Below are 115,343 nucleotides of genomic sequence, written 5' to 3'. Positions count from 1 at the left end.
AGCGTAAGCTCAATTTCTGTCTTTTCCGCTCCTATCCCCTGCGAGGTATCACTGATATCTCGCTCACTGTTATTAGTCGGGTTTAAAATTGAATCGGGCTTGTTTGGAATAATGCTTTCCATGACATTGGTGCTTTCATGACCCGGATTGATGGGTTGCTGTGGGAGCAACGCCGGAGTCGGGTCCTTTCTGTCTACTATTTCTTTATTTATCCCCGTAGGCTGTAGAACCTGTGGGGTCTGTGGCTGTGGCGATAACACATCAGGAGCAGACCCAATATCATCTTGTCGCGGATATACAACAGGTATCTGCTGGCCTTCACTTATATTAGTCTGGGTACCATAAGGAGTAGGAGTATGAACTGGCGGCAACCCCGGCATAATTTTTTGTAGATAATTTTGTGTTTCAGCCGGTGCCTGTCTTAATCCATGATTTTTCACATTTCCCTGCCCCCAGTTATAAGAAGCAACAGCTTTATTTACATCACCATCAAACATTTTAAGTAAATCAGAAAGATATTTTGCGGCGGCTTCACTGGATTTATTAAAATCCATACGGTCTTCCGTGGAATTTAATCCATAATCCCTGCCCGTTGGGGGCATAAATTGAAATGGACCTTGCGCACCTTTTGGGGACAACAGATTTTTACCTCGCCCAGACTCAGCCTGATAGACGCGATCAAGAATAGTGGCTGGGAGATCATACTGTGCCTCTAATTGCGTTAACCTTGCTTGTTGTTGATTGTCAGGGAGTGTGTAAGGCGCATTGACGGGGGTTGCTGCTTTACGCTGCTCTGCCTCAACCCGTTGTTTTTCTTCCTCGTCTCTGGGGCCATAATATTGCTCATACTTCTTCCTGTAGCCCTCGGTCATAATGCCGTAATCTGACCCAACCTTATCCCACTCATTCAGGTTTTTATAAAATTCTGGGTCGTTATAACCACGGCGTAGCTGATCCGCTTCTTTCCCCCTGTTTAGTCCTAAAAAATGCGCTACTGAAATACTGTCTACGCCGTTAGTAACGACATCAGTGACGCCCTCTATCCCGTCTTTAACTGAACCGTCTGACAAAATGGCACTATAGACTTTATTCTGTCCACGCTGTTTTAGTCCATCCCACGCCGCGCTCACCTCGGCTATTGTGCGGTCTAGTTCGGTGAGTTGCTGATTCAATGCCGGGTCTACTGTTAAACCGAGCGTATCTGATTTAGTCAGTAGCTCTTTGTACCTGACCCCCTCTCGCATTAACGTCAAAAGGTTGGCGTCCAGACCTAAAGCATCCGCTAACGTTTTCTGCGTCTGCGGGGAAAGTTTAGGAAATATCTTGGCAACATTGTCCAGCGTTTTATAGACATCTGCCGTGCCGTCTTTGAGGCGCTCAATCACGATCCCGTTCTGAACCAGCAACGCCTGTGTGGTGTCATTACGTGCCCACAAGGGGTCATTAAACGTCTTGTATAGCCCCTCAACAGATTGACGAGCTGCGGCGCTATCCACCCCCAATATCTGCATCGCACCGCTGACCCGACTAAATTCATCAACGGACATCCCGGCATTTTTGGCCGCAACATCAAGCGAATAGGCTGAATCAGCGGCGGCGCTTAACCCCTGAGCCGCTTTGAAACCGATATAACCTACCGCGCCAAGCGCGCCAAAGCTGAGTGCCTTGCTGCCAATTTCCCCCACCATTTTCAGCGGTGGCACCAAATCACCCACAAACTGAACACCTTCGCGGGCAAACTGCCCCATGCCTTTTAAGCGCGCGTTCAGGTCATCAATCCCCTCAACTGATTCCTGCCCGCCCAGTTTGAGTCCATCACGGGTTTTATCCAGATCAGGGATGAGGTTTTTAACGGCTTCTTCTATACGCTGAATGGAGGCCGACGCCTGATCTGTTGCGGTCAATTCAAAATCAAATGCATTACCCATTCTTGCCTGCCTTAATCTTGTTTATCCTGACCGCCTGCTGACGCCACCACATTAATTTACTGTAAGTTAGGGACCAGGCATCACCCGGCCCCCACGAATAGTAATAAGTCACATCCGCTAGTTCGTCGCCCCACTCTCCGGCTGCGGGGAGTACGCTAAAAAACTCATCATGTAGACCTCGCAGGATTTATAGTCGGTGAAAGCCATTTTTTTGATGGCCTCACGTGGTACGCCAGACACTAAGGAAATGAGCAGCCCCATCGCACTGAGCGACCCCGATTTGGTCTGTTCGTCATAGAACTGCTGAACTTGAATTAATACCGGCTCACTGAGTTCAATCACCTCATAAGTGGTTTTTGTGGCCTCATGTGAAATGGATTTAACAAGAGGTATTGTTTTAGTACGTTCTAATTCAGCCATCTTAGTTCTCCGTCACCGACACTGAACCACCCTCCCAGCGAATATCCGCTGTCGCCTCAGTGCTATCCACTTCTTGAGTGTTGACCGACCACATCCCACTGCCGATAATCGTTTTGCCGTTGGCCAGCTCACACACAATATTGACGTTAGTCTGGTCGTTAAAATCACTGATGGACGTGCCGCCACTGTCACGGATTTGACAGGAAATAAACGGGGCGCTAAAGGTTTCTTTATAACCATGCACTCCATCCATACCTGTGAGCGTTTCACGTTTGAATTTTGACGGGCTGTATTTGAATTGCCCCGCCACCATAATAGTCAGGCCGTCAACAGTGACATACGCTGTCCCAGCGAGACGATTGGATGTATCACCCATAATAATGAATCCTTATGCTGATGCCTGGAGGCGGAATTGATTGAGAACGGCAAAGATGCGCAACTGGTTAATCAGAACACCCGTCCACAGCACATCAACACGGTTCGGATTATTGGCGCTCTTTTCCACAATTAGCCCCTTGGCAAACCCTTTGGCATCCTGCACATAGCCGTTAAATTCCAACGTCTGGTACTGTGCAATCAACTCCGCGCGGATCACATTCGGGGTAATGATGGCCGAGCCAGGCGCGAAACGGGTACCATTGGCCGCCAGCTTCATACGGGCAAATTTCGACGTTACCTGGGTGCGCAGGAATCGAGTAACAAACATCAGCAGGAATAAGGTTTCAATCTGCAAATAGCTGTCATCTTCCGCGCCGTACTTGTTTTTTTGGTATGTGGTAATGATATTTTCCACTTGAACCGTGCTGTCATCCGCCACTGTCACTGTTGAAATGCCGCTGTGCAGCAAATTATTGCGCTCGGTCAGGGTAAAGCGGCTGGCGAGCGGTGGAGCCAGTACGCCACTGATCGCCAAGGTTTGCAGCGGACGTCCGGGGTCATTACGCAGACTTTGCGCAATAGCGCCAACATAAGCCGCTGACCAGATATAACTGGGTGTTGGTGAACCGTTCACCCCCAGCAAAGAAGCATGCTGATCATTACGCAATTCACCTGCGGCCGTCAGTTGGCCATAAGTCCCGGATTGGGCCGCGAAGCTGTGACCATACAACTGTTCGGCATAGCTCCAGCGGCCGGTGCTGTCGGATAGAAACTCTTTGATTTTATTCAATGAGTCCGTATCGGTGTACGGATTAATGATGAAATCAAAGGTTCGGTCCTGCAAGTTAGCCAGGGCATCAGCTAGTTCAGGCGCACCCGCGCCGCCCGCCATCGGGGTGATGGCTAATACCAGGCTTTCCGGTGTTGATTCTCCACCAGCGCTACCCAGATAGTTCAACCGTAAATCAAGGGTGTTACCGTGCGCACCTTTATTTTTCGCCGCCAGCACCACAACCGCACCTGTCGATACAATTTCACCGGTATGGACAACTGTAACCGGCAATTCAGGCCGCCCCTCAATGGCACTGGCCAACGCTGCTGCGATCGCATTGACATCATCAGTCGCGACTACCGCTACTTGCACGCGAATACCCGCGATATAAAGTGAAATCACGCCTGTAGCTGATGCCTGTGTTGTTACCGTGATTTTACCCACCGCAGCAACCATGGATTCAGCATCACTCAGTGGCAAAATGTAAATTTCACCGGCGGTGTCATTCGCCAGATAAGCAGCCATCTGGCCATGCAGCATTGAACCCGCTCCACAAAGCCCCGCGACGGTGGCCACAGAGGAAACCAGCACCGGCACATCAGCAGGTAAGGTACTGGAATCCAGCGCCTGTCCGATGATTAATGTGCGTTGCGTGGTGGTTGCCGTGTTCGCCTGAGAGTTATCAAATTCAGCGAAGAAAAGCGGCGTCCGAAGATTGCTCGGAATATGAGTAAAGGGAATAGTCATTACTTGGTTTTCTCCGCCTTGGTGGTTTCTGGCGCGAGTTTAAGCTCTTTAGGCTGCTCTCGCACTACATCACCGTCGTTTAAACGACGACGCCAAAATGAATTATCAGGAACCTCTGTGCCAGATTCAGGCAAAAAGGTGCCCTTTACCGGGTCACGCACAGTGCGACCGGCTACGGGTTTAACAATCATGGGATTTACTCCGGGAAGTTTATAGAAACCAGCGGTTCTGTGGTGCCGTCTGGCATTGCGATTGTTATATCCATGCCATCTAACTGATCAGCGTGGATGGGATAGAAATCTTCCGGCCCTTGGTAATACTCGATATCCAGTTCCATCAGTAATTGGGCCAGATGACCCTCGCCACCAGAATCCAGATCAATGGTTGAGCGGACTCGGGCAAACTGCTGTATCTGGCGGGTATCCTTCGCGCCGCCCTGCTCTGTGTCGCTGGAGAGAATGAGACTCGCGAATACCTGAAAGGGGTGTACATCACCCCAACCCATATCAAGGCTACTGATGGTCGTGCGCTGGTGATGATGGAGCATGGCTGTGAAGTCGGGAATGATATTGATGGAGTGTTTATCTTTGATGGCGACATTCCTGAAGAGGCCGCCGAGGCCGAAATAACTGCGATTATCGCTGACGGCAGTAACTGGTATGCAGTCCATTACGATGAAAACGAGAAGCCAATTTGTTCAAACATGCTGGAACTACTCGATTGCCAATATCCCGACTTCAGCAAGGTGCTGCCACCAGATCCAGGGCCGTGTGAAGAATTCCCCATGTTTACCTCTCAACTGCTGGCCTTGCCTCACCTGATGTTTGGTAGCGGCTTTGGCCCTGTAAAGTTCAAACCTTACGGAAAAGGGGCACCGTGTCAGTTGCTGCTCGATCCGGTCACCAATCACCTGTATGGGAATCCATTCTTGGTAATTATGCCCCTGCGTGATAACGCCTTTGAACTTTGTCAGGGGGTACTTGATGAAATTTAAATATGAAGACAAGGGCGTGGTGGCCAGCATCACGATCACCAGTACGGTGTTTGAGTTCCACAAGCATAACCGTGTAGTTGATACGACTCTGCTTCTGGCAGATGTCAGCCCACACAGAACGGGTTCATTCTTTATGAAAACCGTGCTTTCCGGTCGCTCTGTGGAGGTGCTCAGGGCTTACAAGGTTGTTGTTCGGGAGGCTACGCGATGAAGATTATCACTAAAAACTTCCGTTTGAATGCGCTGGCTAATCAGTATTCGGCGGAAATTTATGACCATGTGAAGCAGCAGAACGGCGGTGATTTCTTCATGGTGGATGCTGGTGAGTTCCCCCTTCGCATTGACATTGTAGGTGGTGTGTCCGGCGTCCGTGGACTGGTTGATGCCTACTATCTGGAAGCTTTAAAACTGCATTTATTGCAGTGGGAAAAAATAGCAATTGAGATGCTGACAAAGTGTCTGGAGGGTAACAACCTGACGCAGACCGGTCGTGAGATATGGGAGAGCATGGGGGCCGATATAGGCTCTACCGTGGCTGGAGGTGCGCAATGAACGATAGCTTTTTCCAACTGGCAAGCATCATCAAAGCCGCTGGCAGTGATCCAGGTGATATCACAACCGCTATCTGGGCCGCCCACTATCGGAAGCCAGAGCGCAGCGCTGATGAAATTACTGATTTGACAATGAATATCATCGGTAACCACTGCATGGATTTTCTACCTACCGATGTCTGGCCGGAAACACTAGACGGGGTGTTTCAATTTGAACTTGGTGTGTTGGTTGACGAATTCTATTCGGTAAACCCACTTCCGGGCAAAATCGCTAAAGCAGTATTGGCAGCCGGTTACCGTCTGAATGAAAGCATTGCAGCACAGGAAGCTACCGAAAGAGATATAGCGGTCGATGAAATGCACGTCATGTATGTCAATGCGCCTGATACCACCAGCGTTCGACAGTACCTTGAAATGCTATATGACGCCGGATATCGCAAGGGGGTTACCAATGGGTAAATTGGAGCTAACACTAAGCCTCTTCGTGATTTTTTGTTTCGTTTTTCTTGCCTTTTGCTTTCTCATGATCGGCAGGAATGAGTGGGTGTTCAAGGCCCGAATGGAGGTATTACACGAGCGGGGGCATGAGGTTTATAGCGCACTACCAAGCTATGAAACCATGCTCTACAGGTTCTGGGTTTGGGATGTGAATAAGTTCCTGCCAAAGGAGTATCGCAAGGAGTCTACCAATGGGTAAGCAAGCCGATATCCATGATACCCAGGTGCGGGCCACTGTGATTGTTGATGATGGGTGTGATTGGACGAAATACCTTAACTGGCTAGCCAAGGCAAAATACCGCATCAGAAACGGGATAAATGAATCTCCACCAGCCAGACCAAAGGTAGCACCGGTAAGTTTCAAGTCGGTTAAGAAGCCCCGTAAAAAGGGCCACCGAGTGGTTCAACAAGCGATAGGGGCGGTGTGATATGAGCGAATTAACTTTGAGACAGCGGGAAGTTCTGGATTTGATTAAGGCATACATCAACACCCACGGCATGGCCCCGACAATGACTGAAATTGCTGACGGAATGGGGTTTAAATCTCCAAACGCTGCCAGCGTCCATATTGCCGCGCTGAAGAAGAAAGGGGCTATCAATGTAAGGCGTGGAGCCTCTCGCGGCATAACGCTCACTGACCCAACAAAAAAGACCGAAATGGTGCCGGTAATGCTCCCGCCCATGATTGATATCGAAGGGCTTGAGGGTGAGGATCTGAACGCCGCGAACCATTTCAACGCTGCTATTGCCATGTGCTCTATAGCAATACGGAAAGCGGGCTATCCGTCAGAGTGTTCACCAATGTTTTACCCTACAGATAAGCAAGGCGGCTAATTATGATCACATGCGAACTATTAACAATTGAACGGGTAGAAAAGGCTGTAGGGTATGACCGCACAACCATCTACCTGCGCATCAAAGAAGGGACATTCCCAAAACCAGTTAAAGACGGGCGCAACTCTCGTTGGCCGTCAACGGTGATTCAGGAATGGATTGATAACCTTATTGTGGAGAATCAGAAGCAAGCAGGCCAGTAACCCACTGGCCCCACCCTTCCATTAACTGCCGCCTCTCTGGCATGTACTCGGCGTGATTATATGCGGCTGACACACGGTTTTTCTCAACGTGTGCTAGCTGCCGCTCGATAACTTCATGCCGATATCCCATTTCATGCAACCTGGTTGAAGCTGTAGCGCGGAAATCGTGAGTTGTTATAACCTTTCGACCATACCCCATGTGCGCAATAGCCCAGTTTAAAGTTGATGCCCCCATGAAGGTGTCCAGTCTTGTGTTTGGGAAAAGCCAGCGACGTTTACCTGTTAATTCTTTCAACTCATTAAGCAGAGATAGCACAGGTGCTGATAGAGGAACTCGGTGGACGCGGCGCATTTTCATTAGCCCTGAAGGGATAACCCACTCTGCATTATCAAAATCAATATGCGACCACTCAGCAGAGCGCAATTCCACTTGGCGCACAAACACCAATGGCAACATTTTTAGCGCAATAATAGTTGCTCGATTGCCAACATATCCCTCCAGACGCATATAATAATCACGCAGTTCATCTCCAGTCAGTGATCTGGAGTGAACAACTTTAGGGGTGATAATCGCTCCTTTAAGGGCCGCAGCCGGATCAGAATCAGCACGTAGCGTAGCGACGCCATAACAAAAAATAGCAGAGCACCACTGGCGAGTTTTAACCGCAACAGAAATCGCCCCGCGACTCTCTAAGTCTCTGATTATTTTTAATATATGCGAGGCGTTAATTTCTCGCATAGGCATAGAGCCAATAGCAGGGAAAATATCATTATTCATAAAGCCAGTTATTTGGCTTTTAGTATTCTCTGACCAGTTATCCCACTTTTTAGCCATCCACTCTCTGGCCACTATTTCGAATGTGTTAGCGTTTTCAGCCTTCGCAATGTCACGTTCTGTTGCTTTTGCTTCCTTGGGAACAATGCCGTTTTTTACCTGCTCCCTAGCCCACTCACGCACTCGGCGAGCTTCGGCCAACGATACGGCAGGGTAACTCCCGATAGTGTAGCGCCCATCCTTTGTAGGCGTGATCCAGTAGCGATAACGCCATGTCTTTACACCAGAGGGGCGCACATCCAAGTACAGGCCGTTACCATCCTGCAATTGATAGGCTTTTTCTTGAGGTTTAGCGTTGCGGGCTTTGGTATCAGTTAACTTCATGAGGCCACCGGATAACCGTTTATTTGTCCGGTAGCTTGTCCGGTTTATTATTCGCTGTCAATCAATGTTGTTAGATGCCAATAAACACAAAGCCCCGCAATTACAGGGCTTGACGTGATTCATTCGATGTTACCGGATGTTATTCAACACTAATAATTATCTTCGCTCAATATCATTAGCGTGTGGTAAATCCATATTTTTCGAAAATAACTGCCGCTGCAGGGCTTTTCAGGTAATCATAAAAAGCTGTAACGGTAGGATTTTCATGACCTTTGACAATCGCCATTGGGTATTCAACCGGCTTATGACTCGCTGCCGGGAATACCCCCACAACTTTCACTTTATCGCTGGCAATAGCATCTGAACCATAGACGATACCCAGTGGCGCTTCGGCCCGTTCGACCAGTGCCATAGCACTGCGGACATTATTGGCCCGCGCCATTTCTGGGGCTAAAGTTGACCAGGCACCTAAATTCTCCAGTGACTCTTTGGCATAAATCCCGGCAGGAACATGATCAGGATCGCCGACAGCCAGGCGGCCGCCCTCTAACAATTTCTTCCAATCGGTTTTTTTATCAATCTCGACTTTATCAATTTTGCTGTCTTTTGGCGCGATCAAAACCAGCTCATTACCTAACAAGGTATAGCGGGTGTTAGCCACCATTTGTTGTTTATCAATGACATAATCCATCCATTGCTGGTCAGCAGAAATAAACAAATCCGCCGGTGCGCCCTGTTCAATCTGCCGTGCCAGAGTCGAAGAGGATGCATAAGAAGCCACAACATCAACTTGCTTCTCTTTTTTATACTGTGCCGCAATGTCTTGCAGCGCATTGGTCAAAGAGGCAGCAGCAAAAACTGTCATGTCAGCCGCCATGGCCGAACTGGAAAATGCCGCTAACAGTGCTGCACTCGCGACCCATTTATTCACTTTACCGTATTGATTCTTCATCTTATTCTCCACATGAGTGATATCGTTATATACATTGAAATATAACGCAACACTCCGGGCAGGTCATTCAGTTTATCGGCAAGATGTGAGGTAACTTGAGTTGTCGCAAGATAGCGCAAGAAATGTAGCAAAAGATAAAAACGAAAATGCCCGGCGTTCTTCCGCCAGGCATTTATAAGATGGATACCAACACGTCAAAAAATTTTAATGACTTTAGATTAAGCGCGTTCTTTCTTATTACTGCTTTTGGAGATGATGTTAAATACCTCACCCAGCCCATAGATCAGGCCCAAAATCACTGCCATCACTACTGGGACCATGACCACAGCAAAGAGCAGACTTTTCAATAGATCTAACATATCAACCTCTCATGACCACTTTATAGCGCGATAAACCACGTTATCACAATAACCAATAGATATCATTCGCTGTAATTTATATGACCAATGAATGAATCCAGTTATTTTAACCCACACTAAAAGAATGTAACCTGCCAAAAGTGCGGTTTGAGCCTCGGTGCTATCCACTTGATGTTCATTAACTATAGACCGACTGTTGAGTCATCACCCCCGTTTCCCGCTGGAGCAAATCATCATGCAGGCCGAAATCCTACTTACGTTAAAACTTCAGCAGCGACTGTTTGCCGATCCGCGACGAATTTCATTACTTAAACAAATACAAAATACAGGATCTATCAGTCAGGGCGCGAAACTCGCCGGAATTAGCTATAAAAGTGCCTGGGATGCCATTAATGAAATGAATACATTGGCAGAGGAAACACTGGTCGAACGCGCGACTGGTGGCAAGGGCGGCGGCGGCACGTTTCTGACCCGTTATGGCGAGAGATTAATTCAACTCTATGATTTACTTGCGATAATTCAGAAAAAAGCATTTGATACTCTGAAAGACGACTCAATGCCGCTGGACAGTTTACTCGCGGCCATTTCTCGTTTTTCACTGCAAACCAGCGCCCGTAATCAATTTTTCGGTACCCTGATTGAACGCGACCACCAGCATGTCCAGCAACACGTCAATATTCTTTTATCTGACGGGAAAACCCGGCTATCTGCGGCGATAACCCAGCAAAGTGCTGACCGACTACAACTGACAACCGGTAAAGAAGTATTAGCACTTATCAAAGCGCCTTGGATAAAGCTGGTGACTGACCAGGCGTTGGCGGGTGCAGCCGATAACTCTCTGCCAGGGACGGTAAGCAGTATCGAGCAGGGTAATGAGCACAGCGAAGTTATCCTGACCTTAGCGGGAGGTGCTAGCCTCTGTTCGACACAGAATAACAGTGAACTGCATAAGCTTAATTTACGCGTGGGCAGCCCAATTATTGCACAGTTCAATGCTGATCGAGTCATTATCGCGACACTTTGCTAAATAATTCAGATTAGTTATTAACCGTGGGCAAGATATTTACCTGTTGACATTTAACCCTATACCACCTATCCCTACACTATTATTACGTTGCAGAATATGGGAAAAGTGATGTCTGAGTTGCAAATATCGCAAGGTTGTTTTCGTCTGAATGACACCAAGACACTCATCTTGCCCGAGCTTTCTATTTCCTCCGGTGTTCAGCAACAACCTGGCGATAGCTGGGCATTTGTCGGTGCCAATGGCAGTGGAAAATCGTCATTGGCCAAAGCCTTATCAGGGGAACTGACCCTGCTTAACGGTAGCCGCCAGAGCAATTTCAACCATATTGTGCGCTTGTCCTTCGAGCAACTCCAACAATTAGTCAGCGAAGAATGGCAGCGTAATAACACCGATTTACTCAGCGTCGATGAAGATGATACCGGGCGTACCACGGCCGAAATCATTCAGGAAGAATGTAGTGACCCGCCGCGTTGCCAACAGTTAGCCGAGCAATTTGGCATCAGCCACTTACTCTCACGCCGTTTTAAGTATCTTTCGACCGGCGAAACCCGCAAAACACTGCTGTGCCGGGCATTAATGCCGCAACCCGACTTGCTGATTCTGGATGAGCCGTTTGACGGTCTGGATGTGGCCGCCCGCGCCCAGTTGGCGGGCATGTTGTCCACACTGTCGGCCCACGGGGTCACACTGGTTTTAGTGCTTAACCGCTTTGATGATATTCCCGATTTTGTGCAACACGTTGGCGTGCTCGCCGATTGTCAATTGACCCATACTGGCCCGCGCCAACAGATCCTTGCCGAAGCTCTGATTGCTCAACTGGCACACAGTGAAAACATTGATGGTTTGTTATTGCCCGAGACGGAAAATCCACAGCAACACCCCCGCCTCCCACAAGATAAACCGCTGATTATATTGCGTAATGGGGTAGTTGAACATAATGACCGCCCCATTTTGCATAACCTGAGCTGGCAGGTTAACCCCGGAGAACACTGGCAAATTATCGGCCAGAATGGCGCAGGGAAATCAACTTTACTCAGTCTGATTACTGGCGACCATCCACAAGGTTACAGTAATGATTTGACACTGTTTGGCCGCCGCCGTGGCAGCGGGGAAACCATCTGGGATATCAAGCGCCATATCGGTTATGTCAGCAGTAGCTTGCATTTGGACTACCGTGTCAGCACTAACCTGCGTACCGTGATTTTATCCGGCTTTTTCGATTCAATTGGTATTTATCAGGCGGTATCAGACCGCCAGCAGCAGCTTGCCGATCAATGGCTGGCTTTGCTGGGGTTTACCGCCGCAACTGCCGACCAGCCTTTCCACAGTTTATCTTGGGGGCAACAGCGCTTAGCACTGATCGCCAGGGCGCTGGTCAAGCACCCCGCACTATTGATTCTTGATGAGCCGCTACAAGGTTTGGACCCACTCAACCGCTTGTTAGTGCGACGTTTTATTGATGTGATGATCGGCGAGGGGGAAACTCAACTGCTGTTTGTCTCTCACCATGCAGAAGATGCTCCGCAGTGCATTACCCACCGGCTGACCTTTGTTCCCGATGGTGATATTTATCAATATCAGCAGGAGAAATTGCCCCTCTGAATGCGGTTAAAATATTCATATAATTATATTATACTGAAAAATAACAACCTCTTTTCATCCCCATTCCGGGGGTTATTTACAGTCATTTATGCTACTATTCCCGCCGTCAGATATGATTCATGCTGACGGCGGGGATGGTTTCGATTATCTGGTTTAAAATAGTTAGGATTTAACAACTAAAGGGACGATTTATGTGGGGCGTACTTGCTGCATCACTGCTTTTCTTATCAATTAACCGGGTACTTTCCCTGTTTCTTTTGGCTTTATCATTATCTGTAGCCCTTTATCACGGCGTTCTGACCCTACCCTCTGCGGGGTTCTTGCTGCTGACACTGATAGTTGCCCTGCTGCTAAAGAAATACCGCCAACAAAAATGGCTTGCCGCCGGGCTAGAATTGCTCTTAGTGCTCGCTGCTATCGCCTTATTCCTGCATCTGGTTCCTGGTTTTAATAACCTAAAAATATTAGATAAAGTCAAGGTTGGGCCGCTCAGTGCCGCCTTTAGCATGTATTACAACCTTGATAAGGCGCTGGTACCCTTTATTTTACTTGCTTGCCTGCCCACCTTGTTTGTTGCGAAAAAGCATCTATCTGTCGGGCGGCTCGGCTGGGTAAGTTTGATTGTTAGTATCCCGGCATTGCTACTACTGGCGGTCGCCTTAGGTGGTTTGAAAGTTGAAATGCACACGCCAGCATGGGTTGGCTCCTTTGTTATCGCCAACGTGTTTTTTGTGTGTTTGGCCGAAGAAGCACTCTTTCGCGGCTATTTGCAGCAACGCCTAAGCCAATGTGTGGGGAATTACCCCGCGCTGCTGCTCACTGCCCTGCTATTCGGTGCTGCGCATATGGCAGGCGGCCCACTATTGATGGTATTTGCCGCATTGGCTGGGGTGATTTATGGTTTGGCATGGCTGTGGAGTGGCCGTTTATGGGTGGCCGTGGCCTTTCATTTTGGCCTGAATTTAATGCATTTGCTGTTCTTTACCTATCCGCTGTATTCCGCTCACTGATTTTTACTGACTATCTTTTGCTGACTACAGCTTTTTACTGACAACAGAATCTTTACTGGCTACAGCCCGGCCCGATGCCATTTTCCCCACGGCATCAGGCCGTGGCTATCACTAACAGTGATATTCCCGCTAAATTTATGGGTGAGAACGCTACCATTTCCCTTCTGTTTATCATGCCCAAAGTTTCTGCATCTTTGTCCATTCTGACTAATTGCCCTGTATTTATACCTTGATAGAGATTAAGCTAAACTAAATTTAAATGTAAACGATTCCATTATTGAGCGCAGATCACCTTTTCTCACATAATGGCATGCTATCTTTCTGAGACAAAAATGATTCGAGGAGCCTTTATGTACGTTCTGGTAACAGGTGGTAGCGGTTACATTGGTAGCCATACCTGTGTACAGTTGATTGAAGCGGGTTACAAGCCCATTATTCTCGACAACCTTTGCAACAGTAAATCCAGCGTATTAGCTCGGATACATCAATTGACCGGCTACACACCTGAACTTTATCAAGGTGATATCCGTGACCGCGCCCTACTCGACCAAATATTTGCAGCTCATTCTATTCATGCTGTCATTCATTTTGCGGGCTTAAAAGCCGTGGGCGAATCTGTCAGTAAGCCGCTGGAATATTACAATAATAATGTCTTCGGCACCTTAGTGTTGCTGGAAGCGATGCGCGCCGCCAGGATCAAAAACCTTATCTTCAGTTCTTCCGCCACGGTGTATGGCGATCAACCGCAAATTCCTTATGTTGAAAGCTTCCCGACCGGTTTACCTTCCAGCCCATATGGCCGCAGCAAATTAATGGTTGAGCAAATTCTGCAAGATGTTCAATTAGCTGATCCGCAATGGAATATGACTATCTTGCGCTATTTCAACCCGGTGGGAGCGCATCCGTCAGGGCTAATGGGGGAAGACCCACAGGGCATTCCGAACAACTTGATGCCGTTTATTGCGCAGGTTGCAGTAGGCCGCCGTGAATCACTGGCGATATTCGGCGATGACTACCCGACCCCTGATGGCACTGGGGTGCGTGATTATATTCATGTAGTCGACTTAGCTGATGGCCATGTCGCGGCGATGAAAACACTGCACAACCAGCCCGGCGTACACATCTTCAATTTGGGTGCAGGTGTTGGCCACAGTGTTTTACAAGTGGTCGAAGCTTTCAGCAAAGCTTGCGGTAAGCCCCTGGCTTACCATTTTGCACCACGTCGCGCCGGCGATCTCCCAGTTTATTGGGCAGACGCCAGCAAAGCCGCAGAACAGTTGGGCTGGAGAGTCAGCCGCTCACTGGATGAAATGGCCGCTGATACCTGGCGTTGGCAATCACATAATCCTCAGGGCTATCCCGATTAAGGTATTGTTATGACTAATTTTAACCCTGTGGATCATCCACATCGCAGATATAATCCACTAAGCGACCAGTGGGTATTGGTTTCACCGCATCGGGCCAAGCGCCCATGGCAAGGTCAGCAGGAAGCACCCGCGACTGAGAGTTTACCCGCGCACGATGCTGATTGTTTCTTATGCCCCGGCAATACTCGGGTGACCGGCGACGTCAACCCTGACTACCCGTCAACCTATGTATTCACTAATGACTTTGCCGCGCTCATGCCCGACACCCCCGACGCGCCGCAAAGTGATGATCCGCTGATGCGCAGCCAGAGTGCACGCGGCACCAGCAGGGTTATTTGCTTCTCACCGGATCACAGTAAAACATTGCCGCAACTGACATTACCCGCACTGGAAGATGTCATCCAAACCTGGCAACAACAAGGTGCCGAGTTGGGTAAAATTTACCCTTGGGTACAAGTATTTGAAAATAAAGGCGCGGCCATGGGCTGCTCGAATCCCCATCCGCATGGGCAAATTTGGGCCAATAGCTTCCTGCCCAATGAAGCCGCGCGCGAAGACCGGCTACAACAGCAATATTTCCAAGAACATCAATCACCTATGCTGCTCGATTATGCCGAACGTGAGCGCCGTGACGGCAGCCGGACGGTGGTTGAAACCGAGCATTGGTTAGCCGTGGTGCCCTATTGGGCGGCGTGGCCGTTTGAAACCTTGCTGCTGCCCAAAACCCATGTCCTGCGTTTAGAAGATTTATCCGATGAACAGCGCCGTGATTTGGCTATTGCCCTGAAAAAGCTGACCAGCCGCTACGACAATCTTTTCTCATGCTCTTTCCCTTACTCAATGGGATGGCACGGCGCGCCTTATAACATTTGTTGTCCTGATAAAAACGATCATGGCGCTGATAACACCGATGACAACAAACATTGGCAGTTACATGCACATTTTTATCCGCCATTACTGCGTTCTGCGTCAGTACGGAAATTTATGGTGGGTTATGAAATGCTGGCCGAAATCCAGCGCGACCTGACAGCAGAACAGGCGGCTGAACACCTGCGGGCAGTCAGTGATGTTCATTATCGAGAAGCCGGAGTCAAATAATGAGTTTAAAACAGCATACCCAGGCCATTTTCCGCCAACAGTTTGGTCATGAATCGGACATCACCATTAAAGCGCCGGGGCGCGTCAATCTGATTGGCGAACATACCGATTATAACGATGGCTTTGTATTGCCCTGCGCCATTGATTATGAAACCGTGATAAGCATTAGCAAACGCGATGACCGCCAGATTCGTGTCATTGCGGCTGATTATGAAAATCAACAAGACATATTCTCTCTCGATGAGCCAATTGTCCCACATGCGCAATACCGTTGGGCAGATTATGTGCGCGGGGTGGTAAAACACTTGCAGCTGCGCCATGCCGATTTTGGTGGGGCAGACTTAGTCATCAGCGGCAATGTCCCACAAGGTGCTGGCCTGAGTTCATCGGCTTCTTTAGAAGTGGCTGTCGGACAGGCGCTGCAATCCCTCTATCAGTTGCCCCTGAGTGGCGTGGAACTGGCGCTCAATGGGCAAGAAGCTGAAAATCAGTTTGTCGGCTGTAACTGCGGCATCATGGATCAGCTGATTTCAGCACTCGGCCAGCAAGACCATGCGCTGCTGATCGACTGCCGCACGCTTGAAACTCGCGCAGTAGCGATGCCCGAAAACGTGGCAGTGGTGATTATCAATTCCAATGTGAAGCGCGGTTTGGTTGATAGCGAATACAACACCCGCCGCGAGCAATGTGAAACCGCAGCGCGCTTCTTTGGGGTTAAAGCCCTGCGCGATGTTGACGCGAAACTGTTCTTCTCTATTCAGGATGAGTTAGACCCGGTGGTAGCTAAACGTGCTCGCCATGTGATTACCGAAAATGAGCGCACTTTGGCAGCGGCGGATGCATTGGCGGCTGGCGATTTGAAATTGATGGGGCAATTGATGCACGAGTCTCATATTTCAATGCGTGATGATTTTGAGATCACAGTTCCGCCGATAGATAGCCTGGTGGATATTGTGAAATCTGTTATTGGGGAGCAAGGTGGTGTCCGAATGACTGGCGGTGGTTTTGGCGGCTGCATTGTCGCGCTAATGCCAAACTCGCTGGTCGAGCAAGTTCGTGCGGCTGTCGCGCAGCAATATCCGGCATACAGTGGCGGCAGGACTGAAACCTTTTACGTTTGCCAAGCTTCACAAGGAGCAGGTTTATGCTGAAAAACGACTCTGCATCACCAAGCAGTGTTGACCAGTTAGCACCGGATGGTCACCCCTTTGAATTGACCGAATTACATAATAAAGCGGGCATGAGCGTGACGCTGATGGATTGGGGCGCTACCTGGTTATCAGCAATATTGCCACTAAAAGGGGGCGAAAAACGTGAGTTGCTGCTGGGCTGCCAAACCCCGGCCGATTATCTGCATCAAGCGGCTTATCTCGGCGCGACAGTTGGCCGCTACGCCAACCGCATCGCGAAAGCACAAATCACCGTGGAGGGCGAAATCCTCCATCTGATACCCAATCAAGGCGAGAACCAACTACATGGTGGCCCGGAAGGGTTCCATAACCGGCGCTGGACAAAGGTTAAACAGGATGAAAAACAGGTGACTTATCAACTGTTTTCTCCTGATGGCGATCAGGGTTTCCCCGGTAATCTAACCGCCGAAGTGCAGTATCTGCTGACCGAGGATAATCGCCTGGAGATTCGCTATCAGGCTCAGGTTGATAAAACCTGCCCGGTAAACTTAACCAATCATGCGTACTTTAATCTCGATGGCGAAGGGCGAGATGTGCGGGCACATCGATTACAGCTGTTTGCTGACCGCTATTTACCGGTCGACAGTGATGGGATACCAACCGGCGGACTCGAAAGTGTTGAAAAAACCGGCATGGATTTTCGTCAAGCGAAAACGCTGGCACGAGACTTCCTGCAAGACCGTTGCCAACAGCGGGTTAAGGGCTACGACCATGCCTATCTACTGCATCGCACCTGTGGTGCTACCGAAAGCCCGGCGGCGCACCTGTGGTCGTCTGATAATCAAGTCCAAATGAGCGTTTACACCACCGCACCCGCATTGCAGCTCTATAGCGGTAATTTCCTCGGCGGAACACCTGCACGTAATGGCGGAACCTATGCCAGTTACACTGGCGTCGCTCTGGAAAGTGAATTCTTACCTGATAGCCCTAATCACCCGGAATGGCCACAACCCGATTGCTGGCTAAAGCCGGGGAAAGCCTACCACTCAACCACTGTTTATCACTTTATTGCGCTTTAACTTTATTTCGCTATACGCTGTTAGCATTACCACTCCGGTGGCAATGCTAATGGCATAATATATAACCAAAACCTACCCTTATTGATAAACAGCATCTACGCTTAAGACATCTGTCAGGCGGTCATACTGGCATCTTGCTCGCCCTTTCAGATCCTAACGTTACTGAATAAACAGTGCTTAAATAAAGGGAACTCTTATGCGTCTAACTACCCTATGGTTACTCTCAGCCGGATTACTACTCAGTGCGAATGTGATGGCGGCGGAGACAGCAGTGAAAACACCCTCGCCCGCTCAGGCAGCGCAACAGAAGAAAATGACCGACTGTAATCAGCAAGCTGCGACTCAATCGCTGAAAGGCGATGACCGCAAGAAATTTATGAGCCAATGCTTGAAAGCACAGGTTCATCCAGATGAAAAAGCCCTCACACCACAACAGCAGAAAATGAAAAGTTGTAATGCTGAAGCAGCGACCAAAGCGCTAAAAGGCGACGCACGCAAAACTTTCATGAGCACTTGCCTGAAGAAAGCCGCTTAACTTTATGGGGTCAGTTCAAACCCCGCAATCTATGGGGTATTTACCGCCCCATAGATTAATTAGTTATAGCTATAGCAGAATCGATTCGACTCCCTACCTTACGTTCCCTTAAAAAATTGGCTATGGTTAAACACAAACGATTGCTGTCTGTGGCAATCACGCAATATAATGATAATAGTTATCATTGAATAAGTTAGATTGAGGAGTTTGAACTATGGCAGTAACAAAGCTGGTTCTGGTACGTCACGGCGAAAGTCAATGGAACAACGAAAACCGCTTCACCGGTTGGTATGACGTTGACTTGTCTGAGAAAGGTCGTACTGAAGCAAAGGCAGCAGGCAAGCTGTTGAAAGATGAAGGTTTTACTTTTGATTTCGCCTACACCTCAGTATTAAAGCGCGCTATCCATACCTTATGGAGCATTCTGGACGAACTGGATCAGGCTTGGCTACCAACGGAAAAAACGTGGAAGCTGAATGAACGTCATTACGGCGCATTGCAAGGTCTGGATAAATCAGAAACTGCGGCAAAATACGGTGATGACCAAGTCAAACTGTGGCGTCGTGGTTTTGCTATCACCCCTCCAGCACTGGATAAAAGTGATGAGCGCTTCCCAGGCCATGACCCGCGTTATGCAAAATTAACCGATGCAGAGCTGCCAACCACTGAAAGCCTGGCTCTGACGATTGACCGCGTTATCCCTTACTGGGAAGAAGTGATCAAACCACGCATCGCCAGTGGTGAGCGCGTTATCATCGCCGCCCACGGTAACTCACTGCGCGCGCTGGTTAAATATCTGGATAACCTGAACGAAGACGAAATTCTTGAGCTAAATATCCCAACTGGCGTGCCTTTGGTGTATGAGTTTGATGAAAACTTCAAACCAATCAAACACTACTATCTGGGCAATGCTGATGAGATCGCGGCTAAAGCTGCTGCGGTAGCCAATCAGGGTAAAGCGAAGTAATCATTTCTGATTCGTGCTATTAAAAAAACCCCCGCGCATCATGGATGCCGGGGGTTTTTATTTGCCAGTTATTGGGAGGAACATCGCCCGAATTCAAAATGACAAGTACGATAGCCGTATTTTACCAGTAGGCGTTATCAGCGTAGGCAGTTTGGACGCGGACAGCGCGCAACAACCGGAGCGTACACAAGTACGTGAGGATTGTGAGCACTGCCCAAATTCAAAATGGCAAGTACGATAGCCTACTAACGGCGTTCTTTCACCGCGTCAGCCAACTGGCGTAGCAACACTTCAGTATCTTCCCAACCAATACACGCATCGGTGACACTTTTGCCGTAAGCCAGTGGTTCGCCACTTTCCAGATTCTGGTTACCTTCTATCAGATGGCTTTCAATCATCACGCCCATAATAGATTTTTCGCCCTGCGCAATCTGGCGACAAACGTCGGTTCCCACTTCCATTTGCTTTTTGAATTGCTTACTGCTGTTAGCATGGCTGAAATCAATCATAATTTGTGGTTCGAGGCCAGCTTTGCTTAAGCCTTCCTTCACCGCCGCCACATGCGCACTGCTGTAATTCGGCTCTTTACCGCCACGCAAAATGATATGGCAATCATCATTACCGGCAGTGTTTACAATCGCCGAATGACCCCATTTAGTCACTGACAGGAAACAGTGTGGCGCGCTGGCAGCATTGATAGCATCAATAGCGACTTTAATGGTGCCGTCGGTGCCATTTTTAAAACCAACCGGGCAAGACAGCCCAGAGGCCAGTTCGCGATGAACTTGTGATTCAGTGGTACGGGCGCCAATAGCCCCCCAGCTCATCAGGTCAGCCAAGTATTGCGGGGTTATCATATCCAAAAACTCACCCGCAGCCGGTAAGCCACTCTCGTTAATGTCTAATAGCAACTTGCGCGCAATACGCAGACCATCATTGATGTCGTAGCTACCATCCATATGCGGATCGTTAATCAGACCTTTCCAACCCACCGTGGTACGCGGTTTTTCAAAATAGACGCGCATCACCACTTCAAGCTCACCTTGTAGCTCTTCACGCAATGTCAGCAAACGGGCCGCATATTCTTTGGCCGCTTGGGTATCGTGAATTGAGCATGGGCCAATCACTACCAGCAAGCGATCATCCTGAGCGCGCAAGATGTTGTGAATAGCAGTACGGGTCTTGGATACCGTCTCTGCTGCATTGTTACTGGCCGGAAACTTCTCTAACAGAGCAACAGGTGGGAGGAGTTCCTTAATTTCATTAATCCGTAGGTCATCATTCAGGTAGTTCATAGCTCTTCCATTAAGTCTTGTGACGATCATCGCACAACGTCTGTCTGTATTAATCTAGTTGAACCAATCTAACGGGTGAATGGGATGCTGTAAATCGACTTTATTGTATTAGGGGCTCAGTACAGATAAACAACGATATAGCTATTATCTATAATACATATCAATCATTGAATGAAATCCTATCAGAGTTAACTTTCTCGTCCTGTTTTCACCTTTTATGGTTAAAGGATAAATATGTCTGCATCATCATTTTTCCCGCAAGACAGCAACAGCAAACGTCTGCTAGTCGCTTTCGCGGTCACCACGGTGTTTATGGTGGCTGAGGCCATTGGTGGCTGGCTATCAGGCTCACTGGCGCTCTTAGCCGATGCCGGGCATATGCTGACGGATTCTGCTGCATTATTTATCGCCTTAATGGCAGTTCATTTTTCGCAGAGGAAGCCGGACTCTCGCCATACCTTTGGTTATTTGCGCCTCACTACGCTGGCTGCTTTTGTTAACGCCGCCGCATTATTATTGATTGTGGTGCTGATTTTTTGGGAGGCGGTTAGGCGCTTTTTTACCCCTAATGAAGTGATGGGCGGGCCGATGTTAATCATCGCCATCGCGGGGTTGTGCGCGAATATTTTCTGCTTCTGGATACTTCATCGCGGTGAGGAAAAAAAGAATATTAATGTGCGAGCCGCCGCTTTGCATGTCATGGGGGATTTATTAGGTTCAGTCGGGGCTATCGTGGCGGCAGTGGTGATCCTGACCACCGGCTGGACACCAATAGACCCGATTTTGTCAGTATTGGTCTCGGTATTAGTGTTACGCAGTGCCTGGCGGCTGTTGAAAGAAAGTTTTCACGAGCTATTAGAGGGGGCACCGCTAGAGATTGACATCAATAAACTGCGCAAAAATCTCTGCACCAGCATATATGAAGTGCGGGATGTCCATCACGTCCACTTATGGCAAATTGGTGACCAACGGCTGATGACGCTGCATGTGCAAGTGATCCCTCCGCAAGATAATGATGAGTTACTGCAACGCATTCAGCACCATCTGCTGCATCATTATAATATTGGCCATGCCACCATTCAGATGGAATACCAGCACTGCAAAGCACCAGATTGCGGCATTCATCAAGCGGCCAGCGCAGGAGAGCACCATCATCACCATCATTAATAGCCATCAGTCGGGCGCATGCTCTGTAGCACCTCGCCTGACTGACATTTCCATCAACAGCTATTGGGATTAAGTATTAATCACTCTGAGTAGACAGTGGGCGTGAATGATTCCGCGTCGCACTCTTAATCCACAACCAAGAACCATTCAGGGCGATCAGGGTCAGTATTACATACTCCAACGCCATGGCGTAGACGCCCTGATAGGCGAAAATGGCCACACTGATGACATCAATAACCACCCAAATCAGCCAGTTTTCAACATATTTCCGAGTCATCAAAATCATCGCCACAATGGATAAGACCATCATAGTAGAGTCCCAGAATGGGAAAGCATCTGGTTGCAATTCAGGCATTTGGACATTGACACCCAAGCTTTGCATCACTGTCACTGCCGCGCGGGTCAGCCAGGCAAAGACGGTATCAATATTCAACGTCATCAAAGCGATGCCCGCCACGCAGACGGCACCCCACGCCAATGCTTTCGGCAAAGATAGCCAGCGGATTTTCAATTCAGCTTGGTTATCAGGAGTTTGTTTGCTCCAGGCATACCAACCATAAATATTGGCAACAAAGAAGAACAGCTGTAACAACAAGCTGGCATAAAGTTGAATCTGGAAGAAAATCACCGCAAACAACGTCACGTTTATCAACCCAAACAAGTAGTTGATGATTTTCTCTTTGCTGGCAAACCAGATACACAGCAACCCGAACAGTGTCCCAATCGCCTCTATCCATGAAAGGTCATACCCGCCCGCACCCAGCGGAATATGAACTAATATATTGCTGGTACTGAAGAAATCCATCTGGTGACCCTTTTGCAGTTAATACATCTGTTTTATAGCTGGTGGAGTGAAGGGTTTACCGCACCTACGGGCACTCCGGCGACTCACGTCGCTACGACCCGAACGGCACAATTCCCCTTCATTTGGCTTTGCCGTCAGTATGAAATGTTTAGGCATTGCCTTTGATCTGTAACTTCAACTGATTGGCAAAATCCAACATGCGATTTAGCGGTATCAGTGCCTGCTGACGCAATTCTTCATCAACATGTATCTCATGCATTACTCCACCCTGCTCCAGCCCCTCAGCAATCGCTCTGAGGCCATTCATCGCCATCCACGGACAGTGAGCGCAACTTCTGCATGTCGCACCTTCGCCCGCCGTCGGTGCTTCAAACAATTCTTTATCGGGGCAGGCCTGCTGCATCTTGTAAAAAATGCCACGGTCTGTTGCGACGATCAGTTTCTTTTGTGGCAATGTTTTTGCCGCCGTAATTAACTGACTGGTTGAGCCGACAGCATCAGCCATATCGACCACCGCTTGCGGTGACTCTGGGTGAACCAAGACAGCGGCGTCCGGGTGTAAGGCTTTCATTTGGGCCAGCGCCTGGGTTTTAAACTCGTCATGGACGATACAGGCCCCTTGCCAGCACAATACATCCGCGCCACTCTTTTTCTGCACGTAGCTACCCAGATGCTTGTCTGGTGCCCAAATTATCTTCTCGCCCAAGCTATCGAGATGCTCGATTAACTCAACCGCAATACTGGAAGTAACCACCCAATCCGCACGGGCTTTTACTGCCGCCGAGGTATTGGCATACACCACCACGGTGCGGTCAGGATGGCTATCGCAAAACGCCGCAAACTCATCAGCTGGACAGCCTAAATCCAGTGAACATTCAGCATGGAGAGTTGGCATCAATACTTGTTTTTCAGGATTGAGTATTTTGGCCGTTTCCCCCATAAAGCGCACACCGGCGACCAATAAAGTCGATGCCGGATGATTATTGCCAAAGCGCGCCATTTCAAGGGAGTCAGCGACACAACCGCCGGTTTCTTCAGCCAGTGCCTGAATTTCAGGATCGGTATAATAGTGAGCGACTAACACGGCATCGCGTTGCTTCAGCAGTGTTTTGATTTTCTCACGGTAAAAGGCTTTTTGATCCACATCCAATGGGACTGGCCGCGCAGGGAAAGGATAAATAGCCGCATTCACATCAAAAGTTTCGCTCATCGCTCACATCTCTATTGCCAGTTATTCCGGAGCCAGTATATCACTCAGGCCACCAGTAAGATTAGTTTGTTTTTTATCCTAAACAAAATACTCAATATTTAGCGAAAAGTCGCTCAAATTTGTCTGATAATGGCGAAAATGTTTAATAGAGTTAAATATGAGGCAAAAAGTTGAGTGATAGAAAGGATATCAGAGGATTATAGGGGTCTGTTTGGCGTTCTAGAATGAGAAGTATAAATGAGATTGCGGGGGAAAGGTATAACAGGGTGAAAGATAACGTCATAATGGTGGGTCGTGCGGGATGACTCGTCCTGCGGACTCGCCCTTCGGGTCAACGCTAGCGCGTTGCTGTCTCGCTTCGCTCGGCTCGAACCTGAACGCAGGATCTCACCCACACGATGCTGTGTAGTATGCAACTTCTGAGTCTGGGGGGATATTTCGATACTTGAGATAATGGTGGGTCGTGCGGGATGACTCGTCCTGCGGACTCGCCCTTCGGGTCAACGCTAGCGCGTTGCTGTCTCGCTTCGCTCGGCTCGAACCTGAACGCAGGATCTCACCCACACGATGCTGTGTAGTATGCGACTTCTGAGTCTGGGGGGATATTTCGATACTTGAGATAATGGTGGGTCGTGCGGGATTCGAACCTGCGACCAATTGATTAAAAGTCAACTGCTCTACCAACTGAGCTAACGACCCGCTGTAATGCGGTACTGCGTATACTTTACTGTAAAACATAATGGTGGGTCGTGCGGGATTACTCGTCCTGCGGACTCGCCCTTCGGGTCAACGCTACGCGTTGCTGTCTCGCTTCGCTCGACTCGAACCTTTACGATTCTCATTCCTACGATTTGATACCCTGATAATTCTTCATAATGGTGGGTCGTGCGGGATTCGAACCTGCGACCAATTGATTAAAAGTCAACTGCTCTACCAACTGAGCTAACGACCCATTATGTTTACTGCTTGATGACAATTCACTGCCAGTCGTGTGGAATAAATCCACTCGAGGTATTTTAGACAAAACAGGAAGAGGAATATCTATGCGATGATTTCAACTTCTTACATTCAAACCAAACTGCGAAAGAATGGTGGGTCGTGCGGGATTCGAACCTGCGACCAATTGATTAAAAGTCAACTGCTCTACCAACTGAGCTAACGACCCGCTGTAATGCGGTACTTCATAACATAATGGTCGGTCGTGCAGGATTACTCGTCCTGCGGACTCGCCCTTCGGGTCAACGCTACGCGTTGCTGTCTCGCTTCGCTCGACTCGAACCTTTACGGTTCTCATTCCTACGATTTGATACCCTGATAATTCTTCATAATGGTGGGTCGTGCGGGATTCGAACCTGCGACCAATTGATTAAAAGTCAACTGCTCTACCAACTGAGCTAACGACCCATTATGCTTACTGCGAACGATAATTTCCTGTTGCTTTAACGTTTTACAAGTTGTCTTGGCAACGGCGGCATATATTACTAATTTCTCTTCACAGTGCAACTTAAATTTCTGTAAAGACGTCTAACTGCTTGTTCTTCGCTCGCTAAAGCCCAGAAATTAGTCAATAAGACCAATTCCTGGGCTCGAAAAAAGCTAAAGTGCAGATAAACGTTTCTGTGCCTGTTTAGCAGCATCAGTGTTGGGATATTGCTTGATCACTTGTTGATAAACCGCCTTAGCTTTATCACTTTGGCCTTTATCCTGCATGATCACCCCGACTTTAAACATCGCTTCTGAACTTTTTGGGGACTTTGGATAATTTTTTACAACAACAGCATAATAATACGCAGCATCGTCTTTCTTACCTTTGTTGTAATACAACTGCCCTAACCAGTAATTGGCATTAGGCTGGTAAGTCGACTTTGGGTACTGTTTCACAAAACCTTGGAAAGCAGTGATCGCTTGATCGTATTGCTTTTTCTCAAGAGCCAGAGAAACGGCTGTATTGTAATCGCTGTTTTCATCACCAGTACTTGCTGCAGGTGCCGCTGTAGCTGCTGCTGCGCCTGCGGCGGCAGTATCAGAACTTCCAGTCGCTGCATTATCTGTCGCAGCGCCAGCAGCCGCAGGCGTTGAAGTAGACGCCCCCTGACCACCGCTCAGACTATCCATCTGCTGGTAGATCTGTTTTTGCCGCTCAACAACTTGATTGAGCTGATACTGATTTTCTTGGATCTGACCGCGTAAACTATCTACATCGCGTTGCGAATCTGACAGTTGTTGCTGAAGTTGAGTTAATAGTTGGCTGTGAGCGTTGGAAATACGCTCAAGTTGAGTGACTCGATCTTCTACCGAGCCGGAGCCGACATTACTGATTGGCGCTTGGGCAGTAGCGGCCCATGGGACCGCTACGCCAACCAGTAACGACAGACCCACTAAGTGACGTCTGAAGTTACTGTTCATGCGATTCTCTTAGTAAACCAGAACTGCACGACGGTTTTTAGCAAATGCGGCTTCGTCATGGCCCAGTACTGCTGGTTTCTCTTTACCGTAAGAAACGATAGAGATTTGGTCAGCAGAAACGCCTTTACCTTGCAGATACATTTTCACTGCGTTTGCACGACGCTCGCCCAACGCGATGTTGTATTCTGGCGTACCGCGTTCATCCGCGTGGCCTTCAACAACAACTTTGTAAGATGGGTTGCTACGCAGGAATGCAGCATGCGCATCCAGCATTTGAGCGAAGTCAGAACCGATATCGTATTTATCGAAACCGAAGTAAACGATATTGTTCTTTTGCAGTTCTTGCATCTGAAGACGCGCTTGCTCTTCGGAAGACAGGTTGCTGCCGTTTTCTGTACCAGTGCCAGCGCCCATGCCAGATTGGTCATTATTTGCGCTTTTGTTGGAACTACAAGCCGCTACAGCCAGAACTGGCAAAGCCAACATTAGCCCTTTTAGCACTTTGTTCAGTTGCATCTCTTTGATCCTTTTTTATAGTTTGCCATACATACGTATTTACACATGCATCACAGATACGGCGACCAGGCAGGAAATTTGACCTGTCCATCAGTTGCCGGAAGACGCGCTTTGAAACGCCCATCAGTCGAGACCAGCTGTAACACGGCTCCCAGCCCTTGTGTCGAGCTATAGATAACCATGGTGCCGTTAGGCGCGATACTAGGCGTTTCATCCAGGAACGTGTCCGTTAATACTTGAACGGCTCCCGTTACCAGATCCATTTTGGCGATGTGTTGTGCCCCACCATTGGAACTAACCAATACCAGGAACTTACCATCAGGACTCACATCTGCGTTCTGGTTCTGAGAACCTTCCCACGTGATTCGCTGTGGCGCACCGCCATTAATATTCACTTTATACACTTGTGGACGACCGCCCTGATCCGAGGTATAGGCCAGGTTTTGGCTATCCGGGAACCAGCTTGGTTCAGTGTTATTGCTACGGCCATCGGTCACCTGGCTGATTTGGCCAGACCCCAAGTCCATAACATACAAATTCAAGCTACCGCTTTTAGACAAAGCGAAGGCCAATTTGGTACCGTCTGGTGAGAAAGCTGGCGCACCATTATGACGTGGGAATGAGGCCACTTGTCTGATTGCACCATTTGCCAGCGTCTGAATAACCAGTGCTGATTTGCCACTCTCAAAAGTTACATAAGCAATTTTGCTGCCATCTGGAGACCAGGCTGGTGACATCAAAGGCTCTGGAGAGCGGTGAACCACAAACTGGTTGTAGCCATCGTAATCAGAGACTCGCAATTCATGTGGGAATTTGCCGCCGTTGGTTTGCACCACATAAGCAATTCGGGTACGGAACGCACCTTTAATCCCGGTCAGCTTTTCAAAGACTTCGTCACTGGCAGTATGCGCGGCATAACGTAACCACTGTTTAGTCACTTTATACTGATTTTGCGCCAATACACTACCCGCAGCACCAGAGGTATCCACTAACTGGTAAGAAACCACGAAACTGCCATCAGCACTTGGCTGAACCTGCCCAACCACCACGGCATCAATACCCAATGCAGTCCAGGCAGCAGGTGTCACTTCAGCTGCAGTAGACGGTTGCTGTGGCATACGCGCCGCATCAATTGGGTTAAATTTGCCACTGTTGCGTAAATCTGCGCCGACGATCGCGCCAATCTCTTCCGGTGGTGTACCTGGCCCCATCCATTTGAATGGCACAACGCCAATTGGACGAGCAGAATCTACCCCTTGGGTAATTTCAATGCGAACTTCCGCGTGTAAAACAGAAGCCCATAAAACTAAAAAGCCTAGCGCAACTCGACATGCCTGCTTCATCTTGTCTCCCTTACCCGAGCGGGATGCCCGCGATAATTAGCAGAATTTTAACAAACCAACGCAAACAAAACTACATAATACATGGTTGCTTAACAGAGTATATCCCCGTCAATCAAACCTTATTGAGGTTTAAATACAAGCGGAGCATTCTTAAACACCTCATAAACATCAGAACTTGGTGGTTTAGGGATCTTCGCTTGTTTTGCTGCGGCGATTGCAGCCTGGCACAGTGCCGGGTCGCCGCCTTCCGCTTTAACATCAATTAATAGACCATCTGGTGCCAATTTAATTCGCAGATCACAGGTACGGCCTTTGTAAAGATCTGCATCATAAAATTTACTTTGGATCGCAGCAGTAATCTGGCCTAGATAGCCACTGACCTCCGCGCCTGATGCCCCGCTCTTCTTGCCACCACCTTTACCGGCAGCGGCGGCACCGGCACCTGATCCACTTTTCGGCGCATTCTTGGAATTTGCCAAGCCACCGAATAAATCATCAACATCTGTTGCCGCGGCAGCTTCTGCGGCAGCTTTCTTTTTGGCCTCAGCAGCAGCGGCTTTCTTAGCGTCAGCAGCTGCTTTTTTCTCAGCATCAGCGGCGGCTTTCTTTTCAGCGGCCTCTGTTGCAGCTTTTTCAGCAGCTTCTGCGGCTTTCTTCGCATCAGCATCAGCTTGCTTCTTCGCAGCAGCAGCGACTGCAGCCTCTTTCTTGGCCTCAGCTTCCGCTTTTTTCTGTGCTTCAGCCTGCGCTTTCACCAGCTTATCCGCTTCTGCTTTGGCTTGAGCTGCAGCGGCCTCGGCCTGCTTCTGCTCCTCTTTAGCTTTCGCCGCAGCAGCGGCGGCCACTTTTTGTTGCTCAGCCGCTTCTTTTTGCTGTTCAGCAGCCTGTTTTTTCTGTTCTTCAACCGCCTGCTTGGCATCTTCTTGTGCTTGCAGACGCTCTTTTTCCAATTCTTTCAGACGTTGTTGCTCAGTCGCCTGTTTTTGCTGTAATTCTTCAGCTTGCTGATCGGCTTTCTTCTGGCGTTGTTGTTCCGCCCGTTTAGCGTCCGTCTGCTGCTGTTGCTGGCGGTTATACTGCTCTGTCACCGCGCCCGGGTCGACCATAACGGCATCAATAACTTCGCCGCCAGCACCGCCGCCGCCCATTTCAGTCGTCTGCGTCAGAGAGCCCCAAATCAACAGGGCAATCAATACGATGTGCAGAACCACCGACACTATAACAGCGCGATTCAGCTTATCATTTTGCTCGGTTGCCTTACCCACGCTCGATTTCCACACTCGATGTCCGCGCTCTATTGCTAAAAAACGGAACTGCCAAAAACAGGGTATCTACTGGCTGGATTTACTATCAACCCAGCCAATATCAACGCAAATTTATATCGGTTGAGTCATTAAGCCTACCGATGTCACTCCAGCCTGATGCAGCATATTAAGGGCCTTAATAATTTCATCATAAGGAACCTCTTTCGCGCCGCCGATCAGAAATACAGTTTTCGGATTCGATTTCAACCTTGCTTGAGCCTCTGCCACCACTTGTTCTGAGGGTAGTTGCTCCATCCGCTGATGGTCAATAACCAGCGAGTATTGGCCCACACCTGAGACTTCGACAATCACCGGAGGATTATCATCGCTGGAGACAGTTTTTGAATCCGTCGCGTCAGGTAAGTCCACCTCAACGCTTTGCGTGATAATCGGCGCGGTCGCCATAAAGATCAGCAATAGCACCAGCAAAACGTCGAGCAAGGGAACAATGTTAATTTCAGACTTAAGCTCGCGCCGTTTACGACCACGTCCTCGCGCCATACAACCCCCTACTTATTTGCTCTCGGCGCTGGCAAAAGCCTGGCGATGCAGAATAGCAATGAACTCTTCCATGAAGTTGTCATAGTTTTGTTCAAGTTTATTCACACGCTGATTCAGGCGGTTATAAGCCATAACAGCAGGGATAGCGGCAAACAAGCCGATCGCCGTGGCAATCAGTGCTTCAGCAATACCCGGTGCGACCATTTGCAATGTCGCCTGCTTGACTGCACCCAGAGAAATAAAGGCATGCATAATCCCCCATACTGTACCAAACAGACCGATATACGGGCTGATGGAACCAACAGTACCAAGGAAAGGAATATGGGTTTCCAGCGCTTCTAATTCACGGTTCATCGAGATACGCATCGCTCGGGAAGCACCGTCAATCACGGCTTCAGGCGCATGGCTATTTGCACGATGTAAACGAGCAAACTCTTTAAATCCGGAATGGAAGATTTGCTCGGATCCCCCCAGCGTATCACGGCGAGCCTGACTTTCTTGATACAAACGAGACAGCTCGATGCCGGACCAAAATTTATCTTCGAAGGCTTCAGCATCGCGGGTTGCAGCATTCAGAATACGCGTTCGCTGAATGATTATCGCCCAAGAAGCAATAGAAAAGCCCATCAATACCAGCATGATAAGCTTAACGAATAGGCTTGCCTGCAGGAATAAATCCAGAATGTTCATGTCAGCCACTACTTAAACTCCGCGACAATAGACTTAGGAAGCGCTCTTGGCTTCATTTGGTGTGGATCGATACATGCGATCAATACTTCTGCACTACTCAGAAGATTGCCATGTGAGTCGAGAATTCGTTGAGCAAACGTGAGAGAAGCCCCACGCATTGCGGTAATCTCACTCTGAACCTCCAGCATATCATCAAGACGTGCAGGTGCCAGGTATTCTACCGTCATGCGGCGGACAGCGAAAGCGACATGCTCACTGAGCAATTGCTGCTGGTGAAAATTGCGTTGGCGCAACATTTCTGTGCGTGCCCTTTCATAAAAGGCGACATAGCGTGCGTGGTAAACCACACCGCCAGCATCGGTGTCTTCAAAGTAGACACGAACCGGCCATCGAAACAACGTATTACTCACTCTACTTCCCAGTAATGCAGTTAACGGACACACTATACTGAAGAGTGTTAAGGTTTGGAATCACTTGCAAGAATAGAACGAAAATAATTATGGGCCAGGCGGCCCATAAGGTGAGATTGTGTGCAGATTAGGCGATATAGATTCAGATTAAGCGAAAAAGTAGAATAATCCCGCGCCCAAGATCACAATTGCTGGAAGTGGTGAGAAAAAAGCGCGTAATAACATCCGTTTTGGACGAAAACCAACGCCATGAATCACACCGGTACAAACCGCCCACACGATAAACACTTCTTGCCACACTTCCAGTGAGCTGGTTGCCGCCGCAAAACGCGAAGGGTCCCAGAACACACAGAAAGCCACTGCAAATGCGAGCACCAGTGAAAGGGCCCGTAGGGGGCCCTTATCCATTAGATTGTATAGCTTATCGGACAACATCGTCTTCGCCATTATTAGCGGCTTTCGCTGCTGCGTTGGCTTCACTCTGCTCCAGCGCCAGGGCAGTAATGATACCAAAGGAGCAGGCCAGAAGTGTCCCTAGAATCCAGGCAAAATACCACATGCTTTATGCTCCTTAGTACAGTGAATGCTTGTTGTTTTCGATGAACTCTTTATCAATGCGCCCGAACATCTTGTAGTAACACCAGCTGGTGTAAATCAGGATGATAGGAACAAAGATTATCGCAACAATGGTCATCACTTTCAGCGTTAACAGGCTCGATGTTGCATCCCACATTGTCAGACTGACATTTGGCACTGTGCTTGACGGCATAACGAATGGGAACATAGTGACCCCAGCAGTCAGTATCACACAGGCAATGGTCAGTGATGAGAACAGGAACGCCCAAGCCCCTTTTTCAAAGCGCGATAACAAGATGGTGAACAGAGGCAAAATCACGCCCAGTGCTGGCAGCGCCCACAAGCTTGGATACTTGTTGAAATTAATCAACCATGCACCTGCTTGATGTGCAACTTCTTTACGCATCGGGTTAGATTGAGCTGCTGTATCCAATGCTGAGGTCACAACAAAGCCATCAATACCATTAACTAACCAGATACCGGCCAGCAGGAAGGCAACGCCCATCACCAACGCAGAGATTTGCGCCGCAGCACGGGAACGCAAGTGCAACTCCCCACGGGTACGCATTTGCAGGTAAGTCGCACCCTGTGTGACCAGCATGGTCAAGCTGACCACCCCTGCCAGTAAACCAAACGGGTTTAACAACTGGAAGAAGTTACCGGTGTAGAACAGGCGCATGTAGCTGTCCATATGGAACGGCACACCTTGCAGCAAGTTACCGAACGCCACACCGAACACCACCGCAGGCACGAAGCTACCGACAAAAATGCCCCAGTCCCACATATTACGCCAGCGGCTGTTTTCCAGCTTAGACCGGTAATCGAAACCGACCGGGCGGAAGAATAACGCAGCCAACACCAAAATCATCGCAATATAGAAGCCGGAGAATGCCGCGGCATACACCATTGGCCAGGCAGCAAACAGCGCCCCACCCGCAGTTATCAACCAAACCTGATTACCATCCCAGTGAGGGGCAATCGAGTTAATCATAATGCGACGTTCTGTATCATTCTTCCCGATGATGCGCAGCAGGATACCGACACCCATATCGAAACCATCAGTGACTGCGAAACCAATCAGCAGTACACCGATCAGCAGCCACCAGATAAATCGTAATACTTCATAATCAAACATAAGTGGACTCCTGTTTACCGTGCTTCCTGCACTGGGGCAGTCGGCTGCTCAAAATGATAACGGCCAGTTTTCAGGCTGCTAGGCCCAAGGCGCGCGAATTTGAACATCAGGTACATTTCTGCCACCAGGAACAGCGTGTACAAACCGCAAATCAGCCCCATGGAGAATAAAATATCCCCGGCGGAGACGGATGAGTTTGCAATTGCTGTCGGTAGCACCTCACCGATGGCCCATGGTTGGCGACCATATTCCGCCACAAACCAACCTGCTTCGACTGCAATCCACGGTAACGGAATACCGAACAATGCGGCACGCAGTAACCATTTCTTCTCACCAATCCGACCACGAATCACATTATAGAAGGACAGGCCGATGATAATTAACATCAGGAAACCACAGGCCACCATGATACGGAAGGCAAAGTACAGCGGCAGAACGCGTGGAATGGAGTCCTGTGCTGCTAACTGAATTTGCTCTTCAGTCGCATCGGTAACGTTTTGTGTATAACGCTTCAGTAATAGACCGTAGCCCAAGTCTTGCTTCGCCTTACTGAATGCTTCACGCACGGCTGGGTCAGTATTACCGGAACGTAATTTTTCTAACAGACTGTAAGCATGGATACCATTACGGATACGGACTTCGTGCTGAGACATCAAATCACGTAAGCCGATAACTGGCGTATCCAATGAACGGGTCGCAATTATCCCCAGAGCGAATGGAATCTGAACCGCAAACCGGTTCTCCATGGTTTCCTGATTGGGGATGGCAAATAGCGTGAAAGCCGCCGGAGGTGGCTGAGTTTCCCATTCTGCTTCAATCGCAGCCAATTTGGTTTTCTGCACGTCACCCATCTCATAACCGGATTCATCACCCAGCACGATAACAGACAGCACGGCAGCCATACCAAAACTCGCAGCAATAGCAAAGGAACGTTTGGCGAACGGAATATCACGGCCTTTCAATAGATAGTAAGAACTGATACCCAGAACAAACATCGCGCCAGTGACATAACCTGCGGCCACAGTGTGAACGAATTTCACCTGAGCAACTGGATTTAGCACCAACTCTGAGAAGCTCAGCATTTCCATACGCATGGTTTCAAAGTTGAAGTCAGATGCAATCGGGTTTTGCATCCAGCCATTCGCAACCAAGATCCACAGTGCAGAGAAGTTAGAGCCTAATGCAACCAGCCAGGTTACTGCCAAATGCTGGTGTTTACTCAGACGATCCCAACCGAAGAAGAATAGACCGACGAAAGTAGATTCTAAGAAGAACGCCATTAAACCTTCGATTGCCAGAGGGGCACCGAAAATATCACCGACGTAATGTGAGAAATATGACCAGTTGGTCCCGAATTGGAACTCCATAGTCAGACCAGTAGCAACACCCAGAGCAAAGTTAATCGCAAATAACTTACCCCAGAACTTGGTCATATCTTTATAGATTTGTTTGCCAGACAGCACATAAACCGATTCCATAATTGCCAACAAAAACGCCATACCCAGCGTTAATGGGACAAATAAGAAATGGTACATTGCCGTTAAGGCAAACTGTAACCGTGACAGTTCGACAATATCAAACATCTTGACTCCTTGCTCCTCGCACGAAGACTCCGACTTGCGGCAACTGGACCTCCGTTATATTGGAAGTTTAGTCATTACCCGCAGTGAATGCCCAAAAAACACAACAAAAATAACAATATCAACTACCCAGTATTACACCGCGGTAATAGTACGCTTCTAATCCCACACAATAAATAGGATTTTACGTGACCCAGCTTCGAGTTCTGGATACAGGTCAATAAATAGGCCATTTGCCTATCATATCGTAATTTGATCCAGAACAATTTAAGCCCATATGAACATTATTGCTATATTCAAAAGTTGATTTAGAACAATTATTTCTTTCTAATGTTAATTAAAAGTTCAATTGTTTTTATATAATCCACAACTGTTAACAGAATGTAATTTTATAGTTTAGTTCGTGCTTTATTACGTGGTTATTATGCGATCCAGGTTAACTTTTAAATTTATTATTTTCAGAGTGAGTTAAATCACATTTCCGAGTTTTACATGAATATATTAGTCCATCCTGAGGGAAGCGTTCGCAAGTGTTGCTATTTTGTTGCATGATAAAGTGCTATTACCTGATAAATGAATCTCCTACAATGAAAAAAATAGCACTCACCACATTACTCTGTATCAGCTCCCCCGCTTTCGCTGCACCACAAATTGATATTACTATCTTGGGAACCTCTGATTTACATGGCACTTTCGTACCATGGGACTATGCCAGTGACAGTGAAAATCTGGCCGGTAGTCTAAGTCAAATAGCCACCAAAGTGCATAAAATACGGGCTGAACAACCGAATATTATTCTGGTGGATGCCGGCGATACTATTCAGGGCAACTTTGTCGAAACCTTTAAAAACGAACCTATCAGCCCAATGATCCTTGGCTTTAATGCCTTGAAATATGACGCCTGGGTGATGGGTAATCACGAATTCGATTTTGGCTTGAAAGCTCTTTCTACCTCATTAAAGCAATTTGACGGCGCAGCACTGGCGGGCAATATTTTCTGGGATTCAGGTAAACCCTACCTGCCCTCTTACAAAATAATTGAGCGCCAAGGGGTTAAAATCGGCATTATCGGGATGGATACTCCGATGACCGCCGAGTTTGCTCAGGGTACTGACCGTATTAATGGCATCCATTTCACTGATCCAGTGCAGGAAGTGAAAAAGGTCATTCAGCAGCTCCAGCCACAGGTAGATGCCATTGTTCTGGTAGCGCATATGGGAATCGACAATGAGAATCAGCGGCCCGGAACCGGTGTTGGCGATATCGCCAAAGCCAATCCAGAACTTGCTGCCATTGTCGCGGGCCATATGCATGTAAAAATTGATAAAGCGGTGGTCAACGGCGTCATTATTACTGAGCCGGATAAATATGGCCGTGCCCTTTCCCGTATTGACCTGAAATTTGAGCAACGCGACGGGAAATATCACCTTATAGAGAAAGACAGCTACACCTACCCTATCAAGGGGATTGAGTCTGATAAAACGCTGGAATCACTCTATCAACCTTACCACGATATTTTGCGCGCCAATGCTAATCGAGTGATTGCGAAACTGAGCGGTACAAATTTAGTCCCGCCGGATGAGATTAAAGGTATTCCGCAAGTCCATGTGCAAGACACCGGTATCAGTGCACTCTATCAAGAAGCCGCCCATTATTATGCCCCGCAGGCCCAAGTCATCGCCTTGCAGATTGATAATGACCGTCCCAAAATGGATGTGGGTGATATCACGGCTAAAGACATTGCATTCAACTATCAATATGCTGGCGGTGAAATCACGGTTTATGCCCTGACTGGTAAAGAACTGAAGCAATATATGGAGTGGTCGGCTGACTACTTTAACCAAGTTAAGCCGGGCGACGTAACCTACAGCTTTAACCCGCAGCGCCGTGCCTCTAAATATTCTACTAATGACTTCTTTGATGGGGTGACATACACCATCGATTTACGTCAACCCGCAGGGATGCGTATCACCGACCTGCGTCTCAATGACGGCACCCCCGTCACAGATATCACTCCCATACATTTGGGCATGAACAGTTATCGGATGGGGCATTTAACGCAAAAAGGCGGCGTGCTGGAAGGACAATCATTCCCGATATTATCGGACAGCAAAGCCCAATATGGTGAAGAAGAAGGCACTATCCGTAACCTAACAATTCACTATCTGACGGATGTTAAAATGGGGAAATATGAGGGAAAACCTCAACAGCGCTGGCATTTGGTGGGGCTGGAAGGCTATGAGAAAGAGCGGCAGATTGTTAAACAATTGATTAATAACGGCACCATAGCAGTGCCAGCCACGGATGATGGCCGCTATACCAACATTGCATCGATCAACATAAAAGATAAGCTGTTCAAAGATAAAACCAGTTACGACGCAGCGCTGACGACATTGCAGCAACAAGTGTCGGGCAGCAAAAATGAGCAAGTTAAACAGCAGGCTCAAACAGATATCGCTCTTATTACGGCGCTGAATAAATTCTGATTAGGTATTAAAAAGGCCACCCTAAGGTGGCCTCTATATCACAAGATTATTTATTGCTCTGATAAACTGCTTTAACAGCATTGCCGATTTCAGCCAGGCTACGGACGGTTTTCACCCCCGCAGCTTCCAGCGCAGCAAATTTATCATCCGCAGTTCCTTTACCGCCTGCAATGATGGCGCCCGCATGGCCCATACGCTTGCCTTTTGGTGCAGTCACACCAGCAATGTAACCCACGACAGGTTTGGTCACGTGATCTTTAATGTAAGCTGCGGCTTCTTCTTCTGCGTTGCCGCCGATTTCACCGATCATCACAATCACTTCAGTTTGCGGATCTTCCTGGAACAACTTCAGGATATCGATGAAGTTAGAACCTGGGATCGGGTCGCCACCGATACCAACACAAGTGGACTGACCGAAACCGATATCAGTAGTTTGTTTTACTGCTTCATAGGTCAAAGTACCTGAGCGGGAGACAATACCCACTTTGCCCGGCAAATGAATGTGACCCGGCATGATACCAATCTTACATTCACCTGGGGTGATAACACCTGGGCAGTTCGGACCGATCATCCGTGCATCAGACTGTTCTAATCTGACTTTTACCACCAGCATATCCAGTGTTGGAATGCCTTCAGTAATACAGATAATTAATTTAATACCGGCGTCGATAGCTTCCAGAATCGAGTCTTTACAGAACGGAGCTGGTACATAGATAACAGAGGCCGTAGCACCGGTCGCATCTACCGCTTCACGTACAGTATTGAATACTGGTAAGCCCAAATGCTGGGTGCCGCCTTTGCCTGGCGTTACGCCACCCACCATTTTTGTGCCATAAGCAATAGCTTGTTCGGAATGGAAAGTCCCTTGGCTACCGGTAAAACCCTGGCAAATAACTTTGGTGTTTTTATCAATTAAAATAGACATTATTTAGCCCCCACTGCCGCTACAACTTGCTGAGCCGCATCTGTCAGGCTGGTCGCAGCAATGATATTCAAACCGCTGTCTGCCAGTTTTTTGGCACCCAGTTCGGCGTTATTCCCTTCCAGACGAACGACCACTGGCACATTGACACCCACTTCTTCAACTGCACCGATAATGCCGTCAGCAATCAGGTCACAACGCACAATCCCGCCGAAGATGTTCACGAAAACCGCTTTTACTTTGTCATCAGACAAAATAATTTTGAAGGCTTCAGTCACACGCTCTTTAGTAGCACCACCGCCGACATCAAGGAAGTTAGCCGGCTCACCGCCGTGCAGTTTCACGATGTCCATAGTACCCATGGCCAGACCAGCACCATTTACCATGCAGCCAATGTTGCCATCCAGCGCCACGTAATTCAGTTCCCACTGCGCAGCATGAGCTTCACGGGCATCTTCCTGGCTAGGATCTCGCATTTCACGCAGTTCGGGTTGACGGAACAAGGCGTTGCCATCAGCACCCAATTTGCCATCCAAACAAATCAGATCGCCCTGCTTGGTGATAACCAGCGGATTGATCTCAACCATCGCCAAATCGCGTTCCAAGAACAAGGTCGCCAGCCCCATAAAGATCTTGGTAAATTGAGCAACTTGCTTACCGGTCAGGCCCAGTTTGAAAGCCAATTCACGACCTTGATAAGGCTGCGGACCAGTCAATGGGTCCAAGGCAATTTTGTGGATCAATTCTGGTGTTTCTTCGGCAACTTTCTCAATCTCAACACCGCCCTCAGTAGATGCCATAAACACCACCCGACGGGAGCTACGGTCAATAACCGCGCCCAGATATAGCTCTTTGTCGATATCAGTCGCCGCTTCAACTAAAATTTGGTGAACGGGTTGGCCATGTGCATCAGTCTGGTAAGTCACCAGTTTTTTGCCCAACCACTGTTCAGCGAAAGCACGAATATCTTCTTTGCTATTAACCAGTTTCACGCCGCCCGCTTTACCGCGACCACCAGCATGCACCTGACATTTGACCACCCACGGGCCAGCACCGATTTTAGATGCGGCTTCTTCTGCTTCACGCGGTGTGGTACAGGCGTAGCCAGTTGGCGCTGGCATGCCATACCGAGCAAACAGTTGTTTTGCCTGATATTCGTGTAAATTCATGATGTTCTATCCATATAAGGTCTGAGTTGAGCCGAAGCCTACCAGGTAGCCTGATTGCACGGAGGCAGGTAATCAACACCTTGCAATCAGACTGACCTTGTCATTTATCTTTTTTATACGTCGAGCAGTAAGCGAGCTGGATCTTCCAGCATCTCTTTTACCGTCACCAAATAACCAACGGATTCACGGCCGTCAATCAAACGGTGATCGTAGGACAGTGCCAGATACATCATTGGCAGAATCACTACCTGACCCTCTACCGCCATAGGCCTGTCTTTAATGGCATGCATGCCAAGGATTGCGCTTTGTGGCGGGTTAATGATCGGAGTCGACATCAATGAGCCGAATACACCGCCATTGGTAATAGTGAAATTACCACCGGTCAGTTCTTCAACTTTCAATTTGCCGTCACGGCCTTTTATAGCCAGTTCTTTGATTTTCTTCTCAATATCAGCCATGCCCATGGTGTCCACATCACGCAATACCGGAGTAACCAGACCACGCGGAGTAGAAACGGCAATACTAATATCAAAGTAATTGTGGTAAACCACGTCTTCGCCATCGAGGGAAGCATTCACTTCTGGATAGCGTTTCAGTGCTTCAACGACCGCTTTGATATAGAAAGACATAAAGCCCAAACGGACACCGTGGCGCTTCTCAAAAGCTTCGCCATACTGCTTACGCAGATCCATAATTGGCTTCATGTTGATTTCGTTAAACGTGGTCAACATCGCGGTGCTGTTTTTAGCTTCCAACAGACGCTCGGCAACACGTTTACGCAGACGCGTCATCGGCACGCGTTTTTCACTGCGGCCAGCAAGAGCGGCTACAGGTGCGGCGGCTTCAACTTTGGTTTCCACTGCGGCTGGAGCCGATTTCCGGTTTGCCAGATGACTATCGACATCTTCACGCGTGATACGCCCGCCCACACCACTGCCTTTAATGGCCGAAGCATCAAGGCTATGTTCAGCAATCAGGCGACGAATCGCTGGGCTGAGAGTATCGTTGCTTTCAACTTCCAAGCTAGCAGTCTGGCGCTGAGCCGGAGTTGACTCCGTGCTTTGGCTTTTTTCTTCCGTCGGTAAGCCGGAACTGTCACTGGGGCGAATGCGGCCCAATACCTGGCGTGAGAGCACGGTCGCGCCCTCATCTTCCAAGATGACATCCAAGATGCCGTCCTGACTCGCCGGAACTTCCAGAATCACTTTGTCCGTTTCAATTTCGACCAGCACTTCATCACGTTTGACACTATCGCCCGGTTTCTTGTGCCAGGTTGCTACAGAGCCATCGGCGACAGACTCAGGGAGGTCAGGAACATTAATATCTACGCTACTCATTCTCTATCCTTTATGTGTTAACCGGTCGCTATTCAACAGTCAGCGCGTCATTAACCAGCGCTTGTTGTTGTTTTTGGTGTACGGAAATGTATCCAACTGCCGGTGAAGCTGATGCTGGACGGCCTGCATAACGCAAGGATGCGCCAAATGGGATCACTTCACGGAAGTTATGCTGGCTGCAATACCAGGCGCCCTGGTTAAGCGGCTCTTCCTGACACCAAACAAAATCATGCACATGAGCAAATTGTTCCAGCACCGCTTGTACCGCGTGATGTGGGAACGGATAAAGCTGCTCGATACGCACGATAGCAACGTCGGTTTGCCCGTTTTTGCGTCGCTGTTCCAGCAAATCATAATAAACTTTGCCAGAGCACATCACGACACGCTTAACGCCTTTCGGGTCCAGCTCATCGATTTCACCAATGGCGGGTAAGAAGCTACCATTAGCCAATTCATCCAGCGAAGAAACTGCTAATGGATGACGCAACAATGATTTAGGTGACATCACCACCAGCGGACGGCGCATACCACGTAATGCCTGACGGCGAATCATGTGGTAAACCTGTGCAGGTGTTGAAGGGATACACACCTGCATGTTTTGTTCGGCGCAAAGTTGCAGATAGCGTTCCAATCGTGCCGAGGAGTGCTCTGGCCCTTGCCCTTCATAACCGTGCGGCAACAGCATAACCAGACCACACATACGGCCCCATTTCTGCTCGCCGGAGCTGATGAACTGGTCGATAACGACTTGAGCACCGTTGGCAAAGTCACCGAACTGCGCTTCCCAGATAGTCAGAGTGCGTGGTTCTGCAGTGGCATAACCATATTCAAACGCCAAAACAGCTTCTTCCGATAACACGGAGTCCCATACCTGGAAATCGCCCTGCCCGCTGTGAACATTAGCCAATGGCACATAAACTGAGCCATTTTTCTGGTTATGAATCACCGCATGGCGATGGAAGAAAGTCCCGCGCCCAGCATCTTCACCAGATAAGCGAATGGGGATCCCTTCATCGACCAGAGTGGCGTAAGCCAGTGTTTCAGCACCGCCCCAGTCAAATGGTTTCTCGCCGCTTGCCATCAAAGCACGGTCGCCATAGATTTTGGCTACACGGGATTGCATTTCAATGGCTTCTGGCGCATGGCTGATACGGCGCGCCAGCTCTTGCAGGCGTTTCATCTCAACTTTACTTGGATACTCTTCATCCCATTCGTGGTTCAGATAGGGTGACCAAGTGAAGGATTGAAGATTCATTGGACGCCATTCTTCCACCACACAGTCACCATGATCCAGTGCATCACGGTACAGGTTGACCATTTCCGTGGCATCTTCCAAGCTGGCGATATTTTGCTCAGTCAGCTTGTCAGCATAGATTTTGCGCGGCGTCGGGTGTTTTTTGATCTTCTGATACATCACTGGCTGTGTTGCACTTGGCTCATCGGCTTCGTTATGCCCATGGCGGCGGTAGCAAACCAGGTCGATCATCACGTCACGTTTAAAGGTGTTACGGAAATCCAACGCCAGACGAGTCACAAACGCCACAGCTTCAGGATCATCAGCATTCACGTGGAAAATTGGGGCCTGCACCATTTTGGCGATATCAGTACAGTATTGGGTAGAGCGCGCATCCAGTGGGTTCGAGGTGGTGAAACCAATCTGGTTGTTGATAACAATGCGCACTGTCCCGCCCACTTCATAGCCACGGGCTTGAGACATGTTCAATGTTTCTTGCACCACGCCCTGCCCGGCAATCGCCGCATCACCATGAATAGTGATTGGCAATACCATATTGCTGCGCGCTTCATCCAGACGATCACGACGAGCTCGCACAGAACCGATGACTACTGGGCTAACAATTTCCAAATGTGAAGGGTTAAAGGCCAGCGCCAAGTGAACCAGGCCGCCTTCGGTTTCCACATCGGATGAGAAACCTTGGTGATATTTAACGTCACCAGTCCCCAGATGCTCTTTATGTTTGCCGGCGAATTCATCAAACAAATCTTCCGGTTTTTTACCCAACACGTTAATCAATACGTTCAGGCGGCCACGGTGCGCCATTCCCAGAACCACTTCACGTGTTCCGTTTTTACCGGCATGGCGAATCATTTCTTTCAACATGGTGACCAGCGAATCGCCGCCCTCCAGTGAGAAACGCTTAGCACCAGGGAATTTAGCCCCTAAATAACGCTCCAAACCTTCAGCTGCAGTCAGTTCGCTCAGGAAGCGGCGCTTTTCTTCATCGCTGAATGTTGGTTTCCCGACCACCGACTCAATCCGCTGCTGAAGCCAACGTTTCTCTTCAGTATTGGTGATGTGCATGTATTCAGCGCCAATCGAACCACAATAGGTCTGTTTCAGGGCCGCATACAAGTCAGACAGCTTCATGGTTTCTTTGCCGATAGCAAAAGAACCCACATTGAAAGTGTTCTGGAAGTCGGATTCGGTCAGATGGTGATAAGCAGGGTCAAGGTCTGGAACAGACTCCTGCTTCCACAAACCGAGTGGGTCTAGGTTGGCATGTTGATGGCCGCGGAAGCGGAAGGCATTGATTAACTGCAACACCTTAACTTGCTTGGCATCATTTTCAGGATCACTGATGGATGAGTTATAACGAGAGGGATCCTTCGCCAGGCGACGGAAATACTCACGTGTTTGAGAGTGGAACTGATCAGGTTTTACACCCGTCGTAGGTAGTTGTAGAAAAATTGAACGCCAACTATCATCAACGGAACCAGGATCGGTTAAAAAGTCTTCATAGAGCTGCTCTATGTAGGACTGGTTCGCGCCCGCCAGATAGGAGGAATCCAGCCAGGCCTTCATTGCGCCGTTCTGCATCATGATCCCTTAAGCTTTGAAGCTTCAGTTTTCGCCGTGGTTAACATATACACCGTAATATCAACGGTTTGCCGTAAAAACGGTTCACTCGACGTGCTTAATACACGTTCTGTTATGGACCTTAACGGTCCCGTTCAAGGAACCTCTAAAAACGGACAATTTGTCGGCTTTTAGAGATTCCCTACCTTTAAGCAACCTGGGGAAACATCCCCAGGTTAATAAACTCACATCATGTACTACGTTGCAACTATCATGTGCACTGTAGCGCTTATCATGCACTATGCTGTAACTATCATGCGCTACGCTGTAACTATCATGCGCTACGCTGTAACTATCATGCGCTACGCTGTAACAACATAGACTTAATGTGACCAATTGCTTTGGTCGGGTTAAGGCCTTTAGGACAAACACTGACACAATTCATGATGCTATGGCAGCGGAAAACACTAAAAGCGTCGTCCAGATCATCCAAACGTGCTGTTGTTTCAGTATCACGGCTATCTATCAGGAAGCGATAGGCAGCCAGTAACCCTGCTGGGCCAACAAATTTATCCGGATTCCACCAAAATGACGGGCAAGATGTGGAGCAACAGGCACACAGGATACATTCATACAAACCATCCAGTTTTTCGCGCTGTTCCGGCGATTGTAAATGCTCACGTGCTGGCGGATTTTTGCCATCATTCAACAGGTAAGGTTTAATTTTCTCATATTGAGTATAAAACTGCCCCATATCGACCACTAAATCCCGCACCACCGGCAACCCCGGTAATGGGCGAATCACAATCTTTTTATTGCCTTTTTGCAAAGCCGAAACCGGTGTAATGCATGCCAGCCCATTTTTGCCATTCATATTCAACCCGTCTGAGCCACAAACACCTTCACGGCATGAGCGACGAAACGACAGCGTCGGATCTTTTTCTTTTAACTGGATAAGGGCATCCAGCAACATCATATCCCGGCCTTCTTCCGCTTCGAGGGTATAATCCTGCATATGCGGCGCGTTATCGACGTCCGGGTTATAGCGATAAATTGAAAACTCAAGCTTCATGACCTTTTCCTCCGCAACGGGTTAGAATTTAACCCTATCAACACAACACATGCATTAGTAAGAACGCACTTTCGGCGGGAAGGCCGCGCGTAGCTTAGGTTGCATGTTTACCTCACGGCGGGTCATGCTTTCGGTGTCTGGCAAATAGAGCGAGTGACACAACCAGTTAGCATCATCACGTTCCGGGAAGTCGAAGCGGCTATGCGCGCCACGGCTTTCGGTACGGAAGTTTGCAGACACGGCAGTGGAAAACGCGGTTTCCATCAGGTTGTCCAATTCCAGACATTCAATACGCTGGGTATTGAATTCACTGGAGGTGTCATCCAAACGGGCATTTTGCAGACGTTCGCGGATAGTTTTTAGTTCTTCCAAACCATTGGCCATAGCATCACCTTCACGGAACACCGAGAAGTTATTCTGCATACAGGCCTGTAATGCTTTGCGGATCTCAACCGGGTCTTCACCTGAGCGGGTGTTATTCCAACGGTTCATGCGCTCCAGTGATGCTTCGATATCAGAATCACTGGCATCGCGGCTAGCGCCCTGCTCCATCAAAGACTCTTGCAGATGCATACCGGCTGCGCGACCAAATACCACCAAGTCCAGCAATGAGTTACCTCCCAAACGGTTTGCACCGTGGACGGAAACACAGGCAATTTCACCCACAGCAAACAAACCTGGGATGACAACATCTTCACCCTTTTCATTAACTGTAATGGCCTGGCCAGTTACTTTGGTCGGAATTCCGCCCATCATATAATGACAAGTTGGGATAACCGGGATCGGTTCTTTAATTGGGTCAACGTGAGCAAAGGTGCGTGATAGCTCAAGAATGCCCGGCAGGCGGGATTCCAGCACATCTTTACCCAAGTGATCCAACTTCAATTTAGCATGCGGGCCCCACGGGCCATCACAACCACGGCCTTCACGGATTTCAATCATAATGGAGCGCGCGACAACATCACGACCCGCCAAATCTTTGGCGTTTGGCGCATAACGCTCCATAAAGCGCTCGCCGTGTTTATTCAGCAGATAACCGCCTTCACCACGGCAACCCTCGGTCACCAACACACCCGCCCCGGCGATACCCGTCGGGTGGAATTGCCACATTTCCATGTCCTGCACCGGAACACCGGCACGCAGGGCCATGCCCACACCGTCACCGGTATTAATGTGCGCATTGGTGGTTGACTGGTAAATACGTCCAGCACCGCCGGTCGCCAGCACAGTCGCCCGCGCTTTGAAATAGACCACTTCACCGGTTTCAATGCAGATAGCGGTACAGCCCACAAAAGCGCCGTCCTGATTCTTCACTAAATCCAGTGCATACCATTCGGAGAAAATCGTGGTGTGATTTTTCAGGTTTTGCTGATAAAGGGTGTGTAACAGTGCATGCCCGGTACGGTCAGCCGCCGCCGCAGTACGCGCCGCTTGCTCACCGCCAAAGTTGAGCGACTGCCCACCAAATGGCCGCTGATAAATGCTGCCATCTTCTAAACGGGAGAAAGGTAGCCCCATGTGTTCCAGCTCAAGGACAGCTTCAGGGCCGGTTTTACACATATACTCAATGGCATCCTGGTCACCGATATAATCGGAACCCTTTACCGTGTCATACATATGCCATTCCCAGTTATCTTCATGGGTATTACCCAGCGCAACAGTGATACCCCCTTGCGCAGATACGGTATGGGAACGGGTTGGGAAAACTTTGGATATCAGGGCGCACGACAGCCCCATTTGTGAAATTTGCAGTGCCGCGCGCATACCTGCGCCGCCCGCACCAACAACAACAGCATCAAACTCTCTGACCGGCAGTTTCATTTAAGCACCCCACACCACAATGGTTCCATATAATAGATAAACCAGCAGCGTAATCACGACGGCTAGTTGCAACACCAGTCGTATCGCTATCGGCTTGATATAGTCCGTTAATACCTGCCACAAACCAATCCAGGCGTGAGCCAGAATCGACAGCAATGTCAGCAGGGTAAACACTTTTGTGATGTGCGAAGCAAAGAAGCCACGCCAGATTTCGTAGGTGATATCTGGGACAATGACGACAAAGCCCAGAATATAAAGAACATACAGAGTGATGACGATCGCAGAAGCACGTAGTAACAGCCAGTCGTGTACGCCATTACGCCCTAACGCAGAAGCATTGCTTACCATACAAGGACTCCAGCTAAAACTGACAGCACCAAGGTTAACACCATTGCTACTTGGGCGGAGCGGGTCCCCGCAGCCAAGCTCTCTTCGATATAGCCGAAATCCATTAACAAGTGACGGATGCCACCGCAAATGTGATAGGCCAGCGCAGTCAGTATTCCCCAGAAGATGAATTTAACAAAAAAGCTATTCATGACAGCCGCAGCTTGTATGAACCCTTCTTGCGAAGAGACAGACAAACCTAACAGCCAAAGGAGGATACCCACGGCAACGAAAGTAATTACGCCAGAGACTCGGTGTAAAATGGACGCTATCGCAGTAACAGGAAATCGAATCGTTTGCAGATCCAAATTGACAGGTCTTTGTTTTTTCACGGTTTTGCCCACACAGCTCTTATTATTTTCCTTCCTCCGGGCCTGGGCGTGGATCAGACAGCGTTAAGAGCCGAAACCCTTCACATCGCACATTTAAACATAACATCCTGAATGCTTAGATGACGTGTTCTATATAACGCTGGGTGCTCCTACTTCAGGGTAATCCGGAGACCTGGCGGCAGTATAGGGGGTTCACATTCTTATTACAATTCCCACACAATCTGATTGGTAACATTTCCCCTGAACAGTGATTACGATCACGATTTACATAATTGGCATAAAATTAATTATCTGATTTGACAAAGAATAAACATTTAAATTACAACTATGGTGAAAACAAACCCTATCATTCACTAAAGGTGTGCGGATACACTTCCCCATAAGCTTAAGTTATGCAACAGTGTACTCAGTAATTACCCCCATATGTTTCGTAGGAAAATGAAAAACGAATTATAAGAAATCAACAAATCTCTAACAAAAAAGCAACGTCAGTTGACGATTCGCATGATTGAGTCGTCCGCCGCATTGGTAAGACACTCTGTACCCTAATTCACTTTTCAAGGTGAACACAGAGACGTGCTGATGAGGGAATGCCCTGCGGGTATCCAAGACATTTAGATTGTTAGGGGTTTTAAAATAAGCGCTAAGGAGACTGTAAATGGCTAACAAAAAAGCGACGCTGAATCTGGACGGCGAAGCTGCGATCGAACTGGGCGTGCTATCCCCGACCATCGGCACTGACGTTATTGATGTTCGTGCCCTAGGTTCTAAAGGTTATTTTACCTTTGACCCCGGTTTTACCTCTACCGCATCCTGCGAATCAAAAATCACTTATATTGATGGTGACGAAGGTATTCTGCTGCACCGAGGCTTCCCAATTGCCCAATTGGCCAAGAACTCTACTTATCTGGAAGTTTGCTACATCTTATTGTATGGCGAAACTCCGACCGCAGAAGAGTATGAAACCTTCAAAGCGACAGTCACCCGCCATACCATGATCCACGAACAGATAACCAGCCTGTTCCGCGGATTTCGCCGCGACTCACACCCAATGGCCGTGCTCTGTGGGGTGACGGGCGCACTGGCGGCTTTCTACCACGATGCGCTGGATGTCAATAATGAGCGCCATCGTGAAATCACCGCTTTCCGCCTGCTGTCCAAAATGCCGACGGTCGCCGCGATGTGTTACAAATATTCCATCGGCCAGCCATTTGTTTATCCGCGTAACGACCTGTCCTATGCCGGTAACTTCCTGAACATGATGTTCTCTACACCTTGTGAGAAATACGAAGTTAACCCGGTACTGGAACGCGCTATGGATCGCATTTTCATCCTGCATGCCGACCATGAGCAAAATGCTTCGACATCTACGGTGCGCACCGCCGGGTCTTCTGGTGCGAACCCGTTTGCTTGTATCGCTGCGGGGATCGCTTCCCTGTGGGGGCCAGCTCACGGCGGTGCTAATGAAGCCTGTCTGAAGATGCTGGAAGAGATTAAAACTGTTGAGCACATTCCAGAGTTTATCCGTCGTGCAAAAGATAAAAATGACTCATTCCGTCTGATGGGCTTCGGTCACCGTGTGTATAAAAACCACGATCCGCGCGCAACTGTTATGCGTGAGACCTGTCATGAAGTGCTGAAAGAGCTAAAACTGGAAGACGACTTGCTGAAAGTGGCGATGGAGTTAGAGCATATTGCGCTGAACGACCCGTACTTCATCGAGAGAAAACTGTATCCAAACGTCGATTTCTATTCAGGTATCATCCTGAAAGCGTTGGGAATTCCATCTTCTATGTTCACGGTAATCTTTGCTATCGCCCGTACTATTGGCTGGATTGCTCACTGGAATGAAATGCACGACGAAGGCATTAAAATTGCCCGTCCGCGCCAACTTTATACCGGTTATGCAGAACGTGATTTTAAGAGCCAACTGAAGTAATAGGCCGACTTTTTGCTATTTGATGTAAAAACGCCACCCTCTTAGGTGGCGTTTTTTATACCCAAACTCATTGGAGTTACAGGTAGGCAGCAAGCAAACACCCCTGTAGCTTCAAGGACGAAAGGTAGGATCAGTGGATTGCACCACCGGCAATGTGCGAATCATGATCAATTTGTAAGGCGATGGAAATCGCCAGTTCCAAAGCAATCACCACGGAGTGCGCTGACATACTTGGCGCGCCAGGGTGGTTTACTGCCTGTTCCGGTAAATAAGGGATATGAATAAAACCACCCTTAACTTCATCATTAGCCTGATGTAACCGATGTAATAAACCGTACATTACGTGGTTACAGACATAGGTTCCGGCAGTTTGAGACACTGAGGCCGGAATTCCCGCCTCGCGAATGCCCTGCACCATGGCCTTGATAGGCAGACGGGTGAAGTAGGCTGCCGGGCCATTTTCCACTATTGGCTGGTCTATGGGCTGCTTTCCCAGATTGTCTGCAATGCGGGCGTCGTCAATATTAATGGCCACCCGCTCGATGCTAATCTCGGCACGGCCTCCCGCCTGACCAATAGCCAACACCAATACTGGCTGAACTTCATCTATGGCGGCATTCAACGCGATCAGGGCTTCGCCAAAAGCGCAAGGTAATTGGCGGGCCACCACTTTGGCCCCGCCGAGCATCAGATCATTGAGCTGTTTGACCACTTCCCAGGAAGGATTAACCCGCTCCCCGTCAAATGGCTCAAACCCGGTAATTAATACACTTTTCATCGTCTCTCCTAGAGGAACATCAAGAAATACAGTAAAAATACGTTAACAATCAAGAGAGTGACCCCTGTTGGGATCTGAGCTTTGATCACCGCATTTTTATCTGGCAGCTCCAATAATGCAGCAGGAACAATGTTAAAGTTGGCCGCCATTGGGGTCATTAGAGTACCGCAATAACCTGAGAACATCCCGATAGCGGCCATCACTGCGGGGTTACCACCGTGCTGCAACACTAAAATGGGGATACCAATACCGGCAGTGACAATAGGGAAAGCCGCAAAGGCATTACCCATGATCATGGTTAACACCGCCATGCCAATAGCATAGACTGCCACGGCAATAAGGCGATGATCTACCGCCAGATATTCCTGAGTCAGATGTGCAATCGCCGTCCCAACACCCGCAGTAGTAAACAGCAGGCCGAGCGTCGCCAGAATCTGCGGCAAAATAAATGCCCAACCGATGGAATCCAGCAAACGCCGCGCTTCTTGCACTGGCTGAGCAGCCGTTTCGCGGGTTAGGAACACCGCAATCAGCAAGCCGAGTACACAGCCGACCGTCATTGAGAATAAGGTCACCAAAGTGGCGTGGTTACCGGCACCAAATAACCACAGATCCAAAGCCGGAATATTATTAAACAGCAGCACGCCGATAACCGTCACCACAGGGATGGTCAGTGCCGGAAGAAACAGCCGGTTACCGAGGCGCTTGGCGCTCACTTCGCGCTCTTGCTCGGTGCGCTGATGATAACTGCCCAGTTTTACCCCGCCGAAACCGGCAATTAGCGCCATAATAATGACCACCACACCGACAGTGATATTGAGAACTCGCTTCTCATCTGGCCCCTCGCCCGCCAAGGTATTTGCCAAGCGGTAAGTCCAATCTCCGACCAGGAAAATCAGCCCGTACAACCCCCAAAACAGCCCGGTTGTCACACGGCGCGGGTTAGCTTTATCGCGAAACGACATCACTGCGACCATCAGCAATACAGCGCCAGCTAGCCAATATAAATATTGTTGTTGGAAAATCATTTGTTGTCTCCCTTGGTTGCCAGGGCAGACTGATTCAACGCGGTTAATTCAGCGGCGAGATGTTTATCTAAACGTTGTAAGCGATAGGCATGAATCAAGAAAGCACAAATCGCCGTCGGGATCCCCCACAGGGCGATATGCAGCGGCTCAGTTTGGATACCACCGGACTCCAGCATAAAGTTATGCATAAAAATGATGGCACCGAAGGCGACAAAAATATCTTCACCAAAGAACAGCCCCACGTTATCTGTCGCGGCCGACATGGCGCGCAGACGATAACGTACTTTTTCCGGCAGCTCGCCATAACGGGTTTTCGCCGCCCCTTCCGCCATCGGAGCCAATAGCGGCCGCACCATCTGTGCATGACCGCCGAGGCTGGTTAACCCCAGCGCTGCCGTGGCTTCACGGACAAATAAATACACAATCAATAAGCGGCCAGAAGTGGCACTTTAATTTGCGAAATCCACGCCTGCGCCCGCTCTTTCAGGCCATGACGCTCCAGCAAGCCAATAACCGCCAACGGCAGTAACAGAATCAGGGGCAGATTACGGGTGTTGAGAAACCCCTCACCCAGTTTTTCTAAAATGGTGGCTATTGGCATCAATGCTGCCACGCCCGTGATGATCCCGGCGCTTATCACCACCAAGACGGCGTTAATGCGCAGTAAAAATCCGATTATAATTGCCGCGATCCCTATCAGCGGCCAAAGGTTGACTGTTTGTTCCAAGATGACGCTCCTGTCATTATATTGAAAATGTTATAGATTTATATCTGTAATGCTATTGCGATCAGGACTGGCGCTTATGATCAAAATAGAGTTTTAATGTCTCTTATTGCGCGGTGATGATGATATTTTGCTGCTGAAAACTGTCACGTAAACGGCGGGCAAAATGCAATGCATGGGCACCATCACCGTGTACACAAACCGTGTCCGCCTGCACCGGCACCCAGTTGCCATCACGCGCCTGCACTTGATGACGTTGCACCATGTCTAAGGTTTGTGACAAAGCCAAATCGTCACTTTCGATCAGCGCATCAGGTTGATTGCGCGGCACCAAGGTGCCATCGCCTTGATAGCGGCGGTCAGCAAATACTTCTTGTCGAGTCACTAAGCCCACTCGCTCACCGGCGCGGATGAGTTCGCTCCCCGCTAATCCCACCAAGCGCAACGACGGGTCGACAGCCTTAACCGCCTGAGCAATAGCCTCTGCCAGTTGCGAATCCAATGCCGCCTGGTTGTACAACATGCCGTGCGGTTTCACATGCTGCATAATCCCCCCTTCGGCTTTCACGATGGCGGCCAGCGCACCCAGTTGGTAAACCACTTGCGCGAAAACTGTCTCGGGCGGTAACTGCATGGCGGTGCGACCAAAGTTCTCACGATCCGGGAAGCTCGGGTGTGCGCCAATAGCCACCCCATACTCCATAGCCCAGCGCACTGATTGGCGCATGGTCTGCGCGTCACCCGCATGAAAACCACAGGCGATATTGGCGGAACTGACTAATTGTAACAGTGCCTGATCATTGGCACAGCCCTCACCTAAATCTGCATTTAAATCAACCTTCATTTGGCCTCCGTGCATTTAGCCTCCACAGTCTCAAAACCTTGCTGTAAGCCCCATTCAATCTGCTGTAGATAATGGCGTTGTTCTGACTTGGCACGCAGTGCCTCTTCGACGCTGCACTGAACAAAATGCACTGACTCTCCGAGCCTAAGTTGCGCCAAATGGTAGAGATCTGCTTCAATCACGCAGGCAATACGCGGATAACCGCCAGTCGTTTGTGCATCCGCCATCAACACAATGGGCTGGCCGTTATGCGGCACTTGCACCACACCGGGCAATAAACCGTGCGATAACATCTCGCGTGAAGTGGTGCGAGTTAACTCACGCCCTGTCAGGCGATATCCCATCCGGTTACTTTGCGGGCTGAGTTGCCAAGCCTCGCGCCAGAAAGCGCCCTGCGCAACATCGTCAAACTCATGATATTCCGGCCCCGGTACCGCGCGCACCCGGTTACCAAATAACATTTGTTTTATACCAACAGATTCACGCGGTAAACGAGTCGGCTGGCCCAATGGCAAGTTGTCGCCCTCTTTAATCAACCGTCCCTGATGACCACCAAAGCCCGCTTTTAAATCTGTACTGCGCGACCCCAAGCATTCCGGCGCATCAATACCGCCGGAAATCGCCAGATAACTACGCATACCATGGTGCGGCACACTGAGTTTTAACTGTTGACCGGGCTTGACCGGGTAACGCCAGCCCGTCCAGAGCAGTTGGTCACCCAACATCGCCTCACAGCCCGCGCCAGTGACCGCAATCCAGCCCGGTTGGGTAAATTCAGCCATAAATTGGCCCAATGTAATTTCCAACCCGGCAGCGCCAGCATCATTCCCTACTAGCATATTCGCCATACTCAGCGCCGGTAAGTCGAGCGCGCCGCCCTGACTGATACCTAAACGGCGAAAACCGCCGCGGCCACTGTCTTGCACTGTGGTATAAATACCTGCACGAATTATTTTCAGCATACGCCCTCCTTTAAGGGCAGGAAGCGCACATTGTCACCAGGCCGCAATAAGGTTGGCGGCATTTCTAACGGATTAAAGAGCGCCAATGATGTGCGGCCAATAAGCTGCCAGCCACCCGGAGTGGCCAGCGGATAAATACCGGTTTGGCTCCCGCCAATCCCAACAGAACCCGTAGGAACCACCAGCCGTGGCTCAGCGCGCCGTGGTGTTGCCAGTTGTTCCGGCATTCCCCCCAGATATGAAAAGCCCGGTTGGAACCCAAGAAAATAGACGATATAGCTCGCCCCCGCATGGCACTCAACCACCTGACGCTCCGTCATGCCGGTATGACGCGCCACTTCAGCCAGATCTGGCCCTGCTTCACCGCCATAAATAACCGGGATAGTGACATCGCGCGATTCAGGGACTAATGACTCACTCTCTTCCCACCAGCGTTGCAGCCGTTCAATGGCATCCAGCGCGGTATGCTGTGGATCTGTCAGCAATAAAGTTAGGTTATTCATTCCGGGGATAGCTTCAAGAACATCGGGATGATGAATCAGGCGATCAGCTAGCCCCCAAATCCGTTGCTGGCTTGTTAATGTGACCGGCGGTTCTAACTCCAGAACCACCGCACTTTCTCCCAGTAAATAGCATCGAGCTCGTTGCACTCCCGTCCCCTATAGCTTTTGTTTTTATATAAATAATCGTTATAAGTTTATATTTATGCGTTAGCGCCTAGCCGCTGTCAATAGAACTGAATTAACCTATAGCTGTGAACAATCACTAAACTGGGTGAAAAGACCCATATTAATCACTGTAACTGCTTATTTTTAAGGTTTTTTAACAATGATAGCGATAATTGTGCGATTTTTTCTTATTTAAAATCAGAGGGAAGCACCGAGATATTCTTAAAAATTGCAGATTTATCGCTCAACGGCAGCCAGATGAGGATTTCAAATAGCTGAGCGGCCGATAAACCTTTTATTATGTGGGGTTTATTACTGTGTGGTGGAGGGAATATCAACGGTAACTTATGCACCGAGGCTTATCGCCGGTGCATAAGTTACCGTATTAGGTCATGCGGGGTTAGGAATATCAATAAAGATAACATCAAGTTGATAGTGGGTTACGAGCCATTCACCTAGCGCTTTAATGCCATAGCGCTCAGTTGCGTGGTGCCCAGCCGCATAAAAATTCACTCCCATCTCACGGGCGATATGAATAGTTTGCTCAGAAACCTCGCCAGTTATAAATGCATCGACACCAAACTCAGCGGCTTGCTGAATATATCCTTGCCCGCCCCCGCTACACCAGGCGATACGGCGCACATCCGTCGGCGCGTGTTCACCACAATGTAACACCGGACGCCCCAATAATTTTTCCAATCGCTCACGTAAAATCACAGCATTTAGTGGCGCATCAAATTCACCATACGGCAGCAGAGATTCAATTTCTCCCTCCACCCGAATTCCCAGTAATTTCGCCAGTTGCGCGTTATTGCCTAATTCCGGGTGTGCATCCAGCGGCAAATGGTAGCCATACAGATTGATGTCGTTGATTAATAAGGTTTTCAGTCGGTTACGTTTCATTCCCCGCACTACTGCCGGTTCATTTTTCCAGAAATAACCGTGATGCACCAAAATGGCATCCGCCTGCTGCGCCACCGCCGCATCCAGCAGCGCCTGACTGGCCGTGACACCAGTAACAATACGCTTTACCTCCGCCTTTCCTTCAACCTGCAAACCGTTGGGTGCATAGTCTTGAAAAGCTGAGATATTAAGCTGATTATTGAGTAGAGTTTCGAGTTCGGTATTACGCATTTCATTAGCCCCATAAATAGATGCTATTAAATCAATTCTATTAAGATATATATACCCAAAGTAATTGTAGGTGCAGGTAGGCAGCAAGCGAGAGACAAATTGGTCGGGAACCGATTTGAACAGCATTTATGCTAGCCCGTAGGGTGAGCCTCAAGGATGAGGCTCATTAATCCCGATGAGCTTACTCAAGTAAGTGATTCGGGTTTGTGAACGTAGCTAACACCCCTGCGGCTTCAAGTACGAAGGGAATATTTAAAATTTCCGGCTATCACCTTGATCCATAATGATAAAATTAACCCCCATATCATTACCTTGCGTAAGCTCGGCCGCAATCACTTTGCGCACATCCTGGCCCTGTTTGAATGAGGGTTTGATATGGCTAATAACCACCGGCAAGCCTTTTAATGGCTGCCCTTCGCCGCTGTACTTCTCAAGATTCTTCAATTCTTTCAGTAACCACTTGGGGGTCATGTGGCCATACAATTTGCCATCATCCACTTCATTAGGATATGAAACTTCAATAATCATCCCTTTCAACTGCTGCTTTTGGACCTTTTCAGCCAACTTGCGCCACACTGTATCCAGATTTTTTGACTTTTCTATCTCATCCGGGCCGGTATCGCCAAAATAGGCAAAAGCCGCTTTATTGCTGGCGATAATATTGCTGCTAATCAGCAACATAGAAGATAGCGATTTATCATGACTGAGCGGATACATTTCGCCGGTTAAACGGGTTAGCCCTAAGCTTAAAGGCTGATTCGGGCGCACCAGTTGCATGCGGTAGGTCCCCAAACGTGTGCCACTGCCACTGTCGGTAAAATTGGGCCAGACACGCCAGTTAAAATAGTAGTTCCGCAATACATCAATAGTATCGGCTGATGCATAAATAGTTTTTTTACTGTCTTCCGGTGAACCAATAATCAGGCCAGATACATGGTCAAGATGGGCATGGCTAATAAAATAGCTGTTGATGCTTTGGCGAAAAACATAACCCTGCCGAGTGAGCGGAGCGGCCTGTTCGGCTGTCACATCAGAAAAATGACCTTTATCTAGCGCCTTGGCTATCCCCGGCAACACCGAACCGGCATCCAACGCCAAATACACTGGCTGGCTATCATCACGAATCAGATAGGAAGTCAGATTGCCATCACTGACACCGCCATCTACCCCCAGAGCCACCACTTCAAACCCTGCCGCCGCCAAGGTGCTATAGAGGCTAAAAGAGAAAACCAATCCGGCGTTAAGCAGCCGGTTACGGCGCTTATTACTGCTGACTTGACTGACAGTTGCTGCCGATTGAGTCGAAATATAAGTCAAAAACATGAAGGCTCCAGGTGATTAGGGATCCTTGCTGCCATCCCGCTTAGCGGCTTCAAATGCCGCGAGTGTAGCCAATCTGGCCTGCTTATGGTCCACCAGCGGTGGTGGGTAATCCAATGGTTGCTGCTGTCGCTCGGCCCAACGCCATGGTTGATGGATATCGCTGTCGGGTACTGCCGCCAACTCAGGTAACCAGCGGCGAATAAAAGCGCCATCTTTATCAAAACGCTCTCCCTGCGTGGTGGGATTAAAGATGCGAAAATAGGGTGCGGCATCAGTCCCGGTTGATGCTGCCCACTGCCAACCGCCATTATTAGCGGCCAAATCACCGTCCAATAATTGCGACATAAAATAGCGTTCGCCGTGCCGCCAGTCGATCAACAAGTCTTTGACCAGAAAACTGGCACTGATCATCCGCAAGCGGTTATGCATCCAACCTGTGGCATTGAGCTGCCGCATTGCTGCATCAACAATAGGATACCCTGTTCGCCCCTGCTGCCAGGCGATTAATTGCTGTTCTGAGTGGTTCCATATTACTGCATCAGTCCAGGTAATAAAGGGATGGTGCTGGCATAACCGAGGATAGGCTACCAGTAAATGACGATAAAATTCACGCCATATCAACTCATTAAGCCAGATAAAGGCTCCACCATCGGCATTCTCCAGCACCTCCGGACATTCAGCGCGTAGGCGATTAACACATTGACGAGGCGAAAGTATTCCCAGCGCCAGATAAGGTGACAGGCAACTGGTGCCCGCAACTGCGGGGAAATCACGTTGCTGCTGATAGTCCGGCGCATCCTCGCGACAAAAACGGCGCAAACGCTGTAGCGCGGCCTCTTCCCCCGCAGGGAATAGCTGATTATCAACTGGCTGTTGTGGGTAATCGAAAGGAGCCAAGGGTTGCGCGGGGGGCACAACTGCGGTGGCACGGGCTTTCGGTGCCGGAACACTGCGGCAATCACTCATCATTAACCGCTGGATAAATGCACGGCGAAACGGAGTGAAAACTTTATACATTTCATTATTGCCCGTCAGGACAGTGCCCGGCGGCAATAGCACACTGTCATGAAAGCCGTGACAGGCGATAGCGCGTTGACTCAGTAATGTCGTCAATGCCTCATCGCGCACACGTTCATTCAACTCATACTGTTGGTTATAAAACAGCGCATCTACATGCTGTTGCTGACAAAAATCATTCAGCCAGATTATCGAGGCCTTAAAATCATCACACTGATGATAGTGCAGCGGGATTCCCCGTGCGCCGAGCGCATCCTGCAATAATTGCAGATTTTGCAGCAAAAATGCCGCCTGTCGCGGTGCCATGTCATGCGCCGCCCATTGGGCTGGCGTGGCGATAAATACTGCCATTACAATGGCTTGTGGATCCTGACATGCCGCGTGTAGCGCCAGATTATCAGTTAGACGTAAATCATTACGGAACCAAATAAGATGTATAGCCATGCTTTAGCCTTGCGCTGAATAAAACGTAAAATAGTGCTGCCCAGCCAGATAATCATTTGGAAATTCAACCTGATAGGTCGCTATCTGCGCAATCGGCGTGCTGAGAGGCAATTTACCTAAACGATATTGATCAATAAGCTGTGCCAAAGCCTGACGCTGCGCTGAGGTGAGATAAGGCCGAAAATAGCCCTGCGCATGCATCAGCACATTAGTGTGGTTAGCCACCGTCGGAGAATGGGACAGTAAATGCAGTAAACGCTGGCGATACTCAGCAGTAAACTCAATCAATGATGGCCATTTATCCATTGCCGCAATAAAAGGTCCAATTTCACGGTATTCCGGTTGTGAATGCGCTAATAACACTAATTTATATCGGCTATGAAACTCCATTAATTTGCCACGGGTAATACCCGCCTCACAGAGGGCATCGAGTTCATCGCGCGCATGGCAATATACAATACTCGGTGTTTGCGACATCTGACTGTTTTGCGGCATTTTATTCTCCATCACCCAATAAAAAAGCCCATGAGTATTCACCCACGGGCCTTTTACTTTACTGCAATTTACCGTTGCAAACCTGATAGTTTAGCAATCAATAAAAATCTTGCGGCGCCATTTCAGACTGTGCCAGCCAGACGGGTTTATCACTGGTTTTGAGCCAGACACGGTGCAGATAGCTATAGAAGCGGGCGCGGTCTTTGCGGAAAAGCATCACCGGTAGCGCTAATAACCCCACCAGAATCACTGCAATGCGACGCAAAATAACCTGATGCAATGGGTATGCGTTGTACATGGTCATAATAACCCTCCTTTAAAACGCCTTTATGTAACCGCTAGCCCTAATTCGCAGAGGGCCGATTACCGCGTGGCGTTGAAAGTAAAATAAACAAAATTGGTAACTGGACAAAATTTTACCGCATTGATTGAAAGTTTACCACTCATCCGACCACTGAATCATGTAAAAAGCACAAAAAAACCACCAATTCTGTAATTTTGTTACAGGTAAGTTAATTTTATAATTTGTTTCACGTAGGCTAATAACCCTGTGAATTAGAAAGCCGAACACATTCACCAAAAAAATATCGATCCAGATAACTCGATTGACTAGATTACATCGGCAATGAGTGATTTACACTCACTCATTGGTTATTTATTGACCGTTTTTATACTTTTTTTACACCTCTCACCGCTTTTTTATCAAGAACTTTTCTTACAACTTCCTAAGCTGCTGTTATCAAAACTTGGTTATCAAAACTTGATCATCAAAAAACTGGGTTATCAAAACTTGATCATCAAAAAACTGGGTTATCAAAAAATAAGACCTGTGGAGGTATATCGTGAGTGTCAGCATCATTTGTGGTGCGCTGCTGGTTCTGCTGCTACTGGGCTATCTGGTTTATGCCTTATTTAATGCGGAGGACTTTTAAATGGCGGCATCAGGATTTCTGCTTATTGCCAGCTTTATGTTGGTGTTGTTGGTGCTGTCCCGTCCATTGGGAAGTTTCTTGGCGCGTCTTATTGAGGGTGAACCTTTCGCGCCATTACAAAAAATCGAGGCCGGTTTATGGTGCTGTAGTGGGGTAAAAAACCAGGAAATGAACGGCTGGCAATATGCGCTGGCCATTCTCAGTTTTAACCTGCTGGGCGTGGTGCTGCTGTTCGCACTATTAATGATGCAAGGCTCGTTACCACTGAATCCGGAAAATATGCCGGGGCTATCATGGCATTTGGCGCTGAATACTGCGGTGAGTTTTGTCACTAACACCAACTGGCAAGCCTATAGCGGGGAGAATACACTCAGTTATCTGAGCCAAATGGCCGGTCTGACAGTACAAAACTTCCTGTCAGCGGCTACCGGTATTGCGGTGGCTTTTGCGCTGATCCGCGCATTTGCCCGCCATTCAGCCAGCACACTGGGCAATGCTTGGGTCGATTTGGTTCGCATCACTTTATATGTCTTATTGCCAATTTCACTGCTCATTGCGCTGGTTCTTGTCAGTCAAGGCGTCTTACAGAATTTGGACGGTTACCTGCATATCACCACCCTCGAGGGGGTAAAACAGACCTTGCCGATGGGGCCGGTGGCCTCGCAAGAAGCCATCAAAATGCTGGGTACCAATGGCGGCGGTTTCTTTGGTGCTAACTCCGCACATCCGTTTGAGAACCCGACGGCGTTTAGCAACTTTGTGCAAATGCTGGCGATTTTCCTGATCCCCTGCTCATTGTGTTTTTCTTTCGGCCAAGTGGTCGGGGATAACCGTCAGGGCCATGCACTGCTCTGGGCCATGTCACTGATTTTTGTGGTGGCGGTGGTGGTAGTGATGTACGCCGAGCTGGCCGGGAACCCGCATTTGATGCTGTTGGGTGCCGACAGCAATATCAATATGGAGGGTAAGGAATCCCGCTTCGGTATCCTGGCGACCAGCATGTATGCCGTGGTCACCACTGCGGCATCTTGCGGTGCGGTTAACGCCATGCATGACTCCTTTACCGCGCTGGGTGGCATGGTGCCCATGTGGTTGATGCAAATTGGTGAAGTGGTGTTTGGCGGCGTCGGTTCTGGTTTGTACGGCATGCTGTTATTCGTGCTGCTGACCGTGTTTATTGCCGGGCTGATGATTGGCCGTACCCCTGAATACCTCGGCAAGAAAATTGACGTATTTGATATGAAAATGACCGCGCTGGCGATTTTGGTCACGCCAACGCTCGTGCTGTTAGGCACCGCACTGGCGCTCTGTACTGATGCTGGTCGCGCAGGGATTCTTAACCCCGGTGCGCATGGTTTTAGTGAAGTGCTTTACGCCCTTTCCTCAGCGGCCAATAACAACGGCAGCGCCTTTGCTGGCCTCAGTGTCAATACACCGTTTTATAACCTGCTACTGGCTGCGGCGATGTTCTTGGGTCGCTTCGGGGTGATTCTGCCGGTGCTGGCGATTGCCAGTTCATTGGTGGCGAAGAAACGGCAACCGGCTGGCAACGGCACCCTCCCTACTGCCGGGCCACTGTTTATCGGCTTGCTGGTGGGCACCGTATTATTGGTGGGCGCATTGACCTTTATCCCAGCTCTGGCTTTAGGCCCGGTCGCCGAACATCTACAAGTTTCGTTAACACTTTAATTTTACTACCCAAAGAAGAGAATAACTATGACCCGCAAACAACGCGCAATTTTTGAGCCAGCACTGGTTCGCACTGCGCTGCTTGATGCCGTGAAGAAACTGGATCCGCGCGTCCAGTGGCGCAATCCGGTGATGTTCGTGGTGTATCTGGGCAGTGGGCTGACCACCCTGATTTGGCTGGCCATCTTAAGCGGCCAGACCACCGGCAGCGCCATGTTTACCGGCAGTGTTGCCCTGTGGCTATGGTTTACCGTGCTGTTCGCCAACTTTGCCGAAGCATTGGCCGAGGGGCGCAGCAAAGCGCAGGCGGAAAGTCTGCGCGGAGTGAAAAAAACCAGTTGGGCGAAAAAACTGACCGAAGCCCGCTTTGATGCGCCGCAACAAAAAGTCTCCGCTGACAGTCTGCGCAAAGGTGATGTGGTGCTGATTGAAGCCGGTGACACCGTGCCCTGCGACGGTGAAGTGCTGGAGGGCGGGGCCTCGGTGGATGAAAGCGCCATTACCGGTGAATCTGCGCCGGTTATCCGTGAATCCGGCGGCGACTTCGCCTCGGTAACCGGCGGGACTCGGGTGCTGTCAGACTGGCTGGTGGTTCAGTGCAGTGTTAACCCCGGCGAGACTTTCCTCGACCGCATGATAGCCATGGTGGAAGGGGCCAAACGACGCAAAACCCCCAATGAAGTGGCGCTGACCATTTTGTTGGTGGCACTGACCATCGTCTTTTTACTGGCGACCGCGACTTTATATCCATTTTCGGTCTTCAGTGTTGAAGCCAACCATGCCGGTTCACCGGTCACCATCACCGTGTTGGTGGCGCTGCTGGTTTGCTTGATCCCCACCACCATCGGCGGGTTGTTATCCGCCATTGGTGTGGCCGGGATGAGCCGCATGTTAGGGGCCAATGTGATAGCCACCAGCGGGCGCGCTGTCGAAGCTGCCGGTGATGTCGATGTGCTGCTGTTGGATAAAACCGGCACCATCACGCTGGGTAACCGCCAGGCATCAGAATTCTTACCCGCACCGGGAGTGACCGAGCAACAACTGGCGGATGCCGCGCAACTCTCATCGCTGGCCGACGAAACCCCGGAAGGCCGCAGTATTGTGGTGCTGGCTAAACAGCGCTTTAACCTGCGCGAACGCGACTTGCACAGCTTGAATGCCACCTTTGTGCCCTTCTCAGCACAAACCCGCATGAGCGGCGTGAATGTACAAGACAGAATGATTCGCAAAGGTGCGGTCGATGCAATTCGCCGCCATGTGGAATCCAATCAGGGTCACTTCCCACGCGCGGTAGAAGATGCGGTGGAAAGTGTGGCGCGCACCGGCGGCACCCCTCTGGTAGTGGCTGATGGCCCTCGGGTGCTGGGGGTGGTGGCGCTGAAAGATATCGTCAAAGGCGGCATTAAAGAACGTTTTGCTGAGCTGCGCAAAATGGGCATTAAAACCGTGATGATCACCGGTGACAACCGTCTGACTGCGGCGGCTATTGCGGCTGAAGCTGGAGTCGATGATTTTCTGGCCGAAGCCACACCGGAGGCTAAGCTGGCCTTGATTCGCCAATATCAAGCAGAGGGCCGACTGGTGGCCATGACCGGCGACGGCACCAACGACGCCCCGGCACTGGCACAGGCAGATGTGGCGGTGGCGATGAACTCCGGGACTCAAGCCGCCAAAGAGGCGGGCAATATGGTGGATTTGGACTCTAATCCGACCAAGTTGATTGAAGTGGTGCATATCGGCAAACAAATGCTGATGACCCGTGGCTCGCTGACCACTTTCAGTATCGCCAACGACGTCGCCAAATATTTCGCCATCATTCCGGCGGCGTTCGCGGCCACTTATCCGCAACTTAACGCTTTGAATATAATGCAATTACATTCACCGGCTTCGGCAATATTGTCGGCGGTTATCTTTAATGCGCTGGTGATTGTGTTCCTGATCCCGCTGGCGCTAAAAGGAGTCAGTTACAAGGCGATGAGCGCCGCCGCCTTACTGCGCCGCAATCTGTGGGTTTATGGTCTGGGCGGGTTACTGGTGCCGTTTGTCGGAATCAAACTCATCGACCTGGTGCTGACGGCGTTAAATCTGGCCTAAGGCCGCTTAATGTAAACTAAGACAATAATGTATTTCGTCACGACCACTGCCACCTTGGGTGGCCGGTTTTAAGACCCAAATTGAGGTAATAAAAGATGTCATCGACCACGAATATGTCATCCACAAGCCGCATGTCCTACCTGCGCCCTGCATTGGTTTTGCTGATATTACTGACACTTATCACCGGAATAGCTTATCCTCTGTTGACCACTGGGCTGGCAAAACTGATATTTCCACAGCAAGCGAATGGTTCACTGGTGATGCTGGGTGATGAGGTGGTCGGCTCTCGCTTGATCGGCCAAAACTTTACTCAACCGGGTTATTTTGCCGGCCGCCCATCGGCAACCGCCGATATGCCTTATAATCCAATGTCATCCGGCGGCAGCAACTTGGCTGCCAGCAACCCGGATTTGGATAAAGCCATCAGTGAGCGCGTTAAATTACTGCGCCAGGCAAACCCAACACAAACAGGGCCGGTGCCAGTTGATTTGGTGACCGCTTCCGCCAGTGGTCTCGACCCGCAAATTTCACTGGAAGCAGCCTATTATCAAGCTCCACGCATTGCCAGCATTCGTCAAATGCCGCTGTCTGAGGTCAAACAATTGATTGATGGCAATGTACAGAAAGCAACGCCAAATTTCTTCGGTGAATCCGTGGTCAACGTGCTGAATCTGAATATGGCGCTGGATGCCCAGAGTCACGTGAAAATCCCGGCGACTCCGGTAAAATCTTAAGGACATAACATGGTGGATGCAGAACCAACCCGCCCAAACCCTGACAGTCTGCTTGCGGCCGCGAATGAAAAATCCCGTGGCCGGCTAAAAGTCTTTTTTGGGGCTTGCGCCGGAGTGGGCAAAACCTACGCCATGCTACAAGAAGCCCAGCGCCTGCGGGCGCAGGGACTGGATGTATTAGTCGGCGTTGTCGAAACTCACGGGCGCAGTGAAACCGCCGCCTTGCTGGAAGGGCTGGCAATCCTGCCACTAAAGCGGATTCATCACCGCAATCGGCAGGTGCGCGAGTTTGATTTGGATGCCGCCCTCGCCCGCCACCCCGCGCTGATCCTGATGGATGAACTGGCTCACAGCAATGCCCATGGCTCCCGCCACCCCAAACGCTGGCAAGATGTTGAAGAGCTGCTGGATGCGGGCATTGACGTGCTGACCACCGTCAATGTGCAACATTTGGAAAGTCTGAATGATGTGGTCGGTGGCGTAACCGGTATTCGAGTGCGGGAAACGGTACCCGACCATATGTTTGACGAGGCCACGGAAGTGGTCTTAGTCGATCTTCCCCCTGATGACCTTCGCCAACGGCTCAATGAGGGGAAAGTCTATATCCCAGGGCAGGCCGAGCGCGCTATTGAGCATTTTTTCCGCAAAGGGAATTTGATTGCACTGCGCGAATTGGCCCTGCGCCGCACCGCGGATCGGGTTGATGACCAGATGCGCGCCTTTCGCGATACTCAAGGGCGCGAGCGTGTTTGGCATACCCGCGATGCTATTTTATTGTGTATCGGCCACAACAGCGGCAATGAAAAACTGGTGCGAACCGCAGCCCGGTTGGCGGCGCGGTTGGGCTGCATTTGGCATGCAGTGTATGTTGAAACCCCACGGCTGCACGGCCTACCGGAAGCCAAACGTCGCGCCATTTTGCGCACCCTAAAACTGGCGCAAGAGTTAGGGGCTGAAACCGCCACTTTATCGGAACCCAGTGAAGAACGGGCGATATTACGTTACGCCCGCGAACATAATTTGGGCAAAATCATTATTGGCCGCCGCACTGAACAACATTGGAAACTGCGCGGCAGCTTTGCCGACCGTTTGGGTAAACTCGGGCCGGATTTAGATTTAGTGATTATTGCACTGGAGGGGGATGCTCCCGCCAATGTCGTGAAAGAGACCGACTCACGCACTTTCACTGAAAAATGGCGGATGCAATTACGCGGCTGTGTCGCGGCCATCGGCCTGTGTGCGCTGATCACGGTATTATCACAATGGCTAATACCGGGGTTCGACCAAGCCAACCTGGTGATGGTTTACTTGCTCGGCGTAGTGATTATTGCGCTGTTTTATGGCCGCTGGCCTTCCGTCTTGGCCGCATTTATCAATGTCGTTAGTTTCGATCTATTTTTTGTCCAACCGCACTGGTCACTGGCGGTTACTGATGTGCAGTATTTACTGACTTTTGGCGTCATGCTAATTGTTGGTATCGTGGTGGGGAACCTGACGGCCGGAGTGCGTTATCAAGCCAGAATTGCCCGTTATCGCGAGCAACGCGCCAGACATCTGTATGAAATGTCACGCGGATTAAGCCGCGCCCTCACCCCAGCAGATATTGCCAAAACCAGCCGTCATTTTCTTTCCAGCAGTTTTCAGGCCAAAACTGACCTGCTGTTGCCACAAGAAGATGGGCGCTTACAACAAATTACTACCGATGAAGGGGGAGCGCTTTCCGTCGATGAGGCCATTGCACGCTGGAGCTTTGACAAAGGCGCACCCGCTGGCGCGGGTACCGATACCTTGCCGGGTGTACCTTACCAATTACTGCCGCTGACGGCATCGAAACAAACTTACGGGGTGCTGGCGATTGAACCGGCCAACCTGCGCCAGCTTATGGTGCCGGAGCAGCAGCGCTTGCTACAGACTTTCACCAGCTTGATTGCCAACGCGCTGGAAAGGTTGCATCTGGCTCGCAGCGCCGAATTGGCCAAACTGGATGCGGAACGCGAGCAACTGCGCAACTCCCTGCTGGCGGCACTTTCCCATGATTTGCGTACGCCGCTAACCGTGTTATTCGGTCAGGCGGAAATCCTGACACTGGATCTGGCTGCCGAAGGTTCACGGCATGCGCCGCAGGCCAATCAAATCCGCCAACAAGTGCTGAGCACCACCCGGCTGGTCAACAATTTACTGGATATGGCCCGCATTCAATCGGGCGGCTTTAACCTGCGCAAAGAGTGGCAGTCACTGGAAGAAATCGTCGGCAGCGCCCTGCATATGCTGGAAACCACATTAAGCCATCATCAAATTAAGGTCGAATTACCGGATGAAATGGTGTTAATCAACTGTGATGGCAGCTTGTTGGAGCGGGTGTTTATTAACCTACTTGAAAACGCCCATAAATACGCCGGTTACGCAGCATTATTGGGGATTAGAGCCAAGGTGCAAGGCGAGTGGCTGAATGTCGAAGTCTGGGACAATGGCCCCGGAGTCACAACTGGGCAGGAACAACTGATTTTTGATAAATTCTCCCGTGGTAACAAAGAGTCAGCTATTCCGGGGGTGGGCTTGGGTTTAGCCATTTGCCGTGCCATTATTGATGTACACGGTGGGCGTATCTGGGTGGAAAAAAGTCAAGATGGCGGCGCGAGCTTCCACTTTACCTTGCCACTGGAGAAAGCCCCGGAAATTGACAGTGAAAATATTGATACTGAGGAAACGTGACGATATCCCCGACTAACATCCTAATTGTTGAAGATGAAAAAGAGATCCGGCGCTTTGTTCGAATTGCGCTGGAGGGTGAAGGCTGGCGCGTATTTGAAAGTGAAACCCTACAACGCGGCCTGATTGAGGCCGGAACCCGTAAACCCGACCTCATTATTTTAGATTTGGGTCTGCCGGATGGTGACGGTTTGACCTATATTCAGGATTTACGTCAGTGGAGCGCCATCCCGATTATTGTGTTATCGGCCCGTAACAATGAAGAAGACAAAGTGGCCGCGCTGGATGCTGGCGCTGATGATTATCTCAGTAAACCCTTTGGTATCAGTGAATTACTGGCACGAGTGCGAGTTGCTTTGCGCCGTCACAGTGGGGGCAGCCAGGAAAGCCCGCTGATAAACTTTTCAGATATCAGCGTAGATTTGATTAACCGCCAAGTCACCCGTGCCGGTGTTGACCTCCACCTGACCCCGATTGAATTTCGGTTACTTTCAGCATTATTGACAAATGCGGGTAAGGTCATTACCCAACGCCAATTACTCAACCAAGTTTGGGGGCCAAATTATGTCGAACACAGTCATTATCTGCGCATTTATATGGGCCACTTGCGTCAAAAATTAGAAACCGACCCTACCCGCCCTAAACATTTATTAACAGAAACGGGGGTGGGTTATCGCTTTATTCCGTAACGGTTTATTCACTATAAAATCCCTCTCAAGGCTATGAAAAATAAACTTAACGGCGTAGCATCAGGTTTTTAATGATAATAGGTCTTATTTATTATGAGCACTTGGTTGATTTATGCCCTACTGTCCGCTGTTTCAGCATCTTTAGTCGCCATCTTCGGTAAAATCGGCCTGCAACATTTGGATGCCAATACCGCAACCGCCGTGCGGGCTGTGGTGATGGCGCTATTTTTGGTCGGCGTGGTGGTGGTTCAGGGAAAATTCAATCTGGTCGGCACCGTATTAGCCGATAAAAAAGCGCTACTTTTTGTGGTGCTCAGTGGTGTAGCGGGGGCGTTATCCTGGCTATTCTATTTTATGGCCATCAAGAATGGTAATGTCTCACAAGTTGCGCCCATTGATAAACTCAGTGTGGTTTTTGCCGTGATTCTGGCCTTTATCCTGTTTGGCGAAAAGATTTCATTAATTGCAGGGCTAGGTGTGGCACTCATTACTGCGGGTGCATTGATGGTGGCATTGGGGTGATTTTTATCTTAGCAACATTATATATGACCTCAAAACAATGGACTAGTGAACTGAGCCACTAACCGTATTGTATAAAATCATCTTCTTTAAATATAAGCCATATGTTTAATAATACATTCCACACCACACATGTCTTGCTTAATATCAATTAAGATATAAAACATTTCACACTAAAAAATAATGAATAATAATGTCATTGAACTTTATTTAAATAAGCTGATTTTATAAAATATAAATCAGACACAATGTCTAACATTAGATAAAAGGATTTCATCTTGCAAAAACATACAAAAAAATCAAATAGTAGAAAAACGCCACTATTGGGAGAATTAATACAGAATGGTAATTCTGAATCTATTTTTATTGATTATATATCACCTGAAAAAATATTCTTCGAATATTCGGACTCGACACTGACTATAAAATTCCGGGATAAAAACGGTGACATCTATGCTATAAAAAAGCACAATGTAATTAAAGATGGTCAATTCTTGATTAAATCCATCATGATCCGCGATAAAGAGGGAGTCAAGCACGAATTATTTTTAACCTTAACAAAAACCCACAAAAGAGAAAATTTTTACGACGGCCCCGATAAAGATCTTTTGCTCACCAGAGAAGACCTACCAAATTACTCAGCACATCACCTCATCACCAATACCCCCCCCTCTAAAGAAACCACACTGAAAGATAATGATAGTTTCGTCGGGCATAAATATATGAGAAATGTGGTCACCGGTGGCAAGGGTGACAATATCATTCAAGGTGGCGATAAAAATGATAACTTAGGGGGCGGCACCGGAAACGATATTATCTATGGTCATGCCTCTTTTGACGCCCTATTTGGTCAAGAGGGTGATGATATTTTAATTGGGGGGGAAGGCAATGATGGCTTAGCCGGTGGTGCTGGCAATGATATTCTGGATGGTGGTGATGGTAACGATGAACTACACGGCGATGCGGATGCCTTTGCCTGTTTTGCCAGTGAAAGCAGTTGGCGCGGCAATGATATAATTTTTGGTGGAAAAGGTAACGATAGAATAGAGGGACAAAAAAACAATGACTATTTAGCTGGTGGAACCGGCAATGATTTATATGTCTTTTCTGCTTATGATGGCATTAATATGATAGTTGAATACAGTGGCGAAGAAAATACAATTAGCATTGACGATTATTTCTTTCACCAACTAAAGCTTAATCGTTATGGCAATCACTTGATGATATCGAGTACCGAAGAACATCCTAATAACCTGGTCATTGTCATCAAAGACCAATATTCTGAAGATGGCTATAAAGTTAAAAACTTACAGACGAAATCGTATCTTAGTCATGGCAGTGAGTCTGATAAAAAAATTCATGCAGTAATGATTAATAATATAGTGAAAAAATACAATGGAGATTCTGAAAAATTAATGGCTGCATTGAGCAAGATAAAAGATTTTGGTGATTCTTATCAAACTGAACTCTCTGATGTTTTTTGTGAAAAAACACCTGATTTTGAACAAATAACAAGGGGAAACCTGACTAATGTACTTATTGAGAAGAATAATGCATTGCGAGAAATGTATGAAGAAAAATCTTTCTATTTTGGTGATAACTTGCCTGACATAACTTATATTACTCAGGCGCTCTCTTCTTTTGCTCCCAAAGAAGCCTATCAATCCAATATAAAATATTTAAAATCCTCAATACCGATGGATAGTTTCTCTGGCGGTTTGGTCACTGTCGAATATTAACAACAGCGAGTATCGCCGTTGTTTTTTTGCTTATATGGGTGTTGGCGAAATAGCGCCAACCGGCGCTATTTCTTACCTGTAATGACTATTTACCGGCTAATACTGCACTGACAATATCGACGGCTTCCTGCTCTATCTTTTCGCGATGCTCCGCGCCTAAGAAGCTTTCACAATAAATCTTGTAGGCGTCTTCGGTACCCGATGGACGCGCAGCAAACCAGCCGTTGTCGGTCATCACTTTCAACCCTCCAATGGATGCGCCATTACCTGGGGCAGCCGTCAGACGGGCAGTGATGGGGTCACCAGCCAGCGTACTGGCTGTCACCATTTCTGGTGACAACTTGGACAGTGCGTTTTTCTGTGCTTGGGTTGCTGGCGCTTGAATACGGTTATAACTTGGTGCGCCAAAGCGTTTCGCTAAATCGTCATAATGGTGCTGTGGATTTTTACCGGTAACCGCGGTGATTTCAGCCGCTAGCAAACACATAATAATGCCGTCTTTATCCGTCGACCAAGGTTTGCCATTAAAGCGCAGGAAAGATGCCCCAGCGCTCTCTTCACCACCAAATCCAAAGCTGCCGTCGTGCAAACCCTCAACAAACCATTTGAAACCGACCGGAACTTCCACCAATTTACGGCCTAAATCAGCCACCACTCTATCAATCATCGCGCTGGATACCAGCGTCTTACCCACCGCCACATCTGCACCCCATTGTGGACGGTGCTGGAACAGATAATTGATTGATACCGCTAAATAATGGTTCGGGTTCATCAAACCGACTGGCGTCACAATACCGTGGCGGTCGTAATCGGGATCATTAGCAAAGGCTAAATCGAATTTATCACGTAAAGCCAGCAAGCCCGCCATCGCGCATTCTGATGAGCAATCCATGCGGATCACACCATCATGATCCAGATGCATAAAGCGGAAAGTCTGATCGATAGAATCATTAACTAACGTCAGATCTAACTTATAATGTTCGCCAATACGCTGCCAGTAGGCAATACCTGAACCACCTAGTGGGTCAACACCCAATTTCAGACCAGCCTGCTGAATAGCAGGGATATCAACGACATCGACCAAACCTTCAACATACGGCTGAATCAAATCCTGCTCACGCAGATGGTTGCCGCGCCAGGCCTTAGCCAACGTTTGACGTTTGACACCCTCTAACTTCAGACTGAGTAACTGATTGGCGCGTTTTTCTATCACCGAGGTCAGATTGGTATCAGCCGGGCCGCCATTCGGTGGGTTGTACTTGATACCGCCATCTTCAGGGGGGTTATGGGATGGCGTGATGACAATGCCATCGGCCAAATTTTTACCCTGCGCGTTATAGCAAAGAATGGCATGAGAAATAGCCGGGGTAGGAGTGAAGCCATTATCTTGCTGCACCACAACATCGACACCATTCGCCGTCAGCACTTCCAGCACCGAAATAAAGGCCGGTTCAGACAGCGCATGGGTATCTTTACCCACATAACATGGGCCAGTAATGCCGTGCTGATGGCGAACTTCAGCAATCGCCTGCGCGATGGCCAGAATATGCGCTTCATTAAAACTGTGGCGCAATGAGCTGCCACGATGGCCCGACGTCCCAAACCTGACTGCATGGTCCTGATTTTCAGCATCAGGTTGCAATACATAATATTGCGACGTCAACTGAGCAACATTAATCAAATCGCTTTGCTGAGCAGCTTGCCCAGCACGAGGGTGATTAGCCACAGTCACTACTCCCTATCTCCCCTTCACACTTGAAATCGCAGGATTGTTAGCTGCAACTCCAAGTTGTTTGGGTATTGTTTCAACGAAATTAGATAGTCCCGCACACTTTATCGGTCAAGTCTGGCGGGAACTGCATTGTCAGCATGATATGTTGCACCATACTGCGTTTACGCTCGGTATTGGTATTAGTAATCACCCAGTATGGCGTACCGGGGACATGTTTGGGCTTGGTGTGTGTCCCGTTTTGCAACAAAGTCTGTTGGTCACCGGCAAAATAAACCCGAGTACGGCCATGTAAAGATTCGGTCGCCTCGGCAAATGCCTGCGCATCTAGGGTATAAAGTGTTGATAACACCAACATAAAGCGGTTAACCGCCCTATTTTGCTCAGCATACTCATCGGACAGCAGCAACTCACGGACTGCGCGTACGCGATCCCGTGGCGCCGAAGCTGGCGCTATTTTGGCTACTTCATTATTAGCTGATAAGTTATGAGTAGATAAGCTGGGTATCGGCTGACCGGCCGTAAACTTCAACATGCGCCGCAAAATATCGGACGCGCTCTCACCAATGTGTTGCGTATGGCTGGCGATATAGCGATAAAGCTCTTCGTCGAGTTCAATAGTTTTCATCTTTATCCAAAACAATAATTCAATTGATTTTTATATATTCTTTATGACAGTTCATGAAAAATTTAATTTTGATCTACATTTTTCAACCATCTGGTTTCACGATACTTCGCCACTTTCCGTTAGATTAACAGACTCTAGGGGGGCATCCAACTTTCCCCTCAATGACTTTGGATTGCCGCCAATATGATTGGATCACTAAACAGCATGATTAGATAGGTAATTAAGCAGCAGAGGGTTATTTATCAGCATCCAAGAGCAGCAGTGACCAATACTTAAATTGGAGAACCTCATAGGATGAAGATGCTGTAGAAATACTAACCACAGAAAGGATTGATTGATTTATCTGCCCGGATAATGGCAGATAACATTCATTCTCACTTTTGGTTTCAAGTACATTCAGTCATGCTAACCTAAGCAGAATGTCTCTCTGTATGAACATCGCCATGAAATTAAACTTCCGCTTACAAAATGCACTTTCTCCTAGCCCTTCCCTACCCATTATTCTGATCCATGGGCTATTTGGTAACTTGGATAACCTCGGGGTACTGGCCCGTGACTTACATCAAGACCATGACGTGATTCAGGTCGATTTGCGCGACCACGGTTTATCCCCTCGCTCACCAACAGTGAATTACCCTTGCATGGCGCAGGATGTGCTGGAGTTGATGGATAACCTCAGGATAGAAAAAGCGATTATTATCGGCCATTCCATGGGCGGTAAAGTGGCAATGGCCATGACGCCAATCGCACCCGAGCGCATTGAAAAACTGGTCGCGATAGATATCGCGCCGATCAGTTATCAAGTGCGCCGCCATGAAACCATTTTCGCCGCCCTTAATGCGGTCAGTGCCGCGGGTGTGACGCAACGCCAGGAAGCCGCTCAGTTGATGCGCGAATTCATAAAAGAAGACGCCGTTATTCAGTTCTTATTGAAATCATTCCACAATGGAGAATGGCGGTTTAACGTGCCCGCATTGTGGGATCAATACGAAAATATTGTTGGCTGGCAGCCGATCCCCCCTAGCTCACACCCTATTTTGTTTATTCGCGGTGAACTGTCGCCCTATATTCAAGACAGTTATCGCGATGAGATTGCGCGCCAGTTTCCGCAAGCCCGAGCTCATGTCGTTGCCGGAACCGGCCACTGGGTTCATGCGGAAAAACCGGATTCTGTGTTACGCGCAATTCACCGATTTATAGATTAAAGCTGTTTTATCACTGAAAACAGCCGTGGCGAAAAATAGTGCTGAACAAAAAATGAACCGCGCGCAATGGATGTTGATTAAAAATCATACCCTGGGGAAAAGAAATGTATTTCCTGTGGAAAAATTGTGCAAAAAAGAATGAATTAGACCAATCTAATCACAGTAAAGCATTGTCGTTGCTCGGTTGGCTAGGGTATTATGGCGCGCTATAAATTTGCTGCGGAGTTTGGTGGCAAATGCAAATTCAGGCTGTTAGTTCATACTGAAATTAGTTGACATTGCAGGGTTATGAGCGATGTCAACTAATGAAGGTATCGGCCTGAAACGTGTAAACCGAATCATCAGAAATTTCTGATGTAAATCCCTTGTAGTACCGCTACCTATGGCAAAAGAACAAACGGATCGCACGACGCTGGATCTGTTCGCAGATGAACGCCGTCCGGGGCGCCCGAAAACAAACCCATTATCCCGTGATGAACAGCTTAGAATTAATAAGCGAAATCAACTACGGCGCGATAAAGTACGTGGCTTACGACGCGTGGAACTGAAGATTAATGCCGATGCCGTCGATGCTCTCAATAGCCTTGCTGAGCAGCGTAACATCAGCCGTAGTGAACTGATTGAACAGATGTTACTGGCTCAATTAGAACACTCACAAAAAGGGTTTTAATCCTGTCGGTTTTAGCCCCCATTGGTTTCAACCCCATTGGTTTTACCCCCATCGGTTATCACGACGGCGTGGCGTAAGTGATTACGCCACGCCAATATCCTTACAGTCGTTTTTGAAAAACAGTCTTTGAAAAATAGAGCTAGAAAGTTTCCCAGTTTGTGTTGTTATCCACCTTACTCGTCGGCGTCGCCGCTAAAACCGTAGCCCGAGGTTTGGTTACCGGTTTGGCTCGCTCATCATCTGACCGCAATTTAAACACGGCTACCGCTTGGTTTAACTGAGCCGCCTGTTCCTCCAGCGAAGCCGCCGCTCGGGAAGCTTGCTGCACCAGCGCAGCATTTTGCTGAGTCACACTGTCCATCTCCGCCACCGCCTGCCCGACCTGAGTGATGCCTTTACTTTGCTCATCAGACGCCGAGGCTATCTCGCCCATTAAATCTGTGACATTGGTGATGGAACGAACAATTTCATCCATGGTTATCCCGGCACTTTCTACCAATGCCGAACCGCTGCTAACACGGCTTACTGATTCGGTTATTAAGCTATCAATCTCTTTCGCCGCCTGTGCACTGCGCTGAGCAAGATTGCGGACTTCACTGGCGACCACGGCGAACCCCCGACCTTGCTCTCCGGCCCTGGCCGCTTCAACGGCGGCATTTAGTGCCAGAATATTGGTCTGGAAAGCAATACTGTTAATTACCGTGGTAATTTCGGCTATTTTGCGTGAACTAGCGGAGATATCATCCATGGTATGCACCACATCGGCCACCAGCGCCCCCCCTTTTTTGGCGGTGATAGAAGCATTTGCCGCCAGTTGACTAGCGTGATGTGCATTATCTGCATTATGTTTTACCGTTGCCGTCAACTGCTCCATACTCGCGGCTGTCTCTTCCAACGCCGCCGCCTGCTGCTCAGTGCGCGATGATAAATCCGTATTACCGGCAGAAATTTCTGCCGCCCCGTGATAAATCCCATCCGTGCTGCTGCGGATAGCTTTTACCGTGTTAGCTAAACTGGCCTGCACATCACGTAGCAGTGGAAACAATTGCCCGACACAGTTACGACCAAAATCCGCGATGGGCTGCCCAAGCTGGCCTGAAGCAATCACCCGAAAATGTGCGCGAATATCATCCAGCGGGCGCACCATGTTGATGACCAGGTAGCGATCCGTTACTAGCAAAATCACTAATCCCGCCACCAAAGCAGAGATTAATATCATGCTACTGATTTTGGTCAGACGAGCAAATTGCTCTTTAGCCACACCGATGGCTTTAGAGGCGGCATGATTAAAATCCTCCACAACAGATCCATATTGGCGACTTAGCGCTGGCACTGTTTTTTTGGCTAAGTCCTCATAGACCGCGCTATTGTTATCCATTGCCGCCTGATACAGCGGCGTCACACCCTGATCAATTAATCCGCTCCACCCATCAATCACCCCATTCACCAATGCGGGGTCAATTTGTGCATGGTCGATGGCTTTAAACTGCGCCAACTTTTTTTTCAGATTCTCAAGTGCAACATTGGATGATTTGAGTTCTTTATCGGCATCCGCAATATTACCGCCCTGTCGATAATCTACTGAACGGGCCAGGCGTGTAACCATCCGAAAATATTGATCCGTCCCCTGATTGACCAAATTCATATTTTCAACCAACACACTGCTGGCATTAGTGGATTGTGTTAGTTGATTCAGTGATAACAATGTATAACCCGATACTCCGCCCCATAGCAGGCAAAAAGCCCCAAGCACCCAAAGTAGTGCGGCTCTGATGGTAATATTTCTTAAAAACTGCATGTTAGTTCCCCTTATATATCGGATAGTTACCGTTAAAAACCTGGTGTTATTTGATGACCGAAAAGCAATAAAGGACGTTCCATACAGCTAACGACAACTCCTTTCCCGGCAAATTTTCATTTGACGGTTTCCCCCTTGGCACCGCAAATTGCAACCTTTCGGTTACATGAAGGTTATCGGCAATGACGTTATAAGGTTGAGCGACTCACAAAAATTTTATATCGCATAAACTTGATATCGGCCTGGCGAGATTTTCTGGCATTATATGGCCCTATACATGTGTTATATTATTGGGCAGAGCGCTCAGTAATTTGCATAACTATTTGAATTTAAGGGTATTAAGTTATATGGCAACTGTAGGCATTTTCTTTGGCAGCGATACTGGCAATACCGAAAACATTGCCAAGATGATCCAAAAGCAACTGGGCAAAGATGTTGCTGAGGTTCATGACATTGCCAAAAGCAGCAAAGAAGATTTAGAAGGCTTCGATATTCTGCTGATCGGTATCCCAACCTGGTATTACGGTGAAGCCCAGTGTGATTGGGATGATTTCTTCCCGACACTGGAAGAGATCGATTTCAACGGCAAGCTGGTCGCGTTGTTCGGTTGCGGCGACCAAGAAGATTACGCAGAATATTTCTGTGATGCGATGGGGACTGTGCGCGATATCATCGAACCACGCGGTGCTGCTATTGTCGGCCACTGGCCAACCGCAGGCTACCACTTCGAAGCCTCCAAAGGCTTGGCGGATGATGATCACTTTGTCGGTTTAGCTATTGATGAAGATCGCCAGCCAGAATTGACGAATGAACGTGTTAGCGCTTGGGTAAAACAGATCAGTGAAGAACTGAATCTCGCTGAAATTACCGGTTAACTTGCCGTGTCGGAAACGCGAGGGTGATGTTAAACATCAAACCGCGTTTCCGTTACCTCTAACGCCTCTCGCTATATACCCTAAATAATTCGAGTTGCAGGAAAGCGGCAAGTGAGTGAGGCCCGAATCATTGACTGGCCGAGTAACGAGAGCAGCCAACGCACATGCAGCTTGAAGGATGACGAATAGACTTGTTAAGCCGCCCACAGATCCGCATATTCATCCGTGCAAAATGAAAATAAACCGCTACAAATTTGTAACGTTACACCCAGCAACCATATACTTAAATGATGCAACAATCCCACCCATCAATACATTGCATGATTAATGGGGCAAAGTGTGCAATTATATCTTTGTTAACAACCACGGTTTTCATTTGGGGCTAGCAGTTCTATAATGAGACGCAATTGAGAATATTGCGCCACGGATGTCATAGGCTGAACGGCCTTAATTTGAATCGATAGTAATAGGACTGAATCCGCATGACTGACAACAACAAAGCCTTAAAAAATGCAGGCCTTAAAGTAACGCTGCCCCGGCTTAAGATTCTGGAAGTGTTACAAGATCCGGTTAACCATCACGTCAGCGCGGAAGATCTTTATAAAAAGCTGATCGATATCGGTGAAGAAATTGGTCTGGCGACGGTTTACCGCGTACTGAACCAGTTTGATGATGCCGGTATTGTGACCCGCCACAATTTCGAAGGCGGTAAATCAGTCTTTGAATTGACGCAACAGCATCATCACGATCATCTGATTTGCTTGGATTGCGGCAAAGTGATTGAATTTAGCAATGAAGAGATTGAAAAACAGCAACGTGATATTGCTGAAAAGCATGGCATCAAGCTGACCAATCATAGCCTGTATCTCTATGGCCACTGTGCCACTGGCAATTGCCGTGAAGACGAGTCTGCGCACGATCCAAAATAATATGGTTTTATCTCATTGATCATATAAAGATTTTCACATAATGCTGAAATAAGCAATTCGCAAGATGGCCGCCTTTCCCACAAGTTATTTCAGTTGGGAGTCAGGTGGTCATTTTTGTTACTGATCTCCTGCATCCCTCTCTTCGTGACAAATTCATTTTTTCATTACTCATTTAATGGCCATTCACATGAATTTGAAACAAAAAAACCCCGGACTCGCCGGGGAAAAAACCATCAACTCAACTTCACATAATGTTGTTTACCTATACCCTAAATAATTCGAGTTGCAGGAAGGCGGCAATTGAGCGAATCCCTAGGAGCTGACACAAGTCAGTGACTGGGGCGAACAAAGACAGCCAACGCACATGCAGCTTGAAGTATAACGGGTATAAAAGCCTGGCAAACAGGAGTTAACATCAGACACAGCACTTTGACAGCAATAATCAGACTTTAACCGGCTCTGCCCGGCTACTACGTTTACCATCCGGACTTGTCGAGCGAATCAACACGTCACCGCTGACTTTAGGTTGGGCTTTGACATCATATTTCTGCCATTGCTTACCGCCATCAGTGGAATACTCGATAATCAGCCCCGGCAAGGAAATGTTAGCTTCCAACTCCCCTGCAACGACACGCGCCCCCGGAACCGGTAAGCGGTAAGCAACACCGGCTTTATCCAGTTTCGCCAATTCACGTTGTCCCATAATATTGGCAAAACGCTGCCAATCTGAGTTCAACGCCTTAGTATCGACCCTATGGGTTTCGCCACCTTTGTACTCGCGACCTGCTTGGTAATCTTGCTCCCATGGCGCACGATGCCAGGCACGTTCGGCCAGCGGCAATACCCGTGGGAAAATCATGTATTCCATCTGTTCGTCAGTCCGAACAGTTTCATTCCATGATTGGCCTGAAATACCCTGCACACCCGGCCAAGGTTTGTCACTCTTGGCGCTGAAGTGATTACCGTCGCGGTCGACCGAGGTTTCAGCATTTTGCGGCATGTTATCCGGCGCGAAACTGAAGACTTTGGCTTCGTCGTTGAAGCGAGTTGCCCAGTAATAACCGCGTTCATTTGGGTTAACTTCATACGGCATGTCGAAATAGACATAGTCCGGGTTGGACGCGACCACTTCATAGCCTTTATTGGCCCAATCATTGACTGAATCGGCCCCGCCCCAATAGAGGGTATCCCAGAAGTTAACGCCCACACGTTTGGTCGCAAAATCCTTCGAATCTTTGGCATCTTTAAGGCCATCTTGCCAGGCTTGCATTTTTTCGATGCCGTGAGCATTTACCAACTTGCTGACTTCAATAGCAAAGTGGCTGGAAAGGTGCTCAACATCCTGAATTTTGCCTTGCTTGACCATGTCCTGACAAACCTGCGATTTGGCCCACGGCTTATCTTCTACACTCTTATCAATAATGCCTTTACCCGGCTCAATCGGGCTGTTTTTGTCCTGGAACCCGGCCCCCAGACGGATATTTTTGGCCTCATCGCCGCCAAAATGCCAAGTATTTAGCGGCATACCGGCTTCTTTATGCATCTGAGCCATTTCGCCGATCACTTTGTCGACAAAACGCTTAGAAGAATCCAGGCAGGGGTTGAGATAACTTTTGCGCTCATACAACTGAACTGAAGTCGTTTGAGAATCATCTGTCGGGTCGACCAGACGGAATTCGTTGGCTTCTTTTTCTTTGCCCTGCTTCATCAAATTGTTGTAGCGGGCCTCCATTGATACCACAGCCGCACGAGCATGGGCTGGCATATCAATTTCAGGAATGACATCAATCTGACGCGCCTTGGCGTATTTCAGAATGTCGATGTAATCAGCGCGGGTAAAATGGCCAGAACCCAGATTATTGCTATCCGGGCCAGAACCCAACTGTGGCAATAAACAGGTAGTTTCCGTTAAATCGTGGCAACGCTTGCTACCGACATCCGTCAGTTCTGGCAAGCCAGGAATCTCAATACGCCAGCCTTCATCATCACTGAGGTGGAAATGGAATTTGTTCAGCTTGTAAGCCGCCATTTGATCGAGCAAACGCAGCACGGCATCTTTGGTTTTGAAGTTACGCCCGACATCCAGGAAGACTCCGCGATATTCAAAGCGCGGCGCATCTTTGGCCTCCAATGTTGCAATCTTCTTGCTACCGTCAACCGGCACTAAAGAAAGAATAGATTGCAAACCGTAGAACACCCCTGCCGGATCAAAACCTATGACCTGCGCGCCTTTTTCGCCGATTTTCAGCTCATATGCCCCAGAAACGGCTAAATCACCTTTAAAAGCAGACGGCTGAATTACCGTTTTAATCGGGAAGCCGGCTGAATCAGACTTCAAACCCAGTAATTCAAAACGCTGTTGTGCAGCATCAGCGGCCGGTTTTGGTAAAGCGCTCAGGTCAAGAGCGACACCTTTACTCAAATCAGCATCTTGTTGGTGAATTTTCACTTCCATCGGCGTCGGGATAATCTGCCCGCGCAGGTTAGCTGCTGCCAATGTTTTCACCGCTTCATTTTTAACAAAGCGGGATTCCGGCGTCATCAGCACGTTATTGTCGTCTTTGGTGCGCTTCCACTGATCGCCCGTAAACTGAGTCAGATATTCATTAATATCCTCAGTATCAGTGCTTTTCAGGACTTTTGGTTTCGCATCACCTGAAGTGGCGTACCAACGCGGCATAAAGTCAGTGGCAAATAACTGCCAGTATTCACCAGTGATCGGGATTTCAACCGCCTGATTGGCGGGGAAGCCGGTGAATTTAGCGGTAGGTTCAATTTTATGCAGATCGCCGGTCAGGTGAGTAATTTTGAATTGGTCGTCATCGACAGTCAGGATCCGACGGATGCTGTGGAAGTAAATGGCCCAGTCTTGGCCTTTGATCTCATCCCCGGTGTTGGTCAGAGTAATCAGGACTTTATTACATGATGCCCAGTCAGCGCCCAATTTGGCGCAATCTACACCATTTTCAGCCGCGCGGTTATCCAATATTTTATAGTTAACTTTCAAGGTGCTGAGTTGATCAACCAGCTGTTGGTTGGTGGTGTCCGCATGAGCGTACCCCATCAAGCCAAAGGTTGCGGTTATCGCCGCTAATGCATTTAATCTGAATTTGTTCATCACTAACCTCATCCGTAATGAATAACCGCTGCCAAAATAGCTACTGGAAGTCGCGCAGATGACAGAATTATTGTTAGTTCAAGTGATATTGCGAATTAATTATTTTGGCGAATTTCTTGCCACAGCTTGCCACACTGCGCGTCATAGGCCTGGCCATTACCGGTATGGGCCGCATCAATACAACGCTGATAATCCAATACCCGAACGGTCTCTTTGTCAGTAAAGGCTTGATGCGCTTTTTCTTGTTTCAAGACGTTCAACACCGCCTTACAAGGGATCAGCCTTTCCGGCTGGCCTTCGCTGGCATTGATACAAGCGCTGTAAGCTTGCTTAAGTTTGCTGTCTTCCGGCTGGACTGGGCCTTGTGTGGCGCAAGCACTTAATCCCATGACTGCAGCAATGATAAAAAATATTTTTTTCATTGTGGCACTCCATTGTGTCCCCGGCACGGCGGCCGGGGATGGCAATCAAACGGGGTAAAATCAGAAGATAGTAAATGGCGCAATCACGATGAATTTGACGTCTTTTTCATCCTGGAATACGTTGCCGAAACCGCCACCATAGCTTGGGATGTTGGTGTGGTTGTCATACATGGTGTAATGCAGTTTGAATAATGTGCCTTTCGCCCGGCCTTCTTGCAGGGTGTACAGCACGTCAAAGTTCCATGCAGATTCTTTCAAACGCACATTCTGGTCATAAATTGGATTGGTGCTCGGTTTGGCATCCCAACCATAAGCATAGGAAGTCCCAACTGACCAACCGGCCATATTCCAGTTTTTCAGGTCATACATCACGCCACCAAACAACGCTTTTTCGCCGTTGGCGTTGAAGTCAGAACGGGAATCCCACCACACGTCCAAGCGACCATTGGAAGTTGCATAGCCTGGGGTCATACGTTGCAAGAAGTAACCTTGGTTACCATCAGCTTTGGCCCAAGTCCCCTCCAAACGCCAATCCAATGGCCCGGTGGTATAACCCAGAGTCAATGCTTGTAACCAGGCAAGACCGTCATAGACGTCATTCACATCGTTGAAACCGCCATCGACTTTATCTTTCGCGCCGTAGAACTGGTAAGAAGTCCGCAGATCATTACCCGCCACCGGGAAAGCATAAGAGGCTTTCGCAAAGTATTGGTCCATGTAATCTTTGGCTTGACCGAATGCGGCTTCCAGCACTAGCTTGTTTTTAAAGTCGTATTTGGCACCAATTGATTGCAGGTAACTTATGCCAGTCTTGCCATCAGCTTGGCGGAAGTTATACATATTCTGATACCACGGCGCTTTATATTCATCAGTCCACATGTAAGACATGGACAGTGCGCCCGCAGAATCGAAATCGAATTTCGCGCCGCCTTCAGCACCACGATAGGTGCCTGGCATAAAGCTCCAGTGTGGAGCTAACAGTGTCTGGCCAGTCGGTTGGATATAACCACCACGCGCCCAGAAATCACCTAATTTAAATTTGGCTGCTGCTTTGTAAATACTGACGCCACTCTTATCGCCGGTCCATTTTTCATCCCAACGGGTTTTGGCATCACTGAAGCCAATTTCGTTTGGGGCCGCTGGGCCGCTGTTAGTCATTTCAACTGCGCCGAAAGCCGCTAAATCAATACCGAAGATATCTGCGGCATAGCCGGATGAGAAATCGAGATTGGCGTTAAAGGTGGAGTGATGCAGGTTAGCGACATACTTGCCATACTCTGCGCTACCCGGCGTTAAATCCTTACGGTCACGCTGACGCTGCCAATAGTAAATACCACCCGTCAGTGATGAATCATCAACAAAGCCTTCTGCCTTGGCTTCAGGGGCTGCCATAAACCCCGTTCCTAACAATGCACCCGCGACTGCGAGCGCTAATGTTTTACGTTTAGCACCGTGCGTAACCATATGAAAAAATTCCTCTTTGACATCACATTTAAAGTGCCGTCCCTGTGTCCACCACAGCTCACAGGTTTAGCCTCAAAAAACCCTAGTGGGTAAAGTTTTGCTGGGAAGAAACCTCCACCAGCAGTTGCTCATAAAAAACAAACTTCGCTGTCGAAATACACACTCACGAAGCTTGTTGCTGGAAGATAGACTATTTTTCGCGACGCGAATTATCAATCAAAAAAGGAGCTAATTATTCAAAGTATGACAATGAGCACATAACTGTGAAAAAATATTACATAGTTCACAAAAGCTTAAAAAACAATGCATAAGAGGATATTTATAAAGCAAAATCGTCTTATATTGACATCTTGAATGGTTTCAGCTTAACCAATAAAACATAAGATTTATCCGATTAAAATGGTGTTATTTACTTAGTTAATTCGTAAAGCGAATATTTAAGAAAGACTTACAGACAGCCACTCAAAGGAGAGAAAAGAATACAATCAGTCGAGATTGACCAAAGAATAGGATGGGAAAAAGAAGAAATTGAAAGGAGAGCGTCGTGTTTAGTAAAACTAACAATAACCTTATGGTGGGCATAAAAAAGGCGTGGACTAAGCCACGCCAATTGAGGTGAATCTGGGGACTAGATTAGTTAGTCACCTTAGCAGCCCAAGTATCACGCAGACCTACAGTGCGGTTAAACACCAAGGCTTCTGGCCGTGAATAACGGCTATCCGCACAGAAATAGCCTTCTCTTTCAAACTGATAGGTTCTTTCTGGCGTCGCATCAGCCAAGCTTGGTTCAACAAAGCCCTGACGGATAATCAAAGACTCAGGGTTGATGGTGGACAAGAAATCTTCCGCCGCCGCTGGGTTTGGCACACTAAACAAACGGTCATATAAACGGATTTCCGCTGGCAATGCATGCTTGACTGAAACCCAATGAATAACACCTTTCACTTTACGACCATCAGCAGGGTCTTTGTTTAAAGTCTCTGCGTCATAGCTGCAATAAAGTGTCGTGACATTGCCTTCTGCGTCTTTTTCAACACGCTCAGCTTTGAGCACATAAGCATTACGCAGGCGCACTTCTTTACCCAGAACCAAGCGCTTGTATTGCTTATTAGCTTCTTCACGGAAATCAGCGCGATCAATATAAATCTCACTGTCGAAAGGTACCTGGCGGGTGCCCATATCCGGGTTATTCGGGTGATTTGGCATGGTCAGCCACTCTTCCCCTAGCGCACGGTTCTCGATAACCACCTTGATGGGGTCAAGAACGGCCATAGCCCGTGGCGCATTTTCGTTCAGATCATCACGGATACAGGATTCCAGCGCCATCATCTCAACGTTGTTATCCTGCTTGGTGACACCAATACGGCGGCAGAATTCACGGATTGATGCTGCGGTGTAGCCACGACGACGTAAGCCAGAGATGGTCGGCATACGGGGGTCATCCCAACCCTCTACCACTTTCTCGGTCACCAATTGGTTCAGCTTACGCTTCGACATAATGGAGTATTCGAGATTCAGGCGAGAAAACTCATACTGACGCGGATGACATTCAATGGAGATATTATCCAGCACCCAATCATACAAGCGACGGTTATCCTGGAACTCTAAAGTACAGAGTGAATGGGTAATTCCTTCGATCGCATCAGAAATACAATGGGTAAAGTCATACATCGGGTAGATGCACCACTTGTTACCTGACTGGTGATGCTCAGCAAACTTAATGCGATACAACACCGGATCACGCATGACCATAAAGGGTGAGGCCATGTCGATTTTAGCGCGCAAGCAAGCGGTGCCTTCAGCAAAACCACCGGCACGCATCTTCTCAAACAGTGCCAGGTTTTCTTCCACACTGCGATCGCGATAAGGGCTATTTTTACCCGGTGCGGTCAGCGTGCCGCGATATTCGCGCATCTGCTCGGCAGTCAGTTCATCCACATACGCCAAGCCCTTGTTAATCAGCTCTACAGCGTACTGGAACAATTGATCAAAATAGTCTGAGGAGTAACGGACATCACCGCTCCAGGTGAAGCCTAGCCACTCGACATCGCGTTTAATCGACTCGACGAACTCGACATCTTCTTTCACCGGGTTGGTGTCATCAAAACGCAGGTTGCATTGGCCCTGATAGTCTTGTGCAATACCAAAATTCAGGCAAATAGACTTCGCATGACCAATATGCAAGTAGCCGTTTGGCTCAGGCGGAAAGCGGGTATGAACCGACGTGTGTTTGCCGCTGGCTAAATCTTCGTCAATGATCTGACGGATAAAATTACTCGGGCGGGCTTCTGCCTCACTCATTGTTCTATTCCTCAATGCAAACGCAACAAATATAACCGCATATTTACCTAATAGATTTCAAGCATGCAGGAAGGCGGCAAACGAGAGAGTCCCGATGAGCTTACACAAGTAAGTGATTCGGGTGAATGAGAGCAGCCAACACACCTGCAACTTGAAAGATGACAGGTATAATCCAACAAGCCCGACTTGGAAACAACCGTTTGTTACAGGAAATAAAACAAAAAAACGGGAAGAGATCGCTCTCTTCCCGCTGCTTTGATTAAAACTCAGGCCAGTGACTCAGTACATCAGCACTTTTTCACTGCGAATCTTAAACTCATTATTTACCTTGGATCTCAAGTTATTTGCCTTGGATCTCAAACAACTGGCTTTGGCCGGCAACCACAGAACCCCCTGCCAATACCGAGATACCGGCATAATCATCAATATTACTGACGACAACTGGGCTAATCATTGAGCGCGCATTAGCATTCAGATAAGCCAAGTCCAGCTCCAATACCGGTTGCCCAGCAACCACAGTGGCACCTTCTTCAACCAGACGTGCAAAGCCCTGGCCGTTCAGTTTCACCGTATCAATCCCGATATGAACCACAATTTCAGCGCCGGTTTCAGTTTCCAGGCAGAAGGCATGGTTAGTATTGAAGATTTTTACGATGGTGCCGTTCGCCGGAGAAACCACTATTTTATCCGTCGGACGAATAGCAATACCCTCACCTACCGCTTTGCTGGCAAAGGCTTCGTCAGGAACTTCTTCCAAAGCGACAACATCACCAGTAATTGGAGAAACCAATATCAGGGAAGCTGTTTTCGTGGTGTTAATGACCGCCTGAGGCTTGGCCGCAGCAGGAGCAGCGGAGCTACTTGCCGCAGGAACCGGGCCACCAGCCAATACCGTACGCATTGCCGAAGCAATCAGTTCCGCACGGGTCCCCACAATCACTTGCACACTTTGTTTGTTCAGACGAATAACACCTGAAGCGCCTAAACGCTTGGCGACACTGTCATTGACCAATGCAGAATCTTTCACGTTCAAACGCAGACGGGTGATGCAAGCATCAATACCTGTCAGGTTATCTGAACCGCCAATGGCACTAATGTAACGACGCGCTAAGCCATTAATTTCGCTTTCGTTAACTTCAGGTGTCTTATCAACATTGACGTCATAACCATCTTCTTCACTGCCTTCAACAGCCAGTTCACGGCCTGGAGTCAGCAAGTTGAATTTCTTGATGGTGAAACGGAATACCACGTAGTAAATAGCGAAGAACACCAGACCTTGCGGGATCAACATGTACCAATGTGTCGCCAGCGGGTTACGCGAAGACAACACCATATCCACCAGACCGGCGCTGAAACCAAAACCTGCAATCCAGTGCATACTGGCTGCAATGAACACAGAAATACCGGTCAGCACGGCGTGGATGAAGTACAACACTGGAGCCACGAACATGAAGGAGAATTCAAGCGGCTCAGTGATACCGGTGAAGAAGGCAGCAAATGCCCCCGCCAACATGATACCCGCCACTTTCGCTCTGTTTTCCGGACGGGCACAGTGATAAATCGCCAGCGCAGCACCCGGTAAACCAAACATCATGATTGGGAAGAAACCAGCCTGATAGCGACCAGTGATACCGACAACAGCTTTACCACTATCGATGGACTGTTGGCCACCCAGGAAGTTAGGAATATCGTTAATACCAGCAACGTCAAACCAGAACACAGAGTTCAGGGCATGATGCAGACCGACAGGGATAAGCAAGCGGTTGAAGAAAGCATAGATACCCGCGCCCACAGAACCCATATCTTTGATGTATTCGCCGAAAGTCACCAATGCGTTATAAATCAGTGGCCAAACGTACATCAGAATGAAGGCAACCACGATCATCAGGAAAGACGTCAGAATCGGAACCAGACGGCGACCGCTGAAGAAAGAGAGTGCTTTTGGCAATTCAACGCTGCTGAAGCGGTTGTACAACTCAGCTGAGATGATACCCACCAGGATACCCACGAACTGGTTGTTGATTTTGCCGAAAGCAGCAGGAACCTGATCAACCGGAATCTTTTGAATCATCGAAACCGCGGCTGGCGAACACAGAGTCGTCAATACCAGGAAGCCTACAAAGCCGGTCAGTGCAGCAGCACCGTCTTTATCTTTTGACATACCATAAGCCACACCAATGGCAAACAGCACGGACATATTATCGATGATGGCGGCACCGGACTTGATAAACAATGCCGCTAGCGCATTATCACCACCCCAGCTGACCGGGTCTATCCAGTAGCCCACACCCATCAGTATCGCGGCTGCAGGCAGTGTGGCCACTGGGACCATCAGAGCCCGACCCACTTTTTGCAAGTAACTAAGAATATTCACCTTTCCCCCTATTCGTCCGATATCGGACCCTTTAAGTAGTTTATTTATTTGACTCACTACCTTTTAGAAAAACGCATGGCACACTTTCTATTTATTCACGGCACGTATTACTCATTGCGGAGTGTAAAAAATTTATTTCGTAACGCAAATTAAAACCCCCTATTTTGTGATAAATGTCACCAAAAACCAGTCAAAAAGCACCAATGCACTAGCCATGACACAAAACTTATTTTATCATTCGAAAAATGAACGAAGCATTGTACCAGCGCATGAGTCAAAATCTGAGTTACGCTTATCTGAATGATTCAATCCGCGTAGAGTATAGCCACTATTAGTAATCAAAGAGGTGCAAGATGAGACTTATCCCACTGAAAAACACCACAGAAGTTGGTAAATGGGCCGCACGTTATATCGTTAACCGCATCAATGCATTTAAACCAACCGCCGAGCGTCCATTTGTACTGGGTCTGCCCACTGGCGGCACACCGATGGAAGCGTATAAGCACTTGGTTGCGCTGTATAAAGCAGGCGAAGTTAGCTTCAAGAATGTGGTCACTTTCAACATGGATGAATATGTTGGGTTGCCGCAAGCGCACCCAGAAAGCTACTACACCTTCATGCACACAAACTTCTTTGATCATGTCGATATCCCTGCTGAAAATATCAATCTGCTGAATGGTAACGCGCCTGATATCGATGAAGAATGTCGTCGTTACGAAGAAAAAATGAAGTCTTACGGCAAAATTAACCTGTTCATGGGTGGCGTGGGTGTTGATGGCCACATTGCCTTTAATGAACCGGCCTCTTCTTTAGCCTCTCGCACCCGCATCAAAACCCTGACCGAAGAAACTCGCATCGCGAACTCACGCTTCTTTGGTGGTGATGCAAACCTCGTGCCGAAATATGCACTTACCGTCGGTGTAGGCACATTGTTAGATGCTGAAGAAGTGATGATTCTGGTGACCGGTCGCGGTAAAGCGCAAGCCTTGCAAGCCGCAGTCGAAGGCAGCATCAACCACATGTGGACCATCAGTTGCCTGCAACTGCATGCTAAAGCCATCGTGGTGTGCGATGAACCATCGACGATGGAATTGAAGGTTAAAACTGTAAAATATTTCAGCGAGTTAGAAGCTGAAAACATCAAGAATCTGTAAAAATTATTAGGGGGCTAAGATGTACGCTTTAACTCACGGCCGTATTTATACCAGCCATGAAGTACTGGATAATCACGCTGTTGTCGTGGCTAACGGATTGATCGAACGTATCTGTCCTGCCGATGAACTTCCGGCTGGCATTGAGGTACGCGACTTAGGTGGTGCCATTCTGGCCCCCGGTTTTATTGATGTTCAGCTTAATGGCTGTGGTGGTGTGCAATTCAATGATTCGCTTGAGGCCATCTCCGAAAAGACGCTGGAAATCATGCAGCGCGCGAATGAAAAGTCAGGATGCACCAGCTTCCTGCCAACACTGATTACTTGCAGTGATGAATATATGAAGCACGGCATTGATGTCATGCGTGCATATCTGCAAAAAAACCAGCATCAGGCTTTAGGCCTGCATCTGGAGGGGCCTTATATTAGCCCACAGAAAAAAGGCACTCATAACCCGGCGTTTATCCGTAAACCTAGCGCTGAAATGATTGATTATCTGTGTGCCAATGCTGATGTCATTACCAAAGTGACTTTGGCTCCAGAAATGGTTGACACCAAATATATTCGTCAGCTGACAGAAGCCGGTATTTTGGTTTCTGCCGGTCATTCAAATGCGACATATCCGCAAGCTCGTCAAGGTTTTGCCGCCGGTATCCGCTTTGCCACGCATCTTTATAATGCAATGCCTTACATCTCTGGGCGCGAACCGGGCCTTATTGGGGCAATTTTCGACACGCCAGAAGTGTACACTGGCGTCATTGCTGATGGGTTACATGTAGATTGGGCCAACATTCGTAATGCGAAGAAGCTGAAAGGCGAAAAGTTGGTGCTGGTCACTGATGCAACTGCTCCGGCTGGCGCGGGTGCTGAAATTGATCAATTTATTTTTGCTGGTAAAACAATATACTATCGCAATGGTTTATGTGTGGATGAGAATGGCACACTAAGCGGTTCAGCACTGACCATGATAGAAGCGGTACAAAATAGTGTTGAGCATGTTGGCATTGCACTGGACGAAGCATTGCGCATGGCGACACTTTATGCGGCCCGCGCGATTGGCGTGGATAAGCAGTTAGGGAGTATTGAAGCTGGCAAAGTGGCCAACCTGACTGCCTTTACCCGCGATTATAAAATCACTAAAACCATCGTTAACGGCAACGAGGTTTTAAAATAAGCGAGTAATTTTATTGATGAGCACCGGCGTACAGTCACAAATTGGTAATGTGGATCTTGTGAAACAACTCAATGGCGCCGTTGTTTATCGGCTTATTGATCAGCAAGGCCCGATTTCGCGCATTCAAATTGCCGATCTCAGCCAGCTAGCTCCCGCCAGTGTCACCAAAATTACTCGTCAACTGTTGGAGCGCGGGCTGATCAAAGAAGTCGATCAGCAAGCCTCCACCGGTGGTCGCCGGGCGATTTCTATCGTGACCGAAAATCGCCAATTCCATACCATCGCTGTCCGTTTGGGCCGCCATGATGCCACTATCACACTGTTTGATATGAGCGGTAAGTCGCTGGGTGAAGAGCACTATCCCCTACCTGAGCGCACACAAGAAACTCTCGAACACGCATTATTTAATATAATCAGTCAGTTTATTGAAGCTTATCAGCGCAAATTACGTGAACTGATCGCCATCGCCGTCATTCTCCCCGGATTAGTTGAGCCGAGCAAAGGTATCGTGCGCTATATGCCACATATCAATATTAGCAACTGGCCGTTAGTCGAAAATCTGCAAAATCGGTTTAATGTCACCAGCTTCGTCGGCCACGATATTCGTAGTTTGGCACTGGCTGAGCACTATTTTGGTGCAACCCGTGACTGCGAAGACTCCATTTTGGTTCGTCTGCACCGCGGTACTGGCGCCGGTATCATTGTTAACAGCCAAATATTTTTAGGCAGCAATGGCAACGTAGGTGAGATAGGCCATATTCAAATTGATCCCCTTGGCGAGCGCTGCTATTGCGGTAATTTTGGTTGCCTGGAAACCGTGGCATCTAATGCGGCTATTGAAAACCGCGTACGCCACTTGCTCACGCAGGGCTATCCGAGCAAGTTAACCTTGGATGATTGCCATATTAGTGCCATCTGCAAGGCCGCGAACAAAGGCGATTTGCTGGCAAGTGAGGTGATTGAACACGTCGGCCGCTACTTGGGGAAAGCCATCTCCATTGCGATCAACTTGTTTAACCCGCAAAAAGTCGTGATTGCCGGGGAAATTATTGAAGCCCATAAAATCCTGCTCCCCGCCATTCAAGGTTGCATAAATACACAAGTGCTGAAAAACTTCCGCCAAAATCTCCCCGTGGTCACTTCTCAGCTTGACCATCAATCAGCCATTGGGGCTTTTGCCTTGGCCAAGCGCGCCATGTTGAACGGCGTATTACTGCAACGCTTGTTAGAAAATTAATCCCTTATAGATAAGACTTTGGCAGGGTCAACTTCACCATCGGCCATGTTATAGTGGCTCATTGCTGCGGCTAAAAGAGTAATTTAAACAATGACAATTAAAAGCGTTATTTGCGATATCGATGGTGTGTTGTTGCATGATAATCACCCAGTACCCGGTGCTGATGTATTTCTGGCCCGAATTCAAGAAGCCGGAATGCCGCTGGTTATTTTGACCAACTATCCCTCACAAACGGCTCAGGATCTGGCTAACCGTTTTCATTCTGCGGGGCTGGAAGTGCCGGAAAGTGCTTTTTATACCTCAGCAATGGCAACGGCCGATTTTCTGCGCCGTCAAGATGGTAAAAAAGCCTATGTGGTGGGTGAAGGCGCATTAGTTCACGAATTGTATAAAGCAGGTTTTACCATTACTGATATCAATCCTGATTTTGTGATTGTGGGTGAAACCCGCTCATACAACTGGGATATGATGCATAAAGCGGCCTATTTCGTCGCCAATGGGGCGCGTTTTATTGCCACCAACCCCGATAGCCATGGTCACGGTTTTTCACCGGCCTGTGGCGCATTGTGTGCACCTATCGAGAAAATTTCTGGCCGTAAGCCATTTTATGTCGGCAAACCTAGCCCATGGATTATCCGTGCTGCACTGAATAAAATGCAGGCGCATTCAGAAAGCACCGTCATTGTGGGGGATAACCTGCGTACTGATATTTTGGCGGGCTTCCAGGCGGGTCTTGAGACTATTTTGGTGCTATCCGGTGTCTCGACATTAACGGATATTGAAGCGATGCCATTCCGCCCAAGCTATGTTTACCCCTCCGTTGCAGAAATTGACATCATCTAATTTCAGTTGGCGGTCATGGCCGCCATACTCCCCTTTTCGCCGCTATCCTTTTCCAAGTTGCGCCCTTTTTTAGTGCAACGCACCAAAGTTTCTTGCCATTACGCCCTCTTTTGGCGCATTTTCTTTTTATACCCTTAGTCCTTAAAGCTGCAGGGTTGTTAGCTGCGCGCACTTCCCCGCAGCATCATAAATTGGCGTATTTTTTGCATGTTTTCTACAAACTAATCGGATGAATGCATCGTCATTGGGCATAGCTTGCATCAATCACAGGCAAGTATGAGAAAACAGTTCCAGCGATGACTGACTAAAATTCAACATCCTCACCGCCAAAGCAGAAAAGTTAGGGAGATTATTATGTGTTCTATTTTCGGGGTCCTCGACCTTAAAACCGACCCCATTGAATTACGCAAAAAAGCGCTGGAAATGTCACGTTTAATGCGCCACCGCGGCCCAGACTGGTCTGGTGTGTGGGCAAATGATAAAGCCATACTCGCCCATGAACGCTTATCTATTGTTGACGTCAATACAGGTGCTCAGCCGCTGTATAATGCTGCTCACACGCACATTCTGGCAGTCAATGGTGAAATCTATAATCATCAAGCATTGCGCCAGCAATACGCTGACCGCTATGAATTCCAAACCGGGTCTGACTGCGAAGTTATTCTGGCACTGTACCAGGAGAAAGGGCCTGAATTCCTTGATGATTTGCAAGGCATGTTCGCTTTCGTTTTATACGATACAGAAAAAGATGCCTATCTGATTGGCCGTGATCATTTGGGTATTATCCCGCTGTATATGGGCCATGATGAACACGGTAATATGTTCGTTGCTTCCGAAATGAAAGCCTTGGTGCCGATTTGCCGCACCATCAAAGAATTCCCTGCTGGGAGCTATCTGTGGAGCCAGGATGGCGAAATTCGCGAATATTATCATCGTGACTGGTTTGATTTCGATAATGTCAAAAACAACGTAACTGACAAAGTTGAACTGGCGAACGCATTAGAAGACGCGGTAAAAAGTCATTTGATGTCTGACGTACCTTACGGCGTGCTGCTGTCCGGTGGGCTGGATTCCTCTGTGATTTCTGCCATCACCAAAAAGTTTGCCGCTCGCCGTGTCGAAGACGATGAGCGCAGTGAAGCTTGGTGGCCACAACTGCACTCCTTTGCTGTTGGCCTGATTGGCTCGCCCGATTTGCGTGCGGCAAAAGAAGTTGCCAACCATTTAGGGACTGTGCACCATGAAATTCATTTCACCGTGCAGGAAGGTCTGGATGCCATCCGTGATGTGATTTATCACATTGAAACCTATGATGTCACCACCATCCGCGCCTCAACACCAATGTACTTGATGTCACGTAAAATCAAGGCGATGGGTATCAAAATGGTGCTGTCGGGTGAAGGCTCTGATGAAGTCTTTGGCGGTTATCTCTATTTCCACAAAGCACCTAACGCCAAAGAATTGCATGAAGAAACTGTGCGCAAACTATTAGCCTTGCATATGTATGACTGTGCCCGTGCCAACAAAGCCATGTCTGCCTGGGGTGTTGAAGCCCGAGTACCTTTCCTGGATAAAAACTTCCTTGATGTCGCAATGCGGATTAACCCGCAGGATAAAATGTGCGGCAATGGGAAAATGGAAAAACATGTCCTGCGTGAATGTTTTGAATCCTATCTGCCACATAGCGTCGCCTGGCGTCAGAAAGAACAATTCTCCGATGGTGTGGGTTACAGTTGGATTGACACATTAAAAGAGAAAGCAGCCGAGCAAGTCACTGATCAACAGATGGAAACTGCTCATTTCCGTTTCCCATACAATACGCCGTCTTCAAAAGAGGGTTATTTGTATCGCGAAATTTTTGAAGAGTTATTCCCACTACCAAGCGCCGCTGAGTGCGTACCTGGCGGCCCGTCAGTCGCATGTTCATCAGCTAAAGCTATTGAGTGGGATGAATCATTCAAAAGCATGGATGACCCATCAGGGCGCGCTGTAGGTGTGCATCAGGATGCCTATAAATAATTGAACCCAATGGCGGGGTGTGACTCTGCTTGTTCGACTATGTTGCTTTCAAGGCCGCCCACGGGTGGCCTTGTCTTTTGTTGGCAAATTCAACAATTAATCACTATAAGTGCTGCTTTAATCACCAGACTGTTCACAAGCCAAACAAACAAACCCCTTCAGCGCTTTTTTGGGAAAAAATTAGTTGACGCAATTCGGCCATATACGCATAATGCGCCCCGCAACGCCGATGAAGGTTGTGCAGAAAAAAGATGGCTACGTAGCTCAGCTGGTTAGAGCACAGCACTCATAATGCTGGGGTCACAGGTTCGATTCCCGTCGTAGCCACCATCTTTTTTTATGTATGCGGGAGTGGCGAAATTGGTAGACGCACTAGATTTAGGTTCTAGCGCCGCAAGGTGTGCGAGTTCAAGTCTCGCCTCCCGCACCATTTTCATCGGTTGTCACAGTAGATGGGATATCGCCAAGCGGTAAGGCACCAGGTTTTGATCCTGGCATTCCCAGGTTCGAATCCTGGTATCCCAGCCATTTCTCTGAAATGGTTTGTCGTTAAACACAAACACTGTTAGACGCGAGTTGTACTAAGTCAGTAAAAGAATTGTATTTCAGTTGGGATATCGCCAAGCGGTAAGGCACCAGGTTTTGATCCTGGCATTCCCAGGTTCGAATCCTGGTATCCCAGCCATACAATTTCTCAAGGTTAAAGATTTTAAGATGGCTACGTAGCTCAGCTGGTTAGAGCACAGCACTCATAATGCTGGGGTCACAGGTTCGATTCCCGTCGTAGCCACCATCTTTTGGGGTATCGCCAAGCGGTAAGGCACTGGATTCTGATTCCAGCATTCCGAGGTTCGAATCCTCGTACCCCAGCCAAATTTAGAAAAGCTCGCTTCGGCGGGCTTTTTGCTTTTCTGCATTTTGTTTTTTCACTGCGATAAAATTTGAGTTTTGCTTTTCAGCATTTGAGTTTTGTTTTTCAACAAAATGTTGAAAACTGCGCCCACAATCGCCAGGAAACAATTTTTCTGGCGACAATTCATTAAAATATCTACAACCCTAATGCATACTTCAACGCGTGCTCTTTAAGTTTGCCGGCGCGTTGAGCTGCCATCAGTGCCAAATTCCGCGCAAATTTCACGGCGGGTAAATCATTACTAAATGCAGTGTAAAACACATCCATCCCACTTTGCATAATCAGATTATCGGTACGGCGACGGCGCTGATAACGTAATAACACCGGCTCACTGTGCCAAGATTCAGCCTGTTCGCGGGCCTGATTCAATACCTCCAGCAAAGCATCCACATCCCGATATCCCAAATTAACCCCCTGCCCGGCCAACGGATTAATGGTATGAGCTGCATCGCCCAATAATACTAACCCCGGCTGCACATATTGCTGCGCATGGCGGCGAACCAAGGGGAAAGAACCTGCAGCAATGGCCTTAACGGCCCCCAGACGGGACGGAAAAGCTGCGGTAATTTCTTGATTCAATTGTGCCATCGGCATCATTTGAAGCTGCCGAATGCGCTGCGGGCTGTCGTACCAAACCAATGATGCCCAGTTATCAAACAAAGGTAGGAATGCTCTTGGGCCAGAAGGGAAAAACTGCTGCCAGGTAGTGTCTTGCTGGGCAGTATCGGTCTCGACGGTAATTAACATACAAGACTGCCGATATTGCCAACCACTGGTGCCAATTCCAGCTAAACGGCGTACCAAAGAATTGGCTCCATCCGCGCCTATCACTAAATGGCTCTGTATCTCTTGCTGCGCATCTAAGGTGATTTTCCAGTAGTCTTCTACTCTGACCATCGTTTGCAGCCGTGATGGGCACAGTAACGTCAAATTGGGGCATTCTGTCATCTGTTGCCACAGCGCTAACTGTAAAACCCGGTTCTCGACCATAAACCCTAATTCAGGTAAAGACAGCGAGGCCGCATCAAAGACGACTTGAGAACCCGGCTGTTCCCATGTCTCCAGCCGGCGATAAGGCGCATAGCGCATCTGCTGCACCGGTGACCAGGCCCCAAGCTGTTTAAGCAAAGACACCGACGTGCATCCAATCGCAGAAACTCGCAAATCCGGAGCACTTTCAGCTTCAAATGGCAGCGGAGCCTCATGCTCCAGTAACGCCACTGACCAGCCAGTTTGTGCTAACCCAAGTGCGGCGGCAGCCCCAACCATACCGCCACCCACGACCACAACATCATAATTTGGTTGCGATTTATCCATTTTGGCTATTCTTCAAAGTTAAAATAATACCTGCATTTTGTCTGCATGCAGTGTACCGGATTTTTCATCACTCCACAGAATAAGTAAGCCGTTATGCGGTGGTCATCGCAACTGCAAATGACTACAATAGCCCCATAATCATGGAGCCTTTGTGCTACCCACTATTCTATGACGGCACACAACCCAGAGCACTGCGCCGAACGCGATGTGACTTTTAAGATGAATTCTTGGCGGTAGATAGACAATGACAAAAAAACTACACATCAAAACTTGGGGCTGCCAGATGAACGAATATGATTCATCTAAAATGGCTGATTTACTGGCCAGTACCCATGGTTACCAGTTGACAGATATCCCGGAAGAAGCGGATTTATTGCTGCTCAACACTTGCTCCATTCGCGAAAAAGCCCAAGAAAAAGTGTTTAGCTTGCTAGGCCACTGGAAACTGCTAAAAGAAAAAAATCCGGAACTCATTATCGGTGTGGGCGGTTGTGTCGCATCACAAGAAGGTGAGCATCTGCGCCAGCGCGCCCCTTGTGTTGATGTGATTTTTGGGCCACAAACTCTGCACCGCTTGCCGGAAATGATTAACCACGTAAAAGGTACTCATAGCCCAGTGGTGGATATCAGTTTTCCAGAAATTGAAAAATTTGACCGTTTGCCGGAGCCGCGCGCTGATGGCCCTACGGCCTTTGTCTCCATCATGGAAGGTTGCAATAAATACTGCACATTCTGTGTTGTACCATACACCCGAGGTGAAGAAGTCAGCCGACCAAGTGACGATATCTTGTTTGAAATCGCACAGTTAGCAGCTCAAGGCGTGCGGGAAGTGAATTTACTCGGGCAGAATGTAAATGCTTATCGTGGTGCCACTTATGACGGCGATATCTGTAGTTTTGCCGAGCTATTGCGGCTAGTTGCCGCTATTGATGGTATTGATAGAGTGCGTTTCACCACCAGCCATCCGATTGAATTTACTGATGATATCATTGATGTTTATCGAGATACGCCCGAGCTGGTGAGTTTCCTACATCTGCCAGTACAAAGTGGCTCTGACCGCATTTTGACCATGATGAAACGGGCGCATACCGCGCTGGAATACAAAGCGATTATCCGCAAATTGCGTCAGGCGCGTCCTGATATCCAGATTAGCTCTGATTTTATCATTGGTTTCCCCGGTGAAACTCAGCAAGATTTTGAGCAAACCATGAAGCTGGTCGCGGATATTCGTTTTGACACCAGTTACAGCTTTATTTACTCCTCACGCCCCGGCACACCTGCGGCAGAACTCCCGGATGATGTTTCTGACGAGGAGAAAAAACAGCGATTACACATCCTACAAGAGCGCATTATTCAGCAAGCAATGGAAATTAGCCGCGAGATGGTGGGCACTGTGCAGCGCATTTTGGTGGAAGGCACATCCCGTAAAAACCTCATGGAATTGGCAGGCCGCACCGAAAATAACCGGGTGGTCAACTTTGAAGGCACTCCTGAGATGATCGGCAAATTCGTTGATGTTGAAATTGTTGATGTTTATGCCAGTTCACTCCGCGGCATGTTGGTGCGTACTGAGGACCAAATGGATCTGCGGACTCATGAGTCACCGCAATCAGTCATTGCCCGAACCCGCAAAGAAAATGAGATAGGTGTCGGCCTTTATCAGCCCTGATTTCGATTTTTCGAGCCAGCACGCACCAGCAGGCACTGCATTGTCAGTGCCTATTTTATTTTAGCGGCGCGCTGCGCAGATTCGGATTTTTTAAGTTGCGCCATTCATGAGCCGCTATTTCAATAGGGGTCGAAGGCACGGATTCATAAGTAAACTTGCGTCAGTACCGTGCACCATGAATAATTCACAAATGACATGTATGATTGACGTATAGCCGTGATATCACACAACCAATTTTTGTGAATGATATCCCCCAGCAATGGGAGTTACAGCCAAGTTTCAAATAAACCGGCCCTAAGTGACCCAGAGGAACGCAGTGACTCAGAGAAACAGTTTGCACGTAGTGACACAAGAAATCTTGCTGGAACCCGCCGATAATCAGCGCCTGCTGAGTTTGTGCGGCCCTTTTGATGACAATATCAAGCAGTTGGAACGCCGGTTAGGTATTGAAATTAATCGTCGTGATAACCGTTTCAAATTAGTCGGTAAGAATATCTGCGTTGTTGCAGCGGCAGATATCCTGCGCCATCTGTATGTCGATACCGCTCCGATTCGTGGTGTTATCCCAGATATCACACCAGAAGATATTCACCTCGCGGTGAAGGAAAGCCGGGTATTAGAGCAAACCGCTGAGAGTGTGCCGGATTACGGGAAAGCCGTGACCATCCGCACCAAACGCGGGATGGTTAAGCCTCGCACACCAAATCAGGCACAATACATCGCCAATATTCTCGACCATGATATTACTTTCGGGATTGGCCCTGCCGGTACCGGTAAAACCTACCTGGCTGTTGCTGCAGCTGTCGATGCTTTGGAGCGCCAAAATGTACGGCGTATTTTGCTGACCCGCCCAGCGGTTGAAGCCGGTGAAAAGCTGGGTTTTTTACCCGGTGATCTCAGCCAAAAAGTCGACCCTTATCTACGCCCGCTCTATGATGCTCTGTTTGAAATGCTGGGCTTTGAGCGCGTTGAAAAACTGATTGAGCGCAATGTAATTGAAGTGGCTCCGCTGGCGTATATGCGCGGCCGCACACTGAATGACGCGTTTATCATTCTGGATGAAAGCCAAAACACGACAGTTGAACAGATGAAAATGTTCCTGACCCGCATGGGCTTCAACTCCAAAGCGGTGATTACCGGTGATGTTACGCAAACTGATTTGCCACGCCACCAGAAATCCGGCTTAAGCCATGCCATTGAAGTGTTATCAGAGGTAGAGGAGTTGAGCTTTAATTTCTTCCATAGCGAAGATGTGGTGCGCCACCCAGTTGTCGCTCGCGTCGTCATTGCCTATGAAGCTTGGGAAGCCGCAGAACAAAAACGTAAAGATGCGATTGCCGAACAACGTAAGCGGGAAACCCATACCCCGTCTGAGCAGGAGGCTCCGTGAGCCAAGTTATTCTCGATTTACAAATTGCCTGTGCCGATAGCCAGGGTTTACCGACCGAAGCCGATTTTCAACATTGGTTGGAAGCTGTATTGCCGCAATTTCAGGAAGTCTCCGAAGTCACTATCCGTGTGGTTGATGAAGCAGAAAGCCATGAGCTAAATCTGACCTATCGCGGTAAAGATAAATCGACCAATGTCTTGTCTTTTCCCTTTGAGGCCCCACCTGAGATTGAACTGCCATTACTCGGTGATTTAATCATTTGCCGTCAGGTAGTTGAACAAGAAGCAGTTGAGCAAGAGAAAGCACTACTGGCTCATTGGGCGCATATGGTTGTTCACGGCAGTCTCCATCTGCTAGGGTATGACCACATCGTTGACGATGAAGCAGAAGAAATGGAGTCGATTGAGACTGAAATAATGCAAAGTTTGGGCTACCCAGACCCGTATATTTCAGAGAAAGACCCCGAGTAAATTCACCCTATCAGGTGTAAATTATCTGATAAGTATGAATTATCTGGTAAGTATGAACAAAAGCTGTCGGCGGTGTGAATTTACCGCTGCCGATAATATAATTTTTACCCAAAGAAATTGACGTTGCAGGTAGGCCGCAAGCGAACGAATCCCAATGAGCTTACACAAGTAAGTGATTTGGGTGAAAGAGCGCAGCGAACACCCCTGCGGCTTCAAATGCGAAGGGTATAACATAGGTAAACTTAACTAAAACGCCATGAGCGACGACCACTCACAAAACAATGATAGCCCCAGTCCCAAGAAAGGGTTCTTTACTCTCATTCTTAACCAGTTATTCCACGGCGAACCTAAGAACCGTGGTGATCTGGTAGAGCTTATCCGTGATTCTGAGCAAAACGATTTGATCGATCCCGATACCCGCGACATGCTGGAAGGCGTGATGGATATCGCCGAACAGCGCGTACGGGACATCATGATCCCCCGCTCTCAGATGGTCACACTAAAGCGTAATCAAACGCTGGATGAGTGTCTGGATGTGATTATTGAATCTGCTCACTCCCGCTTTCCGGTGATCAGTGAAGATAAAGATCACATCGAAGGTATCCTAATGGCCAAGGATTTGCTGCCGTTTATGCGCACAGATTCCGAGCCATTCAGTATTGATAAAGTCTTACGGACGGCGGTTGTAGTGCCGGAAAGTAAGCGTGTCGATCGGATGCTGAAAGAGTTCCGCTCCCAACGCTATCATATGGCTATTGTCATTGATGAGTTTGGTGGCGTTTCAGGCCTGGTGACCATTGAAGATATTCTTGAGCTGATCGTTGGCGAAATAGAAGATGAGTATGACGATGAAGAAGATAGAGACGTTCGTCAACTCAGTCGGCACACATACACGATTCGTGCGCTGACACCCATTGAAGATTTCAATGAAGTCTTCAACACCCATTTCAGCGACGATGAAGTGGACACTATTGGTGGTTTGGTGATGCAGGCGTTTGGTCATTTACCTGCCCGCGGTGAAACCATTGAAATTGAAGGTTACTTATTTAAAGTTGCCATGGCAGATAGCCGACGTATTATTCAGGTTCATGTGAAAATCCCGGATGATGCTCCGCAACCAAAACTGGAAGAATAAATCCTCGATGCCTATCGCTTCACTCCGTCAACGCCAGTGGGTTCGCGCCCTACTGGCGCTATTTTTTGGCGCCTGCGGTACGCTGGCCTATTCACCATTTGATAGTTGGCCCGCAGCCATTGTTTCACTGTTTGGTTTACTCAGCCTGACATTGAATCGCAGCACCAAACAAGCCGCTTTTATCGGCTTTTGTTGGGGTATGGGGCTGTTTGGCACTGGCGTTAACTGGGTTTATGTCAGTATCTCTGAATTTGGCGGCATGCCGACGGCCATCAATATCTTCCTGGTGGTATTGCTGGCGGCGTATCTTTCGCTCTATACCATGCTGTTTGCCGGTGTATTAGCCCGCATATGCCCGAAGGCGACTTGGTGGAGACTGGCGATTGCGGCCCCCGTGGTGTGGCAGTTGACTGAATTCTTGCGCGGTTGGGTATTAACTGGCTTCCCATGGCTACAATTTGGTTATAGCCAAATCAATGGCCCACTACGCGGTATTGCCCCCATTCTTGGCGTCGATGGCATCACTTTCATGCTGATGTCCATCAGCGGATTACTGGTTTACGCCTGTTATCAACGCCGGATAACTGCGGCAATTATTGCAGTAGCCATGTTATTACTACCGTGGCCGCTGCGCCAATTACATTGGTTCACACCGGAACCTGAACGCGCGGTTAATGTGGCGATGGTGCAAGGTAATATTGCTCAGTCAATGAAGTGGGACCCTAAAGTCCTGCTATCGACTCTGCAAGTCTATCTGGATGAGACCCGCCCATTTATGGGTAAAGCTCCCATTATCATCTGGCCAGAATCTGCCATTCCTGATATTGAAACTGATCAAACCGGCTTCCTGACGATGGTTGATGACCTAATGCGGGCCAATCACAGCAGCTTGATCACCGGGATTGTAGATGCACAGCGCCGGCCGGAGGGTAATGGTTACCACTTCTTCAACAGTATCATTGTGTTAGGCGATAAAGAACCCTACCAATATCCGACCCGTAATCGCTATAGCAAACACCACTTGGTACCCTTTGGTGAGTTTGTGCCGCTTGAGTCCCTGCTGCGCCCACTGGCGCCGCTGTTTGATTTACCTATGTCGACATTCAGCCGCGGCGATTATGTGCAGCCACAGTTAAATGTGGCCGGGTTTAACCTGACTGCCGCTATTTGTTATGAAATCGTCTTGGGCCAACAGGTTCGAGATAACTTCAGGCCGGATACCAACTTCTTGCTAACGGTCTCTAATGATGCATGGTTTGGTCACTCTATCGGGCCATGGCAGCATTTCCAAATGGCACGCATGCGCGCCCTCGAATTAGGTCGCCCTCTGTTGCGCAGTACCAATAATGGTATTACGGCGGCAGTTGGCCCAAGCGGTGAAGTCTTGGCACAAATTCCACAGTTCACCCAGCAAGTCCTGGAAGTTAAAGTCACGCCAACGATCGGCATGACCCCTTATGCCCGCTTTGGCTCGTGGCCAATGTGGATTATCACCTTGGTACTGGCGGCATTGACGTTATATCGTGCTGTCCGCTGTCGCCCTGACAAAAATAAACCAAAGTAACCTGAGCGCCTTATGTCATTGAAACCTGAATATATCCTCACGACTGAAGCACAATTAAGTGAGCATTACGCCTCGCCCAATCAGAACGTGTTGAAAAAACAAATAGATCACATTGATGATTATGCCAAAAAGCTGATTGCCGCCGCACCTTTCGCGGTGTTGGGGACTCTGGGCGCTAATGGAATAGACTGTTCGCCCAAAGGCGGGGATGCGGGTTTTATTCATGTGCAGGATAGCAAAACACTGATGTTGCCAGACAGGGCGGGCAATAACCGCCTGGATGGTATTCGTAATTTGCTGCATAACCCATTTATCGGCATCTTGTTCTTGATCCCCGGTTGGACTGAAGGTTTCAGGGTGAATGGCCGGGCAAAAATATCCATCGACCCACAACTGTGTGAGCGTTTTAGCCAAAACGGCCACCCCGCTCGCAGCGTGTTAGTGATTGAAGTCGATGAAGTATTTATCCACTGTGGCCGCGCAATCACCTTTGCTGACTTGTGGAACCCAGAGAAACATGTAGAGAAAGAAAACGTTCCAACCGCGCTGGAAGTTTTTAAAGCTCATTTGGCTATCAATAATCATCAATTAAGTTAGTCATCAATTAAGCTAACCTGCTGTTAAAATGAGGCAATACTTAAGCTAATTGATAGTATTCCATGATTGGCTACAGGTTAATTAACTCATCTCCCCCAGATAATATTTCTTAGCCCTGATAAACAGGGCTATTTATCCGCACAACTTTCCCTCGACTGGCACAGACCTTGCATTGTTTCTAATCAAATAGTGTTAGTTATTTCCTCATATCTAGCTTGTATTCAGCCATCAAAGGGGATTCCCTCAGTGAATCGGCGAAGGTCAGTTTCGAATGAAGAAATAGCGGTTATTCGCCCGCACATTTATGGGGCGCATCACGCACCCTAATAGTGCGGTACTGTTTTACTGCCTCTATTTGGTGCGATTTGCGTCCCAAAAAACAAACATTTATTCATCATTTGCATAACAATTTGCTATTTTTTAAAGATAATCTGATACAAGTAACAATGAAAATAGCGGGTTGACCAACAAATATCTTTGGTTATGCAAGCACCAAAAAATAAGACGATTTTTGGGTATTTCTTGTTTTTAACATGACTACATTTTAAGTATCACAACATCGAGTTAGAAAATATTAAGTAAAAAACAACATTAAAGGAGTTGGACCATGCATATGCGTAAATTGGCGTTAGCGCTACTGTTAGCTGGGATGGCAAGTGGTGTAGCCCAAGCAGAAGAAGCAGTAAAGGCAGATGCTTCTGCTGACACACTGAAGAAGATCAAAGATAACGGCGTTATCGTGGTCGGCCACCGTGAGTCTTCCGTTCCATTCTCTTATTATGATAATCAACAGAAAGTGGTTGGTTATTCACAAGATTATTCCAACTTGATCGTCGATGCGATCAAGAAAAAACTTAATGCACCCGACCTGCAAGTGAAACTCATCCCCATTACTTCGCAGAACCGCATTCCGTTACTGCAAAATGGAACCTTTGATTTCGAGTGTGGTTCCACCACGAATAACCTCGAACGTCAGCAACAAGCCGCATTTTCTAACACCATTTTTGTTGTCGGTACCCGTTTACTGACCAAAAAAGGTTCTGAAATCAAAGATTTCAAAGAGTTAGCTGGAAAACCTGTGGTCGTGACATCGGGCACCACCTCTGAAGTCTTGCTCAATAAATTGAATGAAAAAGACAACATGAATATGCGCATCATCAGCGCCAAAGACCACGGTGACTCTTTCCGTACCTTGGAAAGTGGCCGCGCAGTGGCCTTTATGATGGATGATGCTTTGCTGGCTGGCGAGCGAGCAAAAGCCAAGAAACCGGATCAATGGGACATCGTCGGTACTCCGCAATCTCAGGAAGCTTACGGCTGTATGTTGCGTAAAAACGACCCAGCCTTTAAAGCTCTGCTGGATGAAACCATTGCCACCGCACAAACCTCTGGTGTGGCTGAAAAGTCCTTTGATCGCTGGTTCAAAAACCCAATTCCACCTAAAAATCTTAACCTGAATTTCTCACTGTCTGATGAAATGAAGGTGCTGTTCAAAGCCCCTAACGATAAAGCATTGAACTAACAATAATAATCAGGGTGGGCGATGCCTACCCTACAGATTGATGATGAACCGATGGGATACAGGAAATGAATGCGGGGTGGCCGTTCCCCACTCCGCATTTTTTTGTTAACCCTCGGGAAGCCGCAACGCATTGGATCATCAGTCATCAGGGTGGCTTATCCATCCTTTTAAGGGAGTTTGTTATGTCAATAGACTGGAACTGGGGCATTTTCTTGCAACCTGCCCCTTTCGGTAATACCACCTATTTCGGCTGGATTTGGTCCGGCTTTCAGGTCACTGTCGCATTATCATTGTGCGCTTGGGTTATCGCTTTCTTCGTAGGTTCATTATTTGGGATTTTAAGAACAGTTCCCAACCGCATTCTGTCTACCATAGGGGCCACTTACGTCGAGCTGTTCCGTAATGTGCCGCTTATTGTGCAATTCTTTACCTGGTATCTGGTGGTCCCTGAGCTTTTACCGACCAATCTTGGCATGTGGTTCAAAAGTGAGTTAGATCCGAATATCCAGTTCTTCCTTTCATCAATGATGTGTCTGGGTTTATTTACCGCCGCTCGTGTTTGTGAACAGGTACGTGCCGGGATTCAATCACTGCCTCGAGGTCAAAAAGCGGCGGGTTTGGCGATGGGGTTAACTCTGCCGCAAACTTACCGCTATGTTTTATTGCCCAATGCCTATCGGGTCATTATTCCCCCGATGACCTCAGAAATGCTCAATTTGGTTAAAAACTCAGCGATTGCATCAACAATCGGGCTGGTGGATATGGCGGCACAAGCAGGGAAATTGCTGGATTACTCAGCTCACGCCTATGAGTCGTTTACTGCCATCACCCTTGGTTATGTATTGATCAACGCTATCATTATGTTGTTGATGCGATTAGTTGAAAAGAAAGTGCAGTTGCCCGGCAATCTGGGGAGTAAATAATGTACGAATTTGATTGGAGTTCCATCGCCCCCAGCCTGCCATATCTGCTGCAAGGTTTGGCCGTTACCGCCAAAATAACCCTTATCGCCATTGTCTTTGGGATTATCTGGGGCACGATTCTGGCCGTGATGCGGCTGTCGCCGATTAAAGCCATCCGTTGGTTTGCCACCGCCTATGTCAACGTGTTCCGCTCTATTCCTTTGGTGATGGTGCTGCTGTGGTTTTATCTGGTGGTTCCGAGCTTATTACAAAATGTGCTGGGCTTATCACCAAAAACTGATATTCGCTTAATCTCTGCCATGGTAGCCTTTTCATTATTTGAAGCGGCTTATTACTCAGAAATTATCCGTGCCGGGATCCAAAGCATCTCTCGTGGGCAATCCTCTGCAGCTCTGGCGTTGGGCATGACCCAAGGTCAGTCAATGAGACTGGTTATTCTGCCCCAGGCTTTCCGCGCCATGGTGCCATTGCTGTTAACCCAAGGGATTGTATTATTTCAGGATACATCGCTGGTATATGTCCTTAGTCTGGCGGATTTCTTCCGCACCGCGACCACTATTGGCGAGCGGGACGGGACTCAGGTCGAAATGGTGCTGTTTGCCGGTTTGGTGTATTTCGTTATCAGTTTTTCCGCGTCGATGCTGGTTAACTATTTGAAGAAAAGGACTGTTTGATGATTTCCCTGAAAAATGTTTCTAAGTGGTACGGCCACTTTCAGGTGCTGGCTGACTGCACCACCGAAGTAAAAAAAGGCGAGGTCGTGGTGGTCTGCGGCCCTTCTGGCTCAGGTAAATCGACCTTAATCAAAACTGTTAATGGGCTGGAACCAATTCAAAAAGGAAACATTACAGTAAATGGTATTGCTGTGAATGATAAGGGCACCAACTTGGCGCAATTACGCTCCAAAGTCGGCATGGTGTTCCAGCATTTTGAACTGTTCCCACACTTGTCTATCATTGAAAACCTGACACTGGCACAAGTCAAAGTGCTCAAACGCGATAAAACAGAAGCGCGGGAAAAAGGGCTAAAATTGTTAGAGCGTGTCGGTCTTACCACCCACGCAGATAAATTCCCCTCTCAGTTATCTGGTGGCCAGCAACAGCGTGTGGCGATTGCCCGCGCACTGTGTATGGACCCTATCGCCATGTTGTTTGACGAACCGACTTCAGCCCTTGACCCAGAAATGATCAACGAGGTGCTGGATGTAATGGTCAAACTGGCGCTAGAGGGCATGACCATGATGGTAGTGACCCACGAAATGGGCTTCGCCCGTAAAGTCGCTAACCGGGTTATTTTCATGGATGAAGGGAAAATCGTCGAAGACAGTAACAAAGATGATTTCTTTAACAATCCTAAATCTGACCGTGCCAAAGACTTCCTGGCGAAAATCCTGCATTAACCGCCCTCCTCCCCTGCGCCGGTGGGGGAGGAAATTTGCTCTGGTTCTCTTTTTACACCCGCCGAGATTGCTTATCCATTTTATTGTGCGCATCCTCCAAAGAATGCTGCCACTAAAAGAGGAAAAGTGATGTCCCGCTCTATTATCATTGATTGCGATCCCGGCCATGACGATGCTATTGCGCTGATTTTGGCTCTGACCTCCCCCGAACTGAATGTACAAGCCGTGACCACCTGTGCTGGCAACCAAACCCCCGATAAGACTTTGCGCAATGCGCTGCGGATTTTGACATTACTTGAGCGCCAGGATATTCCGGTGGCTGGGGGGGCATTGAAGCCGCTACTGCGCGAACTGATTATCGCTAACAATGTTCACGGTGAAAGTGGTTTAGATGGCCCATCGCTACCTGATCCGGGCTTCGCGCCACAAGCTGAAAATGCCGTGGAACTAATGGCGAGAATATTGCGTGACAGCCCTCACCCCGTGACCTTGGTGGCAACCGGCCCTCTGACTAACGTCGCTTTGTTACTGGCCGGCCATGGTGCTCTGGCGGCCAAAATAGACCGCATCGTTATCATGGGCGGGGCGGTGATGTTAGGAAACTGGACGCCTGCGGCTGAATTTAACATTTTTGTTGACCCCGAAGCAGCTGATCGTGTCTTTAAATCGGGAATCCCCATTACCATGGCGGGGTTGGATGTCACTCATCAAGCACAAGTGATGGATGAGGACATTGACAGAATTCGTCAGTTGAATAATCCAATCGCCGAGGTAGTTGCGGACTTATTGGATTTCTTTATGTTGTATCACCGACAAGAGCGCTGGGGTTTTCAAGGTGCGCCATTGCATGATCCTTGCACCATCGCCTGGTTATTGGCACCGGAATTATTCACCAGTATTGAACGTTGGGTCGGTATCGAAACCCGTGGTGAATATACCCAAGGGATGACAGTGGTTGATTATTACCAACTCACTGACAATAAACCTAATGCAGAAGTTCTGATGGGCATTGATCGAAAAGGATTTATTGATTTACTGGTCGAACGTATTGCCCGCTACGGCAAATAAGCTTTTGACACTCCGCCAGCGCGGAGTGTCTCTTTTAGCCTAAATCAGCTTTAGGGCTGGAAAGGCCGGCGATTAAATTGGTCATGACCACATTTAGGGCAAAGCGGCAACACTTCTGGGGTATAGAAAGCCAGGTGATAATGGCATTTTTCACAGACCAGGTTCCCCAGCCCGACCACCTCGCCACTGTGATAAACCCCATGGTGGCTGACATCTTTGAACACCTCACGCCACTCCAACTGTGTTTTGTCGGTGATATCAGCCAGCTCCTGCCATAAACTTTCTTTAATAACTCGCATAAATACGCTATCAGTAAATTCATCCTTACTCTCTTCATAGCTACGAGCAAATTCCTCCAGATCTCGCCGCACCGCCTGAATAATTTGCTCGACTTCACTGCGAGTTAAGTCTTCTAACACATCTAGCCGCTGCTCAGCGCTGTCCACCAGCTTGTCGATATCACGTTCACCATTTTTCAAGCGTTCAGTCAGTGATGCCACCAACTCACGATAATATTGAGCTACCTTGTTCATACAGTCTCCTCGATCCACGGTTGTGATAAAGCAAATTGTGATAAAGCAAAAGTTGTGACAAAGAAATAGGGATAAAGTGCCTGTTTTGCTTACTTCGCTCCTGTTATCTGCGGGTACTTACTCTGATATTAAAGCTAACGTTAATAATTTTAGTCGTAAATGACTGAAGTCACGTCATCATCAGGTTGTTCTCGCGTCACTTTGATGATTTCTGCCATTCACTGCGCAGAAAATGCCTCCTGTAGGATGCAGAGTGTTGTTGCCGCTGCCGCTTATCAGCTATGCTATGCGGATCTCTCTTTATGATATGAAACAGATGATGCTACAGGCGTAGCTGTTTTTCACTATAGGACCACCGGCCGCCATGCAAGAGCAATACCGCCCAGAAGATATCGAAACGCAAGTTCAGCTTCACTGGCAAGAGAAGCAAATTTTTAAAGTCACTGAAGATACCAGCAAAGAAAAATATTACTGCCTATCCATGCTGCCGTATCCGTCAGGGCGCCTACATATGGGGCACGTTCGTAACTACACCATTGGTGATGTTATCTCCCGTTACCAGCGCATGCTGGGCAAAAACGTGTTACAGCCTATCGGTTGGGATGCATTTGGCCTGCCAGCTGAAGGCGCGGCGGTCAAAAACAACACCGCACCTGCCCCTTGGACTTACGACAACATCGAATATATGAAGAACCAGTTAAAATTACTGGGCTTCGGTTATGACTGGGATCGCGAGATTGCCACCTGTAAACCTGATTATTACCGTTGGGAACAGTGGTTCTTCACCAAGTTGTATGAAAAAGGCATGGTCTACAAAAAGACCTCGGCGGTTAACTGGTGTCCACACGACTTAACTGTTCTGGCTAACGAGCAAGTGATCGACGGCTGCTGCTGGCGCTGTGATACCAAAGTTGAACGCAAAGAAATTCCACAGTGGTTTATTAAAATCACTGATTACGCTGACCAATTGCTTAATGACCTGGACACGCTGGAAAGCTGGCCAGAACAAGTTAAGACCATGCAACGTAACTGGATTGGCCGCTCTGAAGGGGTTGATATCGTTTTCGATGTCGCCGACAGCGAAGAGAAATTCTCCGTCTACACCACTCGCCCAGACACCTTTATGGGTGTGACCTACCTGGCGGTTGCTGCGGGCCATCCATTGTCATTGCAAGCCGCGGTCACCAACCCGGCACTGGCTGATTTTGTTGCTGAATGCCGTAACACCAAAGTTGCCGAAGCTGAAATGGCCACGATGGAGAAAAAAGGCATGGCAACCGGCCTGTATGCCATCCATCCACTGACGGGTGAAAAACTGCCTATCTGGGCGGCTAACTTTGTCTTGATGGATTACGGCACCGGTGCAGTCATGGCGGTTCCAGGCCACGATGCTCGTGACTGGGAATTTGCGACCAAATATAACCTGCCAATCAAGCCGGTCATTTTGGCGGCTGACGGCAGTGAGCCAGACTTGAGTCAGGAAGCGATGACCGAAAAAGGCACCCTGTTTAACTCGGGTGAGTTTGATGGTCTGAATTACGAAGATGGTTTCAATGCTATCGCCGACAAACTGGTCGCACTGGGTGTCGGTCAGCGCAAAGTCAATTACCGTCTGCGTGATTGGGGTGTTTCCCGTCAACGCTATTGGGGCGCGCCTATCCCGATGGTAACACTGGAAGACGGCACTGTAGTGCCAACACCTGAAGATCAACTGCCGGTCATCCTGCCGGAAGATGTCGTCATGGATGGTATTACCAGCCCGATCAAGGCCGATCCTGAGTGGGCTAAAACCACCGTCAATGGTATGCCTGGCCTGCGTGAAACCGATACTTTCGATACCTTTATGGAATCTTCCTGGTATTACGCGCGCTACACCTGCCCACAATATGATGAAGGGATGCTGGATCCGGCGGCGGCTAACTACTGGCTGCCAGTCGATCAATACATCGGCGGGATTGAGCATGCCATCATGCACCTGATGTATTTCCGCTTCTTCCACAAACTGCTGCGTGATGCCGGTCTGGTGAATTCAGATGAACCCGCCAAGCGCCTGTTGTGTCAGGGTATGGTGCTGGCGGATGCCTTCTACTACACCGGCACTAGCGGTGAGCGCATTTGGGTTTCTCCGGCTGATGCCATTGTTGAGCGTGATGACAAAGGCCGCATTGTTAAAGCAGCGGATGCCGAAGGCCATGAACTGGTTTATGCCGGTATGAGCAAAATGTCGAAATCGAAAAATAACGGTATCGACCCACAAATCATGGTAGAAAAATACGGTGCCGACACCGTGCGCCTGTTTATGATGTTTGCTTCACCAGCAGAAATGACGCTGGAGTGGCAGGAATCTGGTGTAGAAGGCGCTAACCGCTTCCTGAAACGCGTCTGGCGCTTGGTGTTTGACCACACCACTAAAGGGGCGGTAGCCGCACTGGATATCGCTAGCCTGACGGAAGAACAAAAATCTTTACGTCGTGAGTTGCACAAAACAATTGCCAAAGTCACTGATGACGTGGGCCGCCGTCAAACGTTCAATACCGCCATTGCTGCGGTGATGGAGTTGATGAACAAGCTGGGCCGCGCACCTCAGGAAACTGAGCAAGACCGCGCTCTGTTGCAAGAAGCATTGCTGGCAGTGGTGCGTATGCTATATCCATTCACCCCTCACGTTTGCTTCAGCTTGTGGCAAGCTCTGGGTGGCGAAGGTGATATTGATATCGCGCCATGGCCAATTGCAGATGAACAAGCAATGGTCGAAGACTCTAAATTAGTGGTCATACAGGTTAATGGCAAAGTGCGGGGCCGAATTACTGTGCCTGCCGATGCCACTGAGCAGCAAGTCCGTGAGCGCGCTGGTCAAGAGCACTTGGTGGCTAAATACCTGGATGGCGTTACCGTGCGTAAAGTCATCTATGTCCCAGGCAAACTGCTTAACCTGGTTGTAGGTTAAGACAAGGAGGAGTTGTGCGACATCGTATTCTGACGCTGTTGCTGGGGTTGGCGGTGCTAGTCACCGCTGGCTGTGGCTTTAATTTGCGAGGCACCACTCAGGTGCCACCTGAGCTACAAAAACTGTTGCTGGAAAGTAGCGATCCTTATGGCCCGTTAACTCGTGCGATACGCCAACAATTGCGTTTAAGTAACGTCACTATTGTTGATGACCCGATGCGTAAGGACCTACCGATACTACGGATTATTGGCTCATCCCAGAGTCAGAATACAGTGTCAGTCTTCCGTAACGGTGTGACGGCGGAGTATCAGTTAGTCTTGCATGTACAGGCGCAAGTTCTGATTCCAGGTCATGATATTTACCCAATACAGGTCAATGTCTTCCGTACTTTCTTCGATAACCCGCTAACAGCACTGGCGAAAGCGGCGGAAGCCGATGTTTTACGTCAGGAAATGCGTGATCAGGCGGCTCAACAGTTAGTGCGTAAGCTTTTGGTTGTGCATGCTGCTGAAGTGCAAAATGCGCGGGAAAATGGCGATGCACTAACGAAAGGTAATACTGCTCCTGGTGCCGCTAAAACGGCTGTTGTCGAAGAAATCAATATTGGCAAACCTGCTGTCAGTACCCCGGCCCAATGATCCGAGTCTATCCTGAACAACTTGTCGCGCAGCTCCATGAGGGGCTGCGTGCTTGTTATCTGTTATGTGGTAACGAACCCTTATTGTTACAGGAAAGCCAAGACCATATTCGCCGTGTAGCAATATCCCATGATTTCACCGAGCATTTCAGTTTCGCGCTGGATGCTCACACTGAATGGGACAATATTTTTAGTCTTTGTCAGGCACTGAGTTTATTTGCCAGCCGCCAAACTCTTCTATTGAGTTTCCCGGACAGCGGATTGACCGCGCCAATGAATGAACAGTTAGTTAAATTATCTGGCTTGCTGCACCCTGATATCTTGCTGATATTGCGGGCAAACAAGCTGACTAAGGCGCAAGAAAACAGCGCTTGGTTTAAGGCCCTCAGCCAGAATGGTGTTTTTGTCAGTTGCCAAACACCAGAACAAGCGCAGCTTCCACGCTGGGTAAGTATTCGCGCTAAGAGTCTGAATCTAGAGGTAGATGATGCCGCCGTTCAACTGCTTTGCTACTGCTATGAAGGTAACTTGCTGGCGTTATCACAAGCATTGGAACGGCTCTCCTTGCTTTACCCTGACGGCAAACTAACACTGCCCAAAGTAGAGCAAGCCGTCAACGACGCCGCACATTTCACCCCGTATCACTGGCTTGATGCCTTACTGGCAGGGAAAAGCAAACGCGCCTGGCATATTCTGCAACAATTGCAGCAGGAAGACAGTGAGCCAGTTATCTTACTGCGCACACTTCAGCGCGAATTATTACAGTTGTTAACGCTAAAGCGCCGAATGGGACAAGTGCCACTGAGAACTTTATTTGACCAATTCAAAGTGTGGCAAAATCGCCGTCCGATGATGACTCAAGCACTACAGCGCCTTTCCATGCAACAACTGCAACAAGCTGTGCATTTATTAGCACAGATAGAAGTCCGTCTGAAACAGGACTATGGTCAGTCAGTCTGGCCGGAGTTAGAAACACTATCTATGCTGATGTGTGGAAAAAATTTACCTGAGAGTTTTTTTGATGCCGAATAAATCCCCGACTCGCACGCTGTTTGCCCTGTTCGGTGGGACTTTTGACCCCATTCATTATGGTCATTTAAAGCCAGTTGAAGCATTGGCTCAACAAGTCGGTTTACAACACATTATTTTGTTGCCTAATCATGTCCCTCCGCATCGTCCGCAACCTGAAGCCAATGCACAACAGCGGCTAAAAATGGTCGAACTGGCAGTGGCCGACAATCCTTTGTTCAGCGTTGATTCACGCGAGTTATTACGCGACAGCCCATCATTCACCATTGATACACTGGAAGCACTGCGTAAAGAACGTGGTGCTACACAGCCTTTAGCGTTTATTATTGGGCAAGACTCATTACTGTCGCTGCATAAATGGCATCGCTGGCAATCATTGCTAGATGTGTGTCACTTGTTGGTTTGCGCTCGCCCTGGCTACTCGCAAACACTGGAAACACCTGAATTACAGCAATGGCTTGATGCCCATCGTGTCTTTGAACCAGAGGCGTTAAGCCTGCGGCCCCATGGGGCAATCTATCTGGCAGACACACCTTTATTGAACATTTCTGCTACCGATATTCGCCATCGGCGTCATAATGGCGAAAGTTGCGATGACTTACTGCCTCGTGCAGTACAGCGATATATTGAGTTACAAGGTTTGTATCGCCAAAAAAATTGAAGTTGCAGGTAGGCAGCAAGAGAATGACAAATCGGTCTGAACCGATTTGAACAGCATTTATGCTAGCCCGTAGGGTGAGCCTCAAGGATGAGGCTCATTAGCCCCGATGAGCTTACTCAGGTAAGTGATTCAGGTGAGTGAACGTAGCGAACACTCCTGCGGCTTCAAGTATGAAGGCGGTTCGTGGCTGAGGGTTTATATCGCGATGCATTTACCCATGTTATACTCCGCCGCTAAATTTCAGGTATTCGCTGAAAAAACGTTACATTCTAACTGTTCATACCGGTAACTGTTCGCGGGATCTCCTGCAAACAATACTTAAGAACGTTATATACCCAAAGAACTTGACGTTGCAGGTAGGCAGCCAGCGCACGAATCCCGAAGAGCTTACATGAGTAAGTGACTCGGGTGAGAAAGTGTAGCTAACACCCCTGCTACTTCAAGTACGAAGGGTATAGACAGAAATCACCCGAGGGGGAACCTTTGCAAGGTAAAGCGCTCCAAGAATTTGTTATCGACAAGCTCGATGATTTAAAAGGCCAAGACATTATCACTCTGGATGTTCAGGGTAAGTCCAGCATCACTGATTTCATGATTATTTGTACCGGTACGTCCACTCGCCATGTTATGGCACTGGCAGATAACCTGGTTCAGGAATCGCGCGCGGCTGGCATGATACCTTTTGGTATCGAAGGTCAGGGTGTCTCTGACTGGGTCGTCGTCGACTTAGGCGAAGTCATTGTGCATGTGATGCAAGAAGAAAGTCGCCGTATTTACGAACTGGAAAAACTCTGGAGCTAAGCGGTGAAACTGCAACTGGTAGCCGTCGGTACAAAAATGCCAGACTGGGTGCAGACAGGTTTTATCGATTACCTGCGCCGCTTTCCCAAAGATATGCCCTTCGAGCTGGTAGAGATACCCGCAGGTAAACGGGGTAAAAATGCGGATATCAAACGCATTTTGGAAAAAGAAGGCGAGCTAATGCTGGCGGCGGTTGGGAAAAACAACCGTATTGTCACGCTGGATATCCCAGGGACCCCCTGGGAAACCCCACAATTGGCTCAACAATTAGAGCGCTGGAAGCAAGATGGCCGAGATGTCAGTTTGCTGATTGGCGGGCCGGAGGGGTTAGCCCCAGCCTGTAAAGCCGCCGCCGAGCAGAGCTGGTCGCTCTCTCCGCTGACGCTACCTCATCCTTTAGTCCGTGTTTTAGTTGCCGAGAGCCTCTATCGCGCCTGGAGTATTACGACCAATCACCCTTATCACCGGGAATAGGTGGGCGATGAATCTGAGTGAAATGATAACCCTGAATAGAGTGAAGCCAGTAGCAGGATGAAAAAAGAACTTAATCCTTTTCGCGACTATTCGGCTGAATCAGCCTTGTTTGTCCGTCGTGCCCTGGTGGCCTTTCTCGGTATCCTGCTGCTTAGCGGAATATTGGTCGCAAACCTATACAATTTGCAGATAGTCCGTTTTGAAGACTATCGCACTCGTTCCAATGAAAACCGCATTAAGCTGGTTCCCATCGCCCCAAGCCGTGGCATGATATTTGACCGTAACGGCACCCCGCTGGCGATGAACCGGACAATTTATCAGTTAGAGCTGATGCCGGAAAAAATTGAAGACCTCCCCGCCACCCTCAATGCACTGCGCCCCGTAGTGGATCTGACGGATGAGGATATCGCCAATTTTGAAAAAGAGCGTAAGCGCTCACGCCGATTTACTTCAATTGCGGTCAAAACTCCACTCTCCGAAGTACAAGTCGCTCGCTTCGCCGTTAATCAATTCCGCTTCCCCGGCATTGAAGTCAAAGGCTATCAGCGCCGCTTCTACCCTTATGGTTCAGCACTGACACATGTCATTGGCTATGTTTCCAAGATTAATGATAAAGACGTCGAACGTCTGGATAAAGACGGAATTCTCGCTAACTATGCAGCAACGCACGATATCGGTAAGCTAGGTATTGAACGCTATTATGAGTCTGTGCTGCACGGAAAAACCGGTTATGAAGAAGTTGAAGTGAATAACCGTGGCCGGGTCATTCGTCAACTGCATGAGCAGCCACCACAGGCCGGTAAAGATATTTATCTGACGATTGATTTGCATCTGCAAACCTATATTGAGCAATTGTTGAGTGGCAGCCGCGCAGCTGTTGTTGTTACCGACCCGCGAACCGGTGGGATTTTAGCCTTGGTATCCAACCCCAGCTATGACCCTAATCTGTTTGTCGATGGCATCTCCAATAAAGATTATCAGGGGCTATTGAACGACCCGAATCGCCC

The 115,343-nt window shown here is 48.5% G+C and carries 104 protein-coding genes, 10 tRNA genes, 4 other RNA genes and 2 pseudogenes (2 of these 120 running past the window's edge); 60 read left to right on the top strand and 60 right to left on the bottom strand.

Going from position 1 to position 115,343, the window contains the following annotated elements; genetic code table 11:
- The 6 genes and pseudogenes from OVO64_RS10085 to OVO64_RS10060 form a co-directional block, all read right to left on the bottom strand.
- Positions 1 to 1,928 carry the 5' portion of a lytic transglycosylase domain-containing protein gene (locus tag OVO64_RS10085; RefSeq protein WP_267248745.1) on the bottom strand. The gene continues 85 nt to the left of window position 1, outside the view, so only the first 1,928 of its 2,013 coding nucleotides appear in the window; the start codon lies at positions 1,926 to 1,928; the stop codon falls past the left edge of the window.
- 117 nt (positions 1,929 to 2,045) lie between these two features.
- Entirely contained in the window at positions 2,046 to 2,348 is a 303-nt protein-coding gene (locus OVO64_RS10080; RefSeq protein WP_267248744.1) for a phage tail assembly protein, read from the bottom strand.
- A gap of 1 nt (position 2,349) precedes the next feature.
- On the bottom strand, positions 2,350 to 2,724 hold the full coding sequence (locus OVO64_RS10075; RefSeq protein ID WP_049602789.1) for a phage tail tube protein: 375 nt from the start codon (positions 2,722 to 2,724) through the stop codon (positions 2,350 to 2,352).
- Positions 2,725 to 2,736: 12 nt separating this feature from the next.
- Positions 2,737 to 4,245 (bottom strand): phage tail sheath subtilisin-like domain-containing protein, encoded by a 1,509-nt coding sequence (locus OVO64_RS10070; RefSeq protein WP_267248743.1) that lies wholly within the window; start codon positions 4,243 to 4,245, stop codon positions 2,737 to 2,739.
- On the bottom strand, positions 4,245 to 4,436 hold the full coding sequence (locus OVO64_RS10065) for a DUF2635 domain-containing protein (RefSeq protein WP_267248742.1): 192 nt from the start codon (positions 4,434 to 4,436) through the stop codon (positions 4,245 to 4,247). The genes OVO64_RS10070 and OVO64_RS10065 overlap by 1 nt, the downstream gene beginning before the upstream one ends.
- Before the next feature lie 5 nt (positions 4,437 to 4,441).
- A pseudogene (locus OVO64_RS10060) lies at positions 4,442 to 4,666 on the bottom strand (ATP-binding protein); the annotation flags it as partial.
- A gap of 63 nt (positions 4,667 to 4,729) precedes the next feature.
- Between OVO64_RS10060 and OVO64_RS10055 the strand changes: the two are divergent.
- The 7 genes from OVO64_RS10055 to OVO64_RS10025 all read left to right on the top strand — a co-directional run bounded on the left by OVO64_RS10055 (position 4,730) and on the right by OVO64_RS10025 (position 7,325).
- On the top strand, positions 4,730 to 5,239 hold the full coding sequence (locus OVO64_RS10055; protein ID WP_267248741.1) for a hypothetical protein: 510 nt from the start codon (positions 4,730 to 4,732) through the stop codon (positions 5,237 to 5,239).
- Entirely contained in the window at positions 5,229 to 5,450 is a 222-nt protein-coding gene (locus OVO64_RS10050; RefSeq protein WP_145591605.1) for a hypothetical protein, read from the top strand. The genes OVO64_RS10055 and OVO64_RS10050 overlap by 11 nt, the downstream gene beginning before the upstream one ends.
- A gap of 2 nt (positions 5,451 to 5,452) precedes the next feature.
- Positions 5,453 to 5,791, top strand: a complete 339-nt coding sequence (locus tag OVO64_RS10045) for a hypothetical protein (RefSeq protein WP_267248748.1) — start codon at positions 5,453 to 5,455, stop codon at positions 5,789 to 5,791.
- Positions 5,788 to 6,249, top strand: coding sequence for a hypothetical protein (locus OVO64_RS10040; protein ID WP_050322244.1), 462 nt, complete (start codon positions 5,788 to 5,790; stop codon positions 6,247 to 6,249). Before OVO64_RS10045 ends, OVO64_RS10040 begins: the two co-directional genes overlap by 4 nt.
- 230 nt (positions 6,250 to 6,479) lie before the next feature.
- Positions 6,480 to 6,716, top strand: a complete 237-nt coding sequence (locus OVO64_RS10035; protein WP_267248740.1) for a hypothetical protein — start codon at positions 6,480 to 6,482, stop codon at positions 6,714 to 6,716.
- A 1-nt stretch (position 6,717) separates the two neighbouring features.
- Positions 6,718 to 7,122: an Rrf2 family transcriptional regulator gene (locus tag OVO64_RS10030; protein WP_050322246.1), complete on the top strand. Its 405-nt coding sequence runs from the start codon at positions 6,718 to 6,720 to the stop codon at positions 7,120 to 7,122.
- A 2-nt stretch (positions 7,123 to 7,124) separates the two neighbouring features.
- Positions 7,125 to 7,325, top strand: a complete 201-nt coding sequence (locus OVO64_RS10025; protein ID WP_025377636.1) for a helix-turn-helix transcriptional regulator — start codon at positions 7,125 to 7,127, stop codon at positions 7,323 to 7,325.
- On the opposite strand, the gene OVO64_RS10020 is transcribed toward OVO64_RS10025, so the two are convergent.
- The 3 genes from OVO64_RS10020 to OVO64_RS10010 all read right to left on the bottom strand — a co-directional run bounded on the left by OVO64_RS10020 (position 7,291) and on the right by OVO64_RS10010 (position 9,795).
- Positions 7,291 to 8,484, bottom strand: coding sequence for a tyrosine-type recombinase/integrase (locus OVO64_RS10020; RefSeq protein WP_267248739.1), 1,194 nt, complete (start codon positions 8,482 to 8,484; stop codon positions 7,291 to 7,293). The two genes, OVO64_RS10025 and OVO64_RS10020, sit on opposite strands and share 35 nt — an antisense overlap.
- Positions 8,485 to 8,659: 175 nt before the next feature.
- On the bottom strand, positions 8,660 to 9,436 hold the full coding sequence (gene modA / locus OVO64_RS10015; RefSeq protein ID WP_038634582.1) for a molybdate ABC transporter substrate-binding protein: 777 nt from the start codon (positions 9,434 to 9,436) through the stop codon (positions 8,660 to 8,662).
- A gap of 218 nt (positions 9,437 to 9,654) precedes the next feature.
- Complete coding sequence (locus OVO64_RS10010; protein WP_038634585.1) at positions 9,655 to 9,795, bottom strand: AcrZ family multidrug efflux pump-associated protein; 141 nt, start codon at positions 9,793 to 9,795, stop codon at positions 9,655 to 9,657.
- 235 nt (positions 9,796 to 10,030) lie between these two features.
- Between OVO64_RS10010 and modE the strand changes: the two genes are divergently transcribed.
- From modE to gpmA, 9 genes are all read left to right on the top strand, one after another.
- Entirely contained in the window at positions 10,031 to 10,822 is a 792-nt protein-coding gene (gene modE, locus OVO64_RS10005) for a molybdenum-dependent transcriptional regulator (RefSeq protein WP_267248747.1), read from the top strand.
- Positions 10,823 to 10,930: 108 nt separating this feature from the next.
- Positions 10,931 to 12,424: a molybdate ABC transporter ATP-binding protein ModF gene (gene modF, locus OVO64_RS10000; protein ID WP_038634591.1), complete on the top strand. Its 1,494-nt coding sequence runs from the start codon at positions 10,931 to 10,933 to the stop codon at positions 12,422 to 12,424.
- A gap of 191 nt (positions 12,425 to 12,615) precedes the next feature.
- The gene (locus OVO64_RS09995) at positions 12,616 to 13,434 is read left to right on the top strand and encodes a CPBP family intramembrane glutamic endopeptidase (RefSeq protein WP_038634594.1); all 819 of its coding nucleotides are present in this window, start codon (positions 12,616 to 12,618) and stop codon (positions 13,432 to 13,434) included.
- Positions 13,435 to 13,784: 350 nt separating this feature from the next.
- Positions 13,785 to 14,801 carry a UDP-glucose 4-epimerase GalE gene (gene galE / locus OVO64_RS09990; protein ID WP_038634597.1) on the top strand — a complete coding sequence of 339 codons (1,017 nt, stop codon included), beginning with the start codon at positions 13,785 to 13,787 and terminating at the stop codon, positions 14,799 to 14,801.
- 9 nt (positions 14,802 to 14,810) lie between these two features.
- The gene (gene galT / locus OVO64_RS09985; protein WP_038634601.1) at positions 14,811 to 15,899 is read left to right on the top strand and encodes a galactose-1-phosphate uridylyltransferase; all 1,089 of its coding nucleotides are present in this window, start codon (positions 14,811 to 14,813) and stop codon (positions 15,897 to 15,899) included.
- Positions 15,899 to 17,050 carry a galactokinase gene (galK, locus tag OVO64_RS09980; RefSeq protein ID WP_038634604.1) on the top strand — a complete coding sequence of 384 codons (1,152 nt, stop codon included), beginning with the start codon at positions 15,899 to 15,901 and terminating at the stop codon, positions 17,048 to 17,050. The genes galT and galK overlap by 1 nt, the downstream gene beginning before the upstream one ends.
- Positions 17,044 to 18,108, top strand: a complete 1,065-nt coding sequence (gene galM / locus OVO64_RS09975; RefSeq protein WP_038634607.1) for a galactose-1-epimerase — start codon at positions 17,044 to 17,046, stop codon at positions 18,106 to 18,108. Before galK ends, galM begins: the two co-directional genes overlap by 7 nt.
- A 196-nt stretch (positions 18,109 to 18,304) precedes the next feature.
- Positions 18,305 to 18,643, top strand: coding sequence for a PsiF family protein (locus OVO64_RS09970; protein WP_038634610.1), 339 nt, complete (start codon positions 18,305 to 18,307; stop codon positions 18,641 to 18,643).
- Positions 18,644 to 18,857: 214 nt separating this feature from the next.
- The gene (gpmA, locus tag OVO64_RS09965; RefSeq protein ID WP_004391569.1) at positions 18,858 to 19,610 is read left to right on the top strand and encodes a 2,3-diphosphoglycerate-dependent phosphoglycerate mutase; all 753 of its coding nucleotides are present in this window, start codon (positions 18,858 to 18,860) and stop codon (positions 19,608 to 19,610) included.
- A 245-nt stretch (positions 19,611 to 19,855) separates the two neighbouring features.
- On the opposite strand, the gene aroG is transcribed toward gpmA, so the two are convergent.
- Positions 19,856 to 20,905 carry a 3-deoxy-7-phosphoheptulonate synthase AroG gene (aroG, locus tag OVO64_RS09960; protein WP_038634613.1) on the bottom strand — a complete coding sequence of 350 codons (1,050 nt, stop codon included), beginning with the start codon at positions 20,903 to 20,905 and terminating at the stop codon, positions 19,856 to 19,858.
- 234 nt (positions 20,906 to 21,139) lie between these two features.
- On the opposite strand from aroG, the gene zitB reads away from it, so the two are divergent.
- Complete coding sequence (zitB, locus tag OVO64_RS09955) at positions 21,140 to 22,072, top strand: CDF family zinc transporter ZitB (protein ID WP_267248738.1); 933 nt, start codon at positions 21,140 to 21,142, stop codon at positions 22,070 to 22,072.
- A gap of 76 nt (positions 22,073 to 22,148) precedes the next feature.
- On the opposite strand, the gene pnuC is transcribed toward zitB, so the two are convergent.
- The 21 genes from pnuC to cydA all read right to left on the bottom strand — a co-directional run bounded on the left by pnuC (position 22,149) and on the right by cydA (position 34,551).
- Positions 22,149 to 22,877: a nicotinamide riboside transporter PnuC gene (gene pnuC / locus OVO64_RS09950; protein ID WP_038634618.1), complete on the bottom strand. Its 729-nt coding sequence runs from the start codon at positions 22,875 to 22,877 to the stop codon at positions 22,149 to 22,151.
- 148 nt (positions 22,878 to 23,025) lie between these two features.
- Positions 23,026 to 24,087: a quinolinate synthase NadA gene (nadA, locus tag OVO64_RS09945; protein ID WP_267248737.1), complete on the bottom strand. Its 1,062-nt coding sequence runs from the start codon at positions 24,085 to 24,087 to the stop codon at positions 23,026 to 23,028.
- A 285-nt stretch (positions 24,088 to 24,372) separates the two neighbouring features.
- A non-coding RNA gene (locus tag OVO64_RS09940) (RtT sRNA) lies at positions 24,373 to 24,498 on the bottom strand.
- Between the two features lie 43 nt (positions 24,499 to 24,541).
- Positions 24,542 to 24,667: non-coding RNA, RtT sRNA (locus tag OVO64_RS09935), on the bottom strand.
- Positions 24,668 to 24,710: 43 nt separating this feature from the next.
- Positions 24,711 to 24,786, bottom strand: a tRNA-Lys gene (locus tag OVO64_RS09930).
- A gap of 41 nt (positions 24,787 to 24,827) precedes the next feature.
- Positions 24,828 to 24,949, bottom strand: a non-coding RNA gene (locus OVO64_RS09925) — RtT sRNA.
- A 14-nt stretch (positions 24,950 to 24,963) separates the two neighbouring features.
- Positions 24,964 to 25,039 (bottom strand) — tRNA-Lys (locus tag OVO64_RS09920).
- Positions 25,040 to 25,176: 137 nt separating this feature from the next.
- A tRNA-Lys gene (locus OVO64_RS09915) sits at positions 25,177 to 25,252 on the bottom strand.
- Between the two features lie 27 nt (positions 25,253 to 25,279).
- Positions 25,280 to 25,401: non-coding RNA, RtT sRNA (locus OVO64_RS09910), on the bottom strand.
- Positions 25,402 to 25,415: 14 nt separating this feature from the next.
- A tRNA-Lys gene (locus OVO64_RS09905) sits at positions 25,416 to 25,491 on the bottom strand.
- A 192-nt stretch (positions 25,492 to 25,683) separates the two neighbouring features.
- Positions 25,684 to 26,493, bottom strand: a complete 810-nt coding sequence (gene cpoB / locus OVO64_RS09900; protein WP_145510155.1) for a cell division protein CpoB — start codon at positions 26,491 to 26,493, stop codon at positions 25,684 to 25,686.
- 9 nt (positions 26,494 to 26,502) lie between these two features.
- Entirely contained in the window at positions 26,503 to 27,009 is a 507-nt protein-coding gene (gene pal, locus OVO64_RS09895) for a peptidoglycan-associated lipoprotein Pal (protein ID WP_005278500.1), read from the bottom strand.
- Positions 27,010 to 27,059: 50 nt separating this feature from the next.
- Positions 27,060 to 28,352, bottom strand: a complete 1,293-nt coding sequence (tolB, locus tag OVO64_RS09890; protein WP_038634628.1) for a Tol-Pal system beta propeller repeat protein TolB — start codon at positions 28,350 to 28,352, stop codon at positions 27,060 to 27,062.
- A 119-nt stretch (positions 28,353 to 28,471) separates the two neighbouring features.
- Positions 28,472 to 29,617, bottom strand: coding sequence for a cell envelope integrity protein TolA (tolA, locus tag OVO64_RS09885; RefSeq protein ID WP_038634631.1), 1,146 nt, complete (start codon positions 29,615 to 29,617; stop codon positions 28,472 to 28,474).
- A gap of 111 nt (positions 29,618 to 29,728) precedes the next feature.
- Positions 29,729 to 30,157 (bottom strand): colicin uptake protein TolR, encoded by a 429-nt coding sequence (gene tolR / locus OVO64_RS09880; RefSeq protein ID WP_038634634.1) that lies wholly within the window; start codon positions 30,155 to 30,157, stop codon positions 29,729 to 29,731.
- Positions 30,158 to 30,169: 12 nt separating this feature from the next.
- Positions 30,170 to 30,856 carry a Tol-Pal system protein TolQ gene (gene tolQ, locus OVO64_RS09875; protein WP_004393307.1) on the bottom strand — a complete coding sequence of 229 codons (687 nt, stop codon included), beginning with the start codon at positions 30,854 to 30,856 and terminating at the stop codon, positions 30,170 to 30,172.
- Positions 30,856 to 31,257: a tol-pal system-associated acyl-CoA thioesterase gene (gene ybgC, locus OVO64_RS09870; protein ID WP_005165498.1), complete on the bottom strand. Its 402-nt coding sequence runs from the start codon at positions 31,255 to 31,257 to the stop codon at positions 30,856 to 30,858. Before ybgC ends, tolQ begins: the two co-directional genes overlap by 1 nt.
- Positions 31,258 to 31,404: 147 nt before the next feature.
- On the bottom strand, positions 31,405 to 31,692 hold the full coding sequence (ybgE, locus tag OVO64_RS09865; RefSeq protein WP_049562507.1) for a cyd operon protein YbgE: 288 nt from the start codon (positions 31,690 to 31,692) through the stop codon (positions 31,405 to 31,407).
- On the bottom strand, positions 31,679 to 31,816 hold the full coding sequence (gene cydX, locus OVO64_RS09860) for a cytochrome bd-I oxidase subunit CydX (RefSeq protein WP_004393309.1): 138 nt from the start codon (positions 31,814 to 31,816) through the stop codon (positions 31,679 to 31,681). Before cydX ends, ybgE begins: the two co-directional genes overlap by 14 nt.
- Positions 31,817 to 31,828: 12 nt before the next feature.
- Positions 31,829 to 32,968, bottom strand: a complete 1,140-nt coding sequence (cydB, locus tag OVO64_RS09855; protein WP_038634643.1) for a cytochrome d ubiquinol oxidase subunit II — start codon at positions 32,966 to 32,968, stop codon at positions 31,829 to 31,831.
- A gap of 14 nt (positions 32,969 to 32,982) precedes the next feature.
- Positions 32,983 to 34,551 (bottom strand): cytochrome ubiquinol oxidase subunit I, encoded by a 1,569-nt coding sequence (gene cydA, locus OVO64_RS09850; RefSeq protein WP_038634645.1) that lies wholly within the window; start codon positions 34,549 to 34,551, stop codon positions 32,983 to 32,985.
- Between the two features lie 584 nt (positions 34,552 to 35,135).
- Between cydA and OVO64_RS09845 the strand changes: the two genes are divergently transcribed.
- On the top strand, positions 35,136 to 37,034 hold the full coding sequence (locus OVO64_RS09845; protein ID WP_145586382.1) for a metallophosphoesterase: 1,899 nt from the start codon (positions 35,136 to 35,138) through the stop codon (positions 37,032 to 37,034).
- A gap of 46 nt (positions 37,035 to 37,080) precedes the next feature.
- Here the strand turns inward: OVO64_RS09845 and sucD are convergent, their stop codons facing one another.
- From sucD to sdhC, 8 genes are all read right to left on the bottom strand, one after another.
- Positions 37,081 to 37,959, bottom strand: a complete 879-nt coding sequence (gene sucD / locus OVO64_RS09840) for a succinate--CoA ligase subunit alpha (protein WP_038634652.1) — start codon at positions 37,957 to 37,959, stop codon at positions 37,081 to 37,083.
- The gene (sucC, locus tag OVO64_RS09835; RefSeq protein WP_004393313.1) at positions 37,959 to 39,125 is read right to left on the bottom strand and encodes an ADP-forming succinate--CoA ligase subunit beta; all 1,167 of its coding nucleotides are present in this window, start codon (positions 39,123 to 39,125) and stop codon (positions 37,959 to 37,961) included. Before sucC ends, sucD begins: the two co-directional genes overlap by 1 nt.
- A 113-nt stretch (positions 39,126 to 39,238) precedes the next feature.
- Positions 39,239 to 40,462, bottom strand: a complete 1,224-nt coding sequence (odhB, locus tag OVO64_RS09830; protein ID WP_038634655.1) for a 2-oxoglutarate dehydrogenase complex dihydrolipoyllysine-residue succinyltransferase — start codon at positions 40,460 to 40,462, stop codon at positions 39,239 to 39,241.
- A gap of 28 nt (positions 40,463 to 40,490) precedes the next feature.
- Complete coding sequence (gene sucA, locus OVO64_RS09825) at positions 40,491 to 43,298, bottom strand: 2-oxoglutarate dehydrogenase E1 component (protein ID WP_038634658.1); 2,808 nt, start codon at positions 43,296 to 43,298, stop codon at positions 40,491 to 40,493.
- 334 nt (positions 43,299 to 43,632) lie between these two features.
- A complete protein-coding gene (locus tag OVO64_RS09820) occupies positions 43,633 to 44,349 on the bottom strand; it encodes a succinate dehydrogenase iron-sulfur subunit (protein ID WP_005165479.1) in 717 nt (238 codons plus the stop codon).
- A gap of 54 nt (positions 44,350 to 44,403) precedes the next feature.
- Positions 44,404 to 46,170: a succinate dehydrogenase flavoprotein subunit gene (gene sdhA / locus OVO64_RS09815; RefSeq protein WP_038634661.1), complete on the bottom strand. Its 1,767-nt coding sequence runs from the start codon at positions 46,168 to 46,170 to the stop codon at positions 44,404 to 44,406.
- On the bottom strand, positions 46,171 to 46,518 hold the full coding sequence (gene sdhD, locus OVO64_RS09810; RefSeq protein ID WP_004393318.1) for a succinate dehydrogenase membrane anchor subunit: 348 nt from the start codon (positions 46,516 to 46,518) through the stop codon (positions 46,171 to 46,173).
- Complete coding sequence (gene sdhC / locus OVO64_RS09805) at positions 46,512 to 46,901, bottom strand: succinate dehydrogenase cytochrome b556 subunit (RefSeq protein WP_038634666.1); 390 nt, start codon at positions 46,899 to 46,901, stop codon at positions 46,512 to 46,514. Before sdhC ends, sdhD begins: the two co-directional genes overlap by 7 nt.
- Positions 46,902 to 47,547: 646 nt before the next feature.
- Between sdhC and OVO64_RS09800 the strand changes: the two genes are divergently transcribed.
- Entirely contained in the window at positions 47,548 to 48,828 is a 1,281-nt protein-coding gene (locus OVO64_RS09800) for a citrate synthase (RefSeq protein ID WP_038634668.1), read from the top strand.
- A gap of 130 nt (positions 48,829 to 48,958) precedes the next feature.
- Here OVO64_RS09800 and pcp read toward each other — a convergent pair whose 3' ends face one another.
- From pcp to OVO64_RS09745, 11 genes and pseudogenes are all read right to left on the bottom strand, one after another.
- Positions 48,959 to 49,606, bottom strand: a complete 648-nt coding sequence (gene pcp / locus OVO64_RS09795; protein WP_038634670.1) for a pyroglutamyl-peptidase I — start codon at positions 49,604 to 49,606, stop codon at positions 48,959 to 48,961.
- An 8-nt stretch (positions 49,607 to 49,614) separates the two neighbouring features.
- Positions 49,615 to 50,634, bottom strand: coding sequence for a DUF979 domain-containing protein (locus OVO64_RS09790; protein ID WP_038634671.1), 1,020 nt, complete (start codon positions 50,632 to 50,634; stop codon positions 49,615 to 49,617).
- Positions 50,631 to 51,361 (bottom strand): annotated as a pseudogene (locus OVO64_RS09785) (DUF969 domain-containing protein). Before OVO64_RS09785 ends, OVO64_RS09790 begins: the two are co-directional and overlap by 4 nt.
- Positions 51,362 to 51,464: 103 nt before the next feature.
- The gene (pxpA, locus tag OVO64_RS09780) at positions 51,465 to 52,202 is read right to left on the bottom strand and encodes a 5-oxoprolinase subunit PxpA (RefSeq protein ID WP_038634675.1); all 738 of its coding nucleotides are present in this window, start codon (positions 52,200 to 52,202) and stop codon (positions 51,465 to 51,467) included.
- A complete protein-coding gene (gene pxpC, locus OVO64_RS09775) occupies positions 52,199 to 53,164 on the bottom strand; it encodes a 5-oxoprolinase subunit PxpC (RefSeq protein ID WP_050291437.1) in 966 nt (321 codons plus the stop codon). Before pxpC ends, pxpA begins: the two co-directional genes overlap by 4 nt.
- Positions 53,158 to 53,814: a 5-oxoprolinase subunit PxpB gene (gene pxpB, locus OVO64_RS09770; protein ID WP_032821154.1), complete on the bottom strand. Its 657-nt coding sequence runs from the start codon at positions 53,812 to 53,814 to the stop codon at positions 53,158 to 53,160. Before pxpB ends, pxpC begins: the two co-directional genes overlap by 7 nt.
- Before the next feature lie 408 nt (positions 53,815 to 54,222).
- Entirely contained in the window at positions 54,223 to 54,966 is a 744-nt protein-coding gene (locus OVO64_RS09765; RefSeq protein ID WP_038634679.1) for a type 2 GTP cyclohydrolase I, read from the bottom strand.
- Positions 54,967 to 55,218: 252 nt separating this feature from the next.
- Positions 55,219 to 56,289 (bottom strand): MBL fold metallo-hydrolase, encoded by a 1,071-nt coding sequence (locus tag OVO64_RS09760; protein ID WP_038634682.1) that lies wholly within the window; start codon positions 56,287 to 56,289, stop codon positions 55,219 to 55,221.
- Positions 56,290 to 56,304: 15 nt separating this feature from the next.
- A complete protein-coding gene (phrB, locus tag OVO64_RS09755; protein WP_145586376.1) occupies positions 56,305 to 57,750 on the bottom strand; it encodes a deoxyribodipyrimidine photo-lyase in 1,446 nt (481 codons plus the stop codon).
- Between the two features lie 3 nt (positions 57,751 to 57,753).
- Positions 57,754 to 58,245, bottom strand: coding sequence for a YbgA family protein (locus tag OVO64_RS09750; RefSeq protein ID WP_145509441.1), 492 nt, complete (start codon positions 58,243 to 58,245; stop codon positions 57,754 to 57,756).
- Between the two features lie 97 nt (positions 58,246 to 58,342).
- The gene (locus OVO64_RS09745; protein ID WP_145509442.1) at positions 58,343 to 58,549 is read right to left on the bottom strand and encodes a YbfA family protein; all 207 of its coding nucleotides are present in this window, start codon (positions 58,547 to 58,549) and stop codon (positions 58,343 to 58,345) included.
- A 538-nt stretch (positions 58,550 to 59,087) separates the two neighbouring features.
- On the opposite strand from OVO64_RS09745, the gene OVO64_RS20620 reads away from it, so the two are divergent.
- The 8 genes from OVO64_RS20620 to OVO64_RS09705 all read left to right on the top strand — a co-directional run bounded on the left by OVO64_RS20620 (position 59,088) and on the right by OVO64_RS09705 (position 69,350).
- A complete protein-coding gene (locus OVO64_RS20620; RefSeq protein ID WP_032819844.1) occupies positions 59,088 to 59,177 on the top strand; it encodes a K(+)-transporting ATPase subunit F in 90 nt (29 codons plus the stop codon).
- Entirely contained in the window at positions 59,178 to 60,866 is a 1,689-nt protein-coding gene (gene kdpA / locus OVO64_RS09735) for a potassium-transporting ATPase subunit KdpA (RefSeq protein ID WP_120011169.1), read from the top strand.
- 27 nt (positions 60,867 to 60,893) lie between these two features.
- The gene (kdpB, locus tag OVO64_RS09730; protein WP_267248734.1) at positions 60,894 to 62,960 is read left to right on the top strand and encodes a potassium-transporting ATPase subunit KdpB; all 2,067 of its coding nucleotides are present in this window, start codon (positions 60,894 to 60,896) and stop codon (positions 62,958 to 62,960) included.
- 95 nt (positions 62,961 to 63,055) lie between these two features.
- Positions 63,056 to 63,694 carry a potassium-transporting ATPase subunit KdpC gene (gene kdpC / locus OVO64_RS09725; RefSeq protein WP_038634705.1) on the top strand — a complete coding sequence of 213 codons (639 nt, stop codon included), beginning with the start codon at positions 63,056 to 63,058 and terminating at the stop codon, positions 63,692 to 63,694.
- Between the two features lie 9 nt (positions 63,695 to 63,703).
- Positions 63,704 to 66,406: a two-component system sensor histidine kinase KdpD gene (gene kdpD / locus OVO64_RS09720; protein ID WP_267248733.1), complete on the top strand. Its 2,703-nt coding sequence runs from the start codon at positions 63,704 to 63,706 to the stop codon at positions 66,404 to 66,406.
- A complete protein-coding gene (gene kdpE / locus OVO64_RS09715; protein ID WP_038634709.1) occupies positions 66,403 to 67,092 on the top strand; it encodes a two-component system response regulator KdpE in 690 nt (229 codons plus the stop codon). The genes kdpD and kdpE overlap by 4 nt, the downstream gene beginning before the upstream one ends.
- Positions 67,093 to 67,185: 93 nt before the next feature.
- The gene (locus OVO64_RS09710) at positions 67,186 to 67,614 is read left to right on the top strand and encodes an EamA family transporter (protein WP_145509446.1); all 429 of its coding nucleotides are present in this window, start codon (positions 67,186 to 67,188) and stop codon (positions 67,612 to 67,614) included.
- 275 nt (positions 67,615 to 67,889) lie between these two features.
- The gene (locus OVO64_RS09705) at positions 67,890 to 69,350 is read left to right on the top strand and encodes a calcium-binding protein (RefSeq protein WP_145509472.1); all 1,461 of its coding nucleotides are present in this window, start codon (positions 67,890 to 67,892) and stop codon (positions 69,348 to 69,350) included.
- Positions 69,351 to 69,435: 85 nt separating this feature from the next.
- On the opposite strand, the gene pgm is transcribed toward OVO64_RS09705, so the two are convergent.
- Complete coding sequence (gene pgm, locus OVO64_RS09700; RefSeq protein ID WP_038639650.1) at positions 69,436 to 71,076, bottom strand: phosphoglucomutase (alpha-D-glucose-1,6-bisphosphate-dependent); 1,641 nt, start codon at positions 71,074 to 71,076, stop codon at positions 69,436 to 69,438.
- Between the two features lie 88 nt (positions 71,077 to 71,164).
- The gene (gene seqA / locus OVO64_RS09695; protein WP_038634715.1) at positions 71,165 to 71,707 is read right to left on the bottom strand and encodes a replication initiation negative regulator SeqA; all 543 of its coding nucleotides are present in this window, start codon (positions 71,705 to 71,707) and stop codon (positions 71,165 to 71,167) included.
- Between the two features lie 443 nt (positions 71,708 to 72,150).
- Between seqA and ybfF the strand changes: the two genes are divergently transcribed.
- Positions 72,151 to 72,912: an esterase gene (ybfF, locus tag OVO64_RS09690; RefSeq protein ID WP_038634718.1), complete on the top strand. Its 762-nt coding sequence runs from the start codon at positions 72,151 to 72,153 to the stop codon at positions 72,910 to 72,912.
- 382 nt (positions 72,913 to 73,294) lie between these two features.
- Positions 73,295 to 73,582, top strand: coding sequence for a LexA regulated protein (gene ybfE / locus OVO64_RS09685; protein WP_004390567.1), 288 nt, complete (start codon positions 73,295 to 73,297; stop codon positions 73,580 to 73,582).
- 139 nt (positions 73,583 to 73,721) lie between these two features.
- Here ybfE and OVO64_RS09680 read toward each other — a convergent pair whose 3' ends face one another.
- A complete protein-coding gene (locus tag OVO64_RS09680; protein WP_050291444.1) occupies positions 73,722 to 75,380 on the bottom strand; it encodes a methyl-accepting chemotaxis protein in 1,659 nt (552 codons plus the stop codon).
- A 347-nt stretch (positions 75,381 to 75,727) separates the two neighbouring features.
- On the opposite strand from OVO64_RS09680, the gene fldA reads away from it, so the two are divergent.
- A complete protein-coding gene (gene fldA / locus OVO64_RS09675) occupies positions 75,728 to 76,255 on the top strand; it encodes a flavodoxin FldA (protein WP_038634724.1) in 528 nt (175 codons plus the stop codon).
- A 482-nt stretch (positions 76,256 to 76,737) separates the two neighbouring features.
- Positions 76,738 to 77,184, top strand: coding sequence for a ferric iron uptake transcriptional regulator (gene fur, locus OVO64_RS09670; protein ID WP_004390570.1), 447 nt, complete (start codon positions 76,738 to 76,740; stop codon positions 77,182 to 77,184).
- Between the two features lie 442 nt (positions 77,185 to 77,626).
- Here fur and OVO64_RS09665 read toward each other — a convergent pair whose 3' ends face one another.
- The 5 genes from OVO64_RS09665 to nagE all read right to left on the bottom strand — a co-directional run bounded on the left by OVO64_RS09665 (position 77,627) and on the right by nagE (position 86,863).
- On the bottom strand, positions 77,627 to 80,302 hold the full coding sequence (locus tag OVO64_RS09665; RefSeq protein WP_267248732.1) for a beta-N-acetylhexosaminidase: 2,676 nt from the start codon (positions 80,300 to 80,302) through the stop codon (positions 77,627 to 77,629).
- Between the two features lie 95 nt (positions 80,303 to 80,397).
- Positions 80,398 to 80,724 (bottom strand): ChiQ/YbfN family lipoprotein, encoded by a 327-nt coding sequence (chiQ, locus tag OVO64_RS09660; RefSeq protein ID WP_049560561.1) that lies wholly within the window; start codon positions 80,722 to 80,724, stop codon positions 80,398 to 80,400.
- Positions 80,725 to 80,784: 60 nt separating this feature from the next.
- On the bottom strand, positions 80,785 to 82,188 hold the full coding sequence (chiP, locus tag OVO64_RS09655; RefSeq protein WP_267248731.1) for a chitoporin ChiP: 1,404 nt from the start codon (positions 82,186 to 82,188) through the stop codon (positions 80,785 to 80,787).
- 633 nt (positions 82,189 to 82,821) lie between these two features.
- A complete protein-coding gene (gene glnS, locus OVO64_RS09650) occupies positions 82,822 to 84,489 on the bottom strand; it encodes a glutamine--tRNA ligase (protein ID WP_050291446.1) in 1,668 nt (555 codons plus the stop codon).
- A 340-nt stretch (positions 84,490 to 84,829) separates the two neighbouring features.
- On the bottom strand, positions 84,830 to 86,863 hold the full coding sequence (gene nagE / locus OVO64_RS09645) for an N-acetylglucosamine-specific PTS transporter subunit IIBC (RefSeq protein WP_038634738.1): 2,034 nt from the start codon (positions 86,861 to 86,863) through the stop codon (positions 84,830 to 84,832).
- A 353-nt stretch (positions 86,864 to 87,216) separates the two neighbouring features.
- Between nagE and nagB the strand changes: the two genes are divergently transcribed.
- From nagB to OVO64_RS09590, 11 genes are all read left to right on the top strand, one after another.
- On the top strand, positions 87,217 to 88,017 hold the full coding sequence (gene nagB, locus OVO64_RS09640) for a glucosamine-6-phosphate deaminase (RefSeq protein ID WP_038634741.1): 801 nt from the start codon (positions 87,217 to 87,219) through the stop codon (positions 88,015 to 88,017).
- Between the two features lie 19 nt (positions 88,018 to 88,036).
- On the top strand, positions 88,037 to 89,188 hold the full coding sequence (gene nagA / locus OVO64_RS09635; protein WP_038634744.1) for an N-acetylglucosamine-6-phosphate deacetylase: 1,152 nt from the start codon (positions 88,037 to 88,039) through the stop codon (positions 89,186 to 89,188).
- A gap of 16 nt (positions 89,189 to 89,204) precedes the next feature.
- Positions 89,205 to 90,425: a DNA-binding transcriptional regulator NagC gene (gene nagC / locus OVO64_RS09630; RefSeq protein ID WP_050291447.1), complete on the top strand. Its 1,221-nt coding sequence runs from the start codon at positions 89,205 to 89,207 to the stop codon at positions 90,423 to 90,425.
- A 90-nt stretch (positions 90,426 to 90,515) separates the two neighbouring features.
- Positions 90,516 to 91,268, top strand: coding sequence for an HAD-IIA family hydrolase (locus OVO64_RS09625; RefSeq protein ID WP_038634749.1), 753 nt, complete (start codon positions 90,516 to 90,518; stop codon positions 91,266 to 91,268).
- A gap of 354 nt (positions 91,269 to 91,622) precedes the next feature.
- Entirely contained in the window at positions 91,623 to 93,287 is a 1,665-nt protein-coding gene (asnB, locus tag OVO64_RS09620; protein WP_050291448.1) for an asparagine synthase B, read from the top strand.
- A 253-nt stretch (positions 93,288 to 93,540) separates the two neighbouring features.
- A tRNA-Met gene (locus OVO64_RS09615) sits at positions 93,541 to 93,617 on the top strand.
- Between the two features lie 15 nt (positions 93,618 to 93,632).
- Positions 93,633 to 93,717: transfer RNA gene (locus OVO64_RS09610), tRNA-Leu, on the top strand.
- Positions 93,718 to 93,740: 23 nt separating this feature from the next.
- A tRNA-Gln gene (locus OVO64_RS09605) sits at positions 93,741 to 93,815 on the top strand.
- A gap of 82 nt (positions 93,816 to 93,897) precedes the next feature.
- Positions 93,898 to 93,972: transfer RNA gene (locus OVO64_RS09600), tRNA-Gln, on the top strand.
- A 31-nt stretch (positions 93,973 to 94,003) separates the two neighbouring features.
- Positions 94,004 to 94,080, top strand: a tRNA-Met gene (locus OVO64_RS09595).
- Positions 94,081 to 94,085: 5 nt separating this feature from the next.
- Positions 94,086 to 94,160 (top strand) — tRNA-Gln (locus OVO64_RS09590).
- 175 nt (positions 94,161 to 94,335) lie between these two features.
- On the opposite strand, the gene ubiF is transcribed toward OVO64_RS09590, so the two are convergent.
- Positions 94,336 to 95,517: a 3-demethoxyubiquinol 3-hydroxylase gene (gene ubiF, locus OVO64_RS09585; protein WP_050291449.1), complete on the bottom strand. Its 1,182-nt coding sequence runs from the start codon at positions 95,515 to 95,517 to the stop codon at positions 94,336 to 94,338.
- A gap of 244 nt (positions 95,518 to 95,761) precedes the next feature.
- Here ubiF and miaB point away from each other — a divergent pair, with 244 nt between their 5' ends.
- The 11 genes from miaB (at position 95,762) to rihA (ending at position 107,254) form a co-directional block, all read left to right on the top strand.
- Positions 95,762 to 97,186 (top strand): tRNA (N6-isopentenyl adenosine(37)-C2)-methylthiotransferase MiaB, encoded by a 1,425-nt coding sequence (gene miaB / locus OVO64_RS09580; protein ID WP_050291450.1) that lies wholly within the window; start codon positions 95,762 to 95,764, stop codon positions 97,184 to 97,186.
- Positions 97,187 to 97,502: 316 nt separating this feature from the next.
- Positions 97,503 to 98,576 (top strand): PhoH family protein, encoded by a 1,074-nt coding sequence (locus tag OVO64_RS09575; RefSeq protein ID WP_172667604.1) that lies wholly within the window; start codon positions 97,503 to 97,505, stop codon positions 98,574 to 98,576.
- A complete protein-coding gene (ybeY, locus tag OVO64_RS09570) occupies positions 98,573 to 99,046 on the top strand; it encodes an rRNA maturation RNase YbeY (protein WP_038634758.1) in 474 nt (157 codons plus the stop codon). The genes OVO64_RS09575 and ybeY overlap by 4 nt, the downstream gene beginning before the upstream one ends.
- 256 nt (positions 99,047 to 99,302) lie before the next feature.
- Positions 99,303 to 100,181: a CNNM family magnesium/cobalt transport protein CorC gene (gene corC, locus OVO64_RS09565; RefSeq protein WP_005158416.1), complete on the top strand. Its 879-nt coding sequence runs from the start codon at positions 99,303 to 99,305 to the stop codon at positions 100,179 to 100,181.
- A gap of 7 nt (positions 100,182 to 100,188) precedes the next feature.
- Positions 100,189 to 101,745 carry an apolipoprotein N-acyltransferase gene (gene lnt / locus OVO64_RS09560; protein WP_038634762.1) on the top strand — a complete coding sequence of 519 codons (1,557 nt, stop codon included), beginning with the start codon at positions 100,189 to 100,191 and terminating at the stop codon, positions 101,743 to 101,745.
- Between the two features lie 12 nt (positions 101,746 to 101,757).
- The gene (locus OVO64_RS09555; protein ID WP_038634765.1) at positions 101,758 to 102,342 is read left to right on the top strand and encodes an MSMEG_1061 family FMN-dependent PPOX-type flavoprotein; all 585 of its coding nucleotides are present in this window, start codon (positions 101,758 to 101,760) and stop codon (positions 102,340 to 102,342) included.
- 607 nt (positions 102,343 to 102,949) lie between these two features.
- On the top strand, positions 102,950 to 103,864 hold the full coding sequence (locus OVO64_RS09550) for an amino acid ABC transporter substrate-binding protein (RefSeq protein ID WP_042562351.1): 915 nt from the start codon (positions 102,950 to 102,952) through the stop codon (positions 103,862 to 103,864).
- Positions 103,865 to 104,046: 182 nt separating this feature from the next.
- Complete coding sequence (locus OVO64_RS09545; protein WP_038634768.1) at positions 104,047 to 104,787, top strand: amino acid ABC transporter permease; 741 nt, start codon at positions 104,047 to 104,049, stop codon at positions 104,785 to 104,787.
- The gene (gene gltK, locus OVO64_RS09540; RefSeq protein WP_032819850.1) at positions 104,787 to 105,461 is read left to right on the top strand and encodes a glutamate/aspartate ABC transporter permease GltK; all 675 of its coding nucleotides are present in this window, start codon (positions 104,787 to 104,789) and stop codon (positions 105,459 to 105,461) included. The genes OVO64_RS09545 and gltK overlap by 1 nt, the downstream gene beginning before the upstream one ends.
- Positions 105,461 to 106,186, top strand: a complete 726-nt coding sequence (locus OVO64_RS09535; RefSeq protein WP_004390594.1) for an amino acid ABC transporter ATP-binding protein — start codon at positions 105,461 to 105,463, stop codon at positions 106,184 to 106,186. The genes gltK and OVO64_RS09535 overlap by 1 nt, the downstream gene beginning before the upstream one ends.
- Positions 106,187 to 106,315: 129 nt before the next feature.
- Positions 106,316 to 107,254, top strand: a complete 939-nt coding sequence (gene rihA, locus OVO64_RS09530) for a pyrimidine-specific ribonucleoside hydrolase RihA (protein WP_050291451.1) — start codon at positions 106,316 to 106,318, stop codon at positions 107,252 to 107,254.
- Between the two features lie 50 nt (positions 107,255 to 107,304).
- On the opposite strand, the gene OVO64_RS09525 is transcribed toward rihA, so the two are convergent.
- Complete coding sequence (locus OVO64_RS09525; protein WP_038634773.1) at positions 107,305 to 107,787, bottom strand: zinc ribbon-containing protein; 483 nt, start codon at positions 107,785 to 107,787, stop codon at positions 107,305 to 107,307.
- A gap of 364 nt (positions 107,788 to 108,151) precedes the next feature.
- On the opposite strand from OVO64_RS09525, the gene leuS reads away from it, so the two are divergent.
- From leuS to mrdA, 7 genes are all read left to right on the top strand, one after another.
- Entirely contained in the window at positions 108,152 to 110,734 is a 2,583-nt protein-coding gene (gene leuS, locus OVO64_RS09520; protein WP_267248730.1) for a leucine--tRNA ligase, read from the top strand.
- Positions 110,735 to 110,748: 14 nt separating this feature from the next.
- On the top strand, positions 110,749 to 111,372 hold the full coding sequence (gene lptE, locus OVO64_RS09515) for an LPS assembly lipoprotein LptE (RefSeq protein WP_038634782.1): 624 nt from the start codon (positions 110,749 to 110,751) through the stop codon (positions 111,370 to 111,372).
- A complete protein-coding gene (gene holA, locus OVO64_RS09510; RefSeq protein WP_038634785.1) occupies positions 111,369 to 112,403 on the top strand; it encodes a DNA polymerase III subunit delta in 1,035 nt (344 codons plus the stop codon). Before lptE ends, holA begins: the two co-directional genes overlap by 4 nt.
- On the top strand, positions 112,393 to 113,061 hold the full coding sequence (gene nadD, locus OVO64_RS09505) for a nicotinate-nucleotide adenylyltransferase (RefSeq protein WP_038634788.1): 669 nt from the start codon (positions 112,393 to 112,395) through the stop codon (positions 113,059 to 113,061). Before holA ends, nadD begins: the two co-directional genes overlap by 11 nt.
- Before the next feature lie 483 nt (positions 113,062 to 113,544).
- Complete coding sequence (gene rsfS, locus OVO64_RS09500) at positions 113,545 to 113,862, top strand: ribosome silencing factor (protein ID WP_004390601.1); 318 nt, start codon at positions 113,545 to 113,547, stop codon at positions 113,860 to 113,862.
- A 3-nt stretch (positions 113,863 to 113,865) separates the two neighbouring features.
- Positions 113,866 to 114,336, top strand: coding sequence for a 23S rRNA (pseudouridine(1915)-N(3))-methyltransferase RlmH (gene rlmH / locus OVO64_RS09495; RefSeq protein ID WP_004390602.1), 471 nt, complete (start codon positions 113,866 to 113,868; stop codon positions 114,334 to 114,336).
- Positions 114,337 to 114,393: 57 nt separating this feature from the next.
- Positions 114,394 to 115,343, top strand: the 5' portion of a protein-coding gene (gene mrdA, locus OVO64_RS09490; RefSeq protein WP_050291452.1) for a peptidoglycan DD-transpeptidase MrdA. It continues 946 nt past the right edge of the window; only the first 950 of its 1,896 coding nucleotides appear in the window; the start codon lies at positions 114,394 to 114,396; the stop codon falls past the right edge of the window.

Origin of the sequence: Yersinia sp. Marseille-Q5920 (assembly GCF_946902935.1) — a bacterium.
In the GTDB taxonomy this organism is placed as follows: Bacteria; Pseudomonadota; Gammaproteobacteria; order Enterobacterales; family Enterobacteriaceae; genus Yersinia; species Yersinia rochesterensis.
Note: the sequence above shows the minus strand (reverse complement) of the source record. Positions and strands in the feature narration are given on the sequence as shown.

Coding starts and splice junctions, on each gene's coding strand:
- OVO64_RS10080 (WP_267248744.1), bottom strand. CDS start 2,348: ATGGCTGAATTAGAACGTACTAAAACAATACCTCTTGTTAAATCCATT.
- OVO64_RS10075 (WP_049602789.1), bottom strand. CDS start 2,724: ATGGGTGATACATCCAATCGTCTCGCTGGGACAGCGTATGTCACTGTT.
- OVO64_RS10070 (WP_267248743.1), bottom strand. CDS start 4,245: ATGACTATTCCCTTTACTCATATTCCGAGCAATCTTCGGACGCCGCTT.
- OVO64_RS10065 (WP_267248742.1), bottom strand. CDS start 4,436: ATGATTGTTAAACCCGTAGCCGGTCGCACTGTGCGTGACCCGGTAAAG.
- OVO64_RS10050 (WP_145591605.1), top strand. CDS start 5,229: ATGAAATTTAAATATGAAGACAAGGGCGTGGTGGCCAGCATCACGATC.
- OVO64_RS10040 (WP_050322244.1), top strand. CDS start 5,788: ATGAACGATAGCTTTTTCCAACTGGCAAGCATCATCAAAGCCGCTGGC.
- OVO64_RS10035 (WP_267248740.1), top strand. CDS start 6,480: ATGGGTAAGCAAGCCGATATCCATGATACCCAGGTGCGGGCCACTGTG.
- OVO64_RS10030 (WP_050322246.1), top strand. CDS start 6,718: ATGAGCGAATTAACTTTGAGACAGCGGGAAGTTCTGGATTTGATTAAG.
- OVO64_RS10025 (WP_025377636.1), top strand. CDS start 7,125: ATGATCACATGCGAACTATTAACAATTGAACGGGTAGAAAAGGCTGTA.
- OVO64_RS10020 (WP_267248739.1), bottom strand. CDS start 8,484: ATGAAGTTAACTGATACCAAAGCCCGCAACGCTAAACCTCAAGAAAAA.
- modA (WP_038634582.1), bottom strand. CDS start 9,436: ATGAAGAATCAATACGGTAAAGTGAATAAATGGGTCGCGAGTGCAGCA.
- OVO64_RS10010 (WP_038634585.1), bottom strand. CDS start 9,795: ATGTTAGATCTATTGAAAAGTCTGCTCTTTGCTGTGGTCATGGTCCCA.
- modE (WP_267248747.1), top strand. CDS start 10,031: ATGCAGGCCGAAATCCTACTTACGTTAAAACTTCAGCAGCGACTGTTT.
- modF (WP_038634591.1), top strand. CDS start 10,931: ATGTCTGAGTTGCAAATATCGCAAGGTTGTTTTCGTCTGAATGACACC.
- OVO64_RS09995 (WP_038634594.1), top strand. CDS start 12,616: ATGTGGGGCGTACTTGCTGCATCACTGCTTTTCTTATCAATTAACCGG.
- galE (WP_038634597.1), top strand. CDS start 13,785: ATGTACGTTCTGGTAACAGGTGGTAGCGGTTACATTGGTAGCCATACC.
- galT (WP_038634601.1), top strand. CDS start 14,811: ATGACTAATTTTAACCCTGTGGATCATCCACATCGCAGATATAATCCA.
- galK (WP_038634604.1), top strand. CDS start 15,899: ATGAGTTTAAAACAGCATACCCAGGCCATTTTCCGCCAACAGTTTGGT.
- galM (WP_038634607.1), top strand. CDS start 17,044: ATGCTGAAAAACGACTCTGCATCACCAAGCAGTGTTGACCAGTTAGCA.
- OVO64_RS09970 (WP_038634610.1), top strand. CDS start 18,305: ATGCGTCTAACTACCCTATGGTTACTCTCAGCCGGATTACTACTCAGT.
- gpmA (WP_004391569.1), top strand. CDS start 18,858: ATGGCAGTAACAAAGCTGGTTCTGGTACGTCACGGCGAAAGTCAATGG.
- aroG (WP_038634613.1), bottom strand. CDS start 20,905: ATGAACTACCTGAATGATGACCTACGGATTAATGAAATTAAGGAACTC.
- zitB (WP_267248738.1), top strand. CDS start 21,140: ATGTCTGCATCATCATTTTTCCCGCAAGACAGCAACAGCAAACGTCTG.
- pnuC (WP_038634618.1), bottom strand. CDS start 22,877: ATGGATTTCTTCAGTACCAGCAATATATTAGTTCATATTCCGCTGGGT.
- nadA (WP_267248737.1), bottom strand. CDS start 24,087: ATGAGCGAAACTTTTGATGTGAATGCGGCTATTTATCCTTTCCCTGCG.
- cpoB (WP_145510155.1), bottom strand. CDS start 26,493: ATGAACAGTAACTTCAGACGTCACTTAGTGGGTCTGTCGTTACTGGTT.
- pal (WP_005278500.1), bottom strand. CDS start 27,009: ATGCAACTGAACAAAGTGCTAAAAGGGCTAATGTTGGCTTTGCCAGTT.
- tolB (WP_038634628.1), bottom strand. CDS start 28,352: ATGAAGCAGGCATGTCGAGTTGCGCTAGGCTTTTTAGTTTTATGGGCT.
- tolR (WP_038634634.1), bottom strand. CDS start 30,157: ATGGCGCGAGGACGTGGTCGTAAACGGCGCGAGCTTAAGTCTGAAATT.
- ybgE (WP_049562507.1), bottom strand. CDS start 31,692: ATGTTGTCCGATAAGCTATACAATCTAATGGATAAGGGCCCCCTACGG.
- cydX (WP_004393309.1), bottom strand. CDS start 31,816: ATGTGGTATTTTGCCTGGATTCTAGGGACACTTCTGGCCTGCTCCTTT.
- cydB (WP_038634643.1), bottom strand. CDS start 32,968: ATGTTTGATTATGAAGTATTACGATTTATCTGGTGGCTGCTGATCGGT.
- cydA (WP_038634645.1), bottom strand. CDS start 34,551: ATGTTTGATATTGTCGAACTGTCACGGTTACAGTTTGCCTTAACGGCA.
- OVO64_RS09845 (WP_145586382.1), top strand. CDS start 35,136: ATGAAAAAAATAGCACTCACCACATTACTCTGTATCAGCTCCCCCGCT.
- sucD (WP_038634652.1), bottom strand. CDS start 37,959: ATGTCTATTTTAATTGATAAAAACACCAAAGTTATTTGCCAGGGTTTT.
- sucC (WP_004393313.1), bottom strand. CDS start 39,125: ATGAATTTACACGAATATCAGGCAAAACAACTGTTTGCTCGGTATGGC.
- odhB (WP_038634655.1), bottom strand. CDS start 40,462: ATGAGTAGCGTAGATATTAATGTTCCTGACCTCCCTGAGTCTGTCGCC.
- sucA (WP_038634658.1), bottom strand. CDS start 43,298: ATGCAGAACGGCGCAATGAAGGCCTGGCTGGATTCCTCCTATCTGGCG.
- OVO64_RS09820 (WP_005165479.1), bottom strand. CDS start 44,349: ATGAAGCTTGAGTTTTCAATTTATCGCTATAACCCGGACGTCGATAAC.
- sdhA (WP_038634661.1), bottom strand. CDS start 46,170: ATGAAACTGCCGGTCAGAGAGTTTGATGCTGTTGTTGTTGGTGCGGGC.
- sdhD (WP_004393318.1), bottom strand. CDS start 46,518: ATGGTAAGCAATGCTTCTGCGTTAGGGCGTAATGGCGTACACGACTGG.
- OVO64_RS09800 (WP_038634668.1), top strand. CDS start 47,548: ATGGCTAACAAAAAAGCGACGCTGAATCTGGACGGCGAAGCTGCGATC.
- pcp (WP_038634670.1), bottom strand. CDS start 49,606: ATGAAAAGTGTATTAATTACCGGGTTTGAGCCATTTGACGGGGAGCGG.
- OVO64_RS09790 (WP_038634671.1), bottom strand. CDS start 50,634: ATGATTTTCCAACAACAATATTTATATTGGCTAGCTGGCGCTGTATTG.
- pxpA (WP_038634675.1), bottom strand. CDS start 52,202: ATGAAGGTTGATTTAAATGCAGATTTAGGTGAGGGCTGTGCCAATGAT.
- pxpC (WP_050291437.1), bottom strand. CDS start 53,164: ATGCTGAAAATAATTCGTGCAGGTATTTATACCACAGTGCAAGACAGT.
- OVO64_RS09765 (WP_038634679.1), bottom strand. CDS start 54,966: ATGCGTAATACCGAACTCGAAACTCTACTCAATAATCAGCTTAATATC.
- OVO64_RS09760 (WP_038634682.1), bottom strand. CDS start 56,289: ATGTTTTTGACTTATATTTCGACTCAATCGGCAGCAACTGTCAGTCAA.
- phrB (WP_145586376.1), bottom strand. CDS start 57,750: ATGGCTATACATCTTATTTGGTTCCGTAATGATTTACGTCTAACTGAT.
- OVO64_RS09750 (WP_145509441.1), bottom strand. CDS start 58,245: ATGCCGCAAAACAGTCAGATGTCGCAAACACCGAGTATTGTATATTGC.
- OVO64_RS09745 (WP_145509442.1), bottom strand. CDS start 58,549: ATGACCATGTACAACGCATACCCATTGCATCAGGTTATTTTGCGTCGC.
- kdpA (WP_120011169.1), top strand. CDS start 59,178: ATGGCGGCATCAGGATTTCTGCTTATTGCCAGCTTTATGTTGGTGTTG.
- kdpB (WP_267248734.1), top strand. CDS start 60,894: ATGACCCGCAAACAACGCGCAATTTTTGAGCCAGCACTGGTTCGCACT.
- kdpC (WP_038634705.1), top strand. CDS start 63,056: ATGTCATCGACCACGAATATGTCATCCACAAGCCGCATGTCCTACCTG.
- kdpD (WP_267248733.1), top strand. CDS start 63,704: ATGGTGGATGCAGAACCAACCCGCCCAAACCCTGACAGTCTGCTTGCG.
- OVO64_RS09710 (WP_145509446.1), top strand. CDS start 67,186: ATGAGCACTTGGTTGATTTATGCCCTACTGTCCGCTGTTTCAGCATCT.
- seqA (WP_038634715.1), bottom strand. CDS start 71,707: ATGAAAACTATTGAACTCGACGAAGAGCTTTATCGCTATATCGCCAGC.
- ybfF (WP_038634718.1), top strand. CDS start 72,151: ATGAAATTAAACTTCCGCTTACAAAATGCACTTTCTCCTAGCCCTTCC.
- ybfE (WP_004390567.1), top strand. CDS start 73,295: ATGGCAAAAGAACAAACGGATCGCACGACGCTGGATCTGTTCGCAGAT.
- OVO64_RS09680 (WP_050291444.1), bottom strand. CDS start 75,380: ATGCAGTTTTTAAGAAATATTACCATCAGAGCCGCACTACTTTGGGTG.
- fldA (WP_038634724.1), top strand. CDS start 75,728: ATGGCAACTGTAGGCATTTTCTTTGGCAGCGATACTGGCAATACCGAA.
- fur (WP_004390570.1), top strand. CDS start 76,738: ATGACTGACAACAACAAAGCCTTAAAAAATGCAGGCCTTAAAGTAACG.
- OVO64_RS09665 (WP_267248732.1), bottom strand. CDS start 80,302: ATGAACAAATTCAGATTAAATGCATTAGCGGCGATAACCGCAACCTTT.
- chiQ (WP_049560561.1), bottom strand. CDS start 80,724: ATGAAAAAAATATTTTTTATCATTGCTGCAGTCATGGGATTAAGTGCT.
- chiP (WP_267248731.1), bottom strand. CDS start 82,188: ATGGTTACGCACGGTGCTAAACGTAAAACATTAGCGCTCGCAGTCGCG.
- glnS (WP_050291446.1), bottom strand. CDS start 84,489: ATGAGTGAGGCAGAAGCCCGCCCGAGTAATTTTATCCGTCAGATCATT.
- nagB (WP_038634741.1), top strand. CDS start 87,217: ATGAGACTTATCCCACTGAAAAACACCACAGAAGTTGGTAAATGGGCC.
- nagA (WP_038634744.1), top strand. CDS start 88,037: ATGTACGCTTTAACTCACGGCCGTATTTATACCAGCCATGAAGTACTG.
- nagC (WP_050291447.1), top strand. CDS start 89,205: ATGAGCACCGGCGTACAGTCACAAATTGGTAATGTGGATCTTGTGAAA.
- OVO64_RS09625 (WP_038634749.1), top strand. CDS start 90,516: ATGACAATTAAAAGCGTTATTTGCGATATCGATGGTGTGTTGTTGCAT.
- asnB (WP_050291448.1), top strand. CDS start 91,623: ATGTGTTCTATTTTCGGGGTCCTCGACCTTAAAACCGACCCCATTGAA.
- ubiF (WP_050291449.1), bottom strand. CDS start 95,517: ATGGATAAATCGCAACCAAATTATGATGTTGTGGTCGTGGGTGGCGGT.
- miaB (WP_050291450.1), top strand. CDS start 95,762: ATGACAAAAAAACTACACATCAAAACTTGGGGCTGCCAGATGAACGAA.
- corC (WP_005158416.1), top strand. CDS start 99,303: ATGAGCGACGACCACTCACAAAACAATGATAGCCCCAGTCCCAAGAAA.
- lnt (WP_038634762.1), top strand. CDS start 100,189: ATGCCTATCGCTTCACTCCGTCAACGCCAGTGGGTTCGCGCCCTACTG.
- OVO64_RS09555 (WP_038634765.1), top strand. CDS start 101,758: ATGTCATTGAAACCTGAATATATCCTCACGACTGAAGCACAATTAAGT.
- OVO64_RS09550 (WP_042562351.1), top strand. CDS start 102,950: ATGCATATGCGTAAATTGGCGTTAGCGCTACTGTTAGCTGGGATGGCA.
- OVO64_RS09545 (WP_038634768.1), top strand. CDS start 104,047: ATGTCAATAGACTGGAACTGGGGCATTTTCTTGCAACCTGCCCCTTTC.
- gltK (WP_032819850.1), top strand. CDS start 104,787: ATGTACGAATTTGATTGGAGTTCCATCGCCCCCAGCCTGCCATATCTG.
- OVO64_RS09535 (WP_004390594.1), top strand. CDS start 105,461: ATGATTTCCCTGAAAAATGTTTCTAAGTGGTACGGCCACTTTCAGGTG.
- rihA (WP_050291451.1), top strand. CDS start 106,316: ATGTCCCGCTCTATTATCATTGATTGCGATCCCGGCCATGACGATGCT.
- OVO64_RS09525 (WP_038634773.1), bottom strand. CDS start 107,787: ATGAACAAGGTAGCTCAATATTATCGTGAGTTGGTGGCATCACTGACT.
- leuS (WP_267248730.1), top strand. CDS start 108,152: ATGCAAGAGCAATACCGCCCAGAAGATATCGAAACGCAAGTTCAGCTT.
- holA (WP_038634785.1), top strand. CDS start 111,369: ATGATCCGAGTCTATCCTGAACAACTTGTCGCGCAGCTCCATGAGGGG.
- nadD (WP_038634788.1), top strand. CDS start 112,393: ATGCCGAATAAATCCCCGACTCGCACGCTGTTTGCCCTGTTCGGTGGG.